General features: G+C 64.5%; 97 protein-coding genes, 2 pseudogenes and 1 CRISPR repeat array (2 of these 100 only partly in view). Of the genes and pseudogenes, 48 read left to right on the forward strand and 51 right to left on the reverse strand.

What is annotated here, in order from left to right:
- Both U0034_RS23810 and U0034_RS23815 read right to left on the reverse strand, forming a co-directional pair.
- On the reverse strand, positions 1–2,074 hold the 5' end (the start) of the coding sequence (locus U0034_RS23810) for a trifunctional serine/threonine-protein kinase/ATP-binding protein/sensor histidine kinase (protein WP_244142498.1). The gene continues 3,440 nt to the left of window position 1, outside the view; 2,074 of the gene's 5,514 nt are visible here — the first part of the coding sequence; it begins with the start codon at positions 2,072–2,074; its stop codon lies off the left edge, out of view.
- A 419-nt stretch (positions 2,075–2,493) separates the two neighbouring features.
- Complete coding sequence (locus U0034_RS23815; RefSeq protein WP_085229072.1) at positions 2,494–2,934, reverse strand: PRC-barrel domain-containing protein; 441 nt, start codon at positions 2,932–2,934, stop codon at positions 2,494–2,496.
- Between the two features lie 347 nt (positions 2,935–3,281).
- On the opposite strand from U0034_RS23815, the gene U0034_RS23820 reads away from it, so the two are divergent.
- Both U0034_RS23820 and fae read left to right on the forward strand, forming a co-directional pair.
- Positions 3,282–3,701: a secondary thiamine-phosphate synthase enzyme YjbQ gene (locus U0034_RS23820; protein ID WP_085228942.1), complete on the forward strand. Its 420-nt coding sequence runs from the start codon at positions 3,282–3,284 to the stop codon at positions 3,699–3,701.
- 229 nt (positions 3,702–3,930) lie between these two features.
- The gene (gene fae, locus U0034_RS23825; RefSeq protein ID WP_085228943.1) at positions 3,931–4,464 is read left to right on the forward strand and encodes a formaldehyde-activating enzyme; all 534 of its coding nucleotides are present in this window, start codon (positions 3,931–3,933) and stop codon (positions 4,462–4,464) included.
- 410 nt (positions 4,465–4,874) lie between these two features.
- Positions 4,875–6,977: direct repeats of the CRISPR family, unit length 29 nt; unit sequence CGGTTCATCCCCGCGCTCGCGGGGAACAC.
- A gap of 98 nt (positions 6,978–7,075) precedes the next feature.
- On the opposite strand, the gene cas2e is transcribed toward fae, so the two are convergent.
- The 10 genes from cas2e to ahpC form a co-directional block, all read right to left on the reverse strand.
- On the reverse strand, positions 7,076–7,378 hold the full coding sequence (gene cas2e / locus U0034_RS23830) for a type I-E CRISPR-associated endoribonuclease Cas2e (RefSeq protein WP_085228944.1): 303 nt from the start codon (positions 7,376–7,378) through the stop codon (positions 7,076–7,078).
- Complete coding sequence (cas1e, locus tag U0034_RS23835; RefSeq protein WP_102622990.1) at positions 7,359–8,276, reverse strand: type I-E CRISPR-associated endonuclease Cas1e; 918 nt, start codon at positions 8,274–8,276, stop codon at positions 7,359–7,361. The genes cas2e and cas1e overlap by 20 nt, the downstream gene beginning before the upstream one ends.
- Positions 8,273–8,977, reverse strand: coding sequence for a type I-E CRISPR-associated protein Cas6/Cse3/CasE (gene cas6e, locus U0034_RS23840; protein ID WP_085228945.1), 705 nt, complete (start codon positions 8,975–8,977; stop codon positions 8,273–8,275). The genes cas1e and cas6e overlap by 4 nt, the downstream gene beginning before the upstream one ends.
- Complete coding sequence (cas5e, locus tag U0034_RS23845) at positions 8,974–9,702, reverse strand: type I-E CRISPR-associated protein Cas5/CasD (protein WP_085228946.1); 729 nt, start codon at positions 9,700–9,702, stop codon at positions 8,974–8,976. Before cas5e ends, cas6e begins: the two co-directional genes overlap by 4 nt.
- Before the next feature lie 4 nt (positions 9,703–9,706).
- The gene (cas7e, locus tag U0034_RS23850) at positions 9,707–10,759 is read right to left on the reverse strand and encodes a type I-E CRISPR-associated protein Cas7/Cse4/CasC (RefSeq protein ID WP_085228947.1); all 1,053 of its coding nucleotides are present in this window, start codon (positions 10,757–10,759) and stop codon (positions 9,707–9,709) included.
- A gap of 20 nt (positions 10,760–10,779) precedes the next feature.
- The gene (gene casB / locus U0034_RS23855) at positions 10,780–11,367 is read right to left on the reverse strand and encodes a type I-E CRISPR-associated protein Cse2/CasB (protein ID WP_158243531.1); all 588 of its coding nucleotides are present in this window, start codon (positions 11,365–11,367) and stop codon (positions 10,780–10,782) included.
- Positions 11,348–12,931: a type I-E CRISPR-associated protein Cse1/CasA gene (gene casA, locus U0034_RS23860; RefSeq protein WP_085228949.1), complete on the reverse strand. Its 1,584-nt coding sequence runs from the start codon at positions 12,929–12,931 to the stop codon at positions 11,348–11,350. The genes casB and casA overlap by 20 nt, the downstream gene beginning before the upstream one ends.
- Positions 12,932–13,067: 136 nt before the next feature.
- On the reverse strand, positions 13,068–15,806 hold the full coding sequence (locus U0034_RS23865; protein ID WP_085228950.1) for a CRISPR-associated helicase/endonuclease Cas3: 2,739 nt from the start codon (positions 15,804–15,806) through the stop codon (positions 13,068–13,070).
- 1,229 nt (positions 15,807–17,035) lie between these two features.
- Entirely contained in the window at positions 17,036–18,637 is a 1,602-nt protein-coding gene (gene ahpF / locus U0034_RS23870) for an alkyl hydroperoxide reductase subunit F (RefSeq protein WP_085228952.1), read from the reverse strand.
- Between the two features lie 114 nt (positions 18,638–18,751).
- Positions 18,752–19,315, reverse strand: coding sequence for an alkyl hydroperoxide reductase subunit C (gene ahpC, locus U0034_RS23875; RefSeq protein ID WP_085228953.1), 564 nt, complete (start codon positions 19,313–19,315; stop codon positions 18,752–18,754).
- 306 nt (positions 19,316–19,621) lie between these two features.
- Between ahpC and U0034_RS23880 the strand changes: the two genes are divergently transcribed.
- Positions 19,622–20,833, forward strand: a complete 1,212-nt coding sequence (locus tag U0034_RS23880) for a GGDEF domain-containing protein (RefSeq protein WP_085228954.1) — start codon at positions 19,622–19,624, stop codon at positions 20,831–20,833.
- Between the two features lie 31 nt (positions 20,834–20,864).
- On the opposite strand, the gene U0034_RS23885 is transcribed toward U0034_RS23880, so the two are convergent.
- Positions 20,865–21,887 carry a methyl-accepting chemotaxis protein gene (locus tag U0034_RS23885; protein WP_085229074.1) on the reverse strand — a complete coding sequence of 341 codons (1,023 nt, stop codon included), beginning with the start codon at positions 21,885–21,887 and terminating at the stop codon, positions 20,865–20,867.
- Between the two features lie 407 nt (positions 21,888–22,294).
- Between U0034_RS23885 and U0034_RS23890 the strand changes: the two genes are divergently transcribed.
- The 7 genes and pseudogenes from U0034_RS23890 to U0034_RS23920 form a co-directional block, all read left to right on the forward strand.
- Positions 22,295–22,699 carry a VOC family protein gene (locus U0034_RS23890; protein WP_085228955.1) on the forward strand — a complete coding sequence of 135 codons (405 nt, stop codon included), beginning with the start codon at positions 22,295–22,297 and terminating at the stop codon, positions 22,697–22,699.
- 137 nt (positions 22,700–22,836) lie between these two features.
- The gene (gene bla / locus U0034_RS23895; RefSeq protein ID WP_085228956.1) at positions 22,837–23,751 is read left to right on the forward strand and encodes a class A beta-lactamase; all 915 of its coding nucleotides are present in this window, start codon (positions 22,837–22,839) and stop codon (positions 23,749–23,751) included.
- A gap of 93 nt (positions 23,752–23,844) precedes the next feature.
- Positions 23,845–24,444: a hemerythrin domain-containing protein gene (locus U0034_RS23900; protein WP_085228957.1), complete on the forward strand. Its 600-nt coding sequence runs from the start codon at positions 23,845–23,847 to the stop codon at positions 24,442–24,444.
- Positions 24,445–24,781: 337 nt separating this feature from the next.
- Positions 24,782–27,097: a nitric-oxide reductase large subunit gene (locus U0034_RS23905; protein WP_085228958.1), complete on the forward strand. Its 2,316-nt coding sequence runs from the start codon at positions 24,782–24,784 to the stop codon at positions 27,095–27,097.
- 71 nt (positions 27,098–27,168) lie between these two features.
- Complete coding sequence (locus tag U0034_RS23910) at positions 27,169–27,507, forward strand: metal-sulfur cluster assembly factor (RefSeq protein ID WP_085228959.1); 339 nt, start codon at positions 27,169–27,171, stop codon at positions 27,505–27,507.
- Positions 27,492–28,661 carry a hypothetical protein gene (locus U0034_RS23915; RefSeq protein ID WP_085228960.1) on the forward strand — a complete coding sequence of 390 codons (1,170 nt, stop codon included), beginning with the start codon at positions 27,492–27,494 and terminating at the stop codon, positions 28,659–28,661. Before U0034_RS23910 ends, U0034_RS23915 begins: the two co-directional genes overlap by 16 nt.
- A 164-nt stretch (positions 28,662–28,825) precedes the next feature.
- Positions 28,826–29,071: pseudogene (locus U0034_RS23920) on the forward strand (DUF2249 domain-containing protein); the annotation flags it as partial.
- 412 nt (positions 29,072–29,483) lie between these two features.
- On the opposite strand, the gene U0034_RS23925 reads toward U0034_RS23920, so the two are convergent.
- Positions 29,484–30,485, reverse strand: a complete 1,002-nt coding sequence (locus U0034_RS23925) for a type III effector protein (protein WP_139831189.1) — start codon at positions 30,483–30,485, stop codon at positions 29,484–29,486.
- A 337-nt stretch (positions 30,486–30,822) separates the two neighbouring features.
- Between U0034_RS23925 and U0034_RS23930 the strand changes: the two genes are divergently transcribed.
- Genes U0034_RS23930 through U0034_RS23940 form a run of 3 tightly spaced genes read left to right on the forward strand, consistent with a single transcriptional unit; the run spans position 30,823 to position 33,577 of the window.
- Positions 30,823–32,610: a ribonucleoside triphosphate reductase gene (locus tag U0034_RS23930; protein WP_085228963.1), complete on the forward strand. Its 1,788-nt coding sequence runs from the start codon at positions 30,823–30,825 to the stop codon at positions 32,608–32,610.
- A 3-nt stretch (positions 32,611–32,613) separates the two neighbouring features.
- Positions 32,614–32,841 (forward strand): anaerobic ribonucleoside-triphosphate reductase, encoded by a 228-nt coding sequence (gene nrdD / locus U0034_RS23935; RefSeq protein WP_085228964.1) that lies wholly within the window; start codon positions 32,614–32,616, stop codon positions 32,839–32,841.
- A 52-nt stretch (positions 32,842–32,893) separates the two neighbouring features.
- Complete coding sequence (locus U0034_RS23940) at positions 32,894–33,577, forward strand: anaerobic ribonucleoside-triphosphate reductase activating protein (RefSeq protein ID WP_085229075.1); 684 nt, start codon at positions 32,894–32,896, stop codon at positions 33,575–33,577.
- A gap of 70 nt (positions 33,578–33,647) precedes the next feature.
- Here U0034_RS23940 and U0034_RS23945 read toward each other — a convergent pair whose 3' ends face one another.
- The 4 genes from U0034_RS23945 to ubiU all read right to left on the reverse strand — a co-directional run bounded on the left by U0034_RS23945 (position 33,648) and on the right by ubiU (position 36,620).
- Positions 33,648–34,043, reverse strand: a complete 396-nt coding sequence (locus U0034_RS23945) for a putative zinc-binding protein (RefSeq protein ID WP_085228965.1) — start codon at positions 34,041–34,043, stop codon at positions 33,648–33,650.
- A 128-nt stretch (positions 34,044–34,171) separates the two neighbouring features.
- Entirely contained in the window at positions 34,172–34,636 is a 465-nt protein-coding gene (gene ubiT / locus U0034_RS23950; RefSeq protein ID WP_085228966.1) for a ubiquinone anaerobic biosynthesis accessory factor UbiT, read from the reverse strand.
- 18 nt (positions 34,637–34,654) lie between these two features.
- Complete coding sequence (gene ubiV, locus U0034_RS23955) at positions 34,655–35,542, reverse strand: ubiquinone anaerobic biosynthesis protein UbiV (RefSeq protein WP_085228967.1); 888 nt, start codon at positions 35,540–35,542, stop codon at positions 34,655–34,657.
- Positions 35,543–35,585: 43 nt separating this feature from the next.
- A complete protein-coding gene (ubiU, locus tag U0034_RS23960) occupies positions 35,586–36,620 on the reverse strand; it encodes a ubiquinone anaerobic biosynthesis protein UbiU (RefSeq protein WP_085228968.1) in 1,035 nt (344 codons plus the stop codon).
- Between the two features lie 252 nt (positions 36,621–36,872).
- Here ubiU and U0034_RS23965 point away from each other — a divergent pair, with 252 nt between their 5' ends.
- Together U0034_RS23965 and U0034_RS23970 are read left to right on the forward strand one after the other, a co-directional pair.
- The gene (locus U0034_RS23965; RefSeq protein WP_233211944.1) at positions 36,873–37,115 is read left to right on the forward strand and encodes a DUF2249 domain-containing protein; all 243 of its coding nucleotides are present in this window, start codon (positions 36,873–36,875) and stop codon (positions 37,113–37,115) included.
- The gene (locus U0034_RS23970) at positions 37,116–38,516 is read left to right on the forward strand and encodes a hypothetical protein (RefSeq protein WP_233211943.1); all 1,401 of its coding nucleotides are present in this window, start codon (positions 37,116–37,118) and stop codon (positions 38,514–38,516) included. It abuts the gene before it with no gap.
- Here U0034_RS23970 and U0034_RS23975 read toward each other — a convergent pair.
- Positions 38,510–39,199, reverse strand: coding sequence for a Crp/Fnr family transcriptional regulator (locus U0034_RS23975; protein WP_085228969.1), 690 nt, complete (start codon positions 39,197–39,199; stop codon positions 38,510–38,512). The two genes, U0034_RS23970 and U0034_RS23975, sit on opposite strands and share 7 nt — an antisense overlap.
- An 8-nt stretch (positions 39,200–39,207) precedes the next feature.
- Positions 39,208–40,659 (reverse strand): oxygen-independent coproporphyrinogen III oxidase, encoded by a 1,452-nt coding sequence (gene hemN, locus U0034_RS23980; RefSeq protein ID WP_085228970.1) that lies wholly within the window; start codon positions 40,657–40,659, stop codon positions 39,208–39,210.
- A 199-nt stretch (positions 40,660–40,858) separates the two neighbouring features.
- On the opposite strand from hemN, the gene U0034_RS23985 reads away from it, so the two are divergent.
- Positions 40,859–41,338: an Rrf2 family transcriptional regulator gene (locus tag U0034_RS23985; RefSeq protein WP_085228971.1), complete on the forward strand. Its 480-nt coding sequence runs from the start codon at positions 40,859–40,861 to the stop codon at positions 41,336–41,338.
- A 117-nt stretch (positions 41,339–41,455) separates the two neighbouring features.
- On the opposite strand, the gene U0034_RS23990 is transcribed toward U0034_RS23985, so the two are convergent.
- On the reverse strand, positions 41,456–42,205 hold the full coding sequence (locus tag U0034_RS23990; protein ID WP_085228972.1) for a FadR/GntR family transcriptional regulator: 750 nt from the start codon (positions 42,203–42,205) through the stop codon (positions 41,456–41,458).
- A gap of 141 nt (positions 42,206–42,346) precedes the next feature.
- On the opposite strand from U0034_RS23990, the gene U0034_RS23995 reads away from it, so the two are divergent.
- From U0034_RS23995 to U0034_RS24025, 7 genes are all read left to right on the forward strand, one after another.
- The gene (locus tag U0034_RS23995; protein WP_085229077.1) at positions 42,347–43,225 is read left to right on the forward strand and encodes a (Fe-S)-binding protein; all 879 of its coding nucleotides are present in this window, start codon (positions 42,347–42,349) and stop codon (positions 43,223–43,225) included.
- Positions 43,222–43,938, forward strand: coding sequence for a LutC/YkgG family protein (locus tag U0034_RS24000; protein WP_085228973.1), 717 nt, complete (start codon positions 43,222–43,224; stop codon positions 43,936–43,938). Before U0034_RS23995 ends, U0034_RS24000 begins: the two co-directional genes overlap by 4 nt.
- Entirely contained in the window at positions 43,935–45,380 is a 1,446-nt protein-coding gene (locus U0034_RS24005; RefSeq protein ID WP_085228974.1) for a LutB/LldF family L-lactate oxidation iron-sulfur protein, read from the forward strand. The genes U0034_RS24000 and U0034_RS24005 overlap by 4 nt, the downstream gene beginning before the upstream one ends.
- A gap of 115 nt (positions 45,381–45,495) precedes the next feature.
- Positions 45,496–47,208, forward strand: coding sequence for a lactate permease LctP family transporter (locus U0034_RS24010; protein ID WP_085228975.1), 1,713 nt, complete (start codon positions 45,496–45,498; stop codon positions 47,206–47,208).
- Between the two features lie 597 nt (positions 47,209–47,805).
- Complete coding sequence (locus U0034_RS24015) at positions 47,806–48,090, forward strand: NucA/NucB deoxyribonuclease domain-containing protein (protein ID WP_233211952.1); 285 nt, start codon at positions 47,806–47,808, stop codon at positions 48,088–48,090.
- 67 nt (positions 48,091–48,157) lie between these two features.
- A complete protein-coding gene (locus tag U0034_RS24020; protein WP_085228977.1) occupies positions 48,158–49,540 on the forward strand; it encodes a molybdopterin-binding domain-containing protein in 1,383 nt (460 codons plus the stop codon).
- 144 nt (positions 49,541–49,684) lie between these two features.
- The gene (locus U0034_RS24025) at positions 49,685–50,161 is read left to right on the forward strand and encodes an MEKHLA domain-containing protein (protein WP_085228978.1); all 477 of its coding nucleotides are present in this window, start codon (positions 49,685–49,687) and stop codon (positions 50,159–50,161) included.
- 94 nt (positions 50,162–50,255) lie between these two features.
- On the opposite strand, the gene ald is transcribed toward U0034_RS24025, so the two are convergent.
- From ald to U0034_RS24050, 5 genes are all read right to left on the reverse strand, one after another.
- Positions 50,256–51,371 (reverse strand): alanine dehydrogenase, encoded by a 1,116-nt coding sequence (gene ald / locus U0034_RS24030; protein WP_085228979.1) that lies wholly within the window; start codon positions 51,369–51,371, stop codon positions 50,256–50,258.
- A 198-nt stretch (positions 51,372–51,569) separates the two neighbouring features.
- Positions 51,570–52,364 (reverse strand): ABC transporter substrate-binding protein, encoded by a 795-nt coding sequence (locus U0034_RS24035; RefSeq protein WP_085228980.1) that lies wholly within the window; start codon positions 52,362–52,364, stop codon positions 51,570–51,572.
- Between the two features lie 98 nt (positions 52,365–52,462).
- Positions 52,463–53,911 carry an FAD/NAD(P)-dependent oxidoreductase gene (locus tag U0034_RS24040; protein ID WP_085228981.1) on the reverse strand — a complete coding sequence of 483 codons (1,449 nt, stop codon included), beginning with the start codon at positions 53,909–53,911 and terminating at the stop codon, positions 52,463–52,465.
- Complete coding sequence (locus tag U0034_RS24045) at positions 53,908–54,201, reverse strand: (2Fe-2S)-binding protein (protein ID WP_085228982.1); 294 nt, start codon at positions 54,199–54,201, stop codon at positions 53,908–53,910. Before U0034_RS24045 ends, U0034_RS24040 begins: the two co-directional genes overlap by 4 nt.
- Complete coding sequence (locus tag U0034_RS24050; protein WP_085228983.1) at positions 54,194–55,318, reverse strand: NAD(P)/FAD-dependent oxidoreductase; 1,125 nt, start codon at positions 55,316–55,318, stop codon at positions 54,194–54,196. Before U0034_RS24050 ends, U0034_RS24045 begins: the two co-directional genes overlap by 8 nt.
- Before the next feature lie 148 nt (positions 55,319–55,466).
- Here U0034_RS24050 and U0034_RS24055 point away from each other — a divergent pair, with 148 nt between their 5' ends.
- The 3 genes from U0034_RS24055 (at position 55,467) to U0034_RS24065 (ending at position 59,974) form a co-directional block, all read left to right on the forward strand.
- Positions 55,467–56,366, forward strand: a complete 900-nt coding sequence (locus U0034_RS24055) for a LysR substrate-binding domain-containing protein (protein WP_085228984.1) — start codon at positions 55,467–55,469, stop codon at positions 56,364–56,366.
- 168 nt (positions 56,367–56,534) lie between these two features.
- Positions 56,535–57,542, forward strand: coding sequence for an alpha/beta fold hydrolase (locus tag U0034_RS24060; RefSeq protein WP_233211951.1), 1,008 nt, complete (start codon positions 56,535–56,537; stop codon positions 57,540–57,542).
- Between the two features lie 236 nt (positions 57,543–57,778).
- Positions 57,779–59,974: a PTS sugar transporter subunit IIC/EAL domain-containing protein gene (locus U0034_RS24065; protein ID WP_085228986.1), complete on the forward strand. Its 2,196-nt coding sequence runs from the start codon at positions 57,779–57,781 to the stop codon at positions 59,972–59,974.
- A 76-nt stretch (positions 59,975–60,050) separates the two neighbouring features.
- Here U0034_RS24065 and U0034_RS24070 read toward each other — a convergent pair whose 3' ends face one another.
- Positions 60,051–60,362 (reverse strand): cupin domain-containing protein, encoded by a 312-nt coding sequence (locus U0034_RS24070; RefSeq protein ID WP_085229078.1) that lies wholly within the window; start codon positions 60,360–60,362, stop codon positions 60,051–60,053.
- A 35-nt stretch (positions 60,363–60,397) separates the two neighbouring features.
- Positions 60,398–61,096, reverse strand: coding sequence for a DJ-1/PfpI family protein (locus U0034_RS24075; protein WP_085228987.1), 699 nt, complete (start codon positions 61,094–61,096; stop codon positions 60,398–60,400).
- Positions 61,097–61,240: 144 nt separating this feature from the next.
- Here U0034_RS24075 and U0034_RS24080 point away from each other — a divergent pair, with 144 nt between their 5' ends.
- A complete protein-coding gene (locus tag U0034_RS24080; protein ID WP_085228988.1) occupies positions 61,241–62,215 on the forward strand; it encodes a GlxA family transcriptional regulator in 975 nt (324 codons plus the stop codon).
- 108 nt (positions 62,216–62,323) lie between these two features.
- Here U0034_RS24080 and U0034_RS24085 read toward each other — a convergent pair whose 3' ends face one another.
- On the reverse strand, positions 62,324–62,914 hold the full coding sequence (locus U0034_RS24085) for a BPSL1445 family SYLF domain-containing lipoprotein (RefSeq protein WP_085228989.1): 591 nt from the start codon (positions 62,912–62,914) through the stop codon (positions 62,324–62,326).
- Positions 62,915–63,007: 93 nt separating this feature from the next.
- Between U0034_RS24085 and U0034_RS24090 the strand changes: the two genes are divergently transcribed.
- The 4 genes from U0034_RS24090 to U0034_RS24105 all read left to right on the forward strand — a co-directional run bounded on the left by U0034_RS24090 (position 63,008) and on the right by U0034_RS24105 (position 66,784).
- The gene (locus U0034_RS24090) at positions 63,008–63,169 is read left to right on the forward strand and encodes a hypothetical protein (protein ID WP_158243529.1); all 162 of its coding nucleotides are present in this window, start codon (positions 63,008–63,010) and stop codon (positions 63,167–63,169) included.
- A 589-nt stretch (positions 63,170–63,758) separates the two neighbouring features.
- Entirely contained in the window at positions 63,759–65,531 is a 1,773-nt protein-coding gene (locus U0034_RS24095) for a SulP family inorganic anion transporter (protein WP_085228990.1), read from the forward strand.
- A 113-nt stretch (positions 65,532–65,644) separates the two neighbouring features.
- Complete coding sequence (locus U0034_RS24100) at positions 65,645–66,319, forward strand: HAD family hydrolase (protein ID WP_085228991.1); 675 nt, start codon at positions 65,645–65,647, stop codon at positions 66,317–66,319.
- A gap of 90 nt (positions 66,320–66,409) precedes the next feature.
- Positions 66,410–66,784 (forward strand): hypothetical protein, encoded by a 375-nt coding sequence (locus U0034_RS24105; protein WP_085228992.1) that lies wholly within the window; start codon positions 66,410–66,412, stop codon positions 66,782–66,784.
- Here U0034_RS24105 and U0034_RS24110 read toward each other — a convergent pair.
- Positions 66,779–66,913, reverse strand: a pseudogene (locus U0034_RS24110) (IS630 family transposase); the annotation flags it as partial. The gene U0034_RS24105 and the pseudogene U0034_RS24110 sit on opposite strands and share 6 nt — an antisense overlap.
- 155 nt (positions 66,914–67,068) lie before the next feature.
- Here U0034_RS24110 and U0034_RS24115 point away from each other — a divergent pair.
- Positions 67,069–67,986: an RHS repeat-associated core domain-containing protein gene (locus U0034_RS24115; RefSeq protein ID WP_199187071.1), complete on the forward strand. Its 918-nt coding sequence runs from the start codon at positions 67,069–67,071 to the stop codon at positions 67,984–67,986.
- 121 nt (positions 67,987–68,107) lie between these two features.
- Here the strand turns inward: U0034_RS24115 and U0034_RS24120 are convergent, their stop codons facing one another.
- Together U0034_RS24120 and U0034_RS24125 are read right to left on the reverse strand one after the other, a co-directional pair.
- A complete protein-coding gene (locus U0034_RS24120; RefSeq protein ID WP_085228994.1) occupies positions 68,108–68,323 on the reverse strand; it encodes a hypothetical protein in 216 nt (71 codons plus the stop codon).
- Between the two features lie 64 nt (positions 68,324–68,387).
- Positions 68,388–68,687, reverse strand: a complete 300-nt coding sequence (locus tag U0034_RS24125; protein WP_085228995.1) for a hypothetical protein — start codon at positions 68,685–68,687, stop codon at positions 68,388–68,390.
- Positions 68,688–69,202: 515 nt separating this feature from the next.
- Between U0034_RS24125 and U0034_RS24130 the strand changes: the two genes are divergently transcribed.
- Both U0034_RS24130 and U0034_RS24135 read left to right on the forward strand, forming a co-directional pair.
- Positions 69,203–69,766 carry a hypothetical protein gene (locus tag U0034_RS24130; RefSeq protein WP_085228996.1) on the forward strand — a complete coding sequence of 188 codons (564 nt, stop codon included), beginning with the start codon at positions 69,203–69,205 and terminating at the stop codon, positions 69,764–69,766.
- Positions 69,767–69,786: 20 nt separating this feature from the next.
- Complete coding sequence (locus tag U0034_RS24135; protein WP_085229079.1) at positions 69,787–70,290, forward strand: hypothetical protein; 504 nt, start codon at positions 69,787–69,789, stop codon at positions 70,288–70,290.
- Between the two features lie 37 nt (positions 70,291–70,327).
- Here the strand turns inward: U0034_RS24135 and U0034_RS24140 are convergent, their stop codons facing one another.
- Positions 70,328–70,546 (reverse strand): hypothetical protein, encoded by a 219-nt coding sequence (locus U0034_RS24140; protein WP_085229080.1) that lies wholly within the window; start codon positions 70,544–70,546, stop codon positions 70,328–70,330.
- 156 nt (positions 70,547–70,702) lie between these two features.
- Positions 70,703–71,503: an AraC family transcriptional regulator gene (locus tag U0034_RS24145; RefSeq protein ID WP_085228997.1), complete on the reverse strand. Its 801-nt coding sequence runs from the start codon at positions 71,501–71,503 to the stop codon at positions 70,703–70,705.
- Positions 71,504–71,655: 152 nt separating this feature from the next.
- Between U0034_RS24145 and U0034_RS24150 the strand changes: the two genes are divergently transcribed.
- Positions 71,656–72,609 (forward strand): quinone oxidoreductase family protein, encoded by a 954-nt coding sequence (locus tag U0034_RS24150; protein WP_085228998.1) that lies wholly within the window; start codon positions 71,656–71,658, stop codon positions 72,607–72,609.
- A gap of 106 nt (positions 72,610–72,715) precedes the next feature.
- Here U0034_RS24150 and pbpC read toward each other — a convergent pair whose 3' ends face one another.
- Together pbpC and U0034_RS24160 are read right to left on the reverse strand one after the other, a co-directional pair.
- Positions 72,716–75,070, reverse strand: a complete 2,355-nt coding sequence (gene pbpC, locus U0034_RS24155; protein ID WP_085228999.1) for a penicillin-binding protein 1C — start codon at positions 75,068–75,070, stop codon at positions 72,716–72,718.
- A 10-nt stretch (positions 75,071–75,080) separates the two neighbouring features.
- A complete protein-coding gene (locus U0034_RS24160) occupies positions 75,081–81,131 on the reverse strand; it encodes an alpha-2-macroglobulin family protein (RefSeq protein WP_085229081.1) in 6,051 nt (2,016 codons plus the stop codon).
- A gap of 324 nt (positions 81,132–81,455) precedes the next feature.
- On the opposite strand from U0034_RS24160, the gene U0034_RS24165 reads away from it, so the two are divergent.
- A complete protein-coding gene (locus U0034_RS24165; RefSeq protein WP_085229000.1) occupies positions 81,456–82,670 on the forward strand; it encodes a polysaccharide pyruvyl transferase family protein in 1,215 nt (404 codons plus the stop codon).
- Positions 82,671–82,782: 112 nt separating this feature from the next.
- Here U0034_RS24165 and msuE read toward each other — a convergent pair whose 3' ends face one another.
- Positions 82,783–83,361 (reverse strand): FMN reductase, encoded by a 579-nt coding sequence (gene msuE / locus U0034_RS24170; protein ID WP_085229001.1) that lies wholly within the window; start codon positions 83,359–83,361, stop codon positions 82,783–82,785.
- Between the two features lie 433 nt (positions 83,362–83,794).
- On the opposite strand from msuE, the gene U0034_RS24175 reads away from it, so the two are divergent.
- Both U0034_RS24175 and U0034_RS24180 read left to right on the forward strand, forming a co-directional pair.
- Entirely contained in the window at positions 83,795–85,357 is a 1,563-nt protein-coding gene (locus U0034_RS24175; protein ID WP_085229082.1) for an MFS transporter, read from the forward strand.
- Positions 85,358–85,410: 53 nt separating this feature from the next.
- Entirely contained in the window at positions 85,411–85,800 is a 390-nt protein-coding gene (locus U0034_RS24180; RefSeq protein ID WP_085229002.1) for a winged helix-turn-helix domain-containing protein, read from the forward strand.
- 60 nt (positions 85,801–85,860) lie between these two features.
- Here U0034_RS24180 and U0034_RS24185 read toward each other — a convergent pair whose 3' ends face one another.
- The 6 genes from U0034_RS24185 to U0034_RS24210 form a co-directional block, all read right to left on the reverse strand.
- A complete protein-coding gene (locus tag U0034_RS24185; protein WP_085229003.1) occupies positions 85,861–86,400 on the reverse strand; it encodes a hypothetical protein in 540 nt (179 codons plus the stop codon).
- 281 nt (positions 86,401–86,681) lie between these two features.
- Positions 86,682–87,923: an MFS transporter gene (locus tag U0034_RS24190; RefSeq protein WP_085229004.1), complete on the reverse strand. Its 1,242-nt coding sequence runs from the start codon at positions 87,921–87,923 to the stop codon at positions 86,682–86,684.
- A 148-nt stretch (positions 87,924–88,071) separates the two neighbouring features.
- A complete protein-coding gene (locus tag U0034_RS24195) occupies positions 88,072–88,563 on the reverse strand; it encodes a MarR family winged helix-turn-helix transcriptional regulator (protein ID WP_386092524.1) in 492 nt (163 codons plus the stop codon).
- Positions 88,564–88,747: 184 nt separating this feature from the next.
- On the reverse strand, positions 88,748–90,640 hold the full coding sequence (locus tag U0034_RS24200; RefSeq protein WP_085229006.1) for a feruloyl-CoA synthase: 1,893 nt from the start codon (positions 90,638–90,640) through the stop codon (positions 88,748–88,750).
- Between the two features lie 124 nt (positions 90,641–90,764).
- Positions 90,765–92,219, reverse strand: coding sequence for an aldehyde dehydrogenase (locus U0034_RS24205; protein ID WP_085229007.1), 1,455 nt, complete (start codon positions 92,217–92,219; stop codon positions 90,765–90,767).
- Between the two features lie 89 nt (positions 92,220–92,308).
- The gene (locus U0034_RS24210) at positions 92,309–93,145 is read right to left on the reverse strand and encodes a p-hydroxycinnamoyl CoA hydratase/lyase (RefSeq protein ID WP_085229008.1); all 837 of its coding nucleotides are present in this window, start codon (positions 93,143–93,145) and stop codon (positions 92,309–92,311) included.
- Between the two features lie 455 nt (positions 93,146–93,600).
- On the opposite strand from U0034_RS24210, the gene mhpT reads away from it, so the two are divergent.
- The 5 genes from mhpT to U0034_RS24235 all read left to right on the forward strand — a co-directional run bounded on the left by mhpT (position 93,601) and on the right by U0034_RS24235 (position 98,855).
- Positions 93,601–94,809, forward strand: a complete 1,209-nt coding sequence (gene mhpT / locus U0034_RS24215; RefSeq protein ID WP_233211949.1) for a 3-(3-hydroxy-phenyl)propionate transporter MhpT — start codon at positions 93,601–93,603, stop codon at positions 94,807–94,809.
- Between the two features lie 43 nt (positions 94,810–94,852).
- Positions 94,853–95,998 (forward strand): porin, encoded by a 1,146-nt coding sequence (locus tag U0034_RS24220; protein ID WP_085229010.1) that lies wholly within the window; start codon positions 94,853–94,855, stop codon positions 95,996–95,998.
- An 18-nt stretch (positions 95,999–96,016) separates the two neighbouring features.
- On the forward strand, positions 96,017–97,723 hold the full coding sequence (locus U0034_RS24225) for a tannase/feruloyl esterase family alpha/beta hydrolase (protein WP_085229011.1): 1,707 nt from the start codon (positions 96,017–96,019) through the stop codon (positions 97,721–97,723).
- 148 nt (positions 97,724–97,871) lie between these two features.
- On the forward strand, positions 97,872–98,288 hold the full coding sequence (locus tag U0034_RS24230; protein WP_085229012.1) for a cupin domain-containing protein: 417 nt from the start codon (positions 97,872–97,874) through the stop codon (positions 98,286–98,288).
- 90 nt (positions 98,289–98,378) lie between these two features.
- On the forward strand, positions 98,379–98,855 hold the full coding sequence (locus U0034_RS24235; protein WP_085229013.1) for an NUDIX domain-containing protein: 477 nt from the start codon (positions 98,379–98,381) through the stop codon (positions 98,853–98,855).
- A 10-nt stretch (positions 98,856–98,865) separates the two neighbouring features.
- Here the strand turns inward: U0034_RS24235 and U0034_RS24240 are convergent, their stop codons facing one another.
- A complete protein-coding gene (locus U0034_RS24240) occupies positions 98,866–100,275 on the reverse strand; it encodes a dienelactone hydrolase family protein (RefSeq protein WP_158243528.1) in 1,410 nt (469 codons plus the stop codon).
- Positions 100,276–100,479: 204 nt separating this feature from the next.
- Positions 100,480–101,052, reverse strand: a complete 573-nt coding sequence (locus tag U0034_RS24245) for an isochorismatase family protein (protein ID WP_085229083.1) — start codon at positions 101,050–101,052, stop codon at positions 100,480–100,482.
- 124 nt (positions 101,053–101,176) lie between these two features.
- Between U0034_RS24245 and U0034_RS24250 the strand changes: the two genes are divergently transcribed.
- Complete coding sequence (locus U0034_RS24250; RefSeq protein ID WP_158243527.1) at positions 101,177–102,232, forward strand: tellurite resistance/C4-dicarboxylate transporter family protein; 1,056 nt, start codon at positions 101,177–101,179, stop codon at positions 102,230–102,232.
- A 39-nt stretch (positions 102,233–102,271) separates the two neighbouring features.
- Here U0034_RS24250 and U0034_RS24255 read toward each other — a convergent pair whose 3' ends face one another.
- Positions 102,272–103,657: an FAD-containing oxidoreductase gene (locus tag U0034_RS24255; RefSeq protein ID WP_085229016.1), complete on the reverse strand. Its 1,386-nt coding sequence runs from the start codon at positions 103,655–103,657 to the stop codon at positions 102,272–102,274.
- A 256-nt stretch (positions 103,658–103,913) separates the two neighbouring features.
- Here U0034_RS24255 and tcuC point away from each other — a divergent pair, with 256 nt between their 5' ends.
- Complete coding sequence (gene tcuC, locus U0034_RS24260; protein ID WP_085229017.1) at positions 103,914–105,212, forward strand: MFS transporter; 1,299 nt, start codon at positions 103,914–103,916, stop codon at positions 105,210–105,212.
- A 49-nt stretch (positions 105,213–105,261) separates the two neighbouring features.
- Entirely contained in the window at positions 105,262–106,041 is a 780-nt protein-coding gene (locus U0034_RS24265) for a substrate-binding domain-containing protein (RefSeq protein ID WP_085229018.1), read from the forward strand.
- 5 nt (positions 106,042–106,046) lie between these two features.
- Here the strand turns inward: U0034_RS24265 and dctA are convergent, their stop codons facing one another.
- Both dctA and U0034_RS24275 read right to left on the reverse strand, forming a co-directional pair.
- On the reverse strand, positions 106,047–107,348 hold the full coding sequence (dctA, locus tag U0034_RS24270; RefSeq protein WP_085229019.1) for a C4-dicarboxylate transporter DctA: 1,302 nt from the start codon (positions 107,346–107,348) through the stop codon (positions 106,047–106,049).
- Positions 107,345–108,277, reverse strand: a complete 933-nt coding sequence (locus tag U0034_RS24275) for a LysR family transcriptional regulator (RefSeq protein WP_085229020.1) — start codon at positions 108,275–108,277, stop codon at positions 107,345–107,347. Before U0034_RS24275 ends, dctA begins: the two co-directional genes overlap by 4 nt.
- Positions 108,278–108,562: 285 nt before the next feature.
- On the opposite strand from U0034_RS24275, the gene U0034_RS24280 reads away from it, so the two are divergent.
- Positions 108,563–109,072, forward strand: a complete 510-nt coding sequence (locus U0034_RS24280; RefSeq protein ID WP_085229021.1) for a CreA family protein — start codon at positions 108,563–108,565, stop codon at positions 109,070–109,072.
- 14 nt (positions 109,073–109,086) lie between these two features.
- On the opposite strand, the gene U0034_RS24285 is transcribed toward U0034_RS24280, so the two are convergent.
- The 3 genes from U0034_RS24285 to mprF all read right to left on the reverse strand — a co-directional run bounded on the left by U0034_RS24285 (position 109,087) and on the right by mprF (position 114,045).
- Positions 109,087–109,797, reverse strand: coding sequence for a hypothetical protein (locus U0034_RS24285; RefSeq protein WP_085229022.1), 711 nt, complete (start codon positions 109,795–109,797; stop codon positions 109,087–109,089).
- A gap of 217 nt (positions 109,798–110,014) precedes the next feature.
- Positions 110,015–111,442, reverse strand: a complete 1,428-nt coding sequence (locus U0034_RS24290) for a virulence factor family protein (protein WP_085229023.1) — start codon at positions 111,440–111,442, stop codon at positions 110,015–110,017.
- On the reverse strand, positions 111,442–114,045 hold the full coding sequence (mprF, locus tag U0034_RS24295; RefSeq protein WP_085229024.1) for a bifunctional lysylphosphatidylglycerol flippase/synthetase MprF: 2,604 nt from the start codon (positions 114,043–114,045) through the stop codon (positions 111,442–111,444). Before mprF ends, U0034_RS24290 begins: the two co-directional genes overlap by 1 nt.
- A gap of 613 nt (positions 114,046–114,658) precedes the next feature.
- On the opposite strand from mprF, the gene U0034_RS24300 reads away from it, so the two are divergent.
- Positions 114,659–115,343 carry the 5' end (the start) of an inorganic phosphate transporter gene (locus U0034_RS24300; protein WP_085229025.1) on the forward strand. Its footprint extends 896 nt past the window's final position, so only the first 685 of its 1,581 coding nucleotides appear in the window; it begins with the start codon at positions 114,659–114,661; its stop codon lies off the right edge, out of view.

Below are 115,343 nucleotides of genomic sequence, written 5' to 3' on the forward strand. Positions count from 1 at the left end.
GCAGACGCCCGATTGCAAGGTGCGCCCGAGGTCGTGCCTCGCACGCGATCAGCGAATAGGCGGCCTCTTGAATGCGGTCATGTCCGAACCGGTAGAAACCCGCCGCGCACTCGACCAGTTCGAGCCGCACGGCGTCCCGCAGGTGGGCATCCAGCACTTGCTCGGACGTCCCGTGGACCGCCGACAGCATTGCGGCCGTCGCCCCATCGCCAAGACAGGCAAGCGTTTGCAGCGCCTCCCGGGTTTCGGGCGCGAGGCTCGCGAGCCGGGCCGCCATGAGCTCGACGACGTTATCGGTATGCCGCGCCGCCCGAATACGCTCGATATGCCAGCGCCAGCCGCCCGTGGATCGATCGACGCCCAACAGCGCCTTGTCTGACAGCTCACGCAAAAACTGGATGATGAAAAACGGATTGCCGTCGGTCTTTGCCCGCACCGTCTGCGCAAGCGGCTCGACGCGCTCGGGTGTCGTGCGCAGGGCGTCCGCCGTCAACTGCGCGACTTGATCGCCTGGGAGCGGCCCGATTTCGATCTCGTTGATCCTCGCTCCGGCCCGCCGCATGGCCTCGATCCTGCGCGCGAGCGGGTGCTGCGGACCGACGTCGTTGTCGCGGTAGGCACCGACCAGCATCAGGTAGCGCAAGTCCGGGCGGGCGAGCAGATCGTCGAGCAATTCGAGGGTTGCCACGTCAAGCCACTGCAAGTCGTCCAGGAACAAGACCAGCGGATGCTCCGGCCGCGCGAACACGCCCATGAAACGCCGCAGCACCAGTTGAAACCGGGTTTGCGCCAATTGCGGCGCGAGTGTCGGCACTTCTGGCTGCGCGCCGACGATAACCTCGAGCTCCGGAACGAGATCGATCATCAGGCGGCCGTTGGGACCGAGCGCCTCCTCGATAGCGCGGCGCCAGTTCGCAAGCTCGACTTCGGCCTTGCCGAGCAGCCGCCGCACCAGGGACCGCAACGCCTCGGCGAGCGTCGAATAGGGAATGTCGCGCTTGTACTGGTCGAACTTGCCCGAAGCGAAAAGGCCATTCAGCGGCAGCAGCTCCTTGTGCAATTCGTGAACGACCGACGATTTGCCGATCCCGGCCGGCCCCGCCACCAGCACGAGTTCCGGCTCACCGCTTCCGGCGACACGGCCGAGCACGGCGAGCAGCGCGGCGATCTCGCGCTCGCGGCCGTAAAGCTTCTCGGGAATCAGCAGCCGGTTGCAGACATCTCCGTCTCCGAGCGCAAACGCATCGACCCGCCCGGACGACCGCCACTCGGCCTCGCAGCGGCGAAGGTCGTGCGCAAGCCCGGCCGCCGTCTGATAGCGCTCCTCGGCCGCCTTGGCCAAGAGCCTCATGACGATCCGCGACACTTGAACCGGTACGCCCGGGACCAGCACGGAGGGTGGAACCGGACGTCCGGCGATATGGCAGTGAATCCACGCCATCGGCTCGGAGGCGCTGAACGGCAGCACGCCGGTGAGCATCCGATAGAACGTGACGCCCAGCGAGTACAGATCGGAGCGTGCATCGATCGAGCGATTCATGCGGCCGGTCTGCTCGGGCGCCATGTAGGGGAGACTGCCTGCAATGAGCTCCGGCGGCTCGGGCAGTTGACGCTGCCGCGGCAGGCAAGTGGCGATGCCGAACCCGGTGAACCGCACGGATGCGCTCGTCTCGTCCACGACGATGTGCGAGGGCTTGACGTCCTTGTGCACGAGGCCGCGCTCGTGAACGCGGCCGAGTGCGTCGGCCATGGCCGAGGCCAGACGACAGAACCGCAGGACGTCCATCGGACGGTCCAGCATGTGCTCGAGCGGCTGCGCGCCCGGGTCCTCGATGATCAGTACGGGGCGCCCTTCTTCGTGCAAGAGTGCCAGCGGGCGCAGCGCCCATTCGCCGTCCAGCTCGTCGCGCAAGCCGTATTCATGCGACAGGCGCTCAGCGCTCGCTCCCGGCGCACGCTCGCGTGCGGGCACCACGGCCAGCACCGCCGCAGGCGCACCGGCACCGCGCGTAAGCCGCGTGTGGCAGTACGCGTATTCGCCGTCGTCCCATGCGACTGTCAAACTCCCGTACAAGTGCGCCTCCAAGTCGCAAACTCGCTTCACAGCCGCTTCACAGCAGCTTCACGGCCGATTTACAGCCGAAGCCAGGCGATAACGGCGAGGACGGTCGGGTCCCTCGCATCGGCGATCGGCAACGGACAACCGGCGCGGTGCGCGAGCGAAGCGGCGTCAGCCAACCCGGAATCGGCGCTCAGGTACCGCTGTCGTTTCGAACGAACAGGTTGGGCGAACAACGATATCGATGCGCAAATGGAGAAAGACGGTGTGAGGCCCGCGGCTTCGAAGCGATCGGGCACCATTGTAGTAGTGCAAAAACCGCTCGACCACTGTCGACGAGAGGCAAACGCGGAGGGCGGCGCCTGCGATGCGCCGCCCTCCGCGTCAATTGCAGATGCTCACGGCGTGGCAGTACCGCCTGCCGAAAGCCGGCGTCAATGATGGGTGAAGAGACTACGCGGCATCGGAGCCGTTCGCACCTTCGAATACTGGAACACGGGCATCTGCTTGACCGCGTCGCGCGTTGCGCCGGCCCAGACGAGCTTGCCGTCCGCGATGTCGATCTGCGTGAACGGCACCGCAACGTCGTGCTCCGAGACGCCGAGGAACTGATGAGCCGCGACGATGGCGAACGAAACCGCATCGTCGGGGGTGATGATGATGTCGTGCAGCACGCCGACCTTCTGGCCGTGATCGTTGTAGATCGGCTTGCCGAGCAGGCCCTTCTTCGCGCTCCAACCGTTTACGACGAGGTTCGCCTGCTCGACGCTCACGCCGAGCACCTGGGTCCCGGCAACCTGAGCCGACGCGCTCGCCGACGCAAGCCCCAGAGCGGCTGCGGCGACGATGGTCCATGTCCATTTCGGTGCTTTCATCATTGACTCCGTAAATCGGTGAAGGTCGTTTCGCGGCAATGCGGCCGGCGATGGCCGGGCCGAATGCCTGCTCGATTCGCACATATCCGTGGAGCGGCCGAACGATACGCCCAGCCGAATCCTTGCTCTTGCGCTACGCGTACTGTGCACGCAACGCGCGCGACAGGATTTCGAATTCGCACGATGCGCGCATCCGTGCGCAAGAGCACGCACCGGCACGCACCGGCGGCGCGCGACGCGGCAACGCCGAAAACCCGCGATTCGCGCGCTGGCTTATCCTTGGGACTTGCACATGATTTGAACGAGGGACGCCAAGCCGCCGCGCGGGCGTCCGAGGAGCCATCGACATGCGACAGGTGCTGCATCATCTGAACATCCGGTCCCCCGGGCAGGGCCTCATCGAATTCACCGAGGAGGTCCGGCGTTTTGTCGAAAGCGAGCGGATCGCCACGGGGCTGCTCACGCTTTTCTGCCGGCATACGTCGGCATCGCTGCTGATCCAGGAAAATGCGGACCCCTCCGTGCAACGCGATATCGAACGCTACGTCGCCGACCTCGCGCCTGAGGACGAGCGGCGCTACGAACACGATGCGGAAGGCCCGGACGACATGCCTGCACACCTGCGCACGGCGCTCACGCAGGTTCACCTCGCCGTGCCGGTCGAGCACGGCCGGCTCGTACTCGGAACATGGCAGGGGATTTATCTCTTCGAGCATCGTCGGCGCGCGCATACACGGGAGGTCGTGCTGCATCTCTTCGGCGAGTAGTGGGAGGCGTGGGCGGAGGCGCGGCGTAGAGGCGAAGCGCAGGAGAAAAAGAGAGGCCGGGCGGCGCACTCTGTCACGAAATGAACACAGTCTGCCATGGCCGCGAACGGATACGGCGCTTCAGGCGTTCCGCGACAGGGCTTGGCGGCGCCGGGCATCAAGCTTGCGTTCCCTCCCCCCTTCGATTCCCTCTCCCGCATTGCGGGCCACTTCAAAGGAGCGACCATTCATGTCCATCGATCTCACTTTCCGCGCCGGCGAAGCCACCGTCTTCGCCGCACCGGGGCAAGTCACCGATGCGATGCCCGAGATTCTCATCGGCCGCGTCGACGGCCCCGTCGGTCATGCTTTTGCCAACATGATGGCGCAGAGCAAAGGCCACACCGCCATGTTCGCGATACGCGCCTGCAACCAGATGGTCCGGCCCGCGACGATCATCGTGCCGAAGGTGACACTGAAGGATATGACCACGATCGACCTGTTCGGCGGCGTGGTGCAGTCGGCTACGGCCGACGCCATCGTCGATTGCCTGATCGAAGGCATCCTGCCGAAGGAGCAGGCCAACGAGCTGTGCATCGTCAGCCTCGTCTGGATCGATCCACGCTGCGGCACCGACTCGAATCTCGACAAGAAGGATATGTACCGCACGAATTACGAAGCGACAAAGCTTGCGGTCCAGCGCGCCATGAACAACGAGCCGAGCGTCGAAACGCTGATCGCGAACCGCCATACGATCAAGCACGACATGGACGATTGGAGCTGAGAGCTTACGTAAATCGGCCGGCGTCACTGCCGGCCGTCACCGCCGCCGCGTTTTGAAGGCACAGCTCCAATGAGCCGGCTAGGATGCTCCGCGAGTAGCCAGAACTGTCCTGCGGACATCTCGATGCCCTGGCACGTACCGGTGTCTGTCAGTTGCAACTCCGTGCGTAGCGGTGAGAAATGCCAGATGACCGAGCAACATAGAACGCAAACGCCAATGGCACCGCGTATGTGTCAGTGATTTCTGATCTTGCTTGGCGCAATGAGACTCCAATGCGCCTCGCACAACGAAGAGGCCTGCCACCGCAAGGCTAGAGCAGTCGCCCCCCGACTAACGAGGCTGCCGTCAAGCTCGCGTGTAACCGCCCGGCAAAGCAGCCTTGAAGGCCTGCGCCGACGGTAAATGGGAGTCGATTCATCCCCGCACTCGCGGGGAACACCCGTTCGAGCTCGGCCATCCCCTCGTCATAGGCGGTTCGTCCCCGCGCTCGCGGGGAACACGCGCTGAGCGTCAGGCCGCCGCTGATGATTGCCGGTTCATCCCCGCGCTCGCGGGGAACACGGATGCTTGCCTTGGGCGGCATCGACGAGGTGCGGTTCATCCCCGCGCTCGCGGGGAACACCACGACCGCAGCAAACAACGCCACGGCTGATCCGGTTCATCCCCGCGCTCGCGGGGAACACCTGGCGTGGCTCACGCCGAGCCCTATCATGCTCGGTTCATCCCCGCGCTCGCGGGGAACACCTTGTCGTCGCCCGCCATCGCACCGAATTGATCGGTTCATCCCCGCGCTCGCGGGGAACACCGGCGAGTGGGTCGCGTATTACTCTATCGAACCGGTTCATCCCCGCGCTCGCGGGGAACACTGCGACAGCGCCTTGAACGTCTCGTAGGCTTGCGGTTCATCCCCGCGCTCGCGGGGAACACTTCCAGACCTTGCGCGTGGAGACGCCCGCCGTCGGTTCATCCCCGCGCTCGCGGGGAACACCGCAGGGCCGACTCGTAGCTCACCGAGTACACCGGTTCATCCCCGCGCTCGCGGGGAACACCCTTGTAGTCCGGGAGAAGCTGCTTAAGCGGGCGGTTCATCCCCGCGCTCGCGGGGAACACGCCCCATTTAGGTAGAAGTTACTGACGCCGGCCGGTTCATCCCCGCGCTCGCGGGGAACACGCGTCTTGCCGTTCTTCGACTGCGCTCATACGCGGTTCATCCCCGCGCTCGCGGGGAACACTTGTCTCCGACGGGGGAGCCGCGGCCGACTGGCGGTTCATCCCCGCGCTCGCGGGGAACACATCGCGTTCCCGCTGCATTCCTTTATGACGCACGGTTCATCCCCGCGCTCGCGGGGAACACCTCAAGCGAAACGCGAGCGGCGGCTACGAGCGCGGTTCATCCCCGCGCTCGCGGGGAACACATCTGCTCGACGCCGCTACCCCAGCTCGTCGTCGGTTCATCCCCGCGCTCGCGGGGAACACGTGCCCGCGACCGAGCGGAATGCGCGGCAATCCGGTTCATCCCCGCGCTCGCGGGGAACACGGTCACGCAGCCCCCCTATGGATACTCAAAGGCGGTTCATCCCCGCGCTCGCGGGGAACACATCCCGCGTCTGCCCGTCACCAATTGGGCCGGCGGTTCATCCCCGCGCTCGCGGGGAACACTTACGGTGCTCGGCGTCATGATGTTCGTCGTGCGGTTCATCCCCGCGCTCGCGGGGAACACATGCGCGTAGAACAGCACCCCATAATCACCGCCGGTTCATCCCCGCGCTCGCGGGGAACACCGATTTGATTCCGTCCTTGCCAACGATCAGCGCGGTTCATCCCCGCGCTCGCGGGGAACACGAAACCGAGAGAGTGCCGCCGTTGTTCCAGAGCGGTTCATCCCCGCGCTCGCGGGGAACACGCTCTCTCGCGCCGCTAGCTGCGATTCGAGGGCGGTTCATCCCCGCGCTCGCGGGGAACACTCCTCGCCACGAGCGTCACGCCCGCGATCATGCGGTTCATCCCCGCGCTCGCGGGGAACACCCTGTCATCATGCTCCGGCGTCCAGCCCTCAACGGTTCATCCCCGCGCTCGCGGGGAACACAGTGCACTCGTCCAGCATCTGGAAGATCACATCGGTTCATCCCCGCGCTCGCGGGGAACACTGAGCCAGTTGATTCTATGACGTTCGCCACCTCGGTTCATCCCCGCGCTCGCGGGGAACACTGATCGTTGCGTTACCCGTTACTGTGATCCCGCGGTTCATCCCCGCGCTCGCGGGGAACACTACGGGCGTCATGAAATTCATCTGGACGTCAGCGGTTCATCCCCGCGCTCGCGGGGAACACGCCCACGAGCACGAATTCACGGGTGTCCTCGACGGTTCATCCCCGCGCTCGCGGGGAACACAATCTGAATTTCGCTGGTATCGCTCATGCCGCCGGTTCATCCCCGCGCTCGCGGGGAACACTCGACCTTGCAGAAACACGTCCCTGCGACGCGCGGTTCATCCCCGCGCTCGCGGGGAACACACCAACTGTAACCAACTGATTTTACAGAACAAAAACGACACTCCGAAACTTACCAATTTTTAAAGAACGAACCCGGTCCCATCACGCCGTGAACGGCGTTATTCGCCTACATCACCGATTTGCAAAGGCGGAAGGAAAGACACCAGCTTGGCACCGTCAAACTCGGCTGGCATGCGGCGGTTGGTCCCCAGCGTGACAAAATCAAAACCTGCTTCATTAGCAGCCTGCCAAGCCATCACCGCGTTGCCATCATCCAACCCCTCTTCCACTTGTTGCCATAGATATTCTCGGACTTTGCGGTTGTAGTTGCCTACGTAAACGCCGGCACGAACCTCTAGCAGCCAGATCGCCATCCGCCCTCGCAGCCTCGGCGGCGCGTTCTCAAGTACGATGACCAGCATCGCCCAGCCCCTCGTCTTCCGGGAATGCCGCGTCCACCACGCCCTGCGCTTCTGGCTTGGCTAGCTCACCGGCGTCAAGCAACGTTTCGATGTCCGGAATAATGCGCTCCAGCAGCCGCGTTTTCCGAAACATGTCACGGCAACGCTGGCGTACCTCACGCTCCACATTGCCCGCTGGCCTGGCAGCGACGGCGAAGGCCACTGGCACCACCGTCTCGAATTTATAAATGTCCGCCACATCGTAGACGAAGGACAACGGCTTTCCACTGTGAATAAAACCGATGGCCGGCGCGTAACCCGCCGCCAGCACTGCAGCCTCCGCCACGCCGTACAGGCAGGCGGTAGCAGCGGATAGGCATCTGTTGGGGACGTCGGCTTGGTCCCAATCTTCTCGATCATAATTGCGCGCCTGCCATTTGACGCCATGTTGCTGCGCTAACTGCTGGTACATGGCTCGCACCCGCGCGCCCTCTATGCCGCGCAATTGCTCCACGCTGCGCCGCTTCGGCGGTTCGTCGCCGAAGCGCCGACGATACATCTCGCGCACCACCTTGAGCCGCGCGTCGTCGTCCAGCGCGAGTCGCGCTTGGTAAAGCAACCGGTCGGCGCGTGCACCTCCGGGCTGGCCTGCCGAATACAGCCGCACGCCCGCCTCACCCACCCAAACCAGCAGCGTACCTACTTGCGCCGCGAGCTTGCTGGCAGCATGCGACACCCGCACACCCGGCTCCAGCATCAGGCAGGCCACGCCACCCACCGGGATGTGGGTGCGCACGCCGGCGGCATCGACAGCAACAAACGCGCCGTCCAGGACATCCAATTGGCAACGCTCGACGAACAATACAGAGAGCCGTTCCTTGATCGGGAGCGGCTTCAGGGGCGGCAGCAGTTGGCTCATGGTAAGCGCTTGACCAACAGCAGACCACAGCCAAAACCCAACGCATGCCCCAGACTGGCGTGTGGCCCGCTAGCGGGCTGGCCCAGCATTGCCGGAATCAACTTGTCACTATCGCTCACCCTTGCCATGCCCTGATAATCAACGGATGAAAACCGCAGCCAGCGCCCCTTGCTGTGCAGCGCATGCTGCAGGTAAGCATCTACCTGCACTTCGTCCGCGTCGACTTCCAAACCCCAAGCTTCGGCGCGGCGAGTAAGCCACCCTAGCGCGGCACGCGTCATCTCGGTCTGGATACCACTGTTCGATAACCCCTTCGCCTTCGCTTCAGTCTTAGCCGCCATCAATACATCGTGGCGCCGGCCACGCTGCTCCTTTCCTATGGCTTTGGCTACCACCGGATTGGCGCGCAGGCTGAAATGCACCCACTCCCCAACTTCCAGCCTGGGCTGGTAGAGCTTGCTTTCGACTTTCACCGACGAGTGCCAAGCCCGTGGCTGCCGCCGCGACATTAGGTAATACAGCAGATGCCCATTGGCCCCGGTCTCGGCACGAAACAGGAAATCGCGCTTCGCATCTGGCGCGCCGGGAAACAGTTTCCACATCAGCGCATGGTCACGGTAGACGTCGCCGGTGCTCATCAGCGTCGACTCGTCCTGCAACACAGCGGATGGCACGGTGATGCGTGAGAGGTAATGCGTCATTGCGTGCTCCCCGTCAGATACACGAGCTCGCGCCTCGGCTCGAACTGCCAGCGGCGGCGCGATAGCGGCTGGTCGTGCCGTATCAGTTGCAACATGGGCTCCATGCCCGGGGCTGTCATCGCCTCATCCCAAAAATAACGGGTCTGCTGGTCCCGGCGGACGGCACCGCAACCGAGTAACGGCGAATCGCCGTCGCGGCTATCCAGCGCCTGCTTCAGCGTGTCGAAGCACACGACGCGTGGGTCCATCGGCAGCGCCAGCGGGCAAGACTTGCGCCCCAGATAAGGCACGAACACCGGCGCACGCAGTGCCGCCGCGAGCGCAGGCAAGCTATACGGAGCATCCGGTGCGGCCTCCGCGGCCACCACGCTGAAACTGTCACTGCGATAGTCCCGGCTGGTAAGGATGGTGTTGAGCTTTCGCATGTCGCGCAGCTCCTGGCGGCGGGTGCGATAAGCCACTTTCTTCGATACCTCCGGCCACTGCACTGTGTGGTAATCGCGCAGCGGCATGCCGGCAGCAATCAGCTTGACGCCGAAGCGGTATCCACGGCTCAAAACTTCCTGGCCAGCATCGTCATCACGGCACACGCCAAGTGCCGCGCCTATCATGCCCAGCAAGGCCGAACGCGATGGATGGTCCGCGCAGGCGCGCTGCTCGCCCACTGCCAGTTCGCCCCAGCCAGCCATTGGGCCGTATAGCTGGAAAACCATATACTCGCGCATGGCCCTACTCCACGGCAAACGCCAGCAGTTCCAGCAGACTGCCGTCGCCCTTCAGCACATTGAATTCGTTGCGGCTCTGGGCGCAATCGCCGTAGACCTTGTCCATGTTCTCGCGCACTGCGATCAGTGCATCGATGCCATCGGCAGCGTAGTTGGATCCGGTCACGGGAGTGAGAAAGGCCAGCGACAAGCTACGTGGCTGACGACTGCCGCGCTCGGCCAGCGCGTAATGCGCATAGGCTCGACTAGCATAGCTATTCTGCTTACCGCTCGGCCCGATCGTCAGTGCTGCCTCGATCAAGGCAGCGATCGCGCTCTTGAGCAGCACATGGTCCCCGCACAGGTTTTCCAGCAGCCTCTCGCGGTCAATGCAAATGTACTGATAGAACACGGCTGCAGCGAAAGCACTTTCGCCGATATGGGCGGCTCCTGGGTCATGCTCGTTCAGGTCATCCACGGCGGTGAAATAATCATCTTCTACCACTGTGGCATGAATACCCAACGCGTGAGCCACCTGCACTGCGGCCTCCACATTGTGTTCGGTCTTGCTGGCCAGCATACGGCCGAACATGGCGATATCTGCGGCCTGCTGCTTGTGGAGCAGGGTAGTCAGCTCTTCTTTCTCAGGCGCACGTTTTTCGGCGATCAACTTGGCGACCAACGCGTCAAGCGACGCTTTTTCCTCGGCCGAGATATGGACCAGTTGTTCAATCTCGTAAGGTTTGTCTTTTTTCAATGCGCCGTAGACCTTGGCAATTTCGTTGGCGCTGTCGCCAGCCAACTTGTCGGCAAAGCCCGCCGTTTTCAGTTTGTGATACACCTCCACGCCCAGTTGCTTGGTGCGGGTACCGAGGTGACCTTGACTCTCGCCCACCTTGCTGGACAGCTTCCGTTCGAACAGATCGGACGTACGCCATGCGCGCTTCAGGCTTTGCGACGACACCCTCAGGCGCTCAACGCCCCCCATCATCGCTGTCTTGGGGCGGCCCAGATCGTCCCGGTTCAGGTTCGCCGGTGGGTAGGAAATCAGGGTGTGCAACTGAATGAAACGGCTCATGTCTTATCTCCAAATCGAAATCATGCGGGTTCTTGATCTGCGTCGCGCAGTGCGGCGCGGTAGTAGTCCGAGGCCCAACGCAACTTCAACCGTTGAGTAGGCGGCAGAGCCGGGTCGACCCGGCGGAATTCGCGAACCCATTGCAAGAGGTCCGCTGCCAGCCGGCCCACATCCACTTCTCCGCCAAGCAGGTCCACCGCCCGACGGGCTTGGCGGAAAAAGCTGTCTTCGTCGCGGCAAGTTTGTAGTTGGCGAAACCGCAACTCGCTCATCGCCACGCGGCCGGAGGCGTTCTTGTGGCCGAGGCTGCTGGCAAAAGCTTTGTTCGGCACGTGCTGTGCATGGACCACTACGCCAGCAACCAAAGCCAGCTCATCGGGCTTCACGTGCAGTTGCTGCCGCTCCAACTCCTGCCACAACCGATGGAAGGCGGACTGCAGCCAAACGTCTTCTGGCACGCGGCAGCGTTGCAACTGGGCTCGGTCCGCCCGTTTCAGCATGGAAAATGGCCCTCGGCGCTCGTGATCGTTCGGATCCATCGCCAAGCGCCAATGCACCACAGTCCTGGCCAGCGTCGCGCGCCCGGCCTCATCGAGAAACGGCTTCATCGCTCTCCCTTTGATATTGGGCGATCCGTTCGCCCATCGTCTTGTGCGGCTTGGCATGCCACAGGCCGCGCTGCAAATCGGCGCGGGCGCTCACCACCTCGGCCATATCCATCTCCTCGATAGGCGCGCACAGCACCCAATAATCGAACAGTTCCAACACAAGCCGCCGCAAGGGCGCCAGCCAGGAGAGGAACGCTTGCGCCTGAGCGGCATCGTCCAGTTGCGGCGACTTGGCCAGTTGTTCGACTACCTGATAGAAGAGCGCCTCACTGCGCTGCCAAAAGCTCTGCTCGACCGCTGGCTCCTTTTTGTCCATCCGGCGCGCCTTCTTGACCTGATCAGCCAACATCAGCGCACTCTGCCTGGAAACCTCCAGCAGGCTCCGCACGGCATCGACGAAATGGCGCTCGTCGGCACTTGCAAGCCGGACCAAGGGCAGCGTGGCGTCGTGCCAAGCCTCGGCTTTCATGTTGTCCATCCTGTAACCGAAGCACCACAGCACCGCCCCGCCGGGCCACTTCAGCTTGTCGGCCTTGCCGCCCTTGCGGTTGAAGTCCCATACTGCACGCGCTACCTGCTCCGTACTGTTCTCGCCCATCGTCAGGGTCAGCCAATAGCGGTAGCCGCGAGCGACGCGTGAGCCCTTCAACGAAGTCGGCGACTTGATCAAGTCCTTGTCATCGAACCAATAAGGCGTGAGCGGATGTTGCCAAGGGCCGGCGTAATCGGTGCCATAAGTGCTTGCCCGGTACCGGCGATACAGCGTGTTGTGCTTCTCTCCGCAGACCTCACACGCGCCCGCAACAATGTCGTCAGGATCCAGCCTGATTCGGCGCGACATGCTCCAATAGGCGTGTGCGGGGTGAACGTCTTCAGGCCGGGTTTCCGTGCCATTTTTGTCGCTCACGCGTGTGGCCGCTAACCATGGCAGTTTGTCCGACAGTGGCCTGTCTTCTCGCCAAGCCTCGTCCTCTCCAGCCAGGGGCAACACGTTCAGCCACAGCTTGTTCCATAGCGATGCATCGGCTTCCTTCGGCAGCACCAACGTGGTCAACGGCCCGCCGCCGCGCAATGATGTGAGATGCCCCCTGCCACCCAGAGGCGCGTTGATCTGCAGTGTGAACAAGGCCTGCGCCACACAACTGGCGCACAGGCCCTGCCAGTCGGGCTGCTTGTTAAAGAACTGATTCGAACTAGAACCGGTGTCGATCAACAACTCAGCGGTACTTTTGGCATTCCCATCGTTCAGCGGATCTCGGTCCTGCATGAAAGCCGTGTCCCCGAATATCGTGAATGCAGGTAGCAGGGGCTTGAACCACTCCGCCAACTGCGCTGGCTCGGGCGGCTCCCGCCAAAACGTCAGCCAGTCATTCAGATTGCTCGGCGGTGCTGCCGTTTGCAGCACCCCAATCAGCAACTGGTACAACGCGCCGCGAAAATCCGCCCGAGGCGCCAGCACGTCCACTACATCCGGGTCCGCGATATCGTAGACGGTGCCCGGCTTTACACTGCTGTCACGCCTTCGCAAGCGCAACCAAGCTGTTCCAGAATCAAGAAGATTCATCACGCACAGCCTCCTTAAAGTCCGCCTTTATACGAGACCTCCTCTGCAGCGCCAGTACCCGTTGCAAAGAAGAATAGCCACGAAGGAAGTTGTTTCACACGTCAGCAGCGTTTGTCCAAATAGACCGCCGCCTGATTCACTTCAAAAGCAATCCCTGCCCCAGGCTGTAATGTATTTGCACCTCCCGGTCTCGAGCATCCACGCCCTGCCCCAGCCATTCCCCTACGCTTTCCCCCGCGATCAACGGCACGACGATGCAGTATTCGCTGAGCCATGGTTGCTCCAACTCCAAGTTCTTCAATTGGGCCTCGAAGCGCCGCCGCCAAGCTGGCGACACGGCCTTGAGTTTTTTCTCGTCCACTCGGAGTGCGGACAACTCCCACTGTGCACTGGGGTCATCAGCGTGACATAGCGGCCGCAACGCATCGCCCACTTGCTCAACCAGATAAACGAGCCGTGTCTCGTCGCCTAGTCGAGTAGCGATATCCGTCTCCTCGACCCAGTGCTTGCTACTGGCTTCGCAATAGCCCTTCTCCAGTTGCAGGGCGTTGAATAGCGCCATACTGCGCTCGCTCATCGCCTCTCCCAGGCATTTGTCCGCCGCAGCCATCAAGGCGGCAGGGGCTTCGCGCTCGCCGGCCACACCATATACAGCTTCGACCAGTTGCCGCACCGCGCCCAGCTCACCAACAGCTCCAGGCGATACGATATGACCGGCCGCTAACAGCGTCTGCTGAGTCCGCCAAAGAACGGCGAAGTCGGGATACACATATTGCGCACCGGAGAACACCCGACCGTACCAATCCGCCTTGGCGTCGTCGTCGGGGGCCGGTCCATAGACGTACAGCACCGGCTCTGGCCGCTGTTCGACGCGTTGCTCCGCACCCGTCGCATCTGGCCACGGATCTCCGTTGGCCTGCCGAGCGTGGCGCTGAAGACGGCCAGCGCGCTGAATCAATAAGTCGATCGGGGCCAAGTCGCTGACCATCGCGTCAACGTCGAAATCGAGCGACTGCTCCAGAACCTGTGTGCCGATCAGCACCCGCCCCGCGCGCGCGGCTGCATGCGAATGCTTGCCGAATGCAGTCAGCACCCTCTCTTCTATGTCCAAGCGGTGGCCCATTGCATAACGGCTGTGGAACAGGTAAAGAGTCTCGGGTGGCAATTTTTCGCGCAGAAGACCGAACGCGCGGCGGGCGTCGTCCACCGTGTTGCGCACCCAGCATACACAACGGCCCGCCTGCGCTTGGCTGGCAATCAGGCCGACCACCTCGACCTCGTCGGATAGATGGACCACGCGCACTCGGCGCTTGACGTCGCGCCGAGTTTCACAAGGCTCCTGGTGGAAATGCGCGGCGGAAAGCTGGCTGGCCAGCGGGTAATCCGACAGGGCCTGTGCGGCCACGGCCGGTTGCCTCAGCCCCTGGCGGTAGGCATTCAGCAGTTCGGCTTTGACGCCCTCCGGTACGGTAGCTGACAGCAGCACCGCGCTACCGCCGTGGGCTGCGTGCATCCGCAGTAGCCTCCCCAGAAGCGTGCGAACATAAGGGTCAAATCCGTGGACTTCGTCAACGATCAGCACCTTTCCTGCCAACCCAAACAGCCGCAACGACTGATGTCGCACGGGCAACACCGCCAGCAGTGCCTGGTCAATGGAGCCCACTCCCACCTGCGCCAGCAGCGCCTTCTTGTTACTGTCCGCCAGCCACGCGTTGCAACTCATGCTGGCTGAAGCGTCGCCTTTTGAATACAGCTGGCCGCCGCGCTGCACGCTGAGCGCGAAATCCGCCACCAAACGGCGGGCTGAATGCGCCAATACCAGCGATGGTTGCTCCCCTTCGGAAAACAGGCGGCGGTATACGCTGCCGACGCGACGGTACATCTGATTGGAGGTGGCCATGGTGGGCAGCGCGAAATACAGGCCGTTGGCTAAGCCCGCCGCCATCAGCCGGTGCGTCAGAATCAGCGCCGCCTCAGTCTTGCCGCTACCGGTCACGTCCTCCAACATGAACAACTGCGGCCCGTCGACTAATGGCACGTTGGCGGCGTAACACTGCAATGGCGTGGGAGCAGTTAGATGGGGAATGAAATCTACCAGCCGATTTGAGCCCGCATACGGCGCACCACGGCAGCCAGTGAGGCCGGAGGCCACCAAGGCGCGCCGCGCGGCAGGACGGGCATGGTCATGCCAATAAGTGGGCAAGGCCATCGGTGTGGCTCGGTACGGAAAATGATGCTGGTCGGAGCCAAGCCAATCCGCCAGCACCATCAAGCCTGCCAATTGCCAGCCTATACGCGAATCGAGATCGCTCGCTGGTGACGGCAATGGATCCAGCAAGACCGCGGCGTCGCAGGCAAAGGCCTTTGCGACGGCCATGTCCTCAGGCAAAAAGTGGTCGTCGGCGTACAACCGTTTCGCTCCGCCCTCGCGCGGCGGCCGGCCATGGTGGCCGCAAGCGATGCGTATCCAGCTTTCCCACAGCGAATGTTCCGCAGCGGGCAGCACCTCTTGCGGCAGACGAGGCTGCAGATAATCCATCCACAGCAGGAACCCCAGCGTGTCGTGACGCTCGGTATATCGGGGCGCCTTATCCGTCGACACCAGTTCAGCGGTACCTAATGGCAACGCGGCCTGGAAGCTGCGGGCGAACTTGCCCAGATCGTGCAGGATGGCAAAGTAAGTCGCGGCAGCACGGAACTGCCGCACGCTCCATCCCGCGCTGGCAGCACTGATTTCTACCCAGTCCGGGCGCTGATCCAGGAGTACCTCCATCATCGCCGCTACATCCAGCATGTGAAAGGGTAGTAAGTGCCACCGGTCGCCAGCCTCATCGCGCGGAGAAGCCTTGCCCCGGTACCGCCAGTACGCCTGCATCGCTCTCCCCGTCGAAGTTCGCCAGCTTATGAGACCAATACGGAACGTGGCGCATTACGCGCACGACTTGTTTGTAGAAAATCTCCAGAACCGTCGCCAATGACTATGTCATTATGTCGCATCAGTGGCGGCATCTTTTATCAATCGAGCCGCTGCGTCAATCCATTCGGCTAAGCCTTCCGGCTGCTTCCATCCAATGTAAGAGCACACGACCGGATGCATTATCTCTTCTCGCGCATCCCCATCGACTCGAAGACCAAGCGCTCCATAAGAAAAAAGCGCATTCACTCAGCACGAAACTTCCCGTTAGCATGATCTCCGTCGCGTGTGCAGGTCGCAACTACGCTGCAAAGGACAAGATACGTCGCGAGCGCATGTGCGTATAGGTTCCCCGTCTTTCATGCGAGTGCGTCATGCGGGAAAAGCACATCAACATAATACGTAGCTTTCAAGGCTGCTGTTGGCTGAGTCGCCGAGGCCCGGGATTCCCAAATCGCTTCGATCCTCGAGCGTACCCGCCCGATATTAACCAATTGATCCAGGAAAGATGTAGCACCGCCACGACCTCGGTCTCGGCGTTTTCGCTTCGCTATTGAATAATAGCGTACTTCGGTATGACCACGTGAACCGGTTATCTCCCGTGCGTTCGTGACATCAGATCACGGCTAGCATTTTATAGCGCTGCTCGATAGATCGGCATAGGGGGAACCAGCAGGCTGCGCCCCGGCCACTCCCGCCCGGCGCGTCTTTGTTAGGCCGCACCCGTTTGAACGCCTGCTGTAGGTTCTCCCTCGTCAGTGCTGCAAGTGGTCGCCGACCTATCCCGTGACTACTACGGCCGCTGCTGACGCCTCGCACCGGCTCGACACCGTCGCTCTTTCAGGCACGAGGTGAGGACTCCCCAGGTAAGGACGCATTCCTTCACCGCACAACCGCCACGTTTGCGCCGCTTCACCGCGGTCACGAGAGCTTCGCGGTTTGTTGCCCGCTCGCTCTGCTCGGTAGCGCCTTCTATGCGGTTCTTGTTCATTGGCTCGCGATTTATGCTCCGCGCTCCCTCCCCGCACCCGGTCGCCCTCATGCAGTTGCGCTTCACTTCACTCGCTGTGACCAGATCGAGGCCGGACTTGCGCCCGCGGGACTGCGCCCATGCTGGCCCACAACAAAAAAACCGCCGGCGCCACGCATATCGCGTGGCGCCGGCGGCCCTGCAGCCTCGAAGGCTGCGCTTACGCGGCGACGAGTTCCGCTTCGGCCTTCGCCTCGCTTCCCGCCGGCTCGTCCGCGGTGCTGCGGATCAGGTGATCGAATGCGCCGAGCGATGCCTTCGCGCCCTCGCCCACTGCAATCACGATCTGCTTGAACGGCACCGTGGTCACATCGCCAGCCGCGAAAACACCGGGCACCGAGGTCGCGCCCTTCGCGTCGACGACGATCTCGCCGTGCTTCGACAGCTCCACCGTGCCCTTCAGCCATTCCGTGTTCGGCACGAGGCCAATCTGCACGAACACGCCTTCGAGTTCGACGCGTTTCGCCTCGCCCGAGCGCAGATCCTTGTAGAGGATCGCCGTGAGCTTGCTGCCGTCGCCCTCGATCTCGGTCGTCTGCGCGCGGGTGACGATCGTCACGTTCGGCAGGCTGCGCAACTTGCGCTGCAACACCTCGTCGGCCCGCAGCGTCTCGCCGTACTCGAGCAGCGTCACTTCACGCACGATCCCCGCGAGGTCGATAGCGGCTTCCACGCCCGAGTTGCCGCCGCCGACCACGGCCACGCGCTTGCCCTTGAAGAGCGGGCCGTCGCAGTGCGGGCAATAGGCCACGCCGCGGTTGCGATACTCGCGCTCGCCCGGCACACCGATCTCGCGCCAGCGCGCACCGGTAGCCAACACGATCGTCTTCGCGCGCAGCACCGCGCCGTTGGCGAGCCGCACCTCGTTGACGCGGCCCGGCACGAGCGCCTCGGCCCGCTGCGTATCCATGATGTCCACTTCGTAGTGCTTCACGTGCTCTTCGAGCGCCACCGCGAATTTGGGTCCTTCCGTTTCCCGCACCGAGATGAAATTCTCGATCGCCATCGTGTCGAGCACCTGACCGCCAAAGCGTTCGGCAACGACGCCCGTCGCCAGGCCCTTGCGTGCCGCATAGATGGCCGCCGCCGCACCCGCGGGCCCGCCGCCCACGATCAGCATGTCGAACACGGGCTTGTTTTCGAGCGCCTTGGCAGCCTTCGCGCCAGCGTTCTTGTCGAGCTTCGCGAGAATCTCCTTCACGCCGCTGCGGCCCTGACCGAACACTTCGCCGTTCAGGAACATCGTCGGCACCGCCATGACCTGACGCGCCTCGACTTCGTTCTGGAACAACGCGCCGTCAATGGCGACATGGCGGATGCGCGGGTTGATCAGCGCCATAACGTTGAGCGCCTGCACGACTTCCGGGCAGTTCTGACAGCTCAGCGAAAAGTACGTCTCGAACGCATAATCGCCATCGAGCTCGCGAATCTGCTCGATCACCGCTTCGTCGAGCTTTACCGGATGACCGCCCGCCTGCAGCAAAGCAAGCACGAGCGACGTGAACTCGTGACCCATCGGAATGCCGGCGAACCTGATGCCGGTCGCCTTGCCGGGCTCGCCGATGGAGAACGACGGCTTGCGCTCGTCGCCGCCGCGGCGTTCGATAATCACCACTCGTTCGGACAACGAAGCAATATCGTTGAGCAGTGCGAGCAGTTCTTGCGACTTTGCCGAGTCGTCGACCGATGCGACGATCTCGATCGGCCGCGTGATTTTTTCCAAATACGTTTTCAGCTGGGTCTTGAGATTCGCGTCGAGCATGGCAATTCCGATGTTTCGAATTCAGTGCGGGAGGGGCGTTGACGGCGGTGCCGCCGCCAGCGCGGCAGCGGCACCGCCCGCGGCCGGCTGCAACCGGCCGCGGCGGGCTCGGCTTTAGATCTTGCCGACGAGGTCGAGCGACGGCGTCAGCGTTTCGGCGCCCGGCGTCCACTTGGCGGGGCACACTTCGCCCGGGTGCGCCGCGACGTACTGGGCCGCCTGCACTTTGCGCAGCAGTTCGCCCGCGTCGCGGCCGATACCGTTGTCATGCACTTCGCACAGCTTGATCTGGCCTTCGGGGTTGATCACGAACGTGCCGCGCAGCGCCAGACCCTCTTCCTCGATCATCACGTCGAAGTTGCGCGAGATCGCACCCGTCGGGTCGGCGACCATCGGATACTTGATCTTGCCAATCGTGTCCGACGTGTCGTGCCACGCCTTGTGCGTGAAGTGCGTGTCGGTCGACACGCTGTAGATTTCCACGCCAAGCTTCTGGAATTCGGCGTAGCGGTCAGCCAGATCGCCCAGCTCGGTCGGGCACACGAACGTGAAGTCGGCCGGGTAGAAGAACACAACCGACCACTTGCCCTTGAAGGTCTCGTCCGTGACGGTGACGAAGTCGCCGTTGTGGAATGCAGTGGCCTTGAACGGCTTGACTTGGCTGTTGATGATCGACATTAACGTAGTCCTCTACTGAGTGGTGGTTGGGAATGGGTGTAGTATGAGGACCCGCAATCGATTGGTAAAGTTGATTATCGATATTTCATCGATTTAAAAAAACTATCGCGTCCGCTGAGCTACCGGCGCGGCTGTTTCAAACGCTTGAAGGGGATGGCCGGAATGCCTTAACCTCGGCCCATATAGATCGAAAGCCAGCGCGCTTCGCGGGGATTCCGGGCCGATCGGCCTGGAAAGCGCTGCCCGCCTACTTTGCGGGACGGCCGTTGCGCGCTTCCGACCACACTACAGATACACGTCGAACCCATGACAGGCGCATCGGTGGCGTTGGCCACGACCGGGCTCATGAGCCTGATCATGCTTGCGTTGCTCGGCTCGCTGTTGCGCTCGGGCATTCCCGGCGTACACGAATGGCTCGCCGCCAACGCCGCCATGGTGGCGTCGCTGCCGCTCATTCTATTACGAGGCGCGATTCCCGACTTTTTTTCGATCGTCGTCGCCAACGGGCTCGTCGCGTTGGCCGGCGTCACCTTTCACGCGGGTTGCGCGCGCTTCCTGAAACGCCCGGTATCGTGGGTCGGGCGTGCGGCCGTCGTCGCCGCGGCCTGTGCCGCCATGGCGTACTGGCGATACACCGCAGACAGCATTCCCATGCGGGTGCTCGCCATGTCCGTGTTCACGAGCGGCATCTGCGTCGCCATCGCACTGACCGTGTGGCGCCACCGCGCGCCCGGGCGCGGCGCCTACCCCTATCGTCTCACCGCGAGCATGGCGCTCTTTTTTGCCGTCAGCCAGATGATACGCGGTGCCTACTTCATGACGCTCGTCAGCGCCTCGAGTCCGCTCATGTTCGCGACAACCGGCAACGTCATCCTGCTGTCGATCGGCGCGGCCGTGATGCCCGTGCTGTCGATGTGCGCCATGATGATGGTCCACGCCGCACTGCTCTCCGAGGCGCGCGATGCGGCCGATCACGACTTCCTGACCGGCGCGCTCTCGCGCAAAGGGTTCGAGGCCTATGTACTCGCGCGGCTCGCCGAAGCGGAACGAAGCAGGGCGCCGCTCTCCCTCGTGCTCGTCGATCTCGACCGCTTCAAGGCGGTCAACGATACCTTCGGCCATGCGGGCGGCGACGAAGTACTGCGCGCATTCGTAACGTTGGCACAGGCACATTTGCGCGCCGGCGATGCGCTCGGGCGCATGGGAGGCGAAGAATTCGGCGTCCTGCTGCCGCGCACGGATCTGATCGAGGCCCGTGAGATCGCGGAAAGGCTGCGATGCGAAGTACACAGGGCGCCCGTGGCGACCGAAAGCGGCATTTGCCGGTACAGCATCAGCGCTGGCGCCGCCCGTTGGTCGCCCGGCTTGTCGTTCGATCATCTGGCACGGCACGCGGATCTCGCGCTTTATGAAGCAAAGGTCTCGGGGCGAGACCGCGTCTGTGCCTACGAACCGGCGTCCGCGCTCGAGCGCGAAAGCGCGGGTTCCTGCTCGTTGTCGACCGGAACATCGGCGTGAGCGGCTAAACGCCTCGACTTCCAGCAAGCCCTCAATTCCGGGCTCGCTTGCGCACGATCACGCCATACCAGCCCATGCCCTCATAGGTTTCGTAGCCAGGCGTCAGCGCGTAGGCGATCAACGTGTCCGCGTCGGGCCGATAGGCGCCCGCCTTGGGATCGCTTACCTTGAGCGGAAACACTTCTTCGAGCGTGCCCTTCTCGTCGGAACTGGCGATCACGCGTTGGCGCGCGTCGACGAGCAGGCAGCGCGTGCGCCCCCACTCTTCGGGAGACAGGCGTACGCCTTTGACGACGGTCGAAGCCTGCGGCGCCCAGTTGAAGAAAACCGCGAGCACGCCCAGCGGGCGCCCCGCCGTGGCGCCCCCCTCGCGAATGGCGGCGGCGTAAGTGGCCGCGACCGCCCCGCCGAGCGCCGCGATCGGCTCCAATTCGGCCGTTGCATACTCGGCGCCCGAGGCGGACTTCGCCGCAGCCTTGAACCACGCCTTCTGGGAAACGTTCTCCTGCCCGGCCGCCGCATAGCGGTCCGGACGTCCAGTCGCCACCACGTTGCCTTCCAGGTCGATCACCCAAAGATCGAGATAGACGGTGTAGCTGTCGAGAATCACGCCGAGCCGCTCCGACGCGAACGCACGGCGCTCGGGTGCGCGATGCGCAAGGCAATCGACGATCGCCGAATCGGTGGCCCACCAGCGCACGTCGCAGGAGCGCTCGTAGAGGTTGCGGTCGATGATCTCGATCATATTGAGCGCGAGATCGGTGAGGCGCTGCGATTCCTGCCGTTCGAGCTGAGCGATCATCCGGTCGCCCAGGGCGGTCAGTTCGCGGCCTAGTTCCGCCGTCAACTGCCCGATGCGCTGCGACACGACCTTGACCTGGTTCGCCACGACGGCAAAACCACGCCCCGCTTCGCCAGCTCGCGCCGATTCGATCAGCGCGTTGATAGCCAGGAATGTCGTTTCCCGATTGATGTCGTTGATATCCGATACGTTCCCCTTGGCAATGCGGTGTACTTCGCGCGTCAGTTCGACAATCTCATTGGCATCAGCCATGATTTCCATGCCCCAATACGTTGAAATGCGCCTTTCTTGTGCAATCGATCGCACCAAAACAATGCAAATCGATCCATTCTTGTGCCCGCCGGATCTTTTTGTTATCTTTCAACTGCGCTGCCTACCCCAATGTAAAAGCCCCTTCGACGAGGAAGCCACTCGTAAACGGCACCTCACCGGCAATACTTTAGTTTTTTCGATGACCTATTTCTGTATTCGATGGCGCTCCAATTGCCATTCTCAGTGGCTTATTGCGGGTATTCACCGATAGTCCGTAACCGCGAGCTACGGCAGCGATCTTTAAGCAATCCACCCGCAATACCGCAAACGAGAATTCTTATTTCAGCCGATGTCCTGATTGACCTCTTCCATCCAGCCGATGGAATTGACTCGACAAGGAGAATTGAATGGAGTTTTTAATCAATATCGATGTAAGCGATCTCGACGAAGCAACGCGCTTTTATCAATCCGCATTCGAGTTGCGGATCGGCCGCCGTTTCGGCTCGGATTTCGTTGAACTGCTCGGCGGGCCGGCACCCATCTATCTGCTCGCCAAACCCGCGGGAACGGCCACCTCGATCGACGCGAGGCATCAGCGCAGCTATGAGCGCCACTGGACCCCTGTCCATCTGGACATCGTCGTCGACGACATCGACGCAGCGGTTGCGCGGGCATGCGGCGCGGGTGCCCGCCTCGAGCAGCCGGTCCTTCAACGCGAGTGGGGCCGGCTCGCGTTGATGGCCGATCCGTTCGGCCATGGCTTCTGTCTGCTCCAGTTCGAAGGCCGCGGCTACGATGCCATCGCGGATTGAACCGATCCCATAGATTTTCTATCGTCTGAGCGAAATTTTTGTCGATTGTCGTTTGACGGCGGCTGGCCGATATTCATGTCCCGTCAGCCCGAGCCAACCCCTGACCTTCAACTCGACTACGAAAGGGACGAACGACAATGACTTTCTCACGCCAACGCCGCGCCCTGCTTTTGACAGCGGCCGGCGCACCCATGGCATACGCGCTCAGCGCATGCGCCGCGCGCACCGGCGCCGGCACGGCACAGGCGCGGGCCGGTGCCGCCGATGCCGCACAAGCACTCGCCGCGCTCGAACGCATAAGCGGAGGCCGGCTCGGCCTCTGCGCGATCGATACCGCGCGAGGCGCAACGCTCGGCTACCGCGCGAGCGAACGCTTTCCGTTTTGCAGCACGTTCAAGCTCATGCTCGCCGCCACCGTGCTCGCGCGCAGCGTCGAGGAGCCGGCACTGCTCGAGCACCGCATCCGCTACGCGCGCACCGATCTCGTCAACTATTCGCCCGAAACCGGCAAGCACGTCGACGATGGCATGACGGTTTCCGAACTCTGCCGCGTCACCGTTCAATGGAGCGACAACACCGCGGCCAACCTGCTCATCGACCTGCTGGGCGGCTCGCAGGCCGTTACCGCCTATGCGCGCGGCATCGGCGATCGCGAGTTTCGCCTCGACCGTCGCGAAACGACGCTCAATACGGCCATTCCCGGCGACCTCCGCGACACGACCACGCCGGCCGCGATGGCGCAAAGCACCCGTTCGCTCGTGCTCGGCTCGGCCCTGCCGGCACCGCAGCAGGCTCGATTGCGCGACTGGCTGCTCGGCTGCAAGACGGGCGACCGCCGCATTCGGGCCGCCGTGCCGGCGGGATGGCAGGTGGGCGACAAGACGGGAACCGGCGATTACGGCACCGCAAACGACGTCGGCGTACTGTGGCCGCCCGCTGAAAAGCCGCTCGTGCTGGCGATCTATCACACGCATACGGATTCCGCCGCCAAAGCGCGCGATGACGTTATCGCATCTGCCGCGCGAATCGCCATCGAAGCACTGACCCGATAGCTGTCGGTGGCGCGCCGCGGGAAGGCGGCGGCGATCCGCCGCCTTGTCATTTCTTGATATACATCACGGAGTGAGGGTGTTTCGGCTGCAAGAATGAACATCATTACGCCCGATTCCATCCCGAGCATGGCACCCGATCATCCTGACTGTCGCGTCGACCCGGACGGTCCGACGCGAGTTTTGCTTAGTTGCCACGACAAGATCCGCGATCTGTCGGGCCTGCTGTTGCGGCTAGACGTGCAGGTCATTCATTACGGGATCGACGAGGCCGCAAGAACGGCCGCCGGCGAGATCCTCCACTACTTCGAAACGGAAGTGCCGTTGCATCATGCCGACGAGCAGCGCGATCTGTTCCCGCTCCTGTTGTCGTTCGGCAATGCGACCGTGGCGCAGGCGCTCGACGCGCTGAAACCCGAGCATGCCGCCCTCGGCGTCATGTGGCGCAACGTGCGCCCGTGGCTGGACTCGATCCAGCGCCGGCGGCCGTTGCCACGGCCGAAATCGCTCGCGACCTTCGCCACGCGGTATCCAGCCTACGCCGATCGCGAGGAGCGCGAAGTGTATTGGGCGGCCCGCGAACTCTCGTCGATGCAAGCACGGCAGTTGTTGGAGAACATGACGCAACGGCGCGAGGCAGTGGACCCGACGCGTACCGCCGCACGCGCGCCGCGCCGGAAGGCGGGCGCGCACTGAGCCGAGCGTGCAGCGAGGCGCGCTACCGGACGCCCGCGGCACGCTCGGCCGCCCCGAAAGCGTGCTGCGCGTATTTCAAGAGCCTGCGACCGATTGGCGCAGCCGGAGCGCCCGCAAGCCCGCCTTCCGCCGTTAAACATCTATTTTTCCTCGACTTTTAACCACTGTTCGTTTTACCCACCGGCAAGCACTTTCCTTTACATGCATCAAATATGCAACTTATCATGCGCCTTAACATGTATCTGCAATACATGTTTTAGACACGGTGCGGACGGCTGCCTGCCTCGATGGACGGTCTTCCCGCACCCCACCCCCTTGTAGAAAGGAGAGAGGGAAAATGCACTCCACAAAACGCCTATGGAAATGGCTCGGGCTGGTCTGCCTGTTGTCGTTTTCCATCCTGCTCTGGCTCGGCAGAGAAATCTATCTGGTCGCGCCGCCCATACCGACCAGCGTCACCACTTCGGACGGCACGCTGCTCTTCACGGGCGAGCAGATCAAGCACGGCCAGCAGGTTTGGCTCTCGGCCGGCGGGCAGCAGCTCGGCTCCGTCTGGGGGCATGGCAGCTATGTCGCGCCCGACTGGTCGGCGGACTGGCTTCACCGCGAAGCCGTTCAATTGCGCGAAAGCTGGGCACAGAAGCAGTTCGGCAAGTCGTACGACCAGCTTTCCGTCGAGGAGCAAGGCACGCTCGACGCCCGCCTGAAGCACGAAATGCGTACGAATACGTATGACGCAGGCAATGGCGGCACGATCACGCTGAGCCCGCAGCGCGCAGCGGTGGTCCGCGAAATCGCGACGCACTACGAAAAGCTCTTCGGCAGCGATCCGTCGCTCGAGAAGCTGCGCGACGATTACGCGATGGCCACGGGCTCCGTGCCGAACGCCAGCGACCGCGAAGCGCTCGCCGCGTTCTTCTTCTGGTCCTCGTGGGCGGCAACGACCGACCGTCCGGGCCAAAGCGACATCACTTATACGAGCAACTGGCCGCATGAGCCGCTCGTCGGCAATACGCCCACGGTGGCAAACGGCATCTGGTCGATCGCAAGCGTGATTCTGCTGCTGGCGGGTATCGCCGCGATGGTCTGGTATCACACCGCGCACCGCGATCATGAAGAGGAATCGACCGCCACGCCGGCTACCGACCCGCTCTTCGACGTGAAGCCCACGCCGTCGATGCGGGCCACGAAGAAGTACTTCTACGTCGTCATCGGGCTGCTGCTTGCGCAAGTCGGCATGGGCGCGCTGACCGCGCACTATGCGGTGGAAGGCCACAGCTTCTTCGGCGTGCCGATCGCGGACGTACTGCCGTGGGTGGTCAGCCGCACGATCCACACGCAGTTCGGCGTGCTCTGGATCGCCACGGCATGGCTCGCCACCGGGCTCTATATTTCGCCGTTGCTCTCCGGGTATGAGCCTCCGCTGCAAAAACTCGGCGTGAACGTGCTGTTCTGGGCGCTGCTCTTCATCGTGGTCGGATCCACGGCAACCGGCTGGCTCGGTTCGCTCGAGCATGCGGGTTCCGACTTCTCGTTCTGGATCGGCAATCAAGGCCTCGAGTTCACGAGCATGGGCCGCGTCTGGCAACTGCTGTTGTTCGTCGGTCTGATGTTCTGGCTGCTGCTGATGGGCCGTGCGTTGATGCCGGCACTGAAGAATCGCAATACGAAAGGCCGCGGGCTCATCGGCATGGTGTTCCTGTCCGCCGCCTGTATCGGCCTCTTCTACGCCTCTTCGCTCGCCTGGGGCCGCAACACGCACTATTCGATGATCGAGTACTGGAGATGGTGGCTCGTGCACCTGTGGGTCGAAGGCTTCTTCGAAGTGTTCGCCACGGCTGTCATCGCGCTGATCTTCTCGCGCCTCGGACTCATCCGCATCGAAAGCGCCAATCGCGCCATCGTGGCCGAAACGATCGTCTTCCTGTTCGGCGGGATCCTCGGTACGCTGCACCACCTGTACTTCACGGGCTCGTCCACGGCCGTGATCGCATTCGGCGCCGTCTTCTCCGCTTTCGAAGTCGTGCCGCTCGCACTCGTGGGTATCGAAGGCTGGCAGACCTATCGCAAGACGGAAGCCGCGCCTTGGGTCCAAAGCTACAAGTGGGTCATCCTCAGCTTCGTGGCTGTCGGACTTTGGAACACCGTCGGCGCCGGTCTGCTCGGCTTCACGATCAACCCGCCGATCTCGCTCTACTACGTGCAAGGCCTCAATCTCACCGCCGCTCACGGCCACGCCGCGCTGTTCGGTGTGTACGGCATGCTCGGTATCGGCCTGATGCTGTTCTGCCTGCGCGGCATGTCCGCACGCGAAGCCTGGGACGATGGCCTGCTCAAGCCCGCGTTCTGGATGCTCAACGTCGGCCTCTTCATGATGGTGTTCTTCGCCGTGCTGCCGTCGGGCATCTATGAAGCATGGGCCAGCGTCGCAAAGGGGCTGTGGTACGCCCGCTCGCCCGAGGTGATCCACTCGCCGATCATGCAGGCATTCGTGTGGGCGCGTGTACCGGGCGACCTCGTGTTCGCCGTCGGGGTGCTCTACCTCGGCTGGTTCGCACTGCGGCTGCTGCGCCGCGTGCGTCCGAGCGCACCGGAGGAAGCACGCGTGCAGCAAGGCGCGAACGCGGCCAAACGCGTCACTCAACGCGCCTGAGGCAAGTCTTGCGAAAGCGGCGGCGCAGTATTGATGCCGCCGCGCTCGCATCTGAAACAAGAGGTGTCCCCATGACCGCTGCATCGACCATCCATCCGGCGCTGCCGGGCGAAAGCGACGTTCGCGAAGCCCTGCGCTACGTCGTCGATCCGGAGGTCGGCGTCAACATCGTCGATCTCGGGCTCGTCTATGCGATCGACGTCAAACCCGAGGCGCTGCGCATCGCGCTGACGATGACGTCGCCCGCATGCCCGATGGGGCAGATGATCATCGACGACGTGCATGAAGTCGTCGATGCGCTCACGCCCGCCGGCATGGCAGTGGATGTCGACCTCGTCTGGGAGCCGCCATGGGAGCCCGCCATGATGACGGAAGCCGCGCGCAAGGTGCTCGGATGGCCAGACGGCTGAATTCCGCGGCGCCCGCGGGCCCGCGACGCGAGCACGCCGCCGCCCGCCGCAATCCGGTGCGGATCGCGGCCAAGGCACTGCTTGCCGCGTCGATCGTCGCCACGCTCGTCTGCGGGCTGGCGACGGGGCTCGCCCGGCTGGGCCTCACGCTGCCCACGCATGCGCTTTCTCGCGCGGCGTGGCACGGCGTGCTGATGCTGCCGGTGTTCTTCGGCGCCGTCATCAGCCTCGAACGCGCCGTCGCGTTGGGCCACGCGTGGAGCTTCTCCGCCCCGATCGCCGCCGTGCTCTCGGGCATCGCGTTGCTCGCGGGCGCACCCGTCACGCTGGTTCAGACGGGGGTGCTCGTCGCTTCGCTCGTGCTCGTGGCCGGCAGTGTCGTCGTATTCGCGCGCCAGCCCGCGCTCTATCTCGGCGTGCTCGCGATTGCGGCCGCCTGTTGGAGCGTGGGAGCGTGCATCTGGCTCGTGACAGGCGACGCGCTGGCCGCCGTGCCTCACTGGCTGGCCTTCGTCGTACTGACGATCGTCGCCGAACGGCTCGAACTCACTCGCATGCGTCCGCTGAGGCCGCGTGCGATCGCGCTTTTTTGCGTGTCGATCGTCGTGATGCTCGTGTCGCTCGTATGGGTGAGCGTCGCACCGGAAGCCGGCATCCGCCTGTTCGCCGCAAGCATCGTTCTGCTCGCAGGCTGGCTCGCCGCCTACGATATCGCACGCTACACGGTCCGGCAGAAAGGACTGACCCGATTCATCGCCGTCTGCCTGCTGTCCGGCTACGGCTGGTTTGCGGCGGCCGGAGTTCTCGGGCTCGAGGGCGCGCTGCTTTCCGGGCACCCGTGGCACGACGCCGCCCTGCATGCGGTGACGGTCGGCTTCGTGTTCTCGATGGTATTCGGCCACGCGCCGATCATCGTGCCGGCCGTCAGCGGGCTGCGCGTGAAGTACGGCCCGCATTTCTACCTGCCGCTCGCGCTGCTCCACGCGGGCCTCTCGCTGCGCGTGGCGGGCGGAATCTTCGGCGATTTCCCGCTGCGGCGAATCGGCAGCGAAATCAATGCGGCCGCGCTGGCTGTGTTTGCCGCCACCTTGATCGCAGCCGTCGCCTCGGCACGGCACGCCAAACGTCAGGAGTACCGAACGAATCGAATCTAACCCAACGAGCAGACCGTCGAGACCCGTCGCGTTCGCAGCGAAAACGCGGAACGCACGGCAAATTCCGAACCCGCCGTGGATTCGCTTTGAATTCGCGTTGCATTACCGGTAGGCGTGCCGAAGAGCCCACCTATCGAATCACCACCCTTTTGTTTTCACGGAGTATGACCATGACCGGTGCTTCCAATACGAGCGCTTATGTTTTCGATGCCCGCGGCATCTCGAAGCGGTTTCGCCACGCGGCCATCTTCGGCGCGCTCGAATCGCTCGACCGCGGCGAAACGATGCGCTTCGTCAACGATCACGATCCGATCCCGCTGCTGCATCAGATCCAGTCGCGCTACGGCGATCAGGTCGCCATTGCCTACGTTCAACGCGGCCCCGAGCAGGTGGTGATCGACTTCTCGGTCACGCCGGCTGCCGGCCAGGCATCCGACGCGGCGAAGGCAGGCGGATGCGGCAGCGGCTCGGGCACGAGCTGCGGATGCAGCGGCGGCTGAAGCCGACATAGCCGGAAGCTGGCGCATGATGCGCACGAGCAAGCATGTGCCAGGGCTGGCGGCTTGCAACGGCTGCGGACCTCCGGCAATCGCATCCGCAGCCGCTAGCTGTGGCAATTTTCGATCGATGCACTTCCAGTTCCAATCCGCTGCAGCGAACGGTGCGTGCCGGGGTCATCATGCAAATGACGGCGCTCAGGCCGGAAGCGCCGTCAAGCATCTTGTCGCGCAATGCATCCGCTCGCACGGTGTCGAGCAGGGTGGGCGAACAGTGCCTTCATTTCCGCGGCTTCGCGCCGAATCGTTCGAGCAGGTCCGCACTTCATGAACGCTGTTCAAGCGCATGCAGGTCCACTGGCTCGTCCACGCGCAGTTGATCAACGGCCATCATGAATTCCCATGGGGTTTCCAGTCGCGATTGTCCCTCTTTCGTAACGTTGGGAAACTCGAATACCACCTTGCGCAGTTTCTCCCGCCGCTGGGCCTGGTGCGGACCGGTGAACAGTTGGCATGCACCTTCCCACAACAGGGTACGGCCCATCGGATTATGGTCGAAAGTACTCTCGGCAAGATTCGGCAGAACGCTGTTGAAGGTGCGCGAGTCAGGCTCTTCCTGCCCCTCTGCCGTCATTCTGAGGTTGGGCAAGCACAGTCCGGTGAAAGCGCGTTCGCTCATGAATTGGGCCAAGGTCTGGCCCCCAGGACGGGTGATTTCGTCAATGACGTTCTGCAACAGGTCCCTGTCCGGCTGCGAGTGACCGGATTGCGCGAGCGCTGCCCGCAGTTCGTTCCTGACTTCGCCAACTTGATCCACGCTGAGCTTCCTGCAAACCGCATCGACCGCCTGAAGATAGCGCCATGCTCCCGCGACCGGCTGCTGTGACTTGCCTACTTCGGGAGAAACGGCGCACCGGACGGCAAGCTGCTCCGCCACGTCGCGCACGCGGGCCTTCAGCCCAGGAGCGAGGCTATCGGCCGGATGGTGACGGGCAAGGACGACCTCGCGCTCGAGCGCGACCGCTTTCATGTCGGCAACGCGTCTCATCTGGCCAGCAGCCAGACGCCCGATATCAGCCAGCGGCCGCTGCGCGGGACTTTCAACGCGGATTGCTCCACTCGGCAAGCCAACGAGCATGGCATTAGCTGACGTTCGGGGCGTTTCGGCTGAAACACTTGGCGAAACGTGTGTCGAGGACGGATCGGTTTCGATACCGGATGAAGGGATCTGCTGTGTATCGGATATTCGCATTGCAAGCTGGAGCGACAGGCGCGCGACGTTCTGCTGGCCCGATCGCATCTTTTGTATGGAAAAATTGATCACCATAATGATCTCCCCAAGCGCGGAAACCCCATACGTATCGACAGCGAATTCCTTAAGCAGGGCGCGAAGCGTCGTTCATATCGCCCCTGAGATTCCGCCAGCGTCGAACGCCCCGGACAACGGTTCCATCCAAACTCGCGGCGCTTGCGCAAGGCGCCGCGCTCACGCCCCCGTTGGGTTCGAATCATGACCTTCATGAGCCCCGCCGAGCGGGTGACGATCATCGCTGCTTGACTCAAATCAAGCGAACGACAAAGAACAGACTTGCCGCATTGACGCCACCATATCTGGTACGTAGCATCCACTCCAACACAATATATTGCGCGAGAGGGGTGTCACGATGGAGCAACGGAATGCCGTCCAGGGCCGTGCCGGAAAGGCTTGTCAAACGGAGCGCGCCACGCTCGCCGCGAGCGGCCCTCAGGTCGAAGTCGCCTCGACCATCGACGAATATCTCGAGCAGCAGGACTGGCGCGTCAACGCCAACGCCAATCAGGGCTATTCGCTCGGCGGTCTGATTCTCAACGTGTCGGGCAAGGTCATCGCCAACTATTGGCTCAGCCACGTCTACTCGGCCGCCGTCGGCCGGGCGCACCGCGAAGCCGACATTCACATTCACGATCTGGACATGCTCTCGGGCTACTGCGCCGGCTGGTCGCTGCGTACGCTGCTGACCGAAGGTCTCAACGGCGTGCCCGGCAAAGTGGAATCGTCGCCGCCGCGCCACATGTCGAGCGCCGTCGCGCAGATCGTCAACTTCCTCGGCACGCTGCAAAACGAATGGGCCGGCGCGCAGGCATTCAGCTCGTTCGATACCTACATGGCGCCCTTCGTGCGCAAGGACAGCCTCAGCTACAAGCAGGTGCGGCAGCACATGCAGGAACTCATCTACAACCTCAACGTACCGTCGCGCTGGGGCACGCAGACGCCGTTCACGAACCTGACGTTCGACTGGGTCTGCCCCGAGGATCTGCGCGAGCAGATTCCGATGATCGGCGGCGAGGAGATGCCGTTCAGCTATGGCGAGCTGCAGGCCGAGATGGACATGATCAATCAGGCCTATATCGAAGTCATGCAGGCCGGCGACGCGAAAGGCCGCGTGTTCACGTTTCCTATCCCGACGTACAACATCACGCCGGACTTCGACTGGGAAAGCCCGAACGCCAAGCGTCTTTTCGAAATGACGGCGCGCTACGGTCTGCCGTACTTTCAAAACTTCATCAATTCGGAGTTGAAGCCGAACATGATCCGGTCGATGTGCTGCCGGCTTCAGTTGGACTTGCGCGAGTTGCTCAAGCGCGGCAACGGGCTTTTCGGCTCGGCCGAGCAAACGGGATCGCTCGGTGTCGTCACAGTCAATTGCGCGCGGCTCGGCTATCTGCATGCCGGCGACGAAGCGGCCATGCTCGCACGGCTCGACGAATTGCTCGATCTCGGCAAGGAAAGCCTCGAAATCAAGCGCCGGATCATCCAGCAGCACATGGACAACGGGCTCTTCCCTTATACGCGCCGCTATCTCGGCACGTTGCGCAATCACTTCTCGACGCTCGGCGTAAACGGCATCAACGAGATGATTCGCAACTTCTCGGCTGACGAGCACGACATTACGAGCGAGTGGGGCCATGCGTTCGCCGTGCGCGTGCTCGATCACGTTCGCGCCCGAATCCTCGAATACCAGGAGGAAACGGGTCATATGTACAACCTCGAGGCAACGCCGGCCGAAGGCACGACCTACCGTTTCGCCAAGGAAGACCGCAAGCGCTATCCCGACATCCTGCAGGCCGGCACGCGCGATATGCCGTACTACACGAATTCGTCGCAGTTGCCCGTCGGCTTCACGGACGATCCGTTCGAAGCGCTCGAGCATCAGGACGATCTGCAGCGCAAATACACGGGCGGCACCGTTCTGCACCTCTACATGACCGAGCCGCTCTCGACACCCGAGGCCTGCAGCTCGCTCGTGCGCCGCACGCTCGAGCGCTTTTCTCTGCCCTATATCACCGTGACGCCGACGTTCTCGATCTGCCCGAAGCACGGCTATCTCGCCGGCCGCCACGAATTCTGTCCCAAGTGCGATGAAGAAATCGTTCATCGCAAGCTGTCTCAACTTCAAACCGAGGAGTCCTGAACCATGACGATCGACCGCATCCAAGCAGCCCCCGCCGCCCGCATCGCGCTCGCCGACGAAGAACGGCAACCGTGCGAAATCTGGACGCGCGTGATGGGTTATCACCGGCCGGTATCGTCGTTCAACACCGGCAAGAAAGGCGAATTCCACGAGCGCAAGTACTTCGTCGAAGCGCGCACGGCCGTGGCCGCCGCGCCATGCGACGAAGAGGAGATCTCGCTTGCGGCCTGAGTGCTTCGAAGCCTCGCGCGTGCAGGAGCTGAACCGGCCCCGCCTGCTCAAAGTGGGCGGGGTCGTGCCGTTCACCGCCACCGACTACCCCGGCAAGCTGGCCGCCGTGGTCTTCGTGCAAGGGTGCCCGTGGCGGTGCGGGTATTGCCACAATCCGCACCTGCAGCCGCGCACGAAGACGGGTGCCGTCGAATGGCAGCATGTCGTGCGTTTTCTCAGGCGGCGCGTGGGGCTCGTCGATGCGGTGGTGTTCAGCGGCGGCGAACCGACCGCCGACCCCGCCATCGTCGAGGCGATACGCGAAGTACGCGCCTTGGGCTTCGCAATCGGGCTTCACAGTGGTGGCACGCATCCGAACCGGTTTGCAGCGGTTCTGCCCTTGGTCGACTGGGTCGGCCTCGACATCAAGGCACCTTTCGACGATTACGAACGCGTCACGCGTATCCGCGGCAGCGGCGAGCCTGCGCGGCGATGCCTGGAGACACTGCTCGCCAGCGGCGTCGATTACGAATGCCGCACGACGCTCCATCCCGGTCTGCTGCCGGAAGACGATATTCTGCGGCTCGCCGGCACGCTTGCCGACATGGGCGTGAAGCGCTACGCGTTACAGATCTTTCGCAAGGAAGGATGCCGCGACGATGCGCTCAATGCCGCCCTCACCCGCGGCTACCCGAGCGAAGCGCTCGTCGCTGCAGTGGGCCGCCGGTTTCCCGAGTTCACGGTACGGCGCGGCTGAGACACCATGCGCGCGCTGCGCGCAATGGCGGGATGAGGCCGCTCTTGTGCCCGCCTCCCGGCGCTCCAACTCACGCGCCCGACGCTTCCTCATCGGCCTCCATCGTTACGGCGACTTCGAGCACGCTCGTAAGGATACGCTGCGCCTCGTCGTGATCGAAGTCGGCATGGAACCGCTTTTTCACGCCGCGATCGGCCAGTTGTACATGCTCGTCGGCCGCAATGCCGTGCCGCTCGAGCGATTTTTTCACGCAGACGAGCGGACAACCGTCGATGGCGATGATCGGGCGCCCCGAATGTGCCACCTTGAGCAGCGCGGGCACGTCGCCGCCCACGCCGGCGATGCACGACATCTCCGCCGCGCCGCGGCGATCGAGTTGCACCGCTACGTAGTTGGCCATCTGGGCAGCGCTCGAGCACCCCGAGCACGCGTAGACGAGCGGTAAGGACTTCGAATCGTCAGCCATGCCGTTTCCTCCTGTGCACGAACACTCCGTGCGTGTTGCCTTGCGGGTTTCCCGCGTATTCCCGGCCGCGTGGGCGGCCATCCGCCGGTTCGCGCCGCCGTGATGCTGCCGCAGGGCCCTGTGCGGCCTTACTGCTGTGCGGCCCCGCGCCGGAACATTTTCGCGGGTGCGAAACGTTCGAGCGAGAGCAGCGACCAATCGAGGGCGTCGAGCGAATTCTTCACGATCAGCCCCAGTTCGGTATCGCCCTCCATCGTCAGCCGGCGGCTGAAGAAAAGCGTGTCCGGATCTTCGGCGCGGCGCGCCAGCAGCATGAAGTCGTAGGCATTCGCGCCGATCGTGAGTGCGACCTCGCCGCGATGACGCGCGGGCCGGAACGTGCCGCCGGTGCAGACGAAATCGAACGCCAGCCGGGCGTCGCGCACCTCGATGCGCAGCGCCTTGCCCTCGAGCAGGGCCATCGCATCGGCCGGCAAATGCCGTGTCAACGTGAGATTGAGGCCGCCGACGAACAGCACGGACCCGGGAAAGGGCGGCAGCTTCGACAGCACCTTGCCGACGAATCCCGGCAATGCGAATGCGGCATCGGTCATCAAATACTCCTTGTGAGGTCAGCCCGCGTGGCGAGCGAGGCCGGCCATGCCGTGCCAATAGCCGTCGCAATGCGCCTGCGGCATCAGTCCGTTCATCGACGAAAGTGCTTCGCCTGCGTCGAGGCGGCCATCGACAACCTCCCGGAACAGCGTGGCGATTTCGCCCATATGCTGCGATTGCGGGCTCAACCGCAGAACGTCGACGCCGAGCGATCGCATTTCGTCGATCGATTCGACGAGATTGCACACGCGCGCCGACTGCGTGGAGATGCCGTTGAAGACGAGGAACGCCTCGCCCTCGCGCGTGTTGAGTTGCAACCCGTCGGGGTGCTCGAGGCAAACGTATTGGCAGTTGTCGCGCGGCAGGTTGCGATGGCGTGCTGTGAAGCAGCGCGCAGAGAATGCGAGCGGCATGCGGCCGTAGGCGAAAACTTCGGTTTCGATGCCTGACGGGCGATCGGCCAGGATTTGCGCCAACCCGTCACGGCTCATTTCGAGCGGCGCGACCCATCGCTTCGCGCCGAGTTCGGCCAGCAGCGCCAGCGTGGGTGGGTTGTACACGTTGATCCAGGGGCCTGCCACGAACGGCGCGCCCTGCACACAGTGCACGGCGCCCATGTCGTTGGCCTCGACGGCGTAGCGTCCGTTTCCCGCCACCTGCCGCAGCGTGGTGAGATCCTTGCCAGATTCGAGCAGCACCTGCGTCGAGAGCACGACCTCCTTGCCTGCTTGCGCAAGCATGGCCGCGATCTCGATCCAGTCCGCCAGGCGAAGCTCGTGGCGACGCGAGCAGACTGTCTCGCCGAGGTAAACGATGTCGACAGGTGCGCTGCTCATCGCCTCGTAAAACTGCAAGGTCGCGATGCGCGACCAATAGTATTGAAGGGGGCCCAATGCGATTTTCACTATGCCGGCTCCAGCTCGCGGGCGCTTGCGTGCGCCCGCTTCGTCATTTCCATGGGCGGTGGTAGGCACCGAGCGTGTGCTGCTGGCCTTCCGCCACTTTGTCGAGGCCCGCCATCCACGTGGTTTTCACGCTGTAGCGCTGCGCGTTGGCGAGACACTGATCGATCGCCTCGCGCCACACGCGCGTCACCTGCGCCACATAGGCGGGGCTGCGCTGCCGCCCTTCGATCTTGATCGCGCGCACGCCGATCTGCCTGAGGCGAGGGAGAAGCTCGAGCGTATTGAGGCTCGTCGGCTCTTCGATCGCGTAATAGTGCTCGTCGGCCACCTCGAAGCGGCCCTTGCAGATCGTCGGATAGCCGGCGTTCTCGTCGTCGGCGTAGCGATCGATGAGCACGCCGTTCAGGCGCGAATCCATGCCCTCGTCGCTCTTTTGCCAACGCACGAACTTGGCGGGCGAACATACGCCGTGCGTATTAGGCGATTCGCCCGTGACATACGACGAGAGCGCACACCGTCCTTCCACCATGACGCACAGGCTGCCGAATCCGAACACCTCGATTTCGACCGCCGTGTTCTCCGTCACCTGCTCGACCTGCGTGAGCGATAGCACGCGCGGCAGCACGGCACGGTTGATACCGAACTGCTCGTGATAGAAATTGATGGCCTCGTAGTTGGTTGCCGAGCCTTGCACCGACAGATGCAGCCTCAATTGCGGATAGCGGTCGCGCGCATAGCGCATGAGGCCGGCATCGGCCATGATCACGGCATCTATCTGCGAGCGCGCCGCACGGTCGACTGCCTCGCGCCAGATCGTCCATGCGTTCGGCTGCGGGTAGGTATTGAGCGCGAGAAAGACTTTCCTGCCTTTGTCATGGGCATAGTCGATACCCGTTCGAATGGCCTTCTCGTCGAAATTGAGGCCCGCGAAATTGCGCGCATTGGTGGCGTCGCGAAACCCGAGATACACACAGTCCGCGCCGTTGTCGATCGCAGCCTTCAGCGCAGGCAGGCTGCCTGCCGGGCAAACGAGCTCGATCGGCGGCGAATCGTTGCTTGTCGTATTGCTTGGCGTCATAAGTCCATTACGGTCCTTGCCCATCGGCGCCGCGCGCATCGCCCATGCAAGCGACGCCCCGCGGCTTCCGGGCGGAACGCCAGTGTGCAACCCGCAAGCCGCAATCGCCTTAACCCAGGTCAAGCGTGCGACGTTATGGCACTCCCTTATGTCCGCCATAGCGACAGGGTTTCGCACCTTCGGCGATATCCGATTTGCTATGGTTATTGGCGTAGGACGCATGCGCGGGACCCTGCCGCGCAGCAATAGCGAATGATCGAAATGAAGCCGTCGAACTGTGACCGGTCGCTCGATGTACGCGGGCTGCGACCGCCCGAACCCATGGAGCAGATATTGAACGCCCTGGCGGGCCTGCCCGATCGGCGCTACCTGCTCGTCATGATGGATCGCGAGCCGTTTCCGCTTTATGGCGTGCTCGATCAGCGCGGGTTTCGGCACAGCATCGAGCGGCTGAACGGCGCGGGCTACGAGCTGTCGATCTGGCAAGACGACTGAATGCGCCGCGCCCTCGCGCTCGAGGCCTCGCCGGCACTCAAGGCACCACTGCGGTTCTTCCTCGCCGCGCCCGCGTTCGTTTTCGCCGCCGCCCTCCTGCTCGCGTGGGCCGGCCCCCAGGCGCTTGCCTCGCGCTGGTCGCCGTATGCGCTCGCCATCACGCACCTGCTGACGCTCGGTGCGTTGACCGGCACGATGGTCGGCGCGCTCATTCAGATTCTGCCCGTCGTCGTCGGCATTCAGATCGCGCGGCCTATCTGCACCGCGGCCGCCGTTCACGCGCTGCTCACGAGCGGCGCGCTCACGCTCGCCGGTGCTTTCGTATCGGGGCGGCGGATGCTCTTCGCCCTCGGCGCACTCCTGCTGGCCAGCGCGTTTGCCTGGCTGCTCACCGCCTGCGCGATCGGCCTGTGGCGCGGCAGGCGCACTGCCGCCACCGGCGTCGCAGATCTGCTGCGCGCCGTCGATCTCGCGCTCATCGCCCTGCTCGTGACCGCGTCGCTCGGCGTCTACCTGGCGCTCACGCTCGCATGGCCGCATGCCACTCCCATCGTCACGCTCACGAACTGGCATGCGATCTGGGGGCTGGCCGGTTGGTTCGGGTTGCTCGTCGTCGGCATCGGCTATCAGTTGATTCCGATGTTTCAGGTAACGGAGCCCTATCCGTCCCATCTTGCGCGATGGCTGGCGCCGGGTTGCTTCGCGTTGCTCGCCGGCTCGGCGCTCGCGGCATTCGTCATATCGCTGAGCGCCGTGCCCGGCTCGACGTCGGACACGATCGCCGAGCTGCTGCCTTCGCTCGTCTTCGTGCCCTACGTCGTGTTTGCCACGGTCACGCTATGGCTGCTTCATCGCCGCAAGCGGCCGTCCCCCGACGCGACCACGCTTTTCTGGCGCACGTCGATGGCGAGCCTCGCCTGTTGCCCGCTCGCACTCGCGGCTGCCACGGTCACGCAGGAGCCGCGGTGGTTCGTGGCTTTCGGCATTCTCGCGCTCGTTGGCGTGGGATGGTCCGCCGTCAACGGGATGCTCTACAAGATTGTGCCGTTTCTGCTTTGGTATCACCTGCAGGCGGAGCTCGCACAACCGCTGTCGATCGTGCCGAAGGTCAAGGACATCATTCCCGATCGCGCGGCAATGCATCAGTACTACGCGCACCTCGCGGCGCTCGCGCTGCTCGCGGCAGCGAGTCAATGGCCCGGTCCGCTCGCGCGCGTAGCCGCCTTCTCGCTGGGTGTCGCTTCGGTGTGGCTCATCGTGCTGCTGGCCCGAGCGTTGCGGCTCTACGCCCGCGTCAGGCGCGAAATTGCACGGGTATCGGTGCAGCGCCACGAGCGCGAACGCAACAAGCCCACGCCTCGGGACGAGCGCGTGCCCGAGCCCGTCACCGAGCGTCAGTAGGCGCAGGCTTCCTGAAGCCGGCAGAGGTCGGGAATCGTAATCTCGCGTCCGCTGATCCGCACGAGATCGCGATGCGAGAGTTCGCGCAGAATGCGCGAGAAGTGCTCGGGCGTTACGTTCAGCCTCGATGCAATCAAGCGCTTATCCGCTTCGAGCCGCACGCGCTGCCCCTCGTCGCACTGCTCGCCCTTCAAAGTGAGCAGATAGGTGATCACGCGCTGCGTACCCGAGCGCAGCGAATATGCTTCCACATCGACCATCAAACTGTGCAAACGCATGCTGAGGCTGGCGAGCATCTTGCATGCGAATGCCGGGTCGCGCTGCAGCTCCGCATAGACGGACGCCTTGCTCACGTGCAGCAGCAGGCTGTCGGCCAACGCCTGAGCCGAAACGATGTAAGGCTTGTCCATGAACATCAGAGCTTCGCCGAAGCCGTCGCCCGCACCGATCAGGCGCACGACCTTTTCTTCGCCGAGCGGCGAGATGAAGCTGAGCTTGATCTGCCCATACACCACCGTATGGAATCCGAGGCAGGGATCGCCCCGCCGAAACACCATGTCTCCACGGCTCAATTGAATTTGCGACGTGCCCTGGGCCAGGCGATCGAGCTCGGCGGGCGCGAGCTCGTTGAAAAGCGCCGTTCTCGAAAGAAAGTCCTGGACCCTGACTTTGTTTCTGGCCATGACCTGACTCATATGAGTTTCGAGTATGAGGAGGCGGTCGGCTGGCCGAGATAGGCGTCGAACACCATACTGATTGCACGCACGAAGAGACGACCCTTCGCCGTAATGTTCATCTCCGCGTCGTCTGTCTCGATCAGCCCCGCTTGTTCGAACGACTCGAGTCCGGCCAGCTCGCGCGCGAAATAGCGCTTGAAGTCGATGCCGTGTGCTTCGCCGATTTCGTCGAACCGCAGCGGCGTGCTGCACATGATGGTCATGATGACGTCCCGACGCAGCAGATCGTCGGGCGTAAGCGCGAGCCCGCGCTCGACGGGCAGCCTGCCGGCATCGAGATGGCGGTAGTACGTTTGCACGGAGCGCGTGGACTGCGAATAGCTGTTGCCGACCTTGCCGATCGCCGAGACGCCGAAGCCGAGAAGGTCGCACTCGGCCTTCGTCGTATAGCCCTGAAAGTTGCGATGCAGGCTCTTGTCGCGCAGCGCGCGGCTCAACTCGTCCTCCGGTTTCGCGAAATGGTCGAGGCCGATGTAGATATAGCCTGCGTCGAGCAGGCGCTCCATCGATCGCATGAAGATCTGCAGGCGCTCTTCCGCGCTCGGCAGCTCGCTCGCCACGATCAGGCGCTGGGCTTTGAAGCGGCTCGGCAGATGCGCATAGTTGTAGACCGCGATGCGATCCGGTGCGAGCCGGATCACTTCGTCGAGGGTATGCTCGAAACTCGCGAGCGTCTGCCTCGGCAAACCGTAGATGAGGTCGATGTTGATCGATTCGAAGCCGGCCTCGCGGCTTGCCGCCAATGCGCGCTCGACCATCGGCAGCGGCTGGATGCGGTTGACCGCCTGCTGCACGGCCGGATCGAAGTCCTGCACGCCGAAGCTCGTGCGGTTGAAGCCCAGATCGGCCAGCACACTGAGCGTCGTCTCTTTGACTGTACGAGGGTCGATCTCCACCCCGAGTTCGGCATCGGGCTGAAAATCGAAGCGGTCGCGCAGCGCGCGCATGAGCGCGGAGAGCTCGGGCATGCTGAAGAACGTCGGCGTGCCGCCGCCGAAATGCAACTGCGTCACGCGGCGATCTTCGCCGAGATGCGGCACGACGAGATCCATTTCGCTGATCAGATACCGCAGATACTCGATGGAGCGGCCGTGATCGCGCGTGATGATCTTGTTGCAGGCGCAAAAGTAGCAGAGCGACTCGCAAAACGGCAGATGCGCGTAGAGCGAGAGCGGCGGATTGTGCGTGGCCCCGGCCCGCTCCGCCAGGAACCGCTGATACGTTGCCTCGTCGAAGTCCGCGTTGAACCGGTCGGCCGTCGGATAGGAGGTATAGCGCGGGCCCGAGTTGTCGAAACGGCGAATCAACGCCTCCGAAATCTCCACATCGGGAAAATGCGCGGCATTTTGCCGCTGCTCGGGCGCTGCCGCTGCCCGGCCATGCTCTGAATGGGTTGACATATCGATTCAATCAGCTCCAGCAAGCGGGCGAAGGTCGCCATGCTCGCACTCGTCGTTTCGATATTGTCCCGATCCGAAAACAGCACAGCTTGATATATGTCATGAATCCGGCGCATTTGGGCACCGAAACCCCGCCACCGCCCCCGTCCGGCTGTGCCAGACGCGTCGTAAAAGATATAGAATCGGTAGACCTTATAGGCATGCCATGCGACTCACCGACTTCACCGACTACAGCCTGCGCGTTCTGATCTATGCCGCGGTGCGAAGCGAACATCTCGTCACGATTCAGGAGATCTCCGAAACGCTCGGCATTGCACGGGGCCACCTCGTGAAGATCGTTCATGCGCTCGGCAAGGCCGGTTATCTCGACACGGTTCGAGGCCGAACGGGCGGGCTGCGGCTCGGCCGTCCGCCAGCCAAGATCACGGTCGGGGACGTGGTGCGCACCATGGAGCCGGACTTTCGCATGGTCGAATGCTTCGACACTGAAGGCAACGCCTGTGTCATCACGGCTGCGTGCGGGCTGCGCGGCGTGCTCGGCAGTGCGCTGCGCGCCTATTTCGACGTGCTCGATAAATTCACGCTGGCGGATCTGGCTGCCGAGCAGAGCACGCTCGAACGCCTCCTGGCAGCCGGCCCGGTCGTCCGCCCGCTCGTGCGTATCGATCGCAAACGCATCGCTTGAAGTCCGTTCGCGCCGATTGCAGTCGCGCAGGTTGCAGGCTTGCGGACGTTCCTTGCCGGCCGTAGTGCCGGCGCACCGTCGCGCAGACACCGTCCGCCTGCGGAACCCGAGCGGCGTTCAAGCCACGCCAGCCTCGCCGGCCTCGCTCGCCTCATTGAGCCGGCTGCGAACGAAATCGATATGTGTTTGCATCGCCGTGCGCGCTTCTTCAGGCCGGCGCGCACGAATGGCCTCGCACAGCGTGCGATGCTGGATGAGCAGTTGCCGCGATGCGTCCTCGTCGCGAATGCGCAGGCCCGTGCCGTTGATCGTGATGTGCTCGCGCAGCATGCCGATCACGCTCGCGTGCAGGTGCAAAAACATCGCATTGTGCGACGCAAGCGCGATCGCTTCATGCAATTTTGCGTCGGCCTGGGCCTCCGTGGCCATGTCGCCCGCGAGCCGCGCCTGCTCGAGCTCCCGCAGCAGCGCGCCAATGCGCCTGCGTTCGTCGGCCGTTGCTCGCAGCGCCGCAAAATAGGCCGTCGCGCCTTCCAGCACGCGCCGGAACTCCAGGATGTCGTCGCGCAGCACCGGATGATCGGCCACGAGTTGCCCCCAGGGCGAGGCCGTACCGGTGATGCCGGTGCGCAGCCGGTCCGTGACGAACACGCCTGCGCCGCGCCGGGCTTGTACCAGGCCACGCGCCGCCAGTCGTTGAACCGCCTCGCGCACCGTATTTCGGGCGACACCGAGTTCGTCAGCAAGCGTCCGCTCGGCCGGCAACCGCGCGCCCGCAGGCCACGTGCCGTCGAGCAGCGACGTCTCGAGCCGGCGCATGACGTCTTCCACGCGCCCACGCGCCGCTGCGCGCTCCTTCGTAGCCATGATGTCCCTCACCCCGATGACGGCCCCCGGCGTGTGCCGCCCACGGCAATTGGTCCAACCAATTTGAACCGCCGTGCAAATGAGGCAATTATGCGCCAAAAGCCGCTCGCCGCCGCGCGTTGTCGGCCCTTGGAGAGAGACATGCACGAAAGGCAATACCCCGCCGCCCCGCCCCGCCACGTCTATTTGTTCGCGACCTGCCTCGTCGACCTGTTCGTCCCGCAGGCCGGCGTGGACGCGATCAAGCTGCTCGAACGCGAAGGGCTGACCGTGCATTATCCGCGCGCGCAAAGCTGCTGCGGCCAGCCGGCCTACAGCAGCGGCAATCCCGAGCAGGCCCGTTCCGTTGCGCGTTCGCAGTTAGGGCTTTTTCCCGAGCCGTGGCCCATTGTCGTGCCCTCCGGTTCGTGCGCGGGCATGATGCGCCACCACTGGCCGGCGCTGTTCGCCGACGACGAAGTGGCCGGACCACAGGCTCGCGAACTCGCACAGCGTACCTACGAGTTGAGCGAGTTCCTGTTGAACGTGCTCAAGGTCGATTTCTCGAAGTACCGGCCCGACAACGGCCCAGCCGCGCCCGAACGCGTCGTGCTGCATACTTCGTGCAGCGCGCGGCGCGAAATGGGCACGCGCGCGCACGGTGTGGCACTCGTCGACGCACTGCCCGACGTCGCTCGCATCGAGCACGAACGCGAATCGGAATGCTGCGGCTTCGGCGGCACTTTCTCGCTCAAGCATCCCGACATTTCCGGCGCAATGGTGCAGGACAAGATCGCCTCGGCCTGTGCCACCGGCTGCGACCGCCTCGTCTCGGCCGATTGCGGCTGTCTGCTCAATATCGGCCACGCCGCCGCGCACCGGCAGGCTCCGCTGACGGTCGAACACCTCGCGAGCTTCCTCTGGCGACACACCAACGGTACGGATAACGAAGCGAACTCCGCAAGCCAAAACGGCCGCAAGCAAGACTGTGCTCGTGAAGACGCGCGGCCAGCCGCCGAAAGCTGCAAGGAGCCCGCATGAGCCGGCCCGGTGCACGCGAACGGATCTTGGGCAGGCTCCGGGCGGCGGCCGCCCGCCCCGCCACGGGCGTATCCGACATCGATCGACGCATCGACGCGCATTATCAGGCTCACCCAGCGGCCACCCAAGCCATGTCGACAAGCGAGCGCGTCGAGACGATGCGCAAAACGTTGGCGGCGTCGCACGCTGGCGTCATCTGCGCCGATGCCGCATCGTGGCCTGCCGAACTCGCACAGAAACTCGCCGCCGCTGGCGTGCGCAGGCTGTTGCTCGATACGGCGGGCGAGGAAGGCGCAGCGCTGATGAAGGCGCTCCCGCCCAATATCGAGGTGCTGCGCTACGCGCGGCCCATTGAGGCGTGGAAAGGCGAGCTCTTCGACACCATCGACGCCGGTTTCACCGTCGCCCGCTCCGGCATCGCCGCCACGGGCACGCTGATCCTCGCTCCCGACGTCAATAGCCCGCGTACGGTCTCGCTCGTCCCGCCGCTGCACGTGGCGCTCGTTCATGCAGACACGCTGCACGCCGATCTGCATTCCGCCGCGCGGCACGAGCACTGGAGCGACGGTATGCCGACCAACCTCGTGCTCGTGTCGGGCCCCTCGAAAACATCCGACATTCAGCAAACGCTCGCATACGGCGCACATGGCCCGCGTTGGATGTGGGTCGTCATCGTGACCGGCGAGCGCGCCGATACGGGAGCCCTGCAATGAACGACACACCGATGCAGTTCGTCCCGCCGGCCGACTTCAAGGCGCGGGCGAGAGAAGCGCTCGCGGATCCGCTCCTGCGCCAGAGTTTCCGCGGCGCAATGGATTTTCTCCAGTCCAAGCGCGCGACCCAGTTTCCCGACCAGGACGAACTCGAAGCGTTGCGCGACGTCGGCGAAGCGATACGCCAGCACGCGCTCGGCCGGTTGCCAGATCTGCTCACCGCCCTCGAAGCGAAACTGACGGCTGCGGGCGTGCAGGTTCACTGGGCCGAAACAGCTGAAGAAGGCAACGAGATCATCCACGGCATTGCCGCGGCTCATCGCGCGCACAAGGTCATCAAGGGCAAATCGATGGCCAGCGAGGAAATGGAGCTCAACCATTACCTCGCCGAACGCGGCATCGATTGCCTCGAGTCCGACATGGGCGAGTACATCGTCCAGCTCGCGGGCGAAAAGCCCTCGCATATCGTGATGCCCGCGATCCACAAGACGCGTGGCCAGATCGCCCGGCTCTTCGAAGAGAACATTCCCGACGCGCCCTATACCGAGGACGTCGACGAGTTGATCCAGATGGGCCGGCACGCACTGCGTCACGCATTCGTCGATGCCGATATCGGTATTTCCGGCGTCAATTTCGCCGCGGCCGATACGGGCACACTGTGGCTCGTCGAAAACGAAGGCAACGGCAGGCTTTCGACGACGGTGCCCCCGGTGCATATCGCCATCATGGGCATCGAGAAGGTGGTGGCGAAGCTCGAGCACATCGTGCCGCTGTCCAGCCTGCTCACGCGCTCGGCAACGGGTCAGCCGATCACGACCTACTTCAACCTGATCAGCGGCCCGCGACGCGCGGACGAGCTCGACGGGCCGCGCGAACTGCATCTCGTGCTGCTCGACAACGGCCGCACGCAGGCCTACGCCGACGAGCAACTGCGAGCCACTCTGCAGTGCATCCGCTGCGGCGCGTGCATGAATCATTGCCCCGTCTACACCCGCATCGGCGGGCAGGCGTATGGCACGACCTACCCCGGGCCGATCGGCAAGATCATCTCTCCGCACCTGCTTGGGCTGGAGGCCACCGCCGACCTGCCGACCGCGTCCAGCCTGTGCGGCGCGTGCGGCGAAGTGTGCCCCGTTCGCATCCCGATCCCGCAGTTGCTCGTGCGCCTGCGCACCGAGGCGAATCGTTCGCCCGACGAAGCCGTTGCGCACCCACTGCGTGGCCAGGGCGCGAATTACAACCGCCGCGAGCATATCGTCTGGCGCTTTTGGAGCGGCGCGTTCGCTCATCCGCGCGCCTATCGCGTGTTTCGCTGGTTCGCGACGCGTTTCAGAAAGTGGGCGCCGCGGCGTCAAATGGGGTGGACGCAACATCGCGTGCCGTTGACACCGGCGGCGCGCAGCCTGTCCGAGTTGCTGCGCGAGCGCGGACAGCCCGAATAACGACATATTGCGACCCGACGATCGGCTTCGAGAGCGGCCGCGCGACGCGCAGGCTGCCGCCGGCGATCGTTCGCGGTCCTGACGATTTTTTTTCGCATTCTCGGAGGAGACCGATATGCAACCCTGGAGTCAGATCTATACACCGCTCGGCAGCCTGGCGTTGTCGTCGCTTGCGGCAGCCATACCGATCGTCTTTTACTTCCTTGCGCTGGCCGTGTTCAGAATGAAAGGTCACGTCGCGTCGGCCGTCACGCTGCTGCTTTCGCTGGCCGTCGCGATCGTCGCGTATCGCATGCCTGCCGCTCAGGCGTTCGCCGCGGCAGGCTATGGTTTTGCGTACGGCATGTGGCCGATCGCGTGGATCATCGTCACGGCCGTCTTCCTTTACAAGATCGTCGTGAAAACGGGGCAGTTCGAAATCATTCGCGCCTCGGTGCTTTCGATCACCGATGACAAGCGGCTGCAGTTGCTGCTCATCGGCTTTTCGTTCGGCGCATTCCTCGAAGGCGCCGCAGGCTTCGGCGCGCCGGTGGCGATCACCGCGGCCCTGCTCGTCGGGCTCGGCTTCGAGCCGCTGCTCGCCGCCGGGCTCTGCCTGATCGCGAACACGGCGCCGGTCGCGTTCGGTGCGATGGGCATTCCGATCATCGTGGCCGGTCAAGTCACGGGGCTCGACGCGCTCCACATCGGCGCCATGGCGGGCCGCCAGCTGCCGCTGCTCTCGCTCGTGGTGCCGTTCTGGCTCGTCTTCATCATGGACGGCGTACGCGGCGTCAAGGAAACCTGGCCCGCGGCATTCGTGGCCGGCGGCAGCTTCGCCGTGACGCAGTACTTCACCTCGAACTACATCGGCCCGGAGCTGCCCGACATTACGTCTGCCCTCGTGAGCCTCGTTTGCCTGACCGTCTTTCTGAAAGTCTGGCACCCGCGCACGGCGGCCCGCACGGCATTTGGCGCGACCGGCGGCGGCACGGCCGCGTTGTCGGGCTTCGGCTCCGGTTCGGGCGACGCACCGCGTTTCGCGGCTGCGAGCCGTCAGGCATCGCCCTATTCGATGGCCGAAACAGCACGCGCCTGGGCACCGTTCGCCATTCTCACGGCGGTGGTCACCGTTTGGAGCCTGCCGGCGTTCAAGGCGTTGTTCGGTGCCAAGGGCGCACTGCATGCCACCGTGCTGCCGTTCGAGATTCCGGGCCTGCATCGGCTGGTCATGAAGACGGCGCCGATCGTCAGTGCGCCGAAAGCGTACGACGCGATCTTCAAACTCGATCTGCTCTCGGCGGTGGGCACGGCGATCCTGCTGACCGCGCTCGTCTCGGCCGTTCTGCTGCGCATGAAACCGCGCCAGCTCGTATCGACGTTCGTCGAGACCATCGTCGAACTGCGCCGCCCGATCGTGTCGATCGGTTTCGTGCTCGCCTTCGCCTTCGTCGCGAACTACTCGGGAATGTCGTCGACGCTCGCCCTGCTGCTCGCCGGCACGGGTGCCGCGTTCCCGTTCTTCTCGCCGCTGCTCGGCTGGCTCGGTGTGTTTCTCACGGGATCGGACACGTCGTCGAACGCGCTTTTCTGCTCCCTGCAGAGCACGACCGCGCATCAGATCGGCGTACCCGATACGCTGCTCGTGGCCGCGAACACGACAGGCGGAGTAACGGGGAAGATGATCTCCCCGCAATCGATCGCCGTGGCTTGCGCGGCTACCGGGCTCGTCGGCAAGGAGAGTTCGCTCTTTCGATTCACCGTGAAGCACAGCATCCTCTTTGCCGCGGTAGTGGGCGTCATGACGCTCGTGCAGGCGTATTGGCTCGTGGAGATGGTGCCGCGCTGAGTGCTGGAGGCACGACGGCCTGCCGGGGAGGGCGGCGACAGGCCTTGCCCGGCTGAGGTGGCACCAATCTGGAAACGATGTACGAGGAGAAATCCCGCCGATCGCGCGATATCCGTAGCGGACGCGCTCATTTTTCCGCGCCGATGCCACGGAGATAATCGACAGGGTTGTCCGCACCGAAAGAGTCGTCACCATTCGGAGCGCAGTGCCTGCTCGGAAGGCGGCACGCCGCTCCGTCTCAGCCGTTATGCGTTGTTCGGCATCGGCGAGTGCATGCCGATCGCGAACTCGCTATGCCATTTCGTCCTTGAATCGATAGCACGCTGGCCTTCGTGCAATCGCACCGTAAGTTAGTCCGAAATTCCAACATCCACCGCGCGCTCATACCCGCCGTCGATATTGTCACTGGTGCCCACCGCTGGGGGCAAATCGATACGGAGAACGACATGAAGACGAGCGCAATCATTTGGTATTGGCTAGGCTTCAGCACGCTTTTTATCGGATCCGCGGCACGCGCGGAGAGTGCTACAGATATATCGCCGATTTGCACAACTGTCTGAGTCGAAGCAGCTGAAACGGACCCGCGATGTGGAGCTAGTGAAACTCAATCGCCGAGACGCACTTAAGCAATGTATAGCCAACTTCGGTGATTTAAAGGAACCTTGCACAGTCAGTGATGACCCGGATGCCGAACCCACGGCCTGCGACTGCGACGAATATCCTTTTGCCTCCACTCAGGACGGCGCTTCGCGGCGTTCGGACGCATCTGTAAAGAAAATAGACAGTAGTGACAACCGACGTACAGGTAGCCGGTTGGGACACTTTTATGCGGGACAACGTGTATTGGATGACGAAGGCTTCTATGTTTCCATAGACGAATAGACGACCTTGGGCTGCAAGATAATGCAAAATCCAGCGCACCATTTCCACGCTCATTCCGCACGCTCACATGACACCTCATACAGGAATTCCCTCGTGGCTCGGTAGTGCATACAGAGTATGCAAACTGAGCGTGCCGGGTGCAGCCCGCTCAGAAGAGATCTCCGTCGATCACGCCTGCATGCGTGTTGCGGCCGAGCCCATCGTCGCACCCGAGAACGTGCCGAGGGTGCCATATTCGGAGTCACGAGGGCTGGCGTTGCGGTCGGAGCAAACAGCTGGTGCGTCGCCGGAAACACCCGTGCGCTTCGACATCAAGGTCGACGTCGAAGCGTTGCTCAAGTTCGGCGCGAACCAACCGTTGCGACCGTTGGATCCCGGGTGGGCCGAATACTTGCCCTGCGCCGGCTTGCCGCTGCCGGGGAAAGCCGACGCAATCGTCCCTCATCCCCGCCGTTACGACGAAGGCCCGGCACTTGACTCGCTCGTCTTGACCGCTTCCATTCCGTCCGGAGAAGGCGCGCTGATGCCCGGCCAGGATTATGAGGCCGGCACAACCCTTGTTCGCACCGGCGAGCGCATCACGCCCGAGGCGCAAGCCATTTTAATCGCCGCAGGTATCCGCACACTGCGCGTAGTGAAACGTCCACGCATTATCGTAGCTGTCGCCAGCTGCGACTTGCTACCAATCGACCATGCGAGGGAAGCCTGGCAACGCCCGGATTCCAACGGCCCATACATCAGATCTCTATTGCAAAGATGGGGCTATGAAGTGCCAGCGGTCGAATATCTGCCATTGGTCAACTCGTGGCTACCTGAGCCTGTCTCCCACAGCACATTCAGGCAGTATGTCCAAGAACTGAAGCGCCTCGTGGCAAGCTACGACCTGATCATCGGGACCGGTATGCCTGAGCGCAGCATCGGCGGCGTCAGCGGCCTCGCGTCATGCCCTGGATTCCTAAGCCCTATCCCCGTACAGGTTGCACAACGGCCCGGAGGTCTTTTCAGCTTTGGTCGCAGCCAGGACCGCTCCCCACCGCGATCCGAACTGAGAAAACACTACCGTGCCGACGGTTCGGCAGCAGCTCTGCAACGAATCCTTTACGAAGATCAAGCAGTCCTCGTCAATCTTCCCGGATTCACCAGCAATGTGGGCGTCCTGATGCACATGTTTGTTCGCCGCATCGTCGACGAGTTGGAGCATGTATCGCATCCTCGACCCTATTGGCGGACCGGAAAACTCAGCCACGAAATCGGCCGTGATGCGAACACGCATCGAGTGCTCTGGGGCAACGCGATCGTCACCTCCGGCGGCCAGATCACCCTATGCGCGCCATACCCGCAGCCCGTCGAGGGGCTCGCCGCGCTTGCGAAAGCCAATGCCCTCATTGCGGCGCCATCCGGCCAAGGACCGTTGTGCGCTGGAACGCCCGTCCATTACCTGTCGCTTTGACGTACCCGGGATGCACTCGTCCGCCGCCTGCGCGAGCAACTGCGATCTGCGGCGCTCGGCTTGCTTTACCCCGACCGTCGCTGCAATCTCACGGCGCATCTGCTTTAATAAGCGCCTTCCGAGGCAAGCACAGAGCGAGAAAGGATGGATAACCGCACCGATACCGGCTTCTTCAGACTGCTTACGGACAGCTACCGCCGCCTGCTCGGCACTTCGCTGATCCCGCCCGACATCGCGCAGTGCGCGAACGAACAAGAGGAACAGGAAGCCGCGCACTGGCTCTACGAGTCAGCGCCATTCGTTCTTCTCGCGCACAACACGGCGGCCGATCCGATCTTCGTTTACGGAAATCTCGCCGCGCAACGCCAGTTCGGCTACGACTGGGACGAGTTGACCCGCCTCCCATCGCGCCTTTCCGCCGATACGCCCGATCAGGACGAGCGCCGCGCATTCATCGAAAGTGTGACGAGCAAGGGCTACGCAACCGGCTATCGCGGCGTACGCATCGCCAAGTCGGGGAAGAAATTCTGGATCGAAAATGCGACGCTCTGGCAATTGACCGACGACAACGGCCACCTGCGCGGCCTCGCTGCCATGGTGCCGACCGTCGTCGACCTCTGAGCGGCCGGGACACGAGCACAGCGGCGCCGGTGCCGCGGCATCCGGGCCGCGGCGTTCGGATGGCCTCGGGCACACATCGCGTTTCCCGGAAAAGCTACGAAGCAAACTCCTCGGCCGGCCGATACGGCAACCCGAGCGCCCGCGCCACGGCCTTGTGCGTCACATGCCCTTGGCAAACGTTCAAGCCCGCCCGCAAGTGCGCATTCTCGGCCAACGCCCGCTTCCATCCTTTATCGGCCAGCGCGACGGCATGGTCGATCGTCGCGTTGTTGAGCGCGAACGTCGACGTTTTCGCCACGGCCCCAGGCATGTTGGCCACGCAGTAATGCACGACGCCGTCCACGACGAAGGTCGGCTGCGCATGCGTCGTCGCATGCGAAGTCTCGAAGCATCCGCCCTGGTCGATCGCGACATCGACGACGACCGCACCCTTTCGCATCTGCGAGATCATCGCGCGCGTGACGAGCCTCGGCGCGGCCGCACCCGGAATCAATACGGCACCGATTACGGCATCGGCATCCGCCACCGAGGTTTCGATCGTGTGCGCGTTGGAATGCAACGTGGCGATGCGGTTGCCGAATACGAGATCGAGGTGGCGCAAGCGGTCGACGTCGCGATCGATCACGGTCACCCGCGCTCCTGCGCCGACGGCCATCTGCAGCGCATTCGTGCCCACCACGCCCCCGCCCAGAATCACGACGTGCGCAGGGGCCACGCCCGGCACGCCCGCGAGCAGGAGCCCCATGCCGCCACGTGGCAGTTCGAGATGCGCGGCGGCCACCTGGATCGACATGCGGCCGGCCACCTCGCTCATCGGTGCGAGCAGCGGCAGGCCGCCGCCCACACCCGTGATCGTCTCGTAGGCAATGCAGACGGCGCCCGAGTCGATCAGCCCGGCGGCCTGTTCAGGGTCGGGCGCGAGGTGCAAATAGGTATAAAGAATCTGGCCGGGCCGCAGCATCGCCCGCTCGACCGCCTGCGGCTCCTTCACCTTCACGATCATCTCGGCCCGCGCGAATATTTCCGTTGCACTGCCGCATATCGTCGCGCCGGACGCCTTGTAAGCCTCGTCGGGCAGGCCGATGGCGGCACCCGCTGCCGCCTCGACCAGTACCTCGTGACCGCGGCTCGTCAGCTCGCGGACGCTCGCCGGCGTGAGGCCGACGCGAAACTCCTGGTTCTTGATCTCTTTGGGAACGCCGATCAGCATGGTGGACCTCCGAAAGACGCATCGCACAATCGCACATCGCACTATTGTCGAATCCGGATGAAGCCCCTTCGATGACTTGCATCAAGCCGCTCCCATCCTCTCACGAGCAGCGCAAACATGCATCCACGTCCGCAAGAAAGGGGGTCTCGCCATCCGGCGAAGCGTCATGCGCCGGACAATGCCCTCCGGCGGCCCACCTTATTTGCCGTACATGTCGAAGTCGAAGTATTTCCGTTCGATGCGCTTATAGGTGCCGTCGCGCAGTATTTGCGCGATGGCGCCATTGAGCGCCGTCAGCAGATCGCGATCGCTCTTGCGCACGCCAGCCGCATCGCCATCGCCCATGATGACGGGATCATAAAGCGCGTCGCCCGTAAACGAGAACGGTTGGCCGCGCGGCGTTTCGAGGAAGCCGATCTTCCCCTGCACCGCGTCCATCAGCACGCCATCGACGCGCCCATTCGCGAGATCGGCATAGGCCTGATCGTAGTTCTGATATGACACGACCTGCACATTGGCGGGAGCCCACTTGGTGCGCGCATACGTTTCCTGCACGGTGCCCTGCTCCACGGCGACCTTCCTGCCCGCCAGGCTCGCACTCTCGGGCTTCAGGCCCGAATCCCTGCGCACGATCAGCTTCGTTTGATTGCGATAAAGCCGATCCGAGAAGTCGATCTGCTCGCGCCGCTTCGCCGTTGCCGCCATCGACGAAAGAATCACGTCGAACTTGCGCGCCTTGAGCCCGGGAATCAGGCCATCGAAGCTCGTCTGAACCCACTCGCATTTCGCGTTCAGCTTTGCACAAAGCGCATTGCCGAGATCGATGTCGAAACCAACGAGGGAGCCATCCTTCGCAACCGATTCGAACGGCGGATATGTCGGATCGACGCCAATGCGGATCGTCGTCCAGTCTTTTGCTGACGCGCATTGCGCAACGACCGACGACAGCAGAAATACGAGGGCCGATGCGCCGGCTTTGAAGCGAGCTTTCATAGTTCACGACTCCGGTAGGCAGACAAACGAAGACCCCGGGGCGGCAACACGATTCGACTCCGTTCGATTCGATTCGAGGCGCCCGCCGCGGGGCCGACTCAGCTTGGAAAATCCGCGCGCACTCCGCCGCCCTCCTCGGGCACGGCCGCCGCGATCTGCTCGATCGTGACCGGCTTGATAGGCGGGCGTATGCGGTAATACCCGATCTCCGACACCGGGCGCCCGGCGGCCTCGGCCAGCAGTTCGCCCACCGTGATGCCGCACCAGCGACCCTGGCAAGGCCCCATGCCGCAGCGCGAGAACGCCTTGGCCTGATTGGGACCGGTGCAGCCCAACGCGCCGAGCCTGCGGATTTCGCCGGCCGTCACCTCCTCGCAACGGCAAACGACGACATCGTCGGCGGGCACGCGCAAGGACCGCTCCGGCGTGTATAGCGCGTCGAGCAACGGGCGAGCCGCGAGATGGCGCGTGCGTTGCCGGCGCGCCGCACCGCTTTCGCGCTCGCGAGCAGCCGCATCGATATGACCCAGCAGATAGACAACGTCGAGAGCCGCGATCTCACCCGCGCATCGCGCGGCCTGCGCGCCGCCAATACCCGCGCCATCGCCGGCAATCCACACCCGGGCAACGCTGGTACGCCCCCACGCGTCGGCCTCGGTATGCCAGCAGGCCTGGGCACGGTCCCAACGATGCCTGCAGCCGAGCGCGCGCGCCAGATTGGTCCCCGGCACCACGCCTTGATGCAGCAACACGAGGCTCGCGGGTACTTCCTGCTGCCGCGCGCCAGCGCGAAAGCGTACCGCATGCGCGGCCGTCTCGCCCGCGATTTCGACATCTCGCACGCCGCGATGGATCTCGATCCCGGAGCGGCGCACCTTGGCCATCATGCGCAGGCCCTTCGTCAGCGTATCCGCCGCCAGCAATGCACGGGGCAGATGCGGCAGCGCGCGGCGCCATGCTCTCCCCGGCGTCGTGTCGAGCAGTGCACGCACCGTTCTACCCGCATCGATCAACTGCGACGCGTACAGCCACAGCAAAGGGCCGCTGCCGACGAGCACGGTGTCTTCGCCGGGAACGAGCCCGGCCGATTTCATCAACGTTTGCGCCGCGCCCACGCCCATGACGCCGGGCAGCGTCCAGCCACGCACCGGCCACGGCCGCTCCTGTGCACCCGTGGCGAGCAGCATCGCGCGCGCCGTTACTTGCGCGGGACACGGGTCGCTACCCGCCTCGCCGGCGCCATTGGGAGCGAGCCACGCCGTGATCTCGGGCGCCGTCTGCACTTGCCAGACGAGCGTGGCGGCGAGGTACCGCGCACCGCATGACAAGAAACGCGCGACGAGGCCGCCGCCTTCGAGATAGTCCGTGCCGAGCACATTGGGATCGACGAGCGGCGAGCGACCGGCGCGCCGATATATCTGCCCGCCCGGCATGGCACCTTCGTCCGCGACGATAACCGAAAGCCCCTTGGCGCGCGCCGCGATAGCCGCCGCCATGCCCGCCGGCCCGGCTCCGACAATGAAGAGGTCGCAATGCAGTTCGCTCATTCGATGCTCGCCTTGCCGTGCATCGCGCGCACCTTCATCCCATCCCTTACACGCTCGATACACGCCTGTACGTTGGGCCGGCCATCGACTTCCACGAGGCACTCGAAGCAGACGCCCATCATGCAGAAGGGCCCACGGGGTGCACCGCCGACAGCGGAGCGGCGGCACGCGACACGCCCCGCGTCGAGGAGCGCAGCCGCCACTGTGAAATCGGCCGGCACGCGGCGTGTTTGCCCATCTATATCGATCGAGACGGTCTGAGCGGGAACGAGCGAAAGGCGTTCAAACATGTTCGGTGACAGTGGAAAGATTGAACCGGCCGGTTTCGAAGGCCTCCTGCCCCACCGGGCGCACACCGCCTGCAATCCACGGCGCCAGTTCGTCCGCATGGGCCGCGGCGAGCGTCACGCCGCTGTGGCAGATGGCAATGAATGCACCGGGGCAGCTCCGCGATTCCTCGTAGACGGGCAACCCGTCCGGCGTCATGATGCGCAGCGCACCCCAGGCCCGGACAATGCGCGCGTGGGCCAGCAACGGAAAGGCCGTCTGCGCGCGGCGCGCGATATCGGCCATCACATTCGTCGTCGTGCCGTCGTCGAAACCGGTGTTTTCCGCCGAATCCCCGAGCAGCACCGATCCTTCCCGCGTTTGCCGAACCACGAGCGTCGGATAGGCGAGAAACGGCGCCAGCCGCTCCGTCACCATGATCTGCCCGCGCAGCGGCGAAATCGGCGCCTGCAGGCCCACCATCGGAGCCAGCGCCGCATTGCCGAGCCCAGCCGCAAGTACGACGCGCCCCGCTTCGAGCACGCCGTGCGGAGTCGTGACCGTGAAGCGGCTCGCGTGCGGGGTGATCCGCTTCACCTCGTGCCGCGGCAGATAGATGCCGCCGCGTGCCTGGAACGCCTGTTGCAGCGCGCGCAGCGCGTAGAGCGGGCTCGCGTGCCCATCGTGGCGGGAGTAGAGCGCGCCGGCCAGATCGCCCGAGGCGCCAGGAATGCGCCGTCGCAGTTCGGTCGCGTCGAGCACTTCATAATCGAACCCCGCGTCGCGCACCCGTATCGACTCGAGCAACCTGCTCCCGGCTTCGAGCTCGGCGGCCGTTTCGCACAGCTCGAAGCCGCCGGGCCGCTCGAAACAAGGATCGATGCCCGTCTCCCGCGCGAGCTGCGCGGCGAAAGCGCTCCAGCGCTCCGACGAGCGCAGCGACCATCGCGCGTAAGGCAGGCAGCAGCTGCCCTTGCCTTGAACCCAGACAAGGCCGAAGTTGCCGCGCGCGGCGCGCAGCGCCGTATCGTCGCCGTCGCAGACGGCCACGCGCTGCCCCAGCCGCACCAAGCCCCAGGCGATCGCCATTCCTACGAGGCCGCCGCCGGCCACGATCGCGTCGAATGCGCGCGCGGTCATCGCAGCACTCCGCACCGATGTGTCGATGCCAGGTTGTTATTCGTTGCTTTCACCGATAAAAAGGCTTGATTTAGCACACCTTGAAAGCTTCGGGCTGGCAGAATAACGCGTCAAATGCCATTTTTTGCAGGCACCATACGCAAATGTTATGTCATCCTCCGATCTGAAGATCCGCCAGGTGGAAGCGTTTCGTGCGCTCATGCAGCGCCAGACCGTCACGCGTGCGGCGCTTGCCCTCCATGTTTCGCAGCCCGCCGTGAGCCGCCTGCTCGCCGACTTCGAGGCCAGTGTCGGCTTCACGCTTTTCGACCGACAGCAGGGCCGCCTCGTGCCCACCGCCGAGGCACGGCTGCTCTATGACGAGGTGGAGCGCGCCTTCGTCGGCATGGACAGCATCACACATGCGGCGCAGCAGATCCGCGCGATGCGCCGCGGCTCGCTGCGCATCGCCGGCTCCCCGGCCGTGGCGCTCGAGTTGTTGCCGCGCGCGGTAACGGATTTCATCGCGCGACACCCCGGTGTGGACGTGACGCTGCTCACGCACAGCGCGCGTACGGTGGTGGAGATGGTCGCGTCGGAGCGCGTCGATGTCGGCTTCGTCGCCGAAGCCGTACCGCATCATGCGGTGCGGCTCGAATGCATCGTCGACGCGCCGATGCGCTGTATCGTGCCGCCCGCGCATCGGCTTGCCAGAAAACGCATGCTGCGGCCGGAAGATCTGCGAGACGAACCGTTCATTTCGTTTCCACATGCGTTCGTCGCGCGCACCGAAATCGACCGCGTCTTTGCGCAGCATGCCGTTTCGCGCCAGCTCGTACTTGAAGCGCAGCTTTCGCAGACTGTGGTCGCGCTCGTCGCCAACGGAGCCGGCGTGGCATTCATCGATCCGGTGACGGCCGCGTTCGCCGCGCCGCGCGTGGCCGTCCGGCCGTTTGCGCCGGAGATCCGCGACCATGTCTTCCTCGCCACGCCGAACGGGCAGCGTTTGCCCAATCTGGCGTCGGCGTTCGTGGAACTGGCCACCGCGGCATTGAAGGCGACGATCTGACGGGGCACAGCGCTGCATGATCGGGGCATTTGGCGCACCATAGCGGCCTTTGCCGACTTTCTCTCGCGGGATACCCTCGCCATGACAGTGAAACAGCGCACGCTTGCCCTCGCGATTTTGACCGCCGCCGTGACGGCAGCCTGCTCGAGCACGACGCCTCCGCTCACCATGGCCGCCCCGCCCGCAACCGGTGCGGCCAACGCAGCCCATGTCGCGAAGGGCACCGACGGCCCCGCCTACGGCCCCGAGCTCGAAGGATTCGGCTACCCGGAGCCGGTGCGGCGGTTTTCGTTCGTCTCGCAGGGCCAGCCGCTGCATATGGCTTATATGGACGTTGCGGCGCCGCACCCGAACGGGCGCACAGTCGTGCTGCTGCACGGCAAGAACTTCTGCGCGGCGACGTGGGACACGACAGTCCGGCGCCTGACCGACGCCGGCTATCGCGTGGTGGCGCCCGATCAGATCGGGTTTTGCAAGTCGAGCAAGCCGCAGCACTATCAATTCAGCTTTCAGCAGCTTGCCCGCAATACGCACGCGCTGCTGGCCTCGCTCGGGGTCGCGCATGCAACGATGATCGGCCATTCGACGGGCGGCATGCTCGCCGTGCGTTATGCGTTGATGTATCCCGAAGCAACCGATCAGCTCGTGCTCGTCAACCCGATCGGGCTCGAAGACTGGAAAGCGAAAGGTGTGCCCTCGCTGTCGGTCGACGAATGGTATGCACGCGAGCTCGGCACCACGGCCGATCGCATCCGTCGGTACGAGCGCGATACGTATTACGCCGGCCAATGGCGCAGCGAATACGAGCCGTGGGTGCAAATGCTCGCGGGCATGTATCGCGGCCCCGGCAAGGAGCAGGTGGCGTGGGATTCGGCACTGCTCTACGACATGATCTATACCCAGCCCGTGGTCTATGAATTCGGGCAATTGAAACCGCCGACGCTCCTGCTCATCGGCGACAAGGATACGACGGCGATCGGCAAGGACGTTTCGCCGCCCGACGTCCGCGCAAAGCTCGGCCATTATCCCGCGCTCGCGAAGCTCGCCGCGCGCGCAATCCCGCAAGCCACGCTGGTCGAATTTCCCGAACTTGGCCACGCGCCTCAAATGCAGGATCCGCAAGCGTTTCACGAAGCACTGCTCGAGGGCCTTGCGCGGCGGGCCGGCGAGCGCTGAGCGGCGCTGCTCTGCCGTGCCAAGCACGTTCGCAAACGTTTGCCCCACCTTAAGCGAAAGAAAGAGGCTTTTTACGCTCGCAATGCCCGATCGATTCGATATCCGATATACCCCGGGGGTTCCGACATCAGTTTCAGGAAATCCCTATACCGGTGGCGCTTATGTTCCGGAAACATGAGCCGTAAACATTCTGGTAGCGCGGAAATATCCCGATTCGAGGTCAACGAGATGAGCCGATGCAACGCCGATCCTATTCGAGCCGAACGACCGCGGTAGCGCCCGCGCGCTTGCACCGTCTTTGGGCATGGGTCGAGCGCATCGATCGCACGGCCTACTTCATCGCCATCCGCCGCGGGCTGGCATTACCGTTGCCGCTCATCATGACCGGCGCGTTCGCCCTGCTTGTGCGTTACCCGCCATCGCCCGCGCTGCAGCAACGCCTGATCGACGCGTTCGGTCCGCACCTCCTCGCTTTTTGCGACAACCTGCTCGCAGGCACGTTCGGCATTGGCGCGCTCGTCGCCCTATATGGGTTCACCGACGCCCTGACCAGCCTTCACAACGAGCGGAACAGCCGCCATGCCGTCAATCGCGCAATCGCGGTCATCGTGGTGACCGCGTGCTTCTTCACCTGCATCGCGCCGGACGGCAAAACGACGGCCATTGCATCGCTTTATCTGGGAGAAGGCCTCTTTGGTGCGCTCGTCGTCGCATCGCTCGGCGGTTATCTTTTCATCAAGCTATCGGAAATGCGCTTCCTGCGCATTCCGATGAACAACCTTAGCAACGATCCGTTTATCGGCGATACGTTCACGGTCATGCCGGCCGCCATCCTGACGATCGTGATCTTCGCCACGCTGAAGACGATATGGTCGTGGTACGGCTGGCCGGATGCACTCTCGTTCTCCCACGCGCAACTCGACGCCCCCCTTGCCAGCCTCGCCAATAATCCTTTTTTCGGCGCTGGCTACGAGAGCGTCGCACAGCTGTTGTGGCTTTTCGGCATCCACGGACCGAATGCGCTCTATGAGATCCAGCGACAGGTGCTCGCGCCCGCGGGCGCAGCCAATCTCGCGGCGGCGGCGACGAGCGCCACCCCGCCATTCGTCTTCACCTACGAATTTTTTGCCGCCTTCGCACGGATGGGCGGCTCGGGCGGCACGCTGAGCCTGGTCTTCGCGCTCGTCCTTGCGGGCCGTGCCGAGCGTGGGCGCAGACTGGCGCTGTTCGCGATGCTGCCGGCACTCTTCAACGTCAACGAACTGGTGCTCTTCGGATTGCCGATCGTTCTCAACCCGGTCTATGCGATCCCTTTCATCCTCACGCCCGTCGTGCAGATATTGATTGCCTATGCCGCGACGGCGGCCCATCTGATGCCGAAGACAGGGTTCGCGATTGCGTGGACTACGCCGGCGCTTTATAGCGGCTATGCCGTCACGGGCTCGCTTTCGGGCACACTCGTGCAGGCCCTTGCGCTCGCCGCGGGAACCGTCATCTACATTCCGTTTGTCCGCATGGCCGAACATCTCGCGCTCAAGCGCGAACGCGAAGCGCTCGTGTCGCTTCTCGACATTGCGGAGGCTCCGCCACGCAGCCCGCACGCGGCACGTTATATCGGACTGGCGGGGGACCCGGGCCGGCTGGCGGCGTCGCTCGCCGGTGACTTTCAGATCGCCCTCAAAACCGAAGGCCAGATATTTCTCGAATTTCAGCCACAGGTGGATTCCCGCACCGGCCGCATATTCGGCGTGGAGGCATTGCTGCGCTGGGAGCATCCCTCCCTGGGCCGCGTGGCACCTCCCATCGTCATCACACTCGCAGACGAGCTCGATCAAACGGACGTTTTGGGCCTTCAAATCCTCTCGCTGGCGTGCCGCCAACGCAGTATCTGGCGCAACGCGCTTCCAGACGATTTCGTCATGTCCGTCAATCTTTCTCCTCGTCAATTACTCGATCCTCATTTCGACATCAAGGTGATGGACATCCTGCGCCGGGAGGCCGTTTTGCCCTCCATGCTGGAACTCGAAATTACGGAGTCGACCATCCTTTTGCCGGACGTGAATGCCCTCGGCAACCTGAAACGGCTGCGCGAAACAGGCGTCAAGGTTGCCGTGGACGATTTCGGCATGGGCCATACGTCGTTGCATTACCTGCGCCTGCTACCGTTGGATACCGTCAAAATCGACCGGTCGCTCGCGGATGTCAGCCGGGGCAGCGTCAACGAACACATCGTCAAGAGCATTGCCGATCTGAGCCGCACGCTCAACCTCTCCCTCGTGGTCGAAGGCGTGGAAACAGAATGGCAACTCGCGCGGCTCTCCGCACTCGGCTGCCATCGTTTCCAGGGCTATTTTTTCAGCCGTCCCCTCGCGGGCGACGCATGCCTGGAATTCGTCGTTTCCGCCAATCGGGAACGCCGTTTCGCGGCATAGCAAAACGCGCGACCGACCGTAACCGCACCGCCTTCCGCGCCCCGGCCAACACGATCGAAACGCCCGAAGCCGCGCGCTAAAGCGAGCCTTCGCGCTCAACCACGAGCAAGCGCGCCTCGCCCCGCGGATGGGCGACATGTTCGCAGCCGGTGCCGGCATAAAAGATGTCACCCGCTTCGAGCGTCGCTATCCGCTCGACGCCATTCTCGCGGTAATGCATATCGACCACCCCATCCAGCACGGCGAACACTTCCTGGCCATCGTTGACGTGCCAGCGATACGGCTCGTCCGTCCAATGCAGCCGCACCGTGACGCCGTCGATATTGGCCACGTCGACGGCATCCCATGCACGCGCCGCTCGAAATGCCTTGCTACGGATAACGTTCAATGTAAGTTCCCCGCACTCGATTGCATGACGCGCCATTATTGCGCCGACACCGCCCGCGAACGTGCCGCCACGATCCGGTTCACAGCCGCCTCGCGCGCGGTAAAGCTGCGCGACATGTCCGCACGCGCGCGCTCGACGATTGCACGCGGCGCCGTGTCCGGGCTGCCGGCATCGAACGGCGGCGCCGGCGCATATTCGAGCTCCAGTTGAATTGCCTGCGCCTCGTCGGCGCCGGCCACCTCGGCCGCGATCGTCAACGCGAAATCGATGCCCGCCGTCACGCCGCCACCCGTGAAAAGATTGCCGTCACGCACCACGCGTGCATGCACGGGCTGCGCTCCGAGCGGTTCCAGCAGCGCGTGGAAGCCCCAATGCGTCGTAGCCTTGCGGCCTTGCAGCAGCCCCGCTGCGCCAAGCAGCAGCGAGCCGGTACAAACCGATGTGACATAGCGTGCCCCAGCCGCCTGCCGACGCACGAAGGCGAGTGTCTGTTCGTCTTCGAGCAGCGCGGACACTCCCGTGCCACCGGGAACGCAGATGATGTCGAGCTGAGCGCACTGCTCGTAGGTGCAAGTGGGCGTCAGCGTGAGACCGTTGCTCGAGACGAGCGGATCGAGCGTCTTCCAAACGAGGTCGACCTTCGCGTCGGGCAACATGGCGAGCACATCGTGCGGCCCCGTGAGGTCGAGTTGCTGAACCTGCGGAAAGACGAGAAAACCGATATGGCACGTCATCGTTGAACCTCACGCTCGAGAAAGTGTGAACAGGGTGTGGACAGAACCGATTCTATGGCGGTAGTGTTTGGCTAGAATGCCATTTAACCCACGATTTCCGCCACGCGCGCCATTACGGTTTCCGCCGTCACCGCATCCATCGCCATGCCCGACTTCGTCCGCTCCGTGCTGATTCTGGCCTTCCCCCGTGCGCAACTGCTCGACATTACCGGTCCGCTCCAGGTGTTCGCGTCCGCAAACGAATTCGCCCGCGAGCGCGGAATGGCCGCACCTTACGCGCCGCGTATCGTAGCCGCGCAAGCGGGCGCGGTGCAGACGTCGTCGGGCGCCACGCTGCTCGCCGATTCGCTCGCCGGCGTGCGGCGGCCCGCCGATACGCTGATCGTCGCGGGCGGAAAAGGCGTGTATGACGCGTCGCGCGACGCACGCCTGCTGAGTTGGGTTCGGCGGCAGGCGCACAAAACCCGGCGTGTTGCGTCCGTTTGCACGGGCGCGTTCCTGCTGGCGGAGGCGGGGCTGCTCGACGGGCGGCGGGTCGTTACGCACTGGCGGCACTGCGAGGAACTCGCCAGCCGGTATCCGCAACTGCACGTCGAGGCGGACCCGATCTTCATTCGAGAGGACAACGTCTGGACGTCCGCCGGCGTCACGGCGGGTATCGACCTGGCGCTCGCACTATTGGAAGAAGACCTCGGACGGGAAGTGGCGCTCGAGGTGGCGCGCGACCTCGTCGTTTTCCTCAAACGCCCGGGCGGGCAGGCGCAATTCAGCGCGATGCTGTCCACACAGAACGTGCCCGAACGGTTCGGCGAACTTCATATGTGGATGGCGGAGCATATCGCCGCCGACCTCTCCGTGCCGGTGCTCGCCCATCGCGCGGCCATGAGCGAGCGCACGTTCATGCGCCACTATCGCGCGGCAACGGGGCGTACGCCCGCGCGCGCGGTCGAGCAGTTTCGGGTAGAGGCGGCGCAGCGGATGCTTAGCGAGACTGCGCTACCGATCAAGCGCATCGCGCTGCGCTGCGGCTTCGGTTCGGAGGAAACGATGCGTCGCAGCTTTGCGCGCATGCTCTCGACTACGCCGCAAGCGTACCGCGAGCGCTTCGCGCCGCATTGAGGCGGTGCGGCACGACGGCATCGCCTTCGTCCGGCCGGCCCCCAGGTCCGGGCTTTACCCGGAAGTCACGGATGAAACGCGCGTGGCTTACCGCACCGGATCAAATGATCAGACGATCAGACGCGAGATCTTCGTGCCTTCGAGCGACACGCCGGCCATCAATCCCGCGTTGGTGAGTACGAACGCCTGCACCGGGCTCGTGGCCGTGGATGTATCGACGTTGCCGTTCGCGCCCACGTGCAGCACGGCGACCGTTGCGTCGACGCCGGCTGCCCAGCCCTGGCTGCGGGTGAAGGTATCGAGCGCTTCCTGCGTCATGAAAAGCATGACGATGGCTTTCGATTGCGCGCCGATCTGCAAGCCGAACGAAGCAGCTGCGATGCTGTAGTAACCGCTCGTCTGCCCCCCGATGCGCAACGCACCCTGCCCGTACTGAGCGCCGAACCAGAATCCCGCCGAGAGCACCGATGGAAAAACGAGCACGCCACGCGCGTTGCCGACGAGTTCGCGCGAACCGTTCACCGTCGAGAAAAGACGCGTCAGCGTTGCATCGACACCTCCGTCGATCTCCTGGCGCTTCGCCGCGTTGGCCCCCGGCGTGCCGTTCGACGATGCGGGTGTGGTCGTGCATCCCGCGAGCGTCAATCCGCTCGACGCCAATACGGCGCTGGTCATCGCGATAAATGTGCGGCGTTCCATGCATGCTCCCGGTTATAACGCTATATCAGCAATTGATTCAATGACAGCACGCAGCGTACGCAAGTTCCGTGAAGAAACCGCACGCGTGCCTTCATGGCAACACAAGCGCTATTTGCGGGAGCGTTGCTCGCGCAGACGGTCCTGACGAATACGCTCTTCCCGCTGACGTTCTTCCCGCAGACGTTCTTCGCGCTGACGTTCTTCCCGCAGTCGCTGCTCGCTCACTCGCTGCCCACGCGGTCGTTCGTCCCATAGCCGCTGCTGCCGCATCGGGTTCGGCTCGCATGCGCGCCAGTCAGGGGATCTGCCGTCGGGTGCCGGAGCCCGCCAATAGCATTTTTCCCGGAAGTCGGATTCGCCCGGCGCAGGTTGAAGGGGGGGCTCCATCGTTGCAGCCGGTGCGAGCCGGCACACGCATGTGCATGTAACCGCCAGCAACAGCGCGAGCGCCGGTTTGGCGTCGAGGCGTACGCAACGCATGAGGTTTCTCCCGCTTCGGCCCACGAAGCGTGGCACCCTTGAGGCCGGAGGCTAGCAGCATTCCGGACGCGCGCGGCTCGGTCCATGCGAAGTACCGCATCGAGCGGCGAAGACGCATGGCCCATGGGGTTCGCCACCAGCCGCCGCCGATGCGAAAAAGCCGCTGCGATCGCCCCGGGACAGAATGGCGCGAGGCGTCTCGCCGGCGCGACCGCAACGCCGGTGTGGCCGGCGTTGCGGTCGCCCGGCTGCGGTATCCTGCGCATTCGTATACCGACGACATCCGCCATATCGGACGAGATCGCCCACCCGGGATCATCCATGCCCTCCACCGCGGTTGTCGTCATTCGCCCATGAGGCCGCCATGCCACACTTCCCCGACGAACCGGGCGCAAGCCGGTTCGATCGGCTGCTGCCGGGCGTCGGCGCGCTCCGGCAATATCGTTTGTCGTGGCTGCGGCACGACGCGCTCGCCGGTGTGACGCTGAGCACCGTGCTCATTCCGTCTGGCCTCGCCTACGCGGCCGCCGCGGGCATGCCCCCTGTCTCCGGGCTCTACGCCTCGCTGGCTGCGCTGCTCGCGTATGCCGTCTTCGGTCCAAGCCGCATCCTCATACTGGGACCGGACTCGGCGCTGATCGCGCTGGTCGCCGCCAGCGCCGCCTTCACTGCCGGCCGGGCGGGGCAGGCCACCGAGCTCGGCGGCGCGCTCGCGTTGATGTCCGGCGTCATCTGCATTGCCGTTGGTCTGCTCAGGCTTGGTTTCGTAGCCGACTTGCTCTCCACACCGATTCGATACGGCTATTTGAACGGCACGATGCTCACGATCGCCATCGCGCAACTGCCGAAGATGCTCGGCTTTTCGGCACAGGGAACGTCGTTCGTGGACCAGGCCCGCTCGATCTTCAAAGGGGTCGCCGAGGGACGCGTCAATCTCATTGCCCTCATGATCGGTGCCCTTTCGTTTGCGATTATCGTCGCGCTGAGACGCTGGGCGCCGCGCGTGCCCGGTGCGCTCGTGTCGGTCGTGGGGGCGATGCTGGCCGTTTCCGCGCTCGGCCTTGCCGACCACGGTGCCATCGAAGTCGTCGGCGCATTGCCGCAAGGGCTGCCGCGAGTGGGCCTGCCGCATGTTGCACCGCACGATTGGCTCGCGCTGGCCGGCACCTCCGCCGCCATCGCACTCGTATCGTTCACCGATATCAGCCTGCTTTCGCGTACCTACGAATTGCGGACCGGACATGCGGTCGAGCGCAACAAGGAATTTATCGCGCTGGGCGTCGCGAACATGGCGTGCGCGTTCGCGCATGGGTTTCCCGTCGGCGCAAGCGGATCGCGCACGCCCGTAGCCGAGGCAGCCGGAGCGAAGACCCAGCTCACGGGCATATTCGCTTCGTGCATCATCGCGCTGCTCCTGCTGTTCGCGCCGCGGATCATGCGGCATCTGCCGCTCGCATCGCTCGCTGCGGTCGTCACAGCTGCGTCGGCCGGGCTGCTCGAAATCGCATCGGTACTCAGGCTTTACCGCCTGCGGCGCAACGAATTCGTGCAATCGATCGTCTGCACGCTCGGGGTCGTGACGCTCGGCGTCGTCAATGGCGTGGGCATTGCGCTCGCGCTGGCGTTGCTTGCGTTCGTCTGGCGCGCATGGCGGCCCTATACGGCCGTGCTCGGCCGCATCGACGGTGTCAAGGGGTACCACGATATCGGGCGGCACCCCGATGCCCGGCGCATACCCGGGCTCGTGCTGTTTCGCTGGGACGCGCCGCTCTTTTTCGCCAACGCCGAAATCTTTCACGACCGCGTCATGCAAGTCGTCAAAGATGCCCCCACGCCCACACGCGAGATCGTCATCGCCGCGGAGCCCGTAACCGACATCGACGTAACCGCCGCGGACATGTTCGCGCGCCTTCTCGACGAATTGCACGAAGCGCATGTGCAGCTCGGCTTCGCGGAACTCAAAGGGCCCGTGAAGGACAGTCTCAAGCGCTATGGCATTTTCGAACGCATCGGCGCCGATCGTTTCTCGCCCACCATAGGGCGTGCCGTCGATCGCTATCTGAATGAACAAGACGTGCAATGGCATGACTGGGAAGACGACGAACGACCGGGTACGCCTGGGCCGCCGCCACGATAAAGCGCATTGGCGAAAGGCGGTTCGGGTGCCGCATGGTGCCGGAAGGCGTATCCTTATGCCGATTCCCAAGCGCCGCGCGCTTACGCCATTTCGCTTCCCGATCGAGGATTTCAATGCGCAGCAAGACTTCATTTCTGTTCGATCTCGACGGCACGCTCGTCGATAGCGTTTATCAGCATGTACTGGCCTGGAAGGAAGCGCTCGACGCGGAAGGCATTCCACTCTCGGTCTGGCGCATTCACCGCAAGATCGGCATGAGCGGCGGGCTCTTCGTCAATCAGTTGCTGAGGGAAACGCATGACGAATTCAACGAAGACCGCGTAGAGCGGCTGCGGTATGCACATACCGCAGCATACGAGCGCATGCGCGATCAGGTGAGGCCGTTGCCGGGCGCCGTCGAACTGCTCGACGCGCTGACCCGTGCCAACATCCGCTGGGCCATTGCCACGAGCGGCAGAATGGAAACCGCGAAATTCAATCTCGAAGCGCTGGGCGTCGATCCCGCAAAGGCCGTCGTGGTCACACGCGACGAAGTCAAGCACGCGAAGCCGGATCCGGACCTCTTCATCGCGGCGGCCGAGCGTCTCGGCGTGCCGATCGAAAGCGCGGTGGTGGTCGGCGACAGCGTCTGGGACATGCTCGCCTCGCGCCGCTGCCGCTCGCTCGGCGTCGGTCTGCTCTCCGGCGGCTACGGCACCGACGAACTCGAAAAAGCCGGCGCCCTGCGGGTGTACGAAGACCCCGCCGGCCTGCTCGAGCACCTCGACGAGGTGGCGGCGCGCGCCTGAGCATCGGGGCACGCGAATTGCGGCACTCGCTTCGACATGCAGGCAGCAGCATGGGCCTGCGGACGCGATACTTTTCAGGAGTGCTGAAAAATGGCGACGGACTCCAGGACGGCGTTGCCGCAATTCGACCGCCCCTTCCGGCTCTTCGCGGCCGGCGCGCGCGTGCTCGCCCAAAACGCCGCGGGCAAGGTCATCGATATCGGCACGATGGACTGCACGGACGGCAATGCGTGCTCGATTCGTCTCGACGTCGATGCAATAGAAACCGGTCCTCAGCCCGGTCCCGAGCAGGCACTGCGTGCGCTGGCGCCCATGCTCGGCTTCGACTATCTCGATGGCCTCTTTACGAGCGAGGGCGAAGCGCGCTTCAGCGGGCTGCTCGACGATCTGCCGCACATCGAGTTCACCCTGGGAGAAACGGCCCCGCGCGAACTTGTCGACCGAAAGCCCCCCGAGCTGTTCTAGCACGCTGGTGAATATGCCGCGGCGCAAGCGCTCCGTCGTGATATCGCGGAAGAAGCGCTCGACCATGTTCGACCACGGCGCGGAGGCGGGCGTGAAGCGCATTTCGAATCGAGGGTGCTTGACCAGCCACTATTTCATTGAGGCTGGTAGCCCATGCCGGTCAAACGTACCGCAAACCATGGCCCATCGCGCTACTAGAAGTGATGGGCTCGACGTCGCGCCATCGCGTTTATAGTCACGGGACGCAGGTCCGCAATTTCTCGCCCCTTGGCTGGGAGAACGCCATGAGTACGATCACCTCGCCGGGCTTTTCGGGTGCCTATCGGGATCCGGTTTCTTTCGGTTATCCGCTCGGTCACGGATATCGTTGGTACTTACCGGCGTTGATGCGCTTCAGCGCACCCGATAACTTGAGCCCGTTTGGTCCTGGGGGCATCCATCCTTACGTCTATTGCACCGATGATCCGATCAATCTGATTGATCCGAGCGGGCATATGCAGGCATCCACCTTCGATGACGCAATGAATGACGTGTTCGATGCGATAAACGCGGTAGAGGCGAGCGAGCGAACGGCGGGTAATACTACTGCTGGGGCGGCGCAAAACGAGATACGGCAATTGGCGAGCGATATGGCTCAGGACGCGCAAATGTTTCAGGCACCAGAGCCTTTGCCGACGAGCCATCAGGCAGTCATTGGGCTCCATGACCGTCGTCAGATGCCGATGGGAACGCTCCTTCCGACACTACGCGGCCGAGGTGACGGATACGTGGAAACGCCATGGACATCGACAAGAACCTTCGATGACAACGCTACGCTGCCCGCGAATTCACAGCCTTCAACATCAAACGTCGCGCAAGCACCCGCGCAGAATTCGGCCGCTGCGCCTCCACCCCCTGTGTACGAGTACGATCAGATATATCAAGAAGCCATGAGTCGTGCTCACCCGCTATCCGACCCAGGCTTAAAGCTGAATCATTTTATTGACGTACTCGAAGCTCGGGGTGTGACGGCGCGCCAGCTAAAGAATTATTCTAGCGTTTACCAACTGGCGAACGATCTCGGCTACGTATCGAGCCAGAATAATCCCAGGTCGAATGCTCTCCGTATCCTGCGCAGTCCAAAGACAAACGTATTGGCAAGAGAGAGGAACATAAGGATTTTGCAATGGCTCGGCGAACCGATTCCGCCTGATGCACAGTGAGCGCATGGCTGCAAAGACGATCACCGGCACGATCGCAAGCACCGGTAGCACCAGATACGGCAGCGTCAAACACTACACCAAGGCCTGCTACCGCCCCCGATCGAGCGAACGGCGTCGCGTGCTAGACCTTGACGACGATTTCCACGTCGTCCTTGCTGAACATGTTGACGCGCCCTGCGCGCACGTCGAGCACCAGTTGTCTGGTGGAGTCGATCTCCTGGCGGGCGCGCTTGCGCTCGGTCTCGGTGCCCGCGCTGTCGGATTCGCGGCCCAGGTAGTCGCAATGTGCCAGGAGGTAGGCGACGGCACCCCCGCGTGACATGAAGTGGCGTTTCATTCTGTTTTTCCGCTCCAGTTTTTCACGATGTCCTCGGGCCCGCGAGGACTGTCCGATCCCCTGCCTAATGTCGCACCGGGCTGGGCGCATCGAGTGCTTCCAACAAAGCATTGGCCCGTTTCAGCAGCGCGGCATGATATTCGGCCGGCATGGGCACATCGTCGGTATACGCCATGACGTGTTCTATGCCCTGCCGAAAGGTCGTTGCCACTTGCCGGCGCTGTATCGAATTGAGGTTCGGCAATACGGCCTCGATGAACTGCGTCTGAATCATCAATTCCGCGCCAAAGCGCGAAACCATATCATGGGTCAAATCGGCGAAGCTCAGCAACCGCGTCACCAGGCTTTCGGTCTCGTTGTTCATGTATGCGCCATTGGCCTATAACAATGGATCGGGACAAGCATCCACGCGCACCGCGAAAAGGCAAGCGGGCTATTGGACCCCACCTTCGGTATACGGCCGATGCCTTCGTCCATTTACGTCAGGCGTCCCGCAAAAGATTGTAAGGAAACGCGTAGCCAATGCAATGACAATCGTGGCCGCAATCGTGGCCATCGTGGCGGACGCGCCCGCGCGAAAGCGGGTTTCCGACTGCGTTTTGCCCGTTCGCGTCCTGCTTTTTGTGCTCGCCAATTGCGCGATCCGTAGTCGCCCGATAGCCACCGGATAGCCGCTCGATAGCCGTCAGACGCGCGCCTGCGATTGCGGGGGCGAGGCGACCCGGGTCGCGTTTGCCTGACCGTCCGTTTGCAATTTTTTGCATTTTTTATGGCATTTTCAGGCGCGTCATCTTGTACTATCGCTGCGCAAGACGGCATGACGCGCACGGGCGTTCTTTGTGTGACCGGCATGCGTCGCAATCCAATAACAGAAAACGCATGGAAAGCCTGAAAGAACAACGCTCCCGCCGCAGTGCGCCATTCGCCCTCGCACGCGCGGCGCTTGCCCTGATGGCCGGCTGCTCGGCCCTGGGCGGCTGCAGTTCGCTCTATTCCGAAGGCGCCACGACGGGCGCCGGCATTGCCGGCGCCGCCGTGGCGGCGAAAGTCACCGACAATGCCGCCGTTGCGACAGGTATCGGCCTGGGCGCCGTGGCAGCCGCCCGGGCGGGCGTGCAGTACTCGCAGCGAGTCGTCCATGAGGAAACGCAGAACAGCATCGCGAAAGTAGCAGGGCCGCTCGACGTCGGCGCAGTGGGCAATTGGAGTACTACACATGCCATGCCGATCGAGCCGGACGAGCGCGGACGCGTGACGGTCAGCCGAATCGTCAGCAAGGGCACGCTCGACTGTAAAGAGATCGTGTTTTCGGTAGACCGGCCCGCCACGAAAGATGCGCCCGCATCGAGTTCCTTTTACGTTGCGGATGTCTGCCGCGACGGCAACGCCTGGAAGTGGGCGTCGGCCGAGCCGGCCACCGAACGTTGGGGCGCCTTGCAATGATGCAGCGCTTCGATCTCGCGATGCGGTTGCGCATCGTTGCGGCAGGCGTGCTCGTAGCCGGCACCGGCTTGCTGCTCGAGGGCTGCGCGTCGATCGGCGCCGCGACGGGGGCGGTCGCCGGAGCCGCGAGCGGGCTCGTCACGGCGAACCCCGGCGTGGGCATCGGCGTGGGCATCGCTGTTCAGGCCGCGACCGACGAAGCGGTAAAGCGCTACATGCGCGGCATGCACAAAGATCAGCAAGATGCGATCGCCGCCCTCGCGGGCACGATGAATGTCGGCGAAGCGCGCGCCTGGCGCGTCAAGCACACCTTGCCCATCGAAAACGGGCACGGCGAGGTGCGCGTCACGCGCGACGTGATCAACCCGCTCGCGGCGTGCAAAGAGTTCCTCTTCTCGGTCGTGGACGGCGACAAGCCGAATGCGCCCGAGCACTGGTACACGGCCGCGGCCTGCCGGCAACCCGGCGGCTGGCAGTGGGCGTCGGCTGAGCCGGCTGTCGCCCGCTGGGGAAGCCTGCAGTAACCCGGTAACGCCCGGGCACCGCGGCACGCGCCGGCACTCAGCGTGCGCCTTCGCCCTTCAGTTCGCCATGCTTGTGCGCATGCGTGGCCGCGTATTTCAGTACGTAGTGCGCGCCCTTTCCGCTACGCGTCGGCGGAAAATGCTCGCCTTCCACGCAGGTGACCTCGAACGTGCCCTTGCCGTCATCGTGCACGACCGAATAAATGCCGGACGTCTTGACGATTTCGCCAGGCTTGAAGGAATTGTCGCCAGCCATATCCATGCTCCCTTGATCGATTCCTGCGGTACGCCGGCGCGCGTACCGAGCCACCGGCGCGCGCTCGCCCGGCGGGCATCTGTCGAGAGGAACGCGCAGTGCCCGCTCTTGTGAATACCTGCAGCGAGCATTTGCACCGCGGACTTACGCGAGCGATCAGGCGCCATCCGCGCCGGTTGCGCGCTGCGATGCCAGATAACGCCCGGGCGTCGTTCCGAACGCACGCCGGAACATGTCGATGAAAGCACTCACGTTGTCGTAACCGAGCTGCAGGGCGATCGCCGTTACGGGCACCCTGTCGGCCACGAGTTCGAGCGCCCGAAGCAAGCGCGCTTTTTGGCGCCACTGCGCGAACGTCATGCCCGTTTCGGAAAGAAAGCGCCGGCTCAGCGTACGGGGCGCCAAGCCGACCCAGGCGGCCCATTGAGCCAGTTGACGATCGTCGGACAAATCGTTCGCGAGGGCGTCGGTGATCCGCGCCAGCCGGGCGTCGTCGGGGCGCGGCAGTCCAAGCGATTCAGCAGGCGCACCGCGAAGCTCGTCCATGATGACTTCGGCAATCCGCAACTGTGCATCATCGAGTTCGCCACCGGGCCAGCTCGCGGCGCGCCGAACAGCCTCGCGCAAAAGCGGCGTCGTCCTGATCGCGCGTGGCGCCGCCGGCAGCGTCGCGCAACGGTGCTCGGCGATGAATACGCTCCACCCCGAAAACGGCCCATAGGAACGCACCGAGTGGACCCAATGCGGTGGGATCCAGATGGCATAAATGGCCGGCACCACCCAACGGTGCTTGTCGACCCCGACCGAGGCGAGGCCGCCCAGCGCGGCCATGATCTGGCCGCGCGCGTGACTGTGCGGCGGCACTTCGCGTACTTCGCTCTGCGTGAGTTCGCCCGCGACCAGAAAAGGGCTCTCGGGCGAACTCATCAATTCCGGGCGAACGATGGGCGTCGGCATGGCTGGATCTCCGTATCGAATGGCATTTATACCGGAGACCAGCCGCGCCGGCACGCCTAAACTGACCGCTGTTCGATGTATCTACGCCCTGGTCGGTCGGCAACGCACGCTGGCCGGGTCCCCTCTTTCTTCTCGAAGGTACTGCCGTCGCCATGAAAGCCGCCGTCGTACGAGTGTGGGGCCAAGCGCCCGTTTATGCCGATTTCGAAACCCCGTCCGCCCGGCCTGGGCATGTTCTGGCCGAGGTGAGCGCGTCGGCGCTGAGCCATCTCGCGCGCGGCCGAGCCGCAGGATCGCATTACTCGTCGGGCGGCTCGCTGCCGATGGTGGCGGGCGTGGACGGCACGGGCCGCCTGGACGATGGCAGACGCGTCTATTTCTTCGGTCCGGCCGCCCCCTTCGGGGCAATGGCCGAGCGCACGGTCGTGCCCGAAAGCAATATCGTCGCGCTGCCCGACGCGATCGACGATGTGACGGCGGCGGCCATCGCCATTCCGGGGATGTCCTCATGGGCCGCCCTCATCGAGCGCGCACGATTCGTCGAAGGCGAGACGGTGCTCGTCAATGGCGCAACCGGCACTTCGGGGCGGCTGGCCGTGCAGATCGCGCGGCGCCTGGGCGCGGGAAGGATCGTCGCCACCGGGCGCAACGAAAACGCGCTCGCATCCGCGGGCGCCGATTTCACCGTCTCGCTGCAGCAGGACGAAGCGAGCTTGCGTCGCGCGTTCGAGGCGCTATTCGAGCAAGGCGTCGATGTCGTGCTCGATTACCTCTGGGGCCCGAGCGCGTCGGCGTTGCTGACCTCAGCGGCCAGGGCGACAGCCGAGGGCCGCCGCGTACGCTTCGTGCAAATCGGCTCGATCAGCGCGCCCGATATCGCGCTGCCAGCCGCCGTACTGCGAGCGGCCGCCGTCGAGCTGATGGGCAGCGGGCTCGGCAGTGTCGCGCAGCCAGCACTTTTGCGTAGCATCGGATCTGTATTCGAGGGTGTCGCGCAAGGCGCGCTGCAGGTCGACACCCACGCCGTGCCGCTTGCCAAACTCGGTGACTACTGGCTCGACGCGGGCCGCCACGATCGCATCGTGTTCGTCCCGGGGCTGCATTAAGCGTGTTCCGGTGCGGCCCTGCATTCGCATTCTCCCGCGCTCGGCCGCGCGCAAGCAGCCCCCAAAGCCTGCGGCGTGACGAAAGTCTCGGGTACCGTCCGCGGCGCTACCGCCGCGCCGCGGGGGGCGCCGCGCCCGCCCGGGCGGGCGTGGGCCGCTGCGCCGCCACTGCCGCGCCCCGCACTTCGAAACGAATCGAATCGGCGCTCGAGCCATCCGCATTGACGAGTTCCAGTACGTGGCGTCCGGGCCAAGGCAGCCAAAGCACGCGGTCGTCGTGGCCGAGCGGCTTGCCGTCGAGCCGCCAGCTACTGCGCCGCGACGAACCGCTCGCTCTTTCGAATGCGATCCGCTGACGCGCGGCGGGAATGTCGGGATCGAGCGCGAACACCGTGCCATCGGTCGGCGAGCCGATACGGGGCGGCCCGTTCGACGCCCGCGCCGCAGCCGGTATCAACGACGCATCGCGCGCCTCGGCGGCCAAGGCCACCGTCCGCACCTGCGTGCCGTTCAGAAACCATTCGGTGCGTGCCGGCTCCACGTTCTGCTCGAACGCGATGCGCGTGCGCACGACACCGGCCGGCGCCTGCGGCGCAACGCTCGGCACACGGCGGTGCAGATAGCCGACGATGGCCGCCCAGATCGGCGTCGCCCCTGTCACGCCGGAGATGTCCCACATCGGCTGCCCGTCGGCATTGCCCACCCACACGCCAACCGTATAGCGCGACGTAAAGCCGACGGTCCAGTTGTCGCGCATGTCCTTGCTGGTGCCGGTCTTGACCGCCGAGAAAAAGCGTGTGGCAAGCGGGCTGTCAAAGCCGAAGGTTCGCGTTCGGGCATTGTTGTCCGAAAGAATGGTCGTCACGACGTAGGTCGCGTCCGCACTGAACACGCGCCGCGGCGCGGGCGATGCGGCGTCGCTCGCCGCCGCACCCGAAGCGGCACGGGCCGCCCGCCGTGGCAGATCGTGGACGGAGGTCGCCACGCCGCCGTTCGCCAGGGCGCGATAAGCGTTCGTGAGCGAAAGCAGCGTCACGTCCGCGCTGCCGAGCGCCAGCGAGTAACCGTAGTAGTCGCCCGTTTGGGTGAGCGGCAAACCAAGCGACGTGAGTGTCTGGGCAAAGCGATGCGGCGTCACCATCACGAGCGTGCGCACGGCGGGCACGTTCAGCGACGAGCCCAGCGCCGTGCGCACGCTGACCCAGCCCTTGAAATCCTTATCGTAGTTCTGCGGAATATAGAGTCCGCCACCGGCCGCGAGATCGAGCGGCGCATCGTCGAGCAACGACGCAGCCGTGAGCCGATGCTCGTCGATCGCCTGCGCATAAAGGAAGGGCTTCAGCGTCGAGCCGGCCTGGCGAGCCGCGAGCACGGCATCCACTTCGCGCGCGCCCGACAATCCGCCCGACGATCCGACCCAGGCGAGGATTTCGCCCGTCGCGTTGTCCAGCACGACGGCCGCCCCGTCGTGCACGTTGCGCGGATGCGCCGGCGCATTGAGTTCGACGAGCGTGCGCGTGAGTGTCTCCGTTGCGAAACGCTGCAGCCGCGCATCGAGCGTCGTCGCCACCCGGCCCCCCGCGCCGGGCTTGACCTCGGCGGCGATGCGCCGCGCGAAATGCGGCGCGACGGTCGGCACATCGGGCGAGACGGACAATACAGCCGGGATCGGCCGTGCAAACGCGAGTTGCACGAACGGCGCGAGATTGGCGCATCGCTCGGGCGCCTTCATATCTCGCAGAATCCGGCATGCACGCGCGCTCACCTTCGTATAAGGCGCGTTGGGCGAGCGGATCAACGCGGCCGCCACGGCTGCCTCGCGCTCGTTCAAGCCCGACGGCGCCTTGCCGAAGAGCGTGATCGAAAGCGCCGACAGGCCGATCGTTTCGCCACGAAACGGCACGAGGTTCAAATATGCCTCGAGAATCTGGTCCTTGCGCCAGCGGCGCTCGAGCCATAGCGCGCTCACCGCCTGATTCGCCTTCTCGACGATCGAGCGCTGCCCCGAGCGTTGCCGCCGCTCGTCGAGCAGCCCCGTCAATTGCATCGTGACGGTCGACGCGCCGCGCGTGCGTGTGTTCCACAGGTTGCCCCATGCCGCCGCCGCTGCACCGTGCCAATCCACACCGCTATGCTCGTAAAAGCGCTTGTCTTCCGATACGACGATCGCTTCGCGCAGCGCCGGCGAAACGTCCGCGAGCGTCACCCATTCGCCGCGCCGCTCCTGCGCATCGACGCGCGTGCGCTGCAGCACCGTGCCGTCGCGCGCGAGCAGCAGCCAATCGGAGCTGCGCCATTGTTCGCGCACCTCGTCGAACGACGGGAAGGCCGATGCGGCGAGCGGCAGCGCTGCGACGCATGCGGCCAGGACATAGCGCCAGCCGCGGCGGCCCGCCCGGTTCGGCGCGAGGCCACCGAGGTCACCGAGGCCGCCGCGGCCGTGCGCGCGAAACTCGCTCATCGCCGCCCGCTCACTGCGCGCCCGCGGCCGGCCGCACGATTACGGGCGCATTCGGCAATACGCCGAACGTCGACGGTGCGTAGAGCGCCTCCACACGTGTCGGCGGCAAACCGAACGTGCCCACGTTGTTGAGACGAACCGTGTATTCGATCGAGAACTTGCCCTTGGGCAGGTACTCGTAATACGCGCGATAGCCGTCGAAACCGCGCTCGACGAACGCGGGCCACGCTCCCCGCTGCGACTTCTCGCCTTCCGTGGCCACTTCCGAATCGCGCCCGAGCCCCGAACCGAGAATCGTCGCGCCGGCCGGTACGGGATCGTTGACGACGACCCACGTCATGTCCGTCTGCGCATCCACGTCCAGGTGCACACGCCACACGTCGCCACGTGTCGTCACGCCTTTCACGGCCGGATCGACGGGCGTGATCGTCTTCGTGATCCGGTAGCCCGCCGCAAACGGCGCCTTCAGCACGACGGCCGCGAGGCTTTCGATCGTCGCCCACGGTTTGCCCGTACCCTCCTGAGTCAGCGTAAGCGGAACAGGCGCGGTGCGTGCTTCGGCGGGCCAGGGCAGCAGCACGCTGCGCGCGCCGGCTGTCTTCGTCGCCGCCGTTGCCGATGCGGCCGTCGGCACGCTGGCGGCGGCAGGCGCGGCACCCGATTGATTCCATGCGATCGACTTCGACGTCGGCCCGAACTGCAGCTTCGTCTGACCGGCAACGGGCACGCTCTCGAACACCTGCGAGAAGCGCTGCACCGCAAGCGTTCCCCAGAGGTTGGCCGTGGTCGTCTGCCACGCGCCGTTGTGCTGCAACGCCAGCAGGCCCGCCACGAGCCGCGGCATCTCGTCCTTCCAGCCCGCGGCCTCGACGAAGGTCAGCACCGTGCGCGCCGCGTTCGTTTCGGTGCCCGTCATGAGCCACCACAGCTCGTCGTTGGCCGCTGTCGAGAACGTGAGCCGCGTACCCTGGTAGGTCAGCCGCGCATGAATGATCTGCTCGGCCTCGGCCAGCTTCGCATCGCGCTGCGGAATCGCCTTGATGCGCGAAAGGATGGCGTAGTAATCGAGCACGGCCGACGTCGGCCACTGATTGGGTGCGATCTCGATCGAATCGAGCATGCTCGCGCGTGCCGCACCATGCCGCGACAACGCCTCGATCGCGGCGAGCTTGCGCAAATCCAGATCCTTGCGCGGCGCCCACACGTCGCGCTGAATGCGCCCCTCGACGAAGCCCGCCAGCCCGCCTTCGAGCTTGGCGCGCAGATCGTCGGGCAACGCAAAGCGCGGATCGAGCTTCGCCGCCTCGTCGGTCACGGACAACAGATAGGCGGAGAGCGCCGTGCTGCCGGTGCTGCCGCTGTCGTCGCCGGGCGGAAAGTAGCTCGCCAGGCCGTCACGGTCCAGATAGACAGGCATCCGGGCGACCACCCCCTGCCATTGCGCCGCATCGCGCAGGCCGAGTGCACGCGAGGTCTGCTGCTCGAGGCAACTGTACGGATACTGCTCGAACCAGCGCCGCACGCCGGGCAAACCGTCGGAAAGCTTCGATTGCAGCGATACGGCAATACCGCCGCGCAGATCGCCGGCGTGGGTCGCAACCGCATTCGCCGGCGCGGCCACCGGCAGCGAGAACGTGCCGTCGACCTGCGTGAGCGTGGCCTGCTGCACCGTGACGGGGACAGCCGCGGTGACGCGCTGGCTCACTTTCACCGCATCCTTCGCATACGGGCCGCCTTCCTCGGCTGCCGCCACCCGCCAGACGAGCGCCGCCAGCGGGGCTTCGGAGGCACCGTCGGGCGGAGTCACCGTCCATGCCACCTCGCGCGAGGAAGCCGCCGGCACCTGCACCGTTTGCGCGGACAAGCCGAGCCCCGGCACATCGGGCGTCACGACCACTTTCATCGCGCGCGACGTCGTATTGCGAACCGTGAACTGGGCGCGGAACTGATCGCCCTCGCGCACGAGCGGCGGCAAGCCCGAGATCAGCTGCAAATCCTGCGTGCTGCGGATCGACACGCTGCCGGTACCGAACCTGCCCGCATCGACCGCCGCGATCGCAACGATACGGAAACTCGTGAGCGAATCGTTGAGCGGCACGTCGACGAACGCTTCTCCGTTTGCGTCGAGCTTCACGCGCGGATTCCACAGCAGCAGCGTATCGAAGAGTTCGCGCGTGGCGCCGTGGCCGCCGCCACCGCCTGCCGGTACCGACTTGCGCCCGAAGTGGCGGCGCCCGACGATCTCCATCTGCGCGGTGGCCGTCTCCACGCCATAGGCGCGCCGCTGCAGCATCGCATCGAGCACGTCCCAGCTGTTGTTAGGCATCAATTCGAGCAGCGCCTCGTCCACGGCGGCCAGCGCGATCTCCGTACCCGCCGGCGCAGCCTTGCCGCCCGGCAGCTGCACGCGGATCTTCACGTGAGCCTTGCCGCGCACCGTGTACGACTTCGCATCGGGCGTCACCGTCACCGCGAGTTTGTGCGCAGCGGTGCCGACCTTGATTTCGGCCAGGCCATAGCGGAATGCCGGCTTCGACAAATCGACGAGCGGCGTCGGCGCCTCGTAGCGCCGCCCCTCGTACCAGAAGGCGCGCGCCCATTCGATCGGCGATTTCCAACCCCAGGTGAAGAACGAATACCAGGGCACCTCGTGGATACGCCCACGCAGTGCCAGCACCGAAACGTAGACGTTCGGCCCCCACGCTTCGTTGACTTTCAGCTCGACGGTCGGGTTCTTGCCGTCGAGCTTGACCACGTGCGTTTCGACGATGCCCTCGCGCTCGACGGCGACGAGCGCCGTCGCGAAGCGAAACGGCATGCGCACCTGGAAGCGGGCCGTTTCGCCGGGCTCGTAGGCCGTTTTTTCGGGCAGAACGTCGATGCGGTCGGTGTTTTCGCCGCCGAACCAGAGATCCTCCTCGCGCGTGACCCAGACCGACGTCGTTGCCGTCGATGCGCGGCCGTCGCCGTCCTTCGCCGTCACGACGAGGTCCACGTTGCCCGCTTCCTTCAGCTTTGCGTCGCAGGTCATGAGCCCGTGATCGTCGCTCTTGCCGCTGCAAAGCGTGCCGAGGTCTTTCGTCTCGGTACGGTTGTCGTAGGCATAAAAGCCGCCGACCATCCGCTTGCGCGATGTGATCGTGATGCGTGCGACGCCGCGCACCTCGAGCGGCACGCCGGCGCGCGGCTTGCCCTGCAGATCGACGGCGAGCGCCTTGACGGGCACCGTGTTGCCTACCGACACCCACTGGCCCGATTTCACGCCCGCGACGACGGCCGCCGGCCACAGCGTGGCGCTGCCGCCCACGGTCTGCACCTCGCCGTTCGGATCCGCGAACGTGGCCTCGAGTGCCAGGTGCTTCGGCGCGTCGACGGCCGGCACGTCCTTCAGCGTCAGGCTGCCCGAGCCGTTGCGATCCAGCGTGACGCCTTCTTTGTCGGCAATCAGTTTCGATGTCTCTTCATCGAACTGCGGCTCGCTTTCGTCGTCGCCGGACGCTTCGCCGCCGCCGCGCTCGTTACGCTTCACATAGGGCCGGAAACTGAACTCCGGATAGGTATCGGCGAAGGGTGGCGCGGCGCTCTTCATCAGCGCCGAGACCTGCACCGGAAGGCCCGATGCGCCACCGCCCGACATGTAATCGACCTGCAGCGTGAGGGGGACCTCCTTCGCCGCGACGAGCGGATGGGCCTTCTCGTCGCGCACGGCAATCACGCCCTTGAAGACGGGCAGGCGGAATTCCTCGACCCGGAAGCTGCCGGACTCGTAGACGTGGCGCGGCGCATCGGCGCTCTCTTCGTCGTCGCTCGCGGAGGCACCCGCCTTGCCGTCATCGAGCGATACGTCGTACTCGCCGAGCTTCGCGGCGGCCGGAATCGCGAACGTCGAATCGGCCGTGTGATCGGCCGCCCATTGAAGCGGCATATGCCACGTTTGCCCGCTGCCGATGTGGCGGATCGTGAGCCGCGTCGGATAGGAGGACGGGAACGCGAGGCCGTGCATCGTCTCCACACGAATCATGTGCTTCATCGAGACGGTTTCGCCCGCGCGCAAAAGCGTGCGGTCGAAGACCGTATGCGCACGCACGGTCGAGTCGGTGCTCGTATCGGTCGGCACGTTGAAGCGCCACGCCTCGATGCCGCGATTCCAATCGGAGAGTACGAAGGCCATGTCGTGGCCGGTCTTCGGATCGTCGATGCGGGCCGAAACGAAAAAGCCGCCGAAGCTGCCATCCTTGCATTCCGCACGCGCGCTGAGCGCGCCCGGAATCGTCAGCAGACCGTGCGCATCGGTCTTGCCCGATGCCACTTCGTCGCCGTTGCAGTCGCTCACGTGCACGTCGGCGTTCGGCACCGGCAGTCCTTTGTCGAGCGTCGTCACCCAGACGAGGCTGTTCTCGCGGCCCTGCTTGAAATGCACGCCGAGGTTCGTGACGAGCACGGCCGTGCGCACGTACATCGGCGCCTGCTTGCCGAGCAGCGAGGCGCCGAGTGCGGGCGAACGCAGCTCGATCACGTAGAAGCCGGGCTTCGTCACCGGCACGCCGACCACCTCGAACGGGCGCAGCGTCTTCGGATCGGCCTTCGGCAACACGAGCGCCTCGACGTTCGGCTGGCCCGCGAGCAGCGAGAGCGAGCGCACGTCGATGAGCGGGTTCTTGCGGTCTTGCGCCGCCTCCGACGCATCGCCCGTGCGTCGCACGATGACCGGATGCGGGTTGTGCGCCAGCAATTGCGGCATGCGCTCGTCGATCCAATCGCGCGTCATCGCGAAGCCGTCGAACTGATCGACGTTGCGCATCCAGCTGCGGATATCGCTATCGGCGTCCACGCGCATCTTCGTGAATTGCGCATTGCCCGCATTAAGCCCCGCGATGTGCAAATCCGCCTCGACGTTGCGCAGCGTCACGGGGACGACGGCTGGCATGTCGGGCTCCGCATAGCGCTCGATGATGCCGAACGTGCCCGACGAGAACTTCGCGAGCGGCGGCAACGGCGCCGTCATGGTCTTCAGCGGAAAGAGACTGCCGTTCGAGAGGGGCCGGCCGCTCGCGTCGCGCAGGCCCGCCGGCAGCTCGATCGTCAGATCGGCCCGCTCGGGCAGCGGCGCGGCAAATTCCACGATTTCGGTTTGAGGGTCGTGATCGTCCGGCGAAAACGATGGCTTGATGTCGCCGCCCGGTCCTTTGATGCGAATCCTTTCGGCATCGGCGCGCGAGATCGGCGCGTTGAACTGCAGCCGCAGCGGACGCAGCGGCGTACACGGCGCCTTCGCGTTTTCGCGTTCGCAGCTGAAGCTGGCCGCAAACGGCTCCCGCACCTTGTAGTTGAAGCGCCGCTCGACGTCGTTGGCGATCCCGCTCGGGCTCGCGACGCCCTTGCCGTAGACGAGCTGCGCCTTCGTGCCCGACGGCAGCGATTGCTGGCATTGCAGCGTCAGGACGCGCGAAGCCTCTTTTTGCAGGCCGAAGCGCTTGAGCAGCGCTGTACGCGTGGCCGCATCGACGTTCTTCACGGGAATGCGGTTGCCGAGCCCACTCGACTCGCACCAGATGCTGCCTTGAACCGACGCGTCGGTTGCCGGCCCATTCAACCGCAAGACAAACGCCTGGTCCTCTTCGATCTGGCCGAGGCGCGGCTCGATGCTTTGCACGAACGGGCCACCCGTTTCGAATGCGAAATGCGTCGGCCCCGTCACGGCTTTGCCCGCCGCCGATTTGAGTCCGTCGTTGAGATCGACGACGCACGCGACGCCCGGCGGCAGATCCGCGGTGAAGTCCCAGCTCCAGGTTTTCTCGTCCACCCAGCGCCCTTGCCCGGCGCTGGCCCCGGCGTCGCGGCATTTCACGCGCGCGGGCGCCGCAAGGTCGGGCGCACCGAACGGCACCATGGCCTCGTCGAACTTCACGACGACCTGCCGAACCTGCGCCACACGGCCCTGCGGCGAAACGCGCGTCACCCGCGCCGCATCGGCCTGCCAAACGGCGGCGGCCATGAGGCCGAGCGCCACCGCCGCAACGGCCGTCCATTTACGCATTTGTTTGACTTTGCCGCTCCGCATCGACCGCGCTCCCAGGTTCGTTATTGCCATCTTTTTGCCATCTTTTGGGTATTGCCGCGAAATAAACTCGTCATTTCGCATTGGCGAACGGCGAAATCTATCATGGAGTCGGGGGCATTTAAAAGCGGGCCGCGGCGGTACGGCGCCATTGGACGCCAAGCGCGGCGCCGGCGGCGATAAACTGTCGCTTTGCGCCGGCATCAGTAATTCGATTGCATCCTGCATCGAATTACCCGACCGTTCGGCCCCCACCGCCGCACGCGACGGCACGACCGCGAACCGAACCGAACCGAACCGTACCGTACCGTACCGTATAGACCGACCATGACGGGCGAAGCAGCGAACGATGCGACGGTGCTCCTCGGCGCATTCGATCGGCACAATTTCGGCGACCTGCTCTTCCCGCATGTCGTCATGCGCATGCTGCCGCGGCGCCGGATCCTGCTCGCCGGCGCCGCCACGCGCGATCTGCGCCCGTTCGGCGGACATCGCGTCACCGCATTCGCGCGGCTCGCGGCGGAGCTGGGCGAAACGAGAGTCGACCTCCTTCACGTCGGCGGCGAGCTCTTGACCTGCGACAGTTGGGAAACGGTGGTCATGCTGTCGTCGCCGGAGCAGCTTCAGGCAAACATTGCGAGCGAGCGCGAGTGGCGAAACGACGGACTCGCCTGGTCACGCGCGCGGCTCGGCTATCCGACGCTTGCGCCCTATGTCGTTTCGAGATCGTCGTTTCCGCGCCTGCGACTGAAGCACGTCAGCTTCAATGCGGTGGGCGGGGTGGACCTCGATGCGCGCGCCCCGGCCCTCAAGGCAGAGGTACTCGCGGCATTGAAAGCGGCGGACGCCGTGAGTGTGCGTGACCGCCGCACGCAAGCAATGCTCGAGCCGGCAGGGATATCCGCGCCGTTGCGGCCCGACCCGGCGGTCATGATCGAAGCATTGTTCGGTGCCCGAATAGCTCGACACGCGTCGCGCGGCGCCGTGCGGGAGGTGCTCGAGGCCCTGCCCGGCGGTTATGCGGCCGTGCAGTTCAGCGCGGACTTCGGCGACGACGAAACGCTCGACGCCCTCGCCCGGCAGCTCGATCGCGTCGCCGAATCGTGCCGGCTCGGCATCGCGTTCTTCTGTGCGGGCACCGCGCCCTGGCATGACGATATCGCGTGCTACGAGCGCGTCGCTGTTCGGATGCGCAGCCCGAAGGCGAAGATCTTCATCTTTGGTTCCCTGAACATCTGGGACATCTGCGCGTTGATTGCTCGAAGCCGCGTCTACTGCGGGAGCAGCCTGCACGGCCGAATCGTGGCCCTCGCTTTCGCACTGCCTCGCGTCAACTTCTCCCATCCGCGCCAGACGATTGCAGCCACAAAGCAGGCCGCGTTCGCGTCAACCTGGGAGGACGACGAAACGGGCACCGTTGTCGGGATACCCGACATCCATCACGCCGTGAGCGCCGCATTGGCTGCCGACGCCCGCACCCTGGCGCAAACGGCCAAGCGGTTGGCGCGTTGCTACCAGGAAAGCTTCGAGCTGCCCGCCTGACGGCTATCAACGGGTCCTGCGCGGTACCAGCGCGGCGGCCTGTACATCCCGGCCCTGCGCCTTCGCTCCCTTTGCGCCGCGGCAAGTACGAGCCGCCTTGTCCGAGTCCGGCCTACGCCGCAAGCGGCGCCCGCGCGCCAGCGGTATTGGCGCGCGGCAACCCCAGAAGCGGCAAGGCGCGCGCAATCGCCTGATCGATGCGCGCCCGCAGTGACGGGTCGGCAATCTCGTAGCCGTCGAAGTCGCGCTCCGACGCATACACACCGAGCGGCAACGTGCGGCACTGGAAAAAGCTGAAGAGCGGCCGCAATTGGTGATCGATTACGAGCGCATGGCGCTCGCTGCCCCCCGTAGCCGCGAGCAGCACGGGTACGTCGATCAATGCCTCGTGATGCACGAAGTCGAAAAGGTGCTTGAAAAGCCCCGTATATGCGCCGCGGTAGACCGGTGTCGCCACGACGAGCAAGTCCGCCAGCTCGATCCGCTTGATCTGCGCCTGCGCGTCCGGCGCAAGCTGATCTCGTCGCTGCGCCGCGCCGATCCGCGGCGCGACATCGCCCAGTTCGATCAGATGCGTATCGACAGGCAGCGCATCGCTCAACGCATTCAGCAAGCCCTGCACGAGCGACAAGGTGCGCGACGGACGCTGCAGCCCCCCCGATACGGCAACCACATTCAATCGTTTGCTCATTTCATTGCACTCCTGCGTTTGATCGGCACGAATTCAGCCAGCCTTCGTGTTCGCCGGGCGAGCCCGGTTTCCTTCTTGTGACAACGGCGAATTGCTATGCGGGACGGCAGCATGTTTCGATAGCGGCCAGAGCCGGGATGACAACGGGGGACATGGTGGCAATAGCTGAGTCGGGGAAGCGCGTCGGACAATGCTAGCCACCGCTGTTCGCGGAGCCAAACGATATTCTTTTCTATGCTTTTCACACCCGCCCCCGGGATGTTCGAGGCCATCCGGCACCCGAAGCCCGCGCGACGGCCCGGCCAGCGGTTGCACCCGGCATGCCATCGGGCTATCGTGACGTCTTTTTGCACGCGCGGTACCGCCGCGCCCCCGCCTCGCCGTGAGCCCTGCCCCCGCTTCCCCCTTGCCGTTTCGCGACGCGCTCTTTGCGATGCTCGGCATCGGCCTCGTCAACATGCTGGTCGCGCTCGATCAGACCGTCGTCAGTACCGCGCTGCCCTCCATCGTCGCCGAGCTGCACGGCTTCGAGTACTACGCGTGGATTGCCAGCGCCTATCTGCTCGCCTCGGTGGTCACCGTGCCCGTGTTCGGGCGGCTCGGCGACTATTTCGGCCGCAAGCGCTTCGTCATCGCCGCCGTCATCGTCTTCACGGCCGCCTCGGTACTGTGCGGGCTCGCCACCGATATGCGCATGCTGGCGGTCGCTCGCGCGCTACAGGGCGTAGGCGGCGGCATGATGGTGGGCACGGCCTTCGCATCGATTCCCGACCTGTTCCCCGACCCGCGGGCGCGCGTCAGGTGGCAGGTGGTCATGGCGGCCGCTTATGGAATCGGTACCGCCGCCGGCCCGTCGCTCGGCGGCTGGCTCAGCCAGCACTTCGGCTGGCGTTCGACGTTCTTCGTCAATCTGCCCGTGGGGGCGCTGGCGCTCTATTTCATCGGGGGCCACTTGCCGAGCTATCGGCACGAGCGGCATGGGCAGGTTCGCATCGACTGGCTCGGCGCCCTGCTCGTCGCGCTCATGCTCGGCGGCTTTCAGACGTTGATCGAAGCCGTACCGCAAAAAGGCTTCACCACGGGCAACGTCGTACTCGCCTGTGCGGTGGTTTTTTTCGCAGCCGCGCTGCTCGTGTGCGAGCGGCGCGCCACGCACCCGATCGTGCCGCTCGACCTCTTTCGCGATCGGCAACTCGTCACGCTGTTTACGCTCTCGACGCTGTCCGGCTTCGTCATGTTCTCGCTGATTTTCTTTGCGCCGTTGCTGCTGCAAGGCGGCTTCGGACTCACGCCCCAGCAGGCCGGGCTGCTGGCCACTCCGATCGCCGCGTGCATCGCCCTCGGCAGCTTCATCAATACGCGCATCGTCATTCGCCTTCCGCGTCCGACGCTGATTCTTTCCATCGGGTTCGGGCTGCTCGTCGCCGCCTCCGCGGCGCTCGCGTTCGCGACGCGCACGACGCCCCACTGGTGGCTCGAGATCGCGATGGGCGCGGTCGGCATCGGGCTCGGCTTCATCCTCAACAATCTGAACATCTTTGCGCAGGAAATCGCCGGCCGCGAGCGCTTCGGCATTACCACGGCGCTGCTGCAGTCCACGCGCATGGTGGGCGGCATGCTCGGCACGAGCATCATCGCGACGATCGTCAATCACAGCTATGCGACGGGCGTGGCGGCATCGCTGGGTGTGCTCGGCCCCGACGCCGCGGCCCATTGGCTGTCCCGCCTCGCGGATCCGCGCGTGCTCGTGGACGGAACGCTGCGCGACGCCCTGCTCGGCGAGCTGCGCGCAGCCGGCCTCGACGGCGCGGCGTTGATCGAAAGCACGCGGCGCCTGCTCGTTCATTCGATTCATATCGGCATCGGGTTGGCAGGCATCGCCGCGCTCTGCGCGGCGTGGCTCCTGAAGCGCATCGCGCATATCCGCTTCCGCGGCTCGGGATCGGCCGAGCCGGCAGCGCGCACGCCCGCCGCCCCACCCGCAGACGGGCGTTGAGAAAGAGCCCGGGGGCGGCGTCCCGCCCGACCCGTTGAGGTATGCTCTCGACCATGATCAGCCGCCGTTCACGCGCAAATAAACCCGCCGTCTCCACAAAACCGCTCGTGCGCTTTCGTATGCGCGTCCATCGTGGCGAAACGGTAGCGATCGGCCCCGGCAAAATCGCCTTGCTGGAAGCGATCCGTACGCATGGTTCGATTTCGGCGGCAGCCCGCAGCCTCGATATGTCTTATCGGCGGGCGTGGCTGCTCGTCAACGAGCTGAACAGTTCGCTGAAGTCGCCCGCAACCGTCTCCGAGCAAGGCGGGCAAAGCGGCGGGGGCTGCCTGTTGACCGATGTCGGCGAGGAAATCGTGCGACTCTACCGCGAGATCGAGAGCGTTGCCGAAGCCAGTTGCGCGACGCAGATCGCGGGCCTCACGAAACTCATGCGTCCGTAGGCCCTCGCACCGAAACCCGCTCGCGCGCCGCGCACGCGCGGCCGTGCCGGTGGGCGAATCCTAGCCGTGCCGGAGACAAAATGCGGAAACGCCGCGGCAGCCCCGGTTCGGCGCGGGCGATATCGCGGCATCCGGTACGCCGGCCGCGTGGCGTTCAAGAACGTGCTCGATGCTCAAGCCGATGAGCGCGGTATCGAGCCGCACCAATGCCGCGGCTGCCTCGCGCAGCGTCGCCTCTTCGGCCACGGGTGCTTGAGCGAAGATCACGTCGCGGTGCCGTTGCGCGTGCCTTGCGCGCTCGAGCACGCGCTGCAGGTCCGCCAATCGGCAAAAGCGCGCGCGTTCGGCGCACGCGCCGAGCAATGCGAGCAGTTCGTCGAAGCTGCAAGCACCGCCGGCCTCGATCCGCGACAGTTCGTTTTCACCGCCGCCCAGCATCGCGATGAAACGCAGTGTGCTCGCGCGCAAACGGGCAAAAGCATCGACGACGTCCGTCACGAGTTCCGCGCGTTGCCGGTCCTCGCGTTTGCGCAAAGGCACGATTCGCGTGGACAACGCCCATGCGCGATCGCCTTCTTCGTCCGGTTCCCCTTCTTTCATATCAGCCCTCTTCGAATCGAGCCGTGGCAGGCAAGCAGCGGCACGTGCGCTTCATACGGCTTCTCGGACGCGTAATATACAGCAGAATATAACGAATGCCATCGAAGCCGGCATCGATGAATATCAACAAATGCGAAGAGGAAGCGTACGAGCGAGCCTTAGGGGACTTTAGGGGGACTTTGGGGCCGCTGGACGACAACGGGAAAAACGGGCGGCGAACCGCGGGGCACATGCGGCAGACGGTGCAGGCGACCTCCGCCCGCACCCCCGCTGCGCCGAGTTCAGCCCTCGAGCGAGGTCCGTTTCGTGAGTTGCGGGAAGCGCCACGCCCACATCACCGCAACGAAGCACGTGAGCAGGCCGCCCGATACCACCGCCGCCACCGGTCCGAGCCAGCTTGCCGCCGCGCCCGACTCGAACTCGCCCAATTGGTTGCTGGCCCCGATGAAAACGGCATTCACCGCACTCACGCGGCCGCGCATGTGATCGGGGGTTTCGAGTTGCACGAGCGTCTGCCGGATCACCACGCTGACGGCATCGGCCGCGCCCGAAACGATCAACGCGATTTCCGACAGCCAGAAGCTCGTGGAAATGCCGAAGACGACCGTCGCGAGCCCGAAGATGACCACCGCGCCCAAAAGCGTCACGCCGACGCGATGCCGCGGCGGACGCCGGGCGAGACAGAGCGACATCGCCAGCGCGCCGACGGCGGGCGCCGCGCGCAACCACCCGAGCATCGCCGGGCCGCCATGCAGGATGTCGCCGGCGTAGATGGGAAGCAATGCGGTCGCGCCTCCGAATAGCACGGCAAAGAGATCGAGGCTGATGGCAGCAAGCACGATCGGCTTTTGCCACACGAAGCGCAAGCCGCCCACGAGGGCCTCGAGCAGCGGCCCCTTTTGCACCGCCGTCTGGCCATGCACGCTCAATTGGGCTGCCATTGCCATGCCGACGAACAACGCAGTGGCCGACACCGCATAGACAAGGCCAAGCCCGAACACCGCCAAAAAGCCGCCGAGCGCGGGCCCGACGATGATGCTCGTTTGCGAGCCCATCGAAAACACGGCCATCGCGCGGCTGAATTGCGCAGGGGGAACGGTGGACGGCGCCAGCGCCTGCAGGGCGGGCAGTTGGAACGCACGCGCCGCGCCGAGCAGCAGCGAGACCCAGAGCAGCGCGTCGCGCGTCATGCCATGACGGAAAGTGGCGACGGCAAGCCCCGCCGCCGCCACCGTTTGTATAGCCAGCGAAACGGAAACGATACGCGTGCGGCGCCAATGGTCCGCCGCGTAGCCGGCGGGCGGCGTCAACAGCAAGACGGGCAGAAACTGATACAGGCCGACGAGCGCGAGCGCCCAGGCATCGTGCGTGAGCGCGTACATCTGCCAGCCGATGGCCACGAGCAACATCTGGATGCCGAGCGTGGACAGTACGCGAATCGCAAGCAGCAGGCGGAACGGCTTGATCGAAAACAGCGGTGCGTCCGAATCCGCGCGGGTCGTCGCCGTAGAGTGAGTTGCCATGTCGACAGGAAGTTGAAGGGTTGCGCGCGCGATCGCTCGCGCGCATCGAGGAATCTTACCGAAAAACCTCGAAAACCCCTTCCCGGAACGCCATTACGGATTGTTTCGAGCCCCGCTCAGCTCACGTGAACGCCCTCCCGCGACGTGCTCAGGCGCGGAGATTCCGCGCGAATACCTCCAGCGTGGCGTGCACGGCTTCCACGCTGTGAGCATCGACCCCGGCGAGCATTTGCGTTTCCAGCACGCGCACGGCGTCCACGCACCGGCGCAGGATATCGCGCCCCTCGTCGGTCAGGCGAAGCACGACCACACGCCCATGGTTCGGGTCCGGCTCGCGCGTGATCCAGTTGCGCGACGCCATCGCACTCATGACCTCGTTGGCCGACTGCGGCGTAATGAACGACCGCTCGGCAAGCTGGGCGTTCGACGCCTCCCCGCGCGCTTCGAGCACGGACAGCGCGGTGAACTGGGCGAGCGTCAGCCCGAGCGGCGCGAGCGTATCGGTCATCTTGCGGCGCAGGATCCTGTCGAGACTGCCGATGAGATAAGTCAGCCGGGGCCGCACGGCCGGCTTGCGCCCCTTGGGGGCCGCGCGGGGGCGCGTGGCGGCAGCCGGCGCGACTGCTGCGGCTGGCGCAATCGGTGCGGCCTTGGCCGCTGCCGCCGCGCCGGTTGCCTTCGTTGTCTTCGTTGTCTTCGCTCGAGGTTTGCCCGTCATGCCATCGACCGGATGCTGTCGTGAAAGACGCAATGTTACCGTGCCGTGAGCGTCGCGCGCCGTTCCCGAAGCGGAAGACGCACGACGGCCGGACATCGCCCGAGCATCACCGCCGGCCATGCCCGGCATGAATGACGGCCGGATCCTGGCATCGCGGATCATGCATGGCGTCGACCAATTCCGCACGGTTCGTCAATACGGCGCGCTGGTTGATCGAGCCTTTGTCCGTGATTTCCCCCAGATCGAGCGACGGCGGCACATCGAGCAGCCGTAGCCGTGCGATCGTCGTCGCGCTGCCCGTCGACTCCCCGTTCAGCCTTTCGATCAGTTCGGCAAAGAATGCCCGCACAGCCGGCGCAGCGACAATCTCGTACGCGCTCGCGGAAGGGGACAAACCCGCGAGCCGCCGGCAATCCTCGATACGCGGAAAGACGAGCAGGCCGATATCGTCGTGGTTCATCCCCGTCACGACCACGTCCTGCACGTACGGGGCGCCCGCCACGATCACGCGTGCCCGCATAGGCCCGACGCTCACGAACGTGCCCGAGCTGAGCTTGAAGTCTTCGGCGATGCGCCCGTCGAACATCAGGCCGAGTTCCGGGCGCCCCGGATCGACGAACCTGACCGCGTCGCCGCTGCGGTAGTAGCCTTCTTCGTCGAACGAGGCCGCGGCGCTCGCGCTATCCATGCGCCAGTAACCACTCATGACGTGCGGCCCCTTGAAGCGCGCTTCGAGCTTGCCCGTCACGGGCGCGATCTTCATTTGGCAACCAGGCGCCGGCACGCCCAGGTAAGCCGCCCCCCTCACCGGCCCCGTCGTGAAAATGCACGACGGAGAAGTTTCCGTCATGCCAAGACCCGCCATAATGCGGATGCGCTCGCCGCAATACCGTTCGGTGACGCTTTGCAGCCGGTCCCACGCCGCTTGCGAAAGGCCCGCACCCGCGAAGAAGTACATCTTCACGCGCGAAAAGAACGTCTCGCGCAGTGGCGCATCGGTTTCGAGCGCGCTCGTCAATTCCTCCCATCCCCGCGGAACGTTGAAGTAGACGGTCGGCGCGATCTCGCGCAGGTTGCGCACCGTCTCGTCGAACTTCGTTCCCACGGGCTTGCCGTCGTCTATATAGAGCGTGCCGCCGTTGTAAAGCGCGATGCCGACGTTATGGCTGCCGCCGAACGTGTGGTTCCAAGGCAGCCAATCGACGAGCACCGGCGGCTCGATTCCGAACTGCGGGAACGTCTCGAGCAGCATCTGCTGGTTGCTGCACAGCATGCGATGGGTCGTCGGCACCGCTTTCGGCAGCGTCGTCGAGCCCGAAGTGAACAGAAATTTGGCGATGGTGTCAGGGGCGATCGCATCGTGTGCGGCATCGACCGTCGTCGCAACCGTTGCCCGTAATGCGGACATCGGGGTGACGCGGCGGTGCCCGCACGAACCCGTGGCCGTGACCACTTCCACGTCGCCGCCCACGGTGGCGGCGATCGCAGCGGCGAACGCATCGCCCTCGGAGGCGAACACGAGGCCGGGCGTCAGCAGGCCCAGCGCGTGACGCAGCTTGCCGTAATCGCTGGACACGAGCGAATACGCGGGCGAAATCGGCGCATACGGCACCCCGGCCCACATCGCGCCAAACGCCATCATCAGGTGCTCGAGATCGTTGCCCGAGAGGATCGCGAGGGGCCGCTCGGCCGAAAGCCTGCGATCGAGCAGCGCCTGGCCGATCGAGCGCGCGTGCTCGAGCATCCGCGCATAGCTGATCCCCTGCCACGCACCGTCAGGGCCGCGGCGTGCCACGAGCCAGCGGTCGGGGTGCGCCTGCGCGCCGCTTACGAGCCGGTCGGTCAGGCGCCTCGGGTAAACGCCGGGCTCGGCACCCGACTCCATGTACCAGACGTCGCCCTCACGGCGCACATGTGCGGGTGCCGAACCGATCAGCACCGCGCGGTAGCGCACGGATGCTTCTCGATCGCCCCCGGGTTGCGTCGGCTCGGAAATCAACTTGTCGTCTCCTGTATGGGCTCGCTCGCGCGGCGGGTCGCCGCCCGACGCTCGGCCTTCGTCTTGTGCGAAGTGCGCCCGACTTCGATTGGTATGAACGAACGGCGCTTTTACGCAAGCGTGTTCAGATCGGATAATGACGCGGGCCCGTCTGTATCGTAATCCAGCGCAGTTCGGTGAACTCGGCAATCGACGCCTTGCTGCCGAAGCGCCCGTAGCCGCTGCCCTTCACGCCGCCGAACGGCATCTGCGCTTCATCGTGCACGGTCGGCCCGTTGATATGGCAGATGCCCGATTCGATGCGCCTGGCCAGTTGCATCGCACGCGCGATATCGCGGCTGAACACGGCCGCCGAAAGCCCGAACTCGCTGTCGTTCGCGATGCGCACGGCTTCGTCGTCGCTATCGACGCGCAACATCGTCACGACCGGTGCGAACGATTCCTCCGCGTAGAGCCGCATGTCCGGGCGCACACCGTCGACGATGGTCGGCTGCATGATCGCGCCGTCCGTGGGCCCCGCCGCGTGGATCGTTGCGCCGCGCTCGCGCGCGTCCTGCACGAGTTCCGTCGCACGCTGTGCGGCTTGGGCGCTCACCATCGCACCGAGCACGGCCGTACCCTGGGCAGTCGGCGCGCCGGCTACCAGTTTTCGAGCCTTTTCGACCAGTTTGCTGACCAGTGCATCGGCGATGCCGCGGTGCGCGATCACGCGCTCCGTCGACATGCAGATCTGCCCCTGGTTGAAGAAAGCGCCGAACGCAATGGCATCCACGGCTGCGTCGAGATCGGCATCGTCGAGCACGAGCACGGGCGCTTTGCCGCCCAACTCGAGCAGCGCGGGCTTCAAGTGCTTCGCCGCATGCATGGCGATGATGCGGCCGACGTGGGTCGAGCCCGTGAAGTTGACGCGCCGCACGGCGCGATGCGCAATCAGCCGCTCGACGATCGCGGCGGCATCTTCGGGTGCATTCGTGACGACGTTGACGACGCCGTCGCCGAGCCCCGCCTCCTGCAGCACGCTGCCGATCATCCGGTGAACGGCGGGGCACGCTTCCGAGGCCTTGAGCACGACCGTGTTGCCGCAGGCGAGCGGCATCGCCAGCGCGCGCGTACCGAGAATGACAGGGGCGTTCCAGGGCGCAATGCCGAGCACGACCCCGCATGGCTGGCGCACGGCGAGCGCGAGGTTGTCCGGCACGTCGGTCGGCACGATACTGCCGTCGATTTGCGTCGTCATGGCCGCCGCCTCGCGCAGCATGTTCGCCGCAAGATGCACGTTGAAGCCGTACCAGTTCGCCATCGCCCCGGTTTCCGCCACCCCCGTCTCGATGAACGCACCGGCGCGCGCCTCCATGAGCTCGGCTGCTTTGAGCAGACGCGCGCGGCGCTCCGTGGGCGGCAGCGCGGACCACACGGGAAAAGCCGCGGCCGCGGCATCGACGGCCGCATCGGCGTCCGCGAGCGTGGCCGCGGCCGCACGCGAAGCCCGCGCGCCGGTGACGGGATTCAGGCGCTCGAACGTCGCGCCGTTCGAAGCCGGACGGTCCTTGCCGCCGATCAACATCGTTACTTCGCTCACGATGGCTGTCTCCTTGCCAGATCTTTATTTCTGTTGAATGGCATGCCCTGCGCAGCCCGGCGCCTGTCCGGCCCGGGCACCGCGCAGCGTCATTCGGCGCGCTTGTATGCCTGCAGGCCGGGTTTGATCGATTTCTGGTCGAGAAACTGCCGCAGTCCCTCTTCGCGGCCCTTCTCCGGGTCGCGCAGTTGTGCCTGATCGAGCTTCGCGTACAGATAGTCTTCGCTCTGTTCCCAGGTCAGCTCGCGGCAACGCTTGAAGCCATGTTTAGCGGCGCGCAGCACCACGGGATTCTTCTCGAGCAGCTTCCCGGCCAGCGCAGCCGTCTCGGCACGCAGCCGCTCGCGCGGAACACTCTTGTTGACGAGGCCCATCGCGGCGGCTTCCGCTCCGGTGAACGTCTCGCCCGTCATGATGTAGTAGAGCGCCTGACGGTGTCCGACCGTATCGGCCATTGCCTTGCTCACGAGATTGCCGGGCGGAATGCCCCAATTGATCTCGGAAAGACCGAATACGGCCTCGTCCGCGGCGATGGCGAGATCGCAAGCCACCAGCGGCGAAAACGCGCCGCCGAAACACCAACCGTTCACCATCGCGATCGTGGGCTTCGAATACATGCGCAACAGCTTCCATTGCCACTGCGATGCATCCCGGCGAATCTTCTCCTGGAGAATCTCGGGGCCGGCATCGATCTCGCGGAAATACTCCTTCAGGTCCATGCCAGCCGTCCAGGCGTCGCCCGCGCCCGTCAGCACGAGAACCTTCGCGTCAGCGTCCAGCTCCAGCGTTTCGAGCACCTGGACCATCTCGCTGTTGAGCGTCGGGCTCATCGCGTTGCGCTTGTCGGGACGATTGAACGTCACCCAGGCGACACCCCCCTCGACCTTGACGTCGACCGTCTTCCAGCGAGCCTCGTAAATTGCCATGTTCGTCACTCCAGCGCCTCGCGCGCGTATCAATATGCTTGTGCATTCGAGTCACCCGGTACGCTTATGTATCAGGTAGCCTGATATCAAGTCTATTATCAAGGCGCCTGATTAACAATCCTCCAATCCTCGGTGAAAACCCCTACCGCGGCCAGGCCGTGTGCCGCAAACGCCGCGCGGGCGTGGCGTGGCGAGGGCCTTCGCGCCTCGTCATGCGTGAAGCACGCCCATGCCCTTCGGGTATTCACCAAAGACATTCGCCTTGCACTGTCAGGTGCCCTGATATTAAATGCGCTGCATCGCGACGATCTGCCGCGCGTCCAGCGGGCGCGCTTTTATTTGCCCACCATGTCAGGCTACCTGATATAAGGGCCGGCGGAACCGTCTGTCGATATCGATACGACAATCAGGTGACATCCATGAAATCCACCAAAACTGCACTGGCAGGAGACAGCATGACGGCGCAGCCCGCCGCGAGCACGGGCGCCGTCATGACATTGACCCTTTGTTTCGCCGTCGCCCTGCTCGAAGGGCTGGATCTGCAATCGGTCGGCGTCGCGGCGCCGCGCATGGCTCGCGAATTCGGCCTTACGGTCGCGCAGATGGGGCTCGCGTTCAGCGCGGGCACATTTGGCCTGCTGCCGGGCGCCATGTTCGGCGGGCGCCTTGCCGATCACATCGGGCGCAAGCGCGTGCTGATTCTTTCGGCATGCCTGTTCGGTCTGCTGTCCATCGCTACCGCAATGGTGTCGAGCTTCGGCATGCTCGTGGCGGTGCGCGTGCTGACGGGCATCGGACTCGGCGGCGCGCTGCCGAACCTCATCGCGCTCTCGTCCGAGGCGGTCTCGCCCAAAGCGCGGACAACCGCGGTGAGCGTGATGTATTGCGGGATTCCGTTCGGCGGCGTGATTGCCTCGATCATCGGCATGCTCAGCGTTGGCGATGCGGACTGGCGGCATATCTTCTATGTCGGCGGGGCGGGACCGCTGGTGCTCGTGCCGTTGCTGCTCGCGTTCCTGCCGGAGTCGGACGCGTTTCGCGAAGCGTCGCATCGCGCGAACGCACAGGTGGCACCCGTGCGCGAAGTGCTGTTCGGATCGGACCGCGGGTTGTCCACGTTGCAGATCTGGATCAGCTACTTCTGCACGCTGATCGTTCTGTATTTTCTGCTCAACTGGCTGCCGTCGCTGATGGCCGCGCGCGGACTCGCGCGTGCCGAAGTGGGCATCGTCCAGATCCTCTTCAACATCGGAGCGGGCCTCGGCGCCCTCTTCATCGGCATGTTGATGGACCGGCTGCGGGGCGGTGTGGTCGTAACCGGAATGTACGTCGGCATCATCGTCTCGCTGGCAGCCTTGTCGATCGCGCCGGGCTTCGGGGCCCTCGTCGTATCGGCATTCTTTGCCGGAATGTTCGTGGTGGGCGGACAGTCGGTGCTCTATGCGCTCGCCGCGGTCTTCTACCCCACGGCGATGCGCGGCACGGGCGTGGGCGCAGCGGTGGCCGTGGGCCGCATCGGGTCCGTCGTCGGGCCGCTGGCTGCCGGCCAGTTGCTTGCAATGGGACGCAGCGGGTCCACCGTGATCGGCGCAAGCATTCCGGTCACGTTGATCGCTGCGGTTGCCGCGCTGCTGTTGATCCGCCGCCCGCGCGCAACCAGTTGATTGGCCGCTTCAAACAATTACATACGACATTCGGAGACAGAAAATGCAAGCAGCAACCACCCGCCTGGCCCTGTGCGGCGCGCTCTGCGCGCTCACCACGAGCGCATACGCGCAATCGAGCGTCACACTTTACGGCATTGTCGATACAGGTATCGAATACGTCTCGCACGCGAATGCCGCTGGCGACCGTGTAATCCGCATGCCTGCCGTGACGGGGGAATTCCCTTCGCGCTGGGGCTTGCGTGGAACGGAGGATCTCGGCGGCGGCTATAGCGCGGTCTTCACGCTCGAAAGCGGCTTCAACATGCGCGACGGCAGTTCGGGCCAGGGTGGGCGGTTGTTCGGCCGGCAGGCGTTCGTCGGCCTCAAGAGCACGACCTATGGCACGCTCGCGTTCGGGCGGCAGTACGCGATGACCTATCTGGCGATACAAGGCGCCGACATCATCGGCCCGGATATCTACGGCATGGGATCGCTCGACGCCTATATCCCGAACGCGCGCACCGACAATGCCGTGACCTACCTGGGCAGCTACAAGGGCTTCACGCTGGGCCTGGGCTATTCGTTCGGGCGCGATTCGGCCGGCACGGGCAACTCGCCGGGCCAGGGCACCTGTGCGGGCTCCGTGCCGGGCCATGCCACGGAATGCCGCGACTGGTCGGTGATGCTCAAGTACGACTCGCAGTATTTCGGCGTGGCCGCCTCTTACGAAGAGGAGCGCGGCGGCACCAATGCCGCGGCCAATTTCTTCGACGGCGTGACGCCGACGGTGCTGACCAGTGCCGCCGACAAGGATGCGCGCGCCCACCTCAGCGCCTATGCGCAATATGCGGGGGCGAAGATCGGCGCGGGCTGGGTCGGGCGCCGGGTGGTGACGCAGTCGCCGGCCGTGCCGGACGTGCGCTCCAACCTGTTCTTCGTCGGCGCCTCCTACCTCGTATTGCCGACGCTTGTCGTGGACGGCGAGGTCTATCGAATCGTCAACAGCGAACACGACACGCGGGCAACGATGGGCACGTTGCGCACGACCTATTTGCTCAGCAAGCGGTCGTCCGTATACGCGCAGGTCGCTTACCTCGCCAATAGCGCGAAGGCGCGCTATGCGGTCAGCGGCGGCGGTAGCGGCACGACGCCGGGTGCGGGCATGGGGCAAACCGGGGTGATGGTCGGGATCAAGCACATGTTCTAAGCGAAACGGAGGCGTCGGATGAGGAAGTCTGCGATTGCTGCCTGCGTCTCGGTGACGCTCGCCGGGTGCGGAGGATCGTCGAACAATGGGGGACCGGCGCCTGCGCAGCTCAGCGCCGCCACACCCGCGGTGCTGATCGGCAACTGTACGACGCTTGCCGCCCAGCTCGCTTTTGCGAACACGACGTTCGCATCGGTGCAGGATGTGCCGGCGGGAACGTTGACGGTGGCGGGCAAGCCTGTCCCGGAGCACTGCGTGATCGAAGGACGGATGAACGAGCGCGTGAGCGCAGTCGACGGCAACACCTACGCCATCGGCTTCGAGATGCGGTTGCCGCTTGCCTGGAATGGACGCTTCTTCTATCAGGCAAACGGCGGTCTCGACGGCAATGTGGCGACGGCCACGGGCGGCATCGGCGGGGGCGGACCGCTCGACAATGCGCTCGACATGGGTTTTGCGGTCATCAGCTCGGACGCGGGCCACGCCTCGTCGCAAAACCCGCTCTTCGGCCTCGATCCCCAGGCGCGCATCGATTACGGCTACAACGCCGTAGCCACGCTCACGCCGATGGCAAAGCAGGTGATCAAGACCGCGTACGGCAAGGCGCCCGATCGGAGCTACTTCGGCGGCTGCTCGAACGGCGGACGCCATGCGATGGTGGCGGCGGCCCGATCGTCGGCGGAATATGACGGCATCATCGCGGGCGATCCGGGGTTTCATTTGCCGAAAGCGGCAATCGGCGAGATGTGGGGCGCGCAGCAGTTCGCCACGGTGGCAACCGCCACGACCTCGAGCGGCTTGCCGGACATCACGACGAGCTTTACCGCGGCCGAGCGGCAACTCCTGGCCTCGCGGATCGTTGCGAAGTGCGATGCGCTCGACGGTGCGGCCGACGGCATGGTGCAGGACATCAAAGCCTGTCAGGCGAACTTCAGCCTCCCCAACGATGTGCCCACATGCTCGGGCACGCGTGACGGCACCTGCCTTACGGCTGCGCAAAAGGCTGCGATCGGCAACGTCTTCTCCGGTGCACGCAATAGCGCGGGCACGGCGCTCTATGCGAGTTTTCCGTACGACGCAGGTGTGAGCGGCGCAGGCTGGGCGCAGTGGAAGCTGAGCAATTCGATCGCGCTCGACCCGGCCGCCGCCGCGTTCACGTTTACGACGCCGCCGCAAAGCGCCACGTTGCTGAGCCAGTTGTCCGCCTACGCGTTCAACTTCAGCATGGACACCGACGCACCGAAGATTTTCGCGACGAGCGGTGCTTATGCCGAGTCTTCCTGGTCGTTCATGACGCCGCCGGACGAAACCAATCTGAGCGCATTGAAGCAGCGCGGCGCAAAACTGATCGTCTATCACGGCACGAGCGACCCGGTATTTTCGTCGAACGATACGACCGATTGGTATCAGCGGCTGATGACGGCAAACGGCGGCGATGCGAGCAACTTCGCGCGGTTCTACACGGTGGCGGGCATGAACCACTGCTCAGGCGGGCCAGCGGCCGACCAGTTCGATATGCTGACCCCGCTGGTGGCCTGGGTGGAGCACGGTCAGGCGCCCGACAAAGTGATCGCGACGGCCCGCGATTCGAGCAATGCCGTACCGAACAGCGAAGTGCCCGCCGATTGGGGCGCCGGAAGAACGAGGCCGTTGTGCCCTTATCCGAAAGTTGCGCGGTATCGGAGCGGCGACATCGATTCCGCGTCGAGTTTTTCTTGCAGTTGACCGCAAGAGAACGCCCGAGAATGCGGGGCATCGGCCGGCCATCCCCGGTACATCGGGGCATGGCATAGAAAAAACGTCCATTCTTGGTTCTGTTCCCTGCGCCCGCGCGAACGCAGAATGCGAGCATCTCAAGGAGAGGAGGACCGTCATGAACGTTCGATCTGCAGTTGCCAAAGCCTGCGCCGCCGTTGCTTTCGTCATCGCACTGCCGGCTGCCGCCGAAGGCGGCGGTGCGACCGTCACGCCCAACTTCGAGCATGCCATTCCCAACATTCCCGGCAAATCGGTGACCGCCGTGGTCGTCGATTATGCTCCGGGCGGGGCGTCGCCTTCGCACGAGCATGCGAAGTCCGCTTTCATCTATGCCTATGTGGTTTCGGGCGCCATCGAGTCGCAAGTGAACGATGGGCCCAAGCGGATTTATCGCGCCGGCCAGAGCTTTTTCGAGGAGCCCGGCGCCCTTCACCGTGTGAGCCGCAACGCGAGCAAGACTCGACCCGCGAAGCTGCTCGCGGTGTTCGTGGTCGATACCGACGACAAGGCGTTGACCACGCCGGTCAAATAGCCTCGAACGTGCGGGCGAACGGGCACGATTCGGCGGGGGAAGCCGCGCGCACTTGATAACATAGCGCCTCGGTGCCAAGAGGAGCGCGCAATGTCTGCAACGAAAGATCGGGTTATCGATGCGCTTTGGCGCATGGCGCTTCGCCTCGGCTTTCGTCTTGCTCGCGCCCGGTGGCATATTCGGCACCCTCGCCACGAAGGCGCACTGGTCGCCATCTACGTCGGGCGTGCGCTGTTGCTCGTAAAGTCGTCGTACCGAAAGGAGTGGGGCCTCCCGGGCGGCAGTATCCACCCTGGAGAAACGCCCGATGCAGCGGCGCAGCGCGAAATGGAAGAGGAAATCGGGCTCTCGTCGTATCCGCTGGTACCGGCAGGCAGCGTCTATGGGATATGGGACGGACGAAAAGACCGCGTGTATTTCTTCGAACTGCATCTCGACGACTTGCCCGAGTTACGGCTCGACAATCGGGAGATCGTGGCCGTGCATCTGGCATCGCCGGAAGAACTGCGCGGCATCGCGCTGACAGGAGCAGTGGCCGCGTATCTGGGCAGAGATGCCCGCCTTTAGCTGACCACGGTTATTTGCCCGCCCACACCACATCGCCGTCCACCGAATAAATCCGGCATCCCGCGTGGCCGGTGGCGCACTGCGCCAACGCGTCGTTGATCGGATCGACGCCCGATGCTGCCCCCCACGCACCGTCTGGCGCGATCGTAAAGGCCCGCGGCCGGCTCGCCGCAAGATACTGCGCATAGGCGCGCCGCCCATCGGTCCGCAAATACGGCACTGCGGCAACGTCCCGCAGCGGCGCGAAATCGGTGCGCGGCGGTGCCGATGCCTGGCGCGGCCATACCACCGTGTTGTCGACGGCATAGAGCCGGCAATACCGCGAAGTCGACCAGCATCGCTGCATCGCCGAGCGCGCGGGATCGAAACCGCCCGACGCCCAGGTGCCGTTCGTACTGCCGATGGCCATCGCTTTGGGCGCGGGCGCCGCAAGGTAGCCCGCATGAACCGACGCCCGCTCCCGCGCGCTGAGATAGGGGATCGCATCGACATCGTCGATCGTGGCGTACCCGCTGGCTTTCGGTGCGGGCCGCGGAAGATATTCTGGCCCGACCTCCCGGCTCGGCATGCCGATGCTCGCCAAAAAGGCGTCGGCCTTCGCCATCCACAGCGGAAGCCCCGCGCCGGATGCCGTCATCGCATGCGCGTCTTTCTGAAACGCGCCATAGTCCACGAGTTGGGCATGGCCGCCCGCCGCCGTATAGCGGCCGTACATGCCGCGCCATGTCGCGTTGGAAAACGTCTGGTCGTTCTCGCCGTAGAACCAGATCGAAGGCAAGCGGGTACGTGCGCCAAGTTCGCCGGCCGCCGAAATCAGACTTTCGTCAGGCCGGCTGCAATCGGACTCTTTGACGCCGCCCGCGAAGTTGAGCAGCCCTCTCACGTCCGGGGGATTCGTCGCACCGAACACCAGCGTATTCCAGCCTCCCATGCTCTTGCCCACCATGACGATCTGCGAAGCATCGATACCGGGAAGATCTTTCACGTAATCGAGCACCTTGCGGATGTCCTGCGCGGCATCGGCACCGATGGCAAGCACGTCGCAACCATGGGGAGCGGTATAGCCGTATGAATGCGCATAGCCGCGCATCATCGGTATGGCGATGGCGTAGCCCCGCGAAAGGAAATACCAGGGAATAAACTGATCGCCCACGCGCGGTGCATTGGCCGGGTCGTGCGAGGCGCCGTGATTGATGAGCGCGAGCGGGAAAGGGCCACCGCGCGGGGAGTGCGCCGGCATATAGACGGTCACCTCCAGGCTGATCGGCGGCGACGCCTGAACAGGCACGCGAAAGATTCTCTCGTTGAGCGGCGCCTCGGGTTCGGCACTGCGCTCCGACGGCCATGCAGCGTGCGGCGAAGCGAGGAAAGAAACGAAAAGCCATGGCAAAAACGCAGCCGTCAACTTTACGCTTCGCATGATCGGATTCGTTTCTCTCGTCAGGAAGATCACCGTGCACCGCGCTCGGCGCATCGCGCCGGCACGCCGTGGTTAACGGCACGGAAAGAGAAAACCTGAACGGATAGGGGTTGTGCAGCCGCGGCAGGGCAAATGCGGGCGAATCGACGGGGCGCCGAGCGGAGGAAAACTACTCGAGCCCAAGCAGCCACGCCGGCCGTTCGCTCACTCCCGCTTCGCGGCCTGCGCTCCGAAATCGATCTCCGCGCTCATGACAACGCCTCCCGAGCGGCCCGGTGCGCGTTGATTGCGCCAATAAAGATTGGTGTGGCTAATGACGGCCGCCGGGGAAGGCGCCCCGTCTTGCGTCCGGTCTTCCGTGGTGTGCGCGTCGCCCACCAGCACTGCGTCGTAGCCGCGCGCGACGGCTCCATGCAGCGTCGAGCGAATGCACATATCGGTTTGGGCACCCGTGACGATCAATTTGCCGACGCTCAGCCGTGCGAGCACGTTCTCGAGTTCGGTGTCATCGAATGCGTCGCGATACTTTTTCTCGACAATCGCCTCATCAGGCGCGGGCGACAGTTCCGCCACGATCCGCCACGGCTCGCTTCCGGCCTGCAAATCTTCGTCGACATGCCGGACCCAAATGACCGGTACGCCAGCGCGGCGCGCCCGCTCGACCAGCATGTCGACGGTATCGAGCACTTCGTCGCGTCGATACGCGTTCGCAATCACCCCGTTTTGCAAGTCGATTACGACGAGCGCGGTATTAGGACGTTCGACGAACGTAGTCATGGTAAATAGCGTTTGCGCAAAAAACGCATCTTACTCCGTCGCGACCTTGCGCACGGCCGCCCTCGCCTTTACTCTTTCCCGATTTGGCCCGTCCGGGCCGCCTTTTCCCGCGAACAATCGGTCAATGAGCCTGCACGCGTCTTCCCCTGTCGCCCCCGGCCGCATCGGCACCCTGATCCGCGATGCCTACCCTGGCTACTTCGCCATGATCATGGCGACCGGCATCGTCTCGAACAGCGCCGGAGCGCTCGGGTTCGGCGTGCTGTCCGATTTCCTCTTCGCACTGAACGTGTTTCTCTTTCCGCTGCTGCTGATCGTTCTGGCCGCCCGAGCGCTCCATTACCGGGCGGCCCTCTGGCGCGATCTGACGGACCCGAAGCTCGTCTTCTCGTTTTTCACCGTCGTGGCCGCCGCCGACGTGTTCGGCATTCAGTGCTTCCTGCGCGGCTTCACCACGGCGGCGCTCGCGCTCTGGCTTTTCGCCCTGGCCGCCTGGATCTTCCTCAGCTACTTCAGCTTCAGCGTGCTGATGTTCATCAATACCCGGCGCGGCGCGGATATCGTGCATGGCGGCTGGCTCATCGCCATCGTGGGCACCGAATCGCTGACGGTGCTCGGCGCCATGCTCGCGCCGCGCTTCGGGCCCGAGCTGTCGGCCGTAATTTTCGTCGGCGCGCATATGCTATGGGGCGTCGGCGTCGTGCTGTACGGCATTTTCATTACGCTTTTCAGCCATCGGCTCTTCTTTTTGCGCGTGGACGCCAGCGACGTCACGCCCCTTCTGTGGGTGGTCATGGGCGCATCGGCCATCGGCGCCAATGCGGGCTCGATGCTGATCCTCTCCAACCCGCCGATGCCGTTCCTGCTGGCCATGCGGCCGTTCGTCGATGGTACGACCCTGATTCTCTGGGCGTGGGCGACGTGGTGGACGCCGCTGCTCGTCGTACTCGGCTTCTGGAAGCATGTGATTCGACGCGTACCGATCACCTATCACCCGATGTACTGGAGCCTCGTGTTTCCGCTCGGCATGTACACGCTGACCACCTACCGGCTCTCGCTCGCCACCGATTTTCCGCCGCTGCAGTGGATTCCCCGCGTGATGCTCTGGGTGGCCGTGGCCGCATGGGCACTGACGTTCGTTGCCGCGCTGCGCGCCAACGTGAGGCGGCCGGCGCGCTGAGGCGGATGCCCGGTCGCGTCACATCATGCGGGCCGGCACTCAGCCGTCCAACGGTTCGAGTTCGCCGAGCACGGTCGGCAGCAGTTCCGATACGGTCGGATGAATGTGCACCGCGCGTTGCACGACCGTGTAGGGCGCCTTTGCGTACATCGTATCGGTAAGGCAATGGATCGCCTCGTCGCCGCCCACGCCCAATATGGCCGCGCCGAGGATTTCCTTCGTATCGGCATCGACGACGACCTTCATGAAGCCGCGCGTATCGCCTTTTTCCACGGCCCGGCCCACGCGCGCCATCGGCCGCATGCCGACCAGGGCCTTTCGGCCCGAGCGGCGGATTTCATTCTCCGTCATGCCCACCCGCCCCAGCGGCGGATCGATGAAAAGGCCGTAGGTCACGATGCGGTCGAGCACGCTGCGATGCTCGCCGTCCAAGAGGTTCGCAGCCACGATCTCGTAGTCGTTGTACGACGTATGCGTAAACGCCCCACGCCCGTTGCAATCGCCCAGCGCCCAAACATTCGGCGCACTCGTGCGTAATTGATCGTCGACACGGATATAACCTCGCTCGTCCACCTCGATCCCTGCCCGATCGAGACCGAGGTCGTCGGTGTTGGGCGTGCGGCCGACCGCGATCAGCAGATGCGAACCAACGACTTCGCGCGCCCCGTCGCCGCCGCAATCGAGCGTGACGGCGATCTGCTCGCCCCGCATTGCCGCCGCCATGCACTCGGCTCGCAGCTCGATGCCGACACCTTCTCCATGGAGGATGTCGTACACGGCCTGCGACACGTCCTCGTCCTCCCGCGCAATCAAGCGCCCTGATTTCTCGATCACCGTCACCCGCGCGCCGAAACGCCGGTACATCTGCGCGAATTCGAGCCCGATATAACTGCCGCCCACAATAATCAAATGCTCGGGCAGAAAGTCGATATCCATCATCGTGGAGTTGGTCAGATAGCGGACGCGGTCGAGCCCCTGCATCGGCGGGATGAACGGCCGCGTGCCGACGTTCACGAAGATCCGCTCGGCACTATAGCGCTCGCCGTTCACGCGCACCGTATCGCCCGACTCGAAGCGCGCATGGCCCTGCAGTACCGTGCAGCGTTCCAGCCCCCTCAGCCATTTTTCGACGTTGCTTCGGGACCGAAGAGAGATTTCGTCCTTGCGGGCCTTCACGCGCGCCATGTCGACACCGACGGCCCCTCCGATCGTCACGCCGTAATCCCCGGCGTGACGCGCGACATGCGCGGCATACGCGCTGGCCACCAACGCTTTGGTGGGGATGCAGCCCGTATTCACGCATGTACCGCCGAAAAGATTGCGCTCGACGATAGCCACGCGCATACCCGCGGACGATAGCCTCGCCGCAAGCGCCGGCCCGGATTGACCCGTGCCTATGACGATGGCGTCAAACCTCGCTGTCATACGAACCTCCGCTCGATGCATCGGGAAAACGCAAGGTTTCCAGCATAGGATACTTTTCGCAGGGCCATAGCGCCCATTGCACGTGCCTGCCGCGTCCCGCTCTTGCATCGGCACAACCGGACAACTCGAAGATTGATAACGGGATTGCATCAATCGTTCGGAACATTGCACTTAACGCGCAGGCCCGATTGCCCGAAGATCCGTGGAACAAGTGCCGGCCGCTCGTCCGGCCCACGATCAACTCGGAGACACCTCGATGGATACCGTTGCAAGCCCGCACGCCACGCCTCAATCCAAGTGCGCGGCCATCTTCCGCGTAACGGCCGGAAACTTTCTCGAACAATTCGACTTCTTTCTCTTCGGCTTTTACGCCACGCATATCGCGGCCGTGTTCTTCCCGTCGGCCAGCGAATTTGCCTCGCTGATGATGACGTTCGCCGTATTCGGCGCCGGATTTCTGATGAGGCCGCTCGGCGCTATCGTGCTTGGCGCCTACATCGACGAAGTCGGGCGCCGCAAAGGGCTCATCGTCACGCTGTCGATCATGGCGTGCGGCACCATCCTGATCGCCTTCGTGCCCGGCTATGCCACGATCGGCCTGCTCGCTCCGGCGCTCGTCCTGCTCGGGCGCCTGCTCCAGGGCTTTTCCGCGGGTGCCGAACTGGGCGGCGTATCGGTCTATCTGGCCGAAATCGCGACCCCCGGCAACAAAGGGTTCTATACGAGCTGGCAGTCGGGCAGCCAGCAAGTGGCCATCGTCGTGGCCGCCGCGCTCGGCTATGCCGTCAATCAATGGCTGAGCCCGGCGGTGATTGCGGATTGGGGATGGCGGGTGCCGTTTTTCGTCGGCTGCATGATCCTGCCGATGATTTTCATCCTGCGGCGCCGCCTCGAGGAAACGCAGGCATTCGCTCAGCGCCGGCATCGCCCCAGCATGAAGGAAGGCTTCGCCGCGCTCGCGCGCAATGCGGGTGTCGTCATCGCGGGCATGCTGCTCGTGGCGATGACCACGACGAGCTTTTACCTCATTACCGTCTACGCGCCCACGTTCGGCAAAAACGTACTGCACTTGAGCACGGCCGACAGCCTGCTCGTGACGTTGTGTGTAGGCGTGTCGAACTTCATCTGGCTGCCGATCGGTGGCGCCTTGTCCGACCGAATCGGGCGGCGCCCGGTCCTCATCGCCATGACCGCATTGACGATCGCGACGGCCTATCCCGCGCTGTCGATGCTGGCGCACGCGCCGAGCTTCGCCAATATGCTGCTCACGCTGCTGTGGCTCTCGTTCATGTATGGCATGTACAACGGCGCGATGATCGTCGCGCTCACCGAGGTGATGCCGGTGGAGGTACGGGTAGCCGGTTTCTCGCTCGCCTACAGCCTCGCCACCGCGGTTTTCGGCGGCTTCACGCCGGCCCTCTCCACCGCATTGATCCACACCACGCACGACAAAGCCGCACCCGGCTATTTGATGAGCATTGCCGCGCTCTGCGCGCTGAGCGCGACGCTCGTTCTCTACCGCCGCCGGCCCGCACTCAGCGGGGCCGTGCAGTAAGCTCCCCGCCCTTCTTTTTACGACAAAAACACGATAGGAGACGCATCGGATGAAATCGCTATTCCTCAGACTATGTACAGCCGCGTTCGTCGGCGGCGCCGCGCTTGGCGCGAGCGTGCACGCAGCCGAGCTCGACGTCATGAGTTCGGGTGGATTTACCGCCGCTTACAAGCAACTCGGCCCGAAGTTCACCGCCGCGACGGGCAATACCCTCGACACCACGCTCGGGCCCTCGATGGGCAACTCGCCGCAGGCGATCCCGAACCGGCTCGCGCGCGGCGAGCCTGCCGACGTGGTCATCATGGTCGGCTACGCGCTCGACAAGCTGATCCATGAAGGCAAGGTCAGGCCCGATTCCCGCGTGGAACTGGCCGATTCGCGCATCGGCATGGTCGTGCGAGCCGGTGCGCCGCGCCCCGATATCTCGACGATCGAAGGCCTGAAAGAGACTTTGCTGCATGCGAAGTCGATCGCCTACTCCGATAGCGCGAGCGGCGTCTATATCGAGCGCGAATTGTTCAAGCGGCTCGGCATCGAGGATCAGGTCAGGCCAAAGGGGACCATGATCGAGCGAGTCCCGGTAGCGTCCGTGGTCGCGAACGGTCAATACGACATCGGATTTCAGCAGGTGAGCGAGTTGCTTCCGGTGCCGGGCGTCACCTACGTGGGGAAAATTCCCGATTCGGTGCAATCGGTCACGCGCTTTGCCGGCGGGATCCCCGTCAGCGCGAAGCATCCTGAGGAAGCAAAGGCGCTGCTCGACTATCTTGCGTCGCCGCAGGTGCAATCCGAAGTCAAATCCACCGGGCTCGATCCGGTCGCGCACTGAGGCGCTCAAGGACGCACATCGAGCGCGTCCGGTGTCGAATCGCCGCGTGCCGGCGCGGCGCGCAATGCGCGCGCGAGCCGCGCGCGCTCCGACGGCCGCTCCCATACCGACACCGCCACCACGGCGCAGGCATTGCTGATCACGCTCGTGAGCGCGCGCGCTTCCGACATGAAGCGGTCGATTCCGACCAGCAGCACCACGCCGGCCAGCGGCAGATCGGGGACGACGGACAGCGTGGCGATCAGCGCCACGAGCCCGCTTCCGGATACCCCTGCCGCGCCTTTCGACGTGAGCAGCATGACCCCGAGCATGACCGCGATCTGCCATGCGCTCAGCGGCACGTCGCAGGCGTTGGCAATGAACATGGTTGCGAGGCTCAGATAAATTGCCGTGCCGTCCAGATTGAACGAGTAGCCCGCCGGCAATACGAGCCCGACGATGCCTTTGTCGCAGCCGAGCCGCTCGAGCTTCACGACGAGCCGCGGCAGCACGGGCTCCGTCGAAGACGTAGCCAGCACGATCACGATCTCGTCCCTCAAGTAGCGAATCAGACGCCAGAGAGAAAACCCGCATAGCCGCGCGAGAAAGCCGAGCACGATCGCGACGAATGCGAAGCAGCCCAAATAGAGCGACACGATGAGCATGCCCAGCGATCCGACCGAACGAATGCCGAGATGCGCCACCGCATAGGCGATCGCGCCGAACGCGCCCAACGGGGCGAGCCGCATGATCATCGACAGTATCCCGAAGCACACCTGCGCGAGCCCGTCGACGAATTGCCGCACGGGCTCGCCGGCCTGCCCTGTCATGCGCAGCGCGAAGCCGAACAACACCGCGACGAGCAACACCGGCAGCACATGCCCTTGCACGAATGCGGCCGTCAGCGTGGGTGGAATCAGATGCAAGGCGAACGCAACGAGCCCATGCACGGCGGCCTGCGTCGCATACGGTGCGAGCACCGACGTATCCAAACGGCTGGCCTCGACGTGCATCCCCATGCCAGGACGAATGACGAATGCCGCCGCGAGCCCGACGAGCAGAGCGGCGGCTGTCAGCAGATAAAAAAGCGCCAGGGCTTTGACGATGACGCGCGCGACATTCGATTGCGCATGCAGCGAACCGATGCCGCCCACGATCGTGCAAAAGACGATCGGCGCGATCATCATGCGAATCAGCGCGACGAAAGCGTCTCCGAGCGGCTTGAACGTCGCACCGTAAAGCGGCGAAAAATGCCCCAGGGCAATACCGAGCCCGGTGCCGATGAGCACCTGAACGTATAGCGGCCGGACGACGCGCGGCATCCTCATGGCCTTGCCTTCGTTTTCGGGGAACGCGGCGCCGCACTGCCTTTGCTGCCGACGATCAATCGATAGAACGCTTCGGCGGCGGGCGTCAATTGCCGCCCTCGGCGCGTCATCAGGCCGATTCGCCGCGTGACGACGGGATCTTTCAGCGGCACGCTCGTCAGATTCGACTGTTCGGGCGCGGGCATCGCCATGGACGGCACGGCGGCCACGCCGATACCCGCCTCGACAAGCCGCAGCAGCGAAGTGACATGCCGTGTTTCGCACACGCTGGGCCCCTTCGGCACGACCGCGTTCAACGCCTGGTCGAGCACGAGCCGGTTGCCGGAGGTGCGGTCGACCGAAACGTAGTCGTGCTCGTAGAGTTCGCGCCACGACACTTGCTTTTTCTTCGCGAGCACGTGATCGCGGCGGCAGGCCACGACGAATCGTTCCTGCAGCAGCGCCTTGAAGTCCACTTCATGTTCTTCGCTGCCCATGAAGCCGATGCCGAAATCGGCTTCCGCGCTCATGACGCTGCTCACGACGTCATTGGCGCTCGAATCGAGCAGCACGACGCGAATGCGCGGGTAGCGTTTCCGATAATCGACGATGAGCGGTGGCAGGAAGTAATGCGCGATCGAGGGTACGCAGGCGATCGTCACGTGACCCGTGCGCGACGAGGCCACGTCGCGAAGGCCCAGCAGCGCGAGGTCGAGATCGTCGAGCAGTTGCTCCGCGCTTCTTGCGAACGCACGCCCGACTGCGGTGACGCCCACCCTTCGCGTCGTGCGCTCGAGCAATCGCACGCCGAGCGCCTGCTCGAGCTTCTCGATCCGGCGGCTCAATGCCGGCTGCGAGATATTGACCGCCTCCGCGGCCTTGCGGAAGCTGCCGAGTTCGACCACGGCGCGAAAAGCCTGCAGATCGTTCAAGTCGAAGTTGATGCCCACGGTCCGCCTCTGATCTCCTGCTGTAATTTCATTCCGCGCCACAGTGTTTCCATTTCCGGGCGATCGGGGTTTGCCAGCCTCTCTACACTACGCGGAGTGTAAAAGTCGAGAGACCGATATGGGCTGCCATCACGCTGCCAAAAGGCAAAACGGTACTGATCCGCGCCATCGATCCCGCATCGCTCGGCGGCGCGCACGAAGACTGACAACGCGTCAGCAGACAAGCGCGGCCATCGTGCTGGTTTCCCCCGATAATGGAGCACCATCGGTCCAACGGAACCCAGCATGAAAACAGTCACGCGTCCCATCGCGGCAGCAGGCCGGTTCGCGGCCACCCTCGCGTTCACGCTCGCGGCAGCGAGTTTACTGGCCTCGTCGCTGCGCGCCGAGGAGATCGGCAGCGTCAATACGAACTTCCGCTTGCCGCGCTCGGACCGGGTCGTCGTCGAAGCTTACGACGATCCCGCGGTCGCCGGCGTCACCTGCTATGTTTCCCGCGCCCGCACGGGCGGACTCAAAGGCACGTTCGGCGTGGCGGAGGACCCGACCGAAGCGTCGATCGCGTGCCGGCAGGTCGCGCCCATCCGCTTCCAGGGCTCGTTGCGTCAGCAAGACGACGTGTTCAGCGAGCGCATGTCGTTCATCTTCAAGACGCTCCACGTCGTGCGCATCGTCGATGCCAGGCGCAATACGCTCGTCTACCTCACCTATAGCGACCGAATCACGTCGGGCAGCGCGAAAAACAGCGTTACGGCCGTGCCGATACCGGCAGGCACGCAAATTCCGCTCAAATAGCGCCCGGGCATGCATCACCGTGCCGACGCCCTCGCAATCGGCTGCGCCTGCCCCGCCGCCGACAGCAGCGAAACAGCGGCGGCGTCCGGCATGCCGTTGGCGTCGATGGCGCCGGCCGCGGCCAAAGCCTCGAGATCGCTGTCGACGCCCGGCTGCCCGACGACGAACGGCGTCGTCAAAAACGCCGGCGTACTCAGCGTGAGCGCGTAGTGCTGCTGCAGGTTGAAAACGACGGCGGATTGCGCGGCCAGCACATAGTTCGGGTTGCCGAGCACCTGCTGAAAGAGCGCGTTGCTGGGCAGGCCCGCAACGAGCCCGGCCACCGTCGTACTCAATTGTGCGGCGAGGTAGACGAGCATCAGCTCGGTTTCGGGTGTGGTGTTGAAGATACCGCCCGCGAAGGCGGCCGAGTGCAAGGTCACACTGCCCGACGTCACGGTGAGTACGCAGGGAAGCCAGGCATCGAATGTCGCGCCGTAATGCCCGCCGCCGTCGGACACGGCGCCGGCGGCCCCGTCCGCGCACGTTATTGCAACGGATGCGCTCGCCAGCGCGGCACCTGTTGCGGCGGTGCCGGACAACGCGAGCTGAGGCGGCCCGGCCCCCCAGCCGCACTCGTCGGACCCGACACAAAAGCTGCCGCTGCATCCGACCAGTGTGGCAAGCAAGGCCGCGGCCAGCGCGCCGCACTTCGGACGAAACGAACGCAGACCGCGAGTATTCATGGCTGCCAACCCCGGATCGAAGAGGAAGAAAACGGCTGCGCATGCACAGCCGCATCGTCGCTCTTCATTCTAGGCCCGGCGCAGAGAAACCGGCATCGATCCGCGCAGCGGGCGGGAAGCCGCTCGGTAGCGCCTCGGTAGCACCTCGGAAGCGACCCGGAAGCGGCCCCGAAGCCGTGCAAGCCGGCAAACGAACGCGCCCGGCTGCGCCGCGGCATCAGCGCGCGGCGAGATTGCCGCCCGCGTCCAGGCGCTTTTGCCAGGCATTCATGATCTTGTCTTCCATGCCGCTATAGCCGCCGCCGAAGTGATGTCCACCCGGCATCTTGATCACCTCGCGCGGGCTCGCCATCGTCGGGCATAAGGTATCTTCCTCGCCCTCGCCGTAGAAGCATTGGACGATTCCAGCCGGGAGGCGATCGACCTCGGGCTTGGCCTGCAACGCCTTGTCGCTCGCCGGCATGCCGAGCCAGCCCGTCACGCGCACCTGGAAATCCGCGCCGCGTGCGAGGCCCAGCATCGAGACCAGCGCGACTTTTTCGCGCAGTGAGGCGGGCAAGCGGTTATAGGCGAACGGCATGACGTCCGCGCCGAACGAATAGCCGATCAATGCAATCGACTTCGTATGCCAGCGCGCTCCGTAGGTACGCAGCACGCGGCTCAGATCCCGCGTGACCTGCTCGGGCGTCTTCTCGCTCCAGAAATAGCGCAGGCTGTCCCAGCCAACCACCGATACGCCATCCTTTTGCAGTTCCTCGCCGATCGTCTTGTCGAGGTCGCGCCAGCCGCCGTCGCCTGACATCACGATCGCCAGCATGCCGTTCGGATGCGCGGCCGGCAGTTCGATCAGCGGCAGATCCGAAACGTCCTGCTCGCCGCCGGACTCCGTCAGCAGATGCGGGCGGACGAGGCCGACGAGTCGATCGGCGCGGGTCGTCGCATTCGCCGCGAACATCCGGGGCGGCTTCGCCAGAAAGGGGGCGCTCAAATCGGATTTGTCACGACTGAATACCGGCGAATCGGCGCCTTCCTTGACTGCCGAGCGCACGGCCTGCCGCGTCGCGGCCACGGCCGCCTCGCTCGTTGCGCCCGTTTCGACGAAGCCCGGCAGCACACTCGTGCGCGTGACGGTCGGGTCGGGCGGGCACTGATGAAAGCGCCGGTCGAGCACCGCCGCGGGGTCGAGGGCCACCGCCCCCGCCACCGTGTTCGAAGGCGCTTGCGCCAGTACGTGCAGCGCGAGCGTCGCCCCGGCGCCGGTGCCCGCGACAATGGGCGCGAAATATCGGCTCGACTTCAATTGCCGCTCGAGCTGATGACTGAGCGCTTCCGCATCGCCCACGAGTTGCCGGCACGCCTGACCGCCGGCGGCGAGCGCAGCCGCATACCGCTCGGTGTCGACACCGACGGTCAACGCCCCCTCGCGCGCCAATGCATCGGCCGCCTGCTGATCGGCAGCCGTCCAGCCCTTACCGGCCGAAAACAATACGACGAAACCGCGCAGTTCGCCCTGCGGCCAAGCCACGGCGACTTCGCCATAGCGCCCGCCCGATATGCGCGAATCGGCCGCCTGAGCACCGACGGACGCCAGTATGCCCGCCGCAACGGCAAGCCATCGAAACCCACGCAATGTCCTATGCCTCATCACGAACGGCGCCCCCCCGCCAGAATTGACAGATCCACTAACGTCAGGAGCGCACTGGCCCACCCGGAAACCGCGAGATAACGCGGCTCCCAGCCCGGCTGAAACTTGCCCTTGAATGCACGAAGACCCTGGAAATTGTAGAAACGCCCGCCGAAACGCCAGATCATTGCGCCGATCCGGTGAAGCGGCGAGGAAAGCGGCGTCGGCTGCACGCCCGAAAACGGCGCGACGCCGAGGCTCAGGAAGCGATAGCCCGCTTCCTTGAGGCTCAGGGCGAGCTGCACGAAGAGAAAATCCATCACGTAAGCCGACGCCTCGGGCCGATGGCGCATGACGCCGATCGTTGCCTCCACGTTCAGATCAGTCGTCATGAACGTCGTGAACGCGACGGGCGTGCCGTTCTGGCGCACCAGCATGATCGATTGCGCGGCCAGATACTGGTCGCTGAACGCTGCCACCGAGAAACTCTTCTCGCGCCCCGCGTGCGTGTCGAGCCAACTGTCGGAAATATCGCGCAGAACGTCGAGCGATGCCGGCACATCGGCCGCGCCGATCACTTCGACCGTGCAGCCGTCGCGTTCGGCGCGGCGCAGCGAATAGCGCAACGCCGAACGTTTCGGCCCGCCGAGATCGAATGCATCGAGCGCGATGCGCGCCTCTTCGCCGAGCTTCATCAGCGTGAGGCCCGAATCGAGGTAGAGCGGCAGCGAATCGGCCCGCACCTGATAGAACGCGGCCCGCCCGCCGTGACTGTGCGCGAGTTCGACGAAACTGCGGATCAGTTGCGCCCATTCGCAGCGCGGCCCCACTGGGTCGTGCAGCGCCGCCCAGGTGCGGCCGTGCTTCGCATACATGAGGAAGGCGCGGCGCGAATCGGAGAAGAGGAAGCTCTTGTCGCCCATCATCGCGAGCCCCGCGTCGCTGCGCTCCTGAGCACGAATGATCTGCACGGCGTCGTCGAGATCCTTCGAACTCGGATGCACGAAACGGCCGGCATCCGGGCGCAGCAATTGCCACACCGCGAAACCCGCCACGAGCAGGCCCGAGGCCAGCATTGCGCGCAGCGAGCGCGAGGCGCGCTCGTCGAAAGCGAACTGCCACCACAGGTCGTTGCTGTAGGGAACGCTGCGGTAGGCGAAGAACATCACCCACAGCGCGCAGATCAGCACGATCGTGACCGAGATGAACCATCCGAACGTGAAGCGCTCGGCGAAAAGCGACGAGCGCCGGCCGAACCGGCTACGCGTACAGGCCAGCAAAACGAGCAGCGAGCTCAGCACGCCCGCCTCCACGAACGCCAGGCCCTTGACGACCGACAGCACGAGGCTCAGCGCCGTGAACGAGAACGTGAGCCACCATGCCGCATCGAGCCGGCGCATGAGACCGCGGGCGACGAAGAGCAGCAGCACACCGAGCAGGCTGCTCAGCAGTTGCGAGCTTTCGAGTGCCCACAGCGGAACGAGGTGGCGCAGGATGGCGAGGCGGCGGGCGAACGCGGGCGTCGCGCTCGATATGATCAACATCGAGCCCGCGAGGAAGGTGATCAGCGAGAGGAAGAGCGGCGCAAGCTGGGCCAGCCCGGCCACGCGCCGCAGCGGCAGGCGATTGCGCAGCGCGCGGCCCTCGAAGGCGGCCAGCATCGCGGCCGAGAGCAGCAGCGGCAAGCCGAAGTAGACGACGCGATAGGCAAGCAGGGCCGCCACGAGCGACGGCGCGCTGACATCGCCGCCGAGCGCGAACACCATCGCGGACTCGAATACGCCGACACCGCCCGGCGTATGGCCGACCATGCCGAGAAAAAGCGCGGCGGAATAAACGGTAAGGAAGCTGATGAAGCTGACGTGCGCGTCCGGCAGGAAGACCCACAATGCGGCGCCGGCACCCACGATGTCGACGATCGCGTAGGCGACCTGGGCGATCAGATCCGAGCGGGCGGGGATGTCGAGCGCGAGGCCGCGCCATGGGAGTTTCACACGCTTCGTGCTCGTGCCGCAGCAGGCGATTGCGGCCACGAAGGCCACGATCAGCGACAAACTGCCCATCACCAGCATGTCGGGCGAAACATGGATCATGGCCGCGAGCGGCGCCGCGTCGCAAAGGGCGCCGAGCGCGCTCACGAACAGCAGCGTCATGGCAAGCGAGACGCTCGTGAACACGGTCAGACGCCCGACCTGCGTCGGCGTGACGCCCACGGCGCCGTAGACGCGGCACCGCACCGCGCCCCCCGTCAACGCGCCGAAGCCGGCCGCGTTGCCGAGCGCACAGCCTGCGGTCGCGCCCACCCACAGCAGCGCCCGCGGTACCTTTGCGTCCACGTGACGCAGGCCATTGGCGTCGCGGGCGACGAGCGCGACGAAGCTCGCCGCGGTGGCGACGACGGCAGCGAGCCACGTGCCCGGATCGATTCCGAACAACTGCCGGCTCACCGCGTGGTAGTTGATGCTGTGCGAGAAATGCTGAACCGCCACGAGCAGCAGCGCGCAAATGCCGAGCGCGAGCGCGGGCGAGACCAGTCGCTTGCAGTCGATGTGCCTGAGGCGTCCACAGGCGGTGCGAAAGGTGGAGCGAGCCTTTCGCAGATGATCCCCGATACGTCCTTGCATCTTTCCCAGGATTGGCCGCCTGCGCGGCGCCCTACTCATCGAAACCGGCGGCGGCGGTGATCGGACCGCCGTCAGTCGATGAACCCAGCGCTCAACCCGCTAGCCAATCGATATAGCAACTTGTGACATGTGAAACGTTTGTACGGCTCGATCGGTTGACGCGGATGTCGTCAGAGGAAACCCGCCACGGCTCGCGGCAGGCCACCCGACACTGTGGCGCTGCCGCAACGGGAACCGTGGCCGCTTCCTCTTGACATACCCGAATCACCCGATCCTGTTTCCTCTTACCCCTCCCGGTGGCGCATGCATCCGTTGCCGGCGCCGGCATTGCGGAGGTGACGTTACGGTTATCGGTCATAAGCCCGGCTACTTGAATTCGGGCAATTGCGGATGCCGCCTGCGCACGGCAGCCGGCATGGCCACGGCGCGAGCCCCGCTCGGGGCGCCGGCCTTTCTTTCACCGCCGTAAGAAACCGGCGCCGGCCGCGCCGGGCAAAGGTGCCGCCTACGCGTGCCGGCCGCTCTTTCATGCCGCGGCCACGGTCTTCATCGTTTCGTCACACGCGCCGCTCAGCATCGGCCATTCGTGCGACTCTTTTCGGGGCACCCGACCATGCCGGAGATTTCATACTCCCCTTCGCTTCCTTCATCGGCTCAGCGCATCGGGCTGTGGACCTTCCTGCTCGTGCTGGTGTTGGGTCTCGCCTACTGCACCACCCATCTCGTCAGCGATCTTCAGCCGATACGGGAAGGGTCCGTGCTGCCGTACCTGCTGCTCGGCACCGCCTTGCTGATCGCACTCGGCTTCGAATTCGTCAATGGCTTTCACGACACGGCCAACGCCGTCGCGACCGTCATCTATACGCACTCGCTCTCGCCGCATCTGGCCGTCGTCTGGTCGGGCGCCTGGAATTTCCTTGGCGTGCTGACCTCCTCGGGCGCCGTCGCCTTCGGCGTGCTGCAGCTACTGCCGGTGGAACTGATCCTGCAAGTCGGCAGCAGCGCCGGCTTCTCGATGGTCTTCGCGCTGCTCATCGCAGCCATTATCTGGAATCTCGGCACCTGGTATTTCGGGCTGCCGTCGTCGAGCTCCCATACGCTGATCGGCTCGATCATCGGTGTCGGCCTCACGAATCAACTCCTGCACGGCCCCTCCGGCACGAGCGGCGTCGACTGGAGCCAGGCAATGGGCGTCGGCCGCTCGCTGCTGTTCTCGCCGATCATCGGCTTTTTGCTGGCGGGCCTGCTGCTGATGCTGTTGAAAGCGCTCCTCCGTGCACCGGCCCTCTACAAGGAAC

The organism is Trinickia caryophylli (genome assembly GCF_034424545.1).
In the GTDB taxonomy this organism is placed as follows: Bacteria; Pseudomonadota; Gammaproteobacteria; order Burkholderiales; family Burkholderiaceae; genus Trinickia; species Trinickia caryophylli.

What these genes read in the sequence shown, in the direction of transcription:
- U0034_RS23815 (WP_085229072.1), bottom strand. Translation starts at nt 2,934, where the DNA reads ATGAAAGCACCGAAATGGACATGGACCATCGTCGCCGCAGCCGCTCTG.
- U0034_RS23820 (WP_085228942.1), top strand. Translation starts at nt 3,282, where the DNA reads ATGCGACAGGTGCTGCATCATCTGAACATCCGGTCCCCCGGGCAGGGC.
- fae (WP_085228943.1), top strand. Translation starts at nt 3,931, where the DNA reads ATGTCCATCGATCTCACTTTCCGCGCCGGCGAAGCCACCGTCTTCGCC.
- cas2e (WP_085228944.1), bottom strand. Translation starts at nt 7,378, where the DNA reads ATGCTGGTCATCGTACTTGAGAACGCGCCGCCGAGGCTGCGAGGGCGG.
- cas1e (WP_102622990.1), bottom strand. Translation starts at nt 8,276, where the DNA reads ATGAGCCAACTGCTGCCGCCCCTGAAGCCGCTCCCGATCAAGGAACGG.
- cas6e (WP_085228945.1), bottom strand. Translation starts at nt 8,977, where the DNA reads ATGACGCATTACCTCTCACGCATCACCGTGCCATCCGCTGTGTTGCAG.
- cas5e (WP_085228946.1), bottom strand. Translation starts at nt 9,702, where the DNA reads ATGCGCGAGTATATGGTTTTCCAGCTATACGGCCCAATGGCTGGCTGG.
- cas7e (WP_085228947.1), bottom strand. Translation starts at nt 10,759, where the DNA reads ATGAGCCGTTTCATTCAGTTGCACACCCTGATTTCCTACCCACCGGCG.
- casB (WP_158243531.1), bottom strand. Translation starts at nt 11,367, where the DNA reads ATGAAGCCGTTTCTCGATGAGGCCGGGCGCGCGACGCTGGCCAGGACT.
- casA (WP_085228949.1), bottom strand. Translation starts at nt 12,931, where the DNA reads ATGAATCTTCTTGATTCTGGAACAGCTTGGTTGCGCTTGCGAAGGCGT.
- U0034_RS23865 (WP_085228950.1), bottom strand. Translation starts at nt 15,806, where the DNA reads ATGCAGGCGTACTGGCGGTACCGGGGCAAGGCTTCTCCGCGCGATGAG.
- ahpF (WP_085228952.1), bottom strand. Translation starts at nt 18,637, where the DNA reads ATGCTCGACGCGAATCTCAAGACCCAGCTGAAAACGTATTTGGAAAAA.
- ahpC (WP_085228953.1), bottom strand. Translation starts at nt 19,315, where the DNA reads ATGTCGATCATCAACAGCCAAGTCAAGCCGTTCAAGGCCACTGCATTC.
- U0034_RS23880 (WP_085228954.1), top strand. Translation starts at nt 19,622, where the DNA reads ATGACAGGCGCATCGGTGGCGTTGGCCACGACCGGGCTCATGAGCCTG.
- U0034_RS23885 (WP_085229074.1), bottom strand. Translation starts at nt 21,887, where the DNA reads ATGGCTGATGCCAATGAGATTGTCGAACTGACGCGCGAAGTACACCGC.
- U0034_RS23890 (WP_085228955.1), top strand. Translation starts at nt 22,295, where the DNA reads ATGGAGTTTTTAATCAATATCGATGTAAGCGATCTCGACGAAGCAACG.
- bla (WP_085228956.1), top strand. Translation starts at nt 22,837, where the DNA reads ATGACTTTCTCACGCCAACGCCGCGCCCTGCTTTTGACAGCGGCCGGC.
- U0034_RS23900 (WP_085228957.1), top strand. Translation starts at nt 23,845, where the DNA reads ATGAACATCATTACGCCCGATTCCATCCCGAGCATGGCACCCGATCAT.
- U0034_RS23905 (WP_085228958.1), top strand. Translation starts at nt 24,782, where the DNA reads ATGCACTCCACAAAACGCCTATGGAAATGGCTCGGGCTGGTCTGCCTG.
- U0034_RS23910 (WP_085228959.1), top strand. Translation starts at nt 27,169, where the DNA reads ATGACCGCTGCATCGACCATCCATCCGGCGCTGCCGGGCGAAAGCGAC.
- U0034_RS23915 (WP_085228960.1), top strand. Translation starts at nt 27,492, where the DNA reads ATGGCCAGACGGCTGAATTCCGCGGCGCCCGCGGGCCCGCGACGCGAG.
- U0034_RS23925 (WP_139831189.1), bottom strand. Translation starts at nt 30,485, where the DNA reads ATGGTGATCAATTTTTCCATACAAAAGATGCGATCGGGCCAGCAGAAC.
- U0034_RS23930 (WP_085228963.1), top strand. Translation starts at nt 30,823, where the DNA reads ATGGAGCAACGGAATGCCGTCCAGGGCCGTGCCGGAAAGGCTTGTCAA.
- nrdD (WP_085228964.1), top strand. Translation starts at nt 32,614, where the DNA reads ATGACGATCGACCGCATCCAAGCAGCCCCCGCCGCCCGCATCGCGCTC.
- U0034_RS23945 (WP_085228965.1), bottom strand. Translation starts at nt 34,043, where the DNA reads ATGGCTGACGATTCGAAGTCCTTACCGCTCGTCTACGCGTGCTCGGGG.
- ubiT (WP_085228966.1), bottom strand. Translation starts at nt 34,636, where the DNA reads ATGACCGATGCCGCATTCGCATTGCCGGGATTCGTCGGCAAGGTGCTG.
- ubiU (WP_085228968.1), bottom strand. Translation starts at nt 36,620, where the DNA reads ATGACGCCAAGCAATACGACAAGCAACGATTCGCCGCCGATCGAGCTC.
- U0034_RS23965 (WP_233211944.1), top strand. Translation starts at nt 36,873, where the DNA reads ATGATCGAAATGAAGCCGTCGAACTGTGACCGGTCGCTCGATGTACGC.
- U0034_RS23970 (WP_233211943.1), top strand. Translation starts at nt 37,116, where the DNA reads ATGCGCCGCGCCCTCGCGCTCGAGGCCTCGCCGGCACTCAAGGCACCA.
- U0034_RS23975 (WP_085228969.1), bottom strand. Translation starts at nt 39,199, where the DNA reads ATGGCCAGAAACAAAGTCAGGGTCCAGGACTTTCTTTCGAGAACGGCG.
- U0034_RS23985 (WP_085228971.1), top strand. Translation starts at nt 40,859, where the DNA reads ATGCGACTCACCGACTTCACCGACTACAGCCTGCGCGTTCTGATCTAT.
- U0034_RS23990 (WP_085228972.1), bottom strand. Translation starts at nt 42,205, where the DNA reads ATGGCTACGAAGGAGCGCGCAGCGGCGCGTGGGCGCGTGGAAGACGTC.
- U0034_RS23995 (WP_085229077.1), top strand. Translation starts at nt 42,347, where the DNA reads ATGCACGAAAGGCAATACCCCGCCGCCCCGCCCCGCCACGTCTATTTG.
- U0034_RS24000 (WP_085228973.1), top strand. Translation starts at nt 43,222, where the DNA reads ATGAGCCGGCCCGGTGCACGCGAACGGATCTTGGGCAGGCTCCGGGCG.
- U0034_RS24005 (WP_085228974.1), top strand. Translation starts at nt 43,935, where the DNA reads ATGAACGACACACCGATGCAGTTCGTCCCGCCGGCCGACTTCAAGGCG.
- U0034_RS24010 (WP_085228975.1), top strand. Translation starts at nt 45,496, where the DNA reads ATGCAACCCTGGAGTCAGATCTATACACCGCTCGGCAGCCTGGCGTTG.
- U0034_RS24020 (WP_085228977.1), top strand. Translation starts at nt 48,158, where the DNA reads ATGACACCTCATACAGGAATTCCCTCGTGGCTCGGTAGTGCATACAGA.
- U0034_RS24025 (WP_085228978.1), top strand. Translation starts at nt 49,685, where the DNA reads ATGGATAACCGCACCGATACCGGCTTCTTCAGACTGCTTACGGACAGC.
- ald (WP_085228979.1), bottom strand. Translation starts at nt 51,371, where the DNA reads ATGCTGATCGGCGTTCCCAAAGAGATCAAGAACCAGGAGTTTCGCGTC.
- U0034_RS24035 (WP_085228980.1), bottom strand. Translation starts at nt 52,364, where the DNA reads ATGAAAGCTCGCTTCAAAGCCGGCGCATCGGCCCTCGTATTTCTGCTG.
- U0034_RS24040 (WP_085228981.1), bottom strand. Translation starts at nt 53,911, where the DNA reads ATGAGCGAACTGCATTGCGACCTCTTCATTGTCGGAGCCGGGCCGGCG.
- U0034_RS24045 (WP_085228982.1), bottom strand. Translation starts at nt 54,201, where the DNA reads ATGTTTGAACGCCTTTCGCTCGTTCCCGCTCAGACCGTCTCGATCGAT.
- U0034_RS24050 (WP_085228983.1), bottom strand. Translation starts at nt 55,318, where the DNA reads ATGACCGCGCGCGCATTCGACGCGATCGTGGCCGGCGGCGGCCTCGTA.
- U0034_RS24055 (WP_085228984.1), top strand. Translation starts at nt 55,467, where the DNA reads ATGTCATCCTCCGATCTGAAGATCCGCCAGGTGGAAGCGTTTCGTGCG.
- U0034_RS24060 (WP_233211951.1), top strand. Translation starts at nt 56,535, where the DNA reads ATGGCCGCCCCGCCCGCAACCGGTGCGGCCAACGCAGCCCATGTCGCG.
- U0034_RS24065 (WP_085228986.1), top strand. Translation starts at nt 57,779, where the DNA reads ATGCAACGCCGATCCTATTCGAGCCGAACGACCGCGGTAGCGCCCGCG.
- U0034_RS24075 (WP_085228987.1), bottom strand. Translation starts at nt 61,096, where the DNA reads ATGACGTGCCATATCGGTTTTCTCGTCTTTCCGCAGGTTCAGCAACTC.
- U0034_RS24080 (WP_085228988.1), top strand. Translation starts at nt 61,241, where the DNA reads ATGCCCGACTTCGTCCGCTCCGTGCTGATTCTGGCCTTCCCCCGTGCG.
- U0034_RS24085 (WP_085228989.1), bottom strand. Translation starts at nt 62,914, where the DNA reads ATGGAACGCCGCACATTTATCGCGATGACCAGCGCCGTATTGGCGTCG.
- U0034_RS24090 (WP_158243529.1), top strand. Translation starts at nt 63,008, where the DNA reads ATGGCAACACAAGCGCTATTTGCGGGAGCGTTGCTCGCGCAGACGGTC.
- U0034_RS24095 (WP_085228990.1), top strand. Translation starts at nt 63,759, where the DNA reads ATGCCACACTTCCCCGACGAACCGGGCGCAAGCCGGTTCGATCGGCTG.
- U0034_RS24100 (WP_085228991.1), top strand. Translation starts at nt 65,645, where the DNA reads ATGCGCAGCAAGACTTCATTTCTGTTCGATCTCGACGGCACGCTCGTC.
- U0034_RS24105 (WP_085228992.1), top strand. Translation starts at nt 66,410, where the DNA reads ATGGCGACGGACTCCAGGACGGCGTTGCCGCAATTCGACCGCCCCTTC.
- U0034_RS24115 (WP_199187071.1), top strand. Translation starts at nt 67,069, where the DNA reads ATGAGTACGATCACCTCGCCGGGCTTTTCGGGTGCCTATCGGGATCCG.
- U0034_RS24120 (WP_085228994.1), bottom strand. Translation starts at nt 68,323, where the DNA reads ATGAAACGCCACTTCATGTCACGCGGGGGTGCCGTCGCCTACCTCCTG.
- U0034_RS24125 (WP_085228995.1), bottom strand. Translation starts at nt 68,687, where the DNA reads ATGAACAACGAGACCGAAAGCCTGGTGACGCGGTTGCTGAGCTTCGCC.
- U0034_RS24130 (WP_085228996.1), top strand. Translation starts at nt 69,203, where the DNA reads ATGGAAAGCCTGAAAGAACAACGCTCCCGCCGCAGTGCGCCATTCGCC.
- U0034_RS24135 (WP_085229079.1), top strand. Translation starts at nt 69,787, where the DNA reads ATGCGGTTGCGCATCGTTGCGGCAGGCGTGCTCGTAGCCGGCACCGGC.
- U0034_RS24140 (WP_085229080.1), bottom strand. Translation starts at nt 70,546, where the DNA reads ATGGCTGGCGACAATTCCTTCAAGCCTGGCGAAATCGTCAAGACGTCC.
- U0034_RS24145 (WP_085228997.1), bottom strand. Translation starts at nt 71,503, where the DNA reads ATGCCGACGCCCATCGTTCGCCCGGAATTGATGAGTTCGCCCGAGAGC.
- U0034_RS24150 (WP_085228998.1), top strand. Translation starts at nt 71,656, where the DNA reads ATGAAAGCCGCCGTCGTACGAGTGTGGGGCCAAGCGCCCGTTTATGCC.
- pbpC (WP_085228999.1), bottom strand. Translation starts at nt 75,070, where the DNA reads ATGAGCGAGTTTCGCGCGCACGGCCGCGGCGGCCTCGGTGACCTCGGT.
- U0034_RS24160 (WP_085229081.1), bottom strand. Translation starts at nt 81,131, where the DNA reads ATGCGGAGCGGCAAAGTCAAACAAATGCGTAAATGGACGGCCGTTGCG.
- U0034_RS24165 (WP_085229000.1), top strand. Translation starts at nt 81,456, where the DNA reads ATGACGGGCGAAGCAGCGAACGATGCGACGGTGCTCCTCGGCGCATTC.
- msuE (WP_085229001.1), bottom strand. Translation starts at nt 83,361, where the DNA reads ATGAGCAAACGATTGAATGTGGTTGCCGTATCGGGGGGGCTGCAGCGT.
- U0034_RS24175 (WP_085229082.1), top strand. Translation starts at nt 83,795, where the DNA reads ATGCTCGGCATCGGCCTCGTCAACATGCTGGTCGCGCTCGATCAGACC.
- U0034_RS24180 (WP_085229002.1), top strand. Translation starts at nt 85,411, where the DNA reads ATGATCAGCCGCCGTTCACGCGCAAATAAACCCGCCGTCTCCACAAAA.
- U0034_RS24185 (WP_085229003.1), bottom strand. Translation starts at nt 86,400, where the DNA reads ATGAAAGAAGGGGAACCGGACGAAGAAGGCGATCGCGCATGGGCGTTG.
- U0034_RS24190 (WP_085229004.1), bottom strand. Translation starts at nt 87,923, where the DNA reads ATGGCAACTCACTCTACGGCGACGACCCGCGCGGATTCGGACGCACCG.
- U0034_RS24210 (WP_085229008.1), bottom strand. Translation starts at nt 93,145, where the DNA reads ATGGCAATTTACGAGGCTCGCTGGAAGACGGTCGACGTCAAGGTCGAG.
- mhpT (WP_233211949.1), top strand. Translation starts at nt 93,601, where the DNA reads ATGACGGCGCAGCCCGCCGCGAGCACGGGCGCCGTCATGACATTGACC.
- U0034_RS24220 (WP_085229010.1), top strand. Translation starts at nt 94,853, where the DNA reads ATGCAAGCAGCAACCACCCGCCTGGCCCTGTGCGGCGCGCTCTGCGCG.
- U0034_RS24225 (WP_085229011.1), top strand. Translation starts at nt 96,017, where the DNA reads ATGAGGAAGTCTGCGATTGCTGCCTGCGTCTCGGTGACGCTCGCCGGG.
- U0034_RS24230 (WP_085229012.1), top strand. Translation starts at nt 97,872, where the DNA reads ATGAACGTTCGATCTGCAGTTGCCAAAGCCTGCGCCGCCGTTGCTTTC.
- U0034_RS24235 (WP_085229013.1), top strand. Translation starts at nt 98,379, where the DNA reads ATGTCTGCAACGAAAGATCGGGTTATCGATGCGCTTTGGCGCATGGCG.
- U0034_RS24240 (WP_158243528.1), bottom strand. Translation starts at nt 100,275, where the DNA reads ATGCGAAGCGTAAAGTTGACGGCTGCGTTTTTGCCATGGCTTTTCGTT.
- U0034_RS24245 (WP_085229083.1), bottom strand. Translation starts at nt 101,052, where the DNA reads ATGACTACGTTCGTCGAACGTCCTAATACCGCGCTCGTCGTAATCGAC.
- U0034_RS24250 (WP_158243527.1), top strand. Translation starts at nt 101,177, where the DNA reads ATGAGCCTGCACGCGTCTTCCCCTGTCGCCCCCGGCCGCATCGGCACC.
- U0034_RS24255 (WP_085229016.1), bottom strand. Translation starts at nt 103,657, where the DNA reads ATGACAGCGAGGTTTGACGCCATCGTCATAGGCACGGGTCAATCCGGG.
- tcuC (WP_085229017.1), top strand. Translation starts at nt 103,914, where the DNA reads ATGGATACCGTTGCAAGCCCGCACGCCACGCCTCAATCCAAGTGCGCG.
- U0034_RS24265 (WP_085229018.1), top strand. Translation starts at nt 105,262, where the DNA reads ATGAAATCGCTATTCCTCAGACTATGTACAGCCGCGTTCGTCGGCGGC.
- dctA (WP_085229019.1), bottom strand. Translation starts at nt 107,348, where the DNA reads ATGAGGATGCCGCGCGTCGTCCGGCCGCTATACGTTCAGGTGCTCATC.
- U0034_RS24280 (WP_085229021.1), top strand. Translation starts at nt 108,563, where the DNA reads ATGAAAACAGTCACGCGTCCCATCGCGGCAGCAGGCCGGTTCGCGGCC.
- U0034_RS24285 (WP_085229022.1), bottom strand. Translation starts at nt 109,797, where the DNA reads ATGAATACTCGCGGTCTGCGTTCGTTTCGTCCGAAGTGCGGCGCGCTG.
- U0034_RS24290 (WP_085229023.1), bottom strand. Translation starts at nt 111,442, where the DNA reads ATGAGGCATAGGACATTGCGTGGGTTTCGATGGCTTGCCGTTGCGGCG.
- mprF (WP_085229024.1), bottom strand. Translation starts at nt 114,045, where the DNA reads ATGCAAGGACGTATCGGGGATCATCTGCGAAAGGCTCGCTCCACCTTT.